This window comes from Paenibacillus sp. FJAT-26967, from assembly GCF_001541095.1.
Taxonomy (GTDB): Bacteria; Bacillota; Bacilli; order Paenibacillales; family NBRC-103111; genus Paenibacillus_F.
In genome coordinates, this window is sequence record NZ_LMXH01000004.1 from 115,344 (window position 1) to 230,686 (window position 115,343).

Below are 115,343 nucleotides of genomic sequence, written 5' to 3' on the forward strand. Positions count from 1 at the left end.
CGCTTCCTTGGCGGTTCGTCAAAAAGTAAGCATGAATACAGTAATAGTGGCAAGCGGCGTAGCTGGCAGGAGGCTTCAGGTGTTTTATTGCCAGGAAGCTTTCTTTACTTTCGGAAAAATGCGTCGTGATTTCTTTGAAAAGGTCTATCGGGCCCAGATTACCTTCTTGTGCCCGGTGCGCAGCCCGAATCATATCCAGGAACGATTCTGGAGTGCGCGCGAAAAAGACCGGCACCGTAACACCGACCAAATTCGTAATGCCGCCGTCCGGCAAAGTGAATTGAACGGCCATTCCCTTAGCCGGAGATAAAGCATCGGCAAGTGCGGGATCGGTGGAGCTGCCCGAGAAGCGGACGACTGCCTCTATTTCCTGCTCCTGGAGATGGGGGGCGGTAGTGAGCGCGGCGGCAAGACCACTCGGGCGGAAGACGGCACGGCAGCAGATTCCCTTGGCATGCGCACGGCGGTAACCGGGATGAGTGCCGGATAAATCCTCGATAGCATCAACTGCTTGTCCTGCGAGGTCTGTTGGTCCCGAATTCAGTGCGGGATGTTCGTTACTTGGATCGAGCCGGGTCATAACGGTTTCCTCCTCTTGTCATGTAACACATTTATTTCCGGACGTGCTTTTATCTATACTACCACGGGAGTGCTGGCTTTAAACTCCAAGAGGCATTTAGGGTTCACGTAAGACAGATACTGGTCATTAAAATTTGGAATTTGCGCAGATGTTTGACGATATGGCTCTTCTGTAAGAAAGCATCTGAATTGAATATGGCGTATCCGGCCTCGCTGATGATGTCCTTCGATCAGACAAAGCTAGAAAATAATGATACGGCGGCCATTTTCTGTTACGATAAAGCGAACAAAACCCGTTTGAGCCGGACGGAACAGCCACAAGAGCAGAAGCCGTAACGATATTATGAATTTGCTGCATGTAAAGAAGTAATCATTGTGTGTCTAGCTATACATGGAGTTAGGAAGTGCATTATACGAGGGCTGTCCCAAAAGTCATGACAGATGACGGAGGGGCAGCTTCTTTTTTATTTGGATGAATAGCATCATGACCTCCCTTTTCTGTTGAAATTTTATACCGGTTTACTTGGTTATTTCCGCTTCCGTCCATTGTTCAGAAGTCGTTCAGAGGCTCGGTTTATACTTAAGGGTAAACTTCGAGACAAGGATGAGGACAAGCTCTCCATCCAATCATAGGGAGGTCAAGATAATGAATCCGGAATGGAATAAATGGCTTCTAGCCACTGCAATTTTGAGCATGACAATAGGCTCTGCACCAGTTGGTGCTGCCGGTACTGCGGAACGTACCATACAAAGCGCAATAGGGTTCAGCGATCAAGGGTCCATATCCCCGGCCAAACGTGCTGCGGTGGAGGAGGCTGTAAAGCAGGGTTTGCTGTCCGGCTATCCGGATGCTTCTTTTCGTCCGAATCAGCTTTTAACGAGGCAGGAGCTTGCCGTCTTGTTGGTCAAAGCCCTGCACCTGGAGCCTAAACAGGGGGCATCCTCGTCTTTTGCCGATTTGAAGGATGGCTGGGCAGTCCCGTATGTCGAGGCTCTAGTCGAAGCGGGTTTGATTAATGGGGATGAATCGAGCAGATATAGACCCTCCGAACCCGTAACTCGCGAAGAATTGGCAGCTGTGTTCGTCCGGGCGATTAACGGGGTAGATGCCAGAGGCGGGAATGAAGTTATACTGGCCGATGGCAGCAATATTAGCCCTTGGGCGGATAAAGCCGTAAGTCTGGCCCTGCATCTGGGTCTGATGAATGCGGAGGGTAATGCATTTAATCCTCGCGGAAATGTGGAACGGCAGGATATCGCTGCTTATTTATTAGATATTTTCCAAACTCGGGAACAGTCGGCTGCGATTAACCGGATCGATGGAGATATGGTCATCATTGACGGTAAACCGTACTTGATTAGCGGCGCATTGAAAGACCTGCTGGGCGAACGGAATCAAGATGCCCTAGAGGGCGCGGTTCTCAAATACAAATCAGTTAATCATAACGTAAATGATCTGTTGCGGATCGAACTTACAAAAGGCGGAACTGCGGGAAAACCTGCTAAGCTGGATTTAAAAGGTACATCTTTCAAAGGAGAATTAGCTATTGCTGCGGACCATATTGCAGTAGATGGGGACTCTCTTACCCAGGTTGTCTTAAAGCCGGGAGCAGGGACACTGGTACTAAATGCAAAGATTGCTCAAGTCTTGGTGGATACCGACAGCCCATTGAAGGTTGAAGGAAACGGGACGTGGGGAGAACTTAAAATCGCTGATCCGGATGCCAATCTCAAGCTGGGCCCGAATCTGACCATAGATAAGCTGCAAGGACCTGAGGGAATACCGGCAGATAAGCTGATTGCTAATTATGATGAGGTTAAAAAACAGATTGCAGGCGGGGCTGCCTCTGGCGGGACGCCGGCAACGCCGGGATCTTCGGGTTCGGGTTCATCTGGTTCATCAGGCTCATCGGATTCCCCCTCTAACAGCAACCGTAACCCGGTGGTTGTGAATGCTCTCGCACCATTGACACATGCAGTGGATGACGGTCCGAAGACGTTAAGTTTGGCCGGCGTGTTTGCGGATGCGGACGGCGATGTGCTGACGCACACGGCGCTCTCCTCGGATACGGGAGTCGCGACAGCATCGGTCAGCGGAACGGATCTGACGATCACGCCAGTGAATGCGGGAACGTCCACGATCACGGTAACGGCAGACGATGGTAAAGGCGGCACGAAGTCTCTGACGTTTATCGTGACCTTTCAGGCCCCGGCCCCGGTGAACGAAGCGCCTGTGATCTCGAACCCGATTTCGAACATCACGGAAAGCGTGACGGCAGGCGTCCAGACGGTAAGTCTGGCGCGTGTATTCTATGATGCGGACGGCGATGCGCTGACGCACACGGCAGTCTCATCGGATACAGGAGTCGCGACAGTTTCGGTCAGCGGGACGGATCTGACGATCACGCCAGTGAATGCGGGAACGTCCACGATCACCGTGACGGCAGACGACGGCAAAGGCGGCACGAAGTCTCTGACGTTTACCGTGACCTTCCAGGCACCCGCGCCGGTGAACGAAGCGCCTGTGATCTCGAATCCGATTTCCAACCTCACGGAAAGCGTGACGGCAGGCGTCCAGACGGTAAGTCTGGCACGTGTATTCTATGATGCGGACGGCGATGCGCTGACGCACACGGCAGGCTCATCGGATACGGGAGTCGCGACAGCATCGGTCAGCGGAACGGATCTGACGATCACGCCAGTGAATGCGGGAACGTCCACGATCACCGTGACGGCAGACGACGGCAAAGGCGGCACGAAGTCTCTGACGTTTACCGTGACTTTCCAGGCACCGGCGCCGGTGAACGAGGCGCCCGTGATCTCGAATCCGATTTCCAACCTCACGGAAAGCGTGGCGGCAGGCGTCCAGACGGTAAGACTGGCGCGTGTATTCTATGATGCGGACGGCGATGCGCTGACGCACACGGCAGTCTCATCGGATACGGGAGTCGCAACAGCATCGGTCAGCGGAACGGATCTGACGATCACGCCAGTGAATGCGGGAACGTCCACGATCACGGTGACGGCAGACGATGGCAAAGGCGGCACGAAGTCTCTGACGTTCACTGTGACTTTCCAGGCCCCGGTGCCGGCAAACGAAGCGCCTGTGATTTCGAACCCGATTTCCAACATCACGGAAAGCGTGACGGCAGGCGTCCAGACGGTAAGTCTGGCACGTGTATTCTATGATGCGGACGGCGATGCGCTGACGCACACGGCAGTCTCATCGGATACGGGAGTCGCGACAGCATCGGTCAGCGGAACGGATCTGACGATCACGCCAGTGAATGCGGGAACGTCCACGATCACGGTAACGGCAGACGATGGTAAAGGCGGCACGAAGTCTCTGACGTTCACTGTGACTTTCCAGGCCCCGGTGCCGGCAAACGAAGCGCCCGTGATTTCGAATCCGATTTCCAACATCACGGAAAGCGTGACGGCAGGCGTCCAGACGGTAAGTCTGGCGCGTGTATTCTATGATGCGGACGGCGATGTGCTGACGCACACGGCGGTCTCATCGGATACGGGAGTCGCAACAGCATCGGTCAGCGGAACGGATCTGACGATCACGCCAGTGAATGCGGGAACGTCCACGATCACCGTGACGGCAGACGATGGCAAAGGCGGTACGAAGTCTCTGACGTTCAATGTAACTATCACGGCTGCTGCTCCGACGGGACTTTTCATTTCCGAGACGCTTTATGCGAGCGACGATATCGAATTTGGACTGCAGGCCATAGAACTGTACAACCCGACCAATGAGGATATAGATGGAGATAAAGTTAAAATCGTCCGTTCAGACGGCATAGAAGATATTGTTTTGAATAGCCAAACATTGCGGGCGAACTCCACCTTTGTAATTATGGAAGCATTTTATAGCGGGCCTATTCAATCCGATTTTCCATGGCCGATGATGTTTTATGATGATCCGGCAACACCCGTCCAGCTTTCCCTTTATTATAACGATCAGCTATTGGATATCGCTTATATCTATCCTCATCAAACGTTTATAAGAAAAGCAACCGTAACTAAAGGAAACAACACGGCTTACGATGGTGCCGAATGGATCGGCAAAGGAAAGGATTTTGTGGATGACATCGGAAAATTCAACAAGTAGAGCAGGGAGACACACTATGAAATCATCCTCTTTAAAAAACAGCATGCTCGCCGGACTTCTCGTCACGGCGCTGCTTACTCCTTCGGGAATAAGCAGTGCCGCTGCTTCTCCGGCAAAGTTTTTAGCACAGGGAATTCAGCCGGAGGCATTCCTGGATCTTACAACAGTGTCGGCTGATCGATTACAATCCATCCGCAAAGCTCTGGCTCTCGGGCTCCTGGAAGGAGACGGTGAAGGCCAATTCAGACCCGATGATCTGCTTACACGCCAGGAACTGGCTACCTTGCTGACCAGGGCGCTTCAGTTGTCTATTCCTGACCGGCAAGATTCGTTTAAAGATGTGCAGTCCCAATTGTGGAGCAGCCCTTACATAGCTGCTGTTAAAGCTGCCGGGATTATGGAAGGGGATGACCTGGGGAAGTTTCGCCCTTATGATGTGATTACCCGCGAAGAGATTGCCGTTACGCTCGTAAGAGCCTCCCAAATGGCGCTCGAACTCGAGTCGGTTCCTGCTTCCATATCGGATTGGAAGGGTGTCAGCTCCTGGGCGCAAGCTTTTGTCCGGACAGCATTGGAAGAGGATATTATGTCACCCGAACAGGGCAAATTCGCACCTCAAGAACATGTTCTTCGGGCGGATGTGGCGGAAATGCTGATTTCGGCATTTTTTCCTACTGACAAGGCATCTGTACTCCAGGATATACAAGGGAATCATGTACGCATCAATGGTGTTACCTACGTACTTTCCGAGCATGTGAAGGGCATTCTGCAAGAGAGCAACCGAGAGGTATTGCAAGGAGCCAGGCTTAAATTCCGTTTTAAAGGCAGGACTCTGGAAACTCTTACGGATCTGCAGCTCTCTGCCAAAGGGGATGCTACCCGTGAAGGGGAAGAGGAGTTCAGCCGCAACTTGGTGCTTAATGGTCACGGGGCGGTACTGGACGGTAATTTAACGGTTTCTGGAGACTATACTTCTATTGCCGATCTAACGGTAAAAGGCAGCCTGCACATCAGCAAGGAATTGCAGAATGATTTCCTGGCCGCCAAACTCATCGTTGAAGGCAATACAATCATAGACGGCGGGGACCGGAATACCGTTGTTTTTCAAGAATCAAGTCTACAAACGGTTGATGTAAATAAGCAAGATGTTCATGTTATTACCAAACAGGGCACGACTGTTCAAACGATGAATGTGAATTCGAATGCATCCATTACGGCAGACGATGCCGCCTTGAGCCAAGTGACACTTGCAAATGGAGCCCGGGCAGTGGAATTGCAGGGCACTCTTCCTCAAGTCACAGTAACAGCTGTACAACCGGTTGTTTTGAGCGGAGGCTCCAACATCGGTCAGTTAGCGGTGAACAGCCCTGTTGAGCTGACGCTGAATGGTACCGGAACCGTGACACAATTGCAGCTTAACAACGCGGATGCAACAGTAATCGTCGGGTCGGACTCTAAGGTTACGACAGTAGCTGTAACGAATGGAGCATCAGCTTCTTCGGTTAAGAACATGCCACCTGCCTCTTCGACCTCCGGTTCTACCAATAGCCCGCCGAGGTATGAGATCCCCATCGCAGATCCCAAGCTATCCGTTGGCGATCCGGCGGTCACGATTGACTTGTCTGCGCATTTCAAGGACTCGGAACAAACGAGTTTGAAATTCACGGCCGTTTCTTTAAAAAGCGCGGTGATGAAAGCTTCGATGTCGGGCAACATCTTGACTCTTACGCCTGTCGCCAGAGGAACCGCAACGATTAAAATGGGCGCGAATGATTTGAACGGCGGCAACATCAATGCGGATATGGTCGTGACAGTTAACGATCCGCCCAAGGTCAGCAATGTTCCTTTGCCCATGCTGTTAACGATAAACCAGGGAGATGGCACACTCGATCTTGCTACGGTCTTCGAAGACGCAGATCAGGATAACCTGACCTATGAGGTGCAGTCGTCTGATCCTTCTATTGCCATCGTCAGCGAAAGCGCCGGTCAGTTAACGGTCAAGGCGGTTGCATCGGGCAGTACAGTTATACAGCTCTCGGCTTCAGACGGCAGCAGCTGGAAAGCATCGACTACCTTTAATGTAGTGGTGAATCAGGCACCGTCGCTGCTTGAGGTTCCGGAGCAGTTCATACAGCTTGGCGGCGGAAACCAGGAGCTGGACCTTGCCTCCTATATCAATGATTTGGATAATGATCCGTTTATCGTCACCGCTGAATCGGACTCGCCTGATGTAGCGGGCGTGAGCGTGAGCGGCAGCAAGCTGACTCTGACCCCGGCTAAGGCGGGACAAGCGAAGATCAGGGTGACCGTCACGGATCAGCGCGGGGGAATTAGCGCAAGGGACATCACAGTTACGGTCAATAGGCTTCCGGTTGTGCAGAATCCGCTGACGGACCTTCAATTGACAGTCGGGAATCCGGATGGGACTACGGACCTGTCTACTGTGTTTAAAGACGAAGATCAGGATATATTTACTTACGAAGTAAGCTCCAGTAATCCTTCCGTGGCAACGGCTTCAGAGACTGGGGGGCAGTTGAAAGTGCATGCGTTGGCGTCGGGTACCGCTACGATTACGGTAAAAGCCAAAGACGGTAAGAACGGAGAGATCATTTCTAGTTTTCAAGTAATCGTAAATGAAGCCCCCTTGCTCTCCACTATACCGGTACAGTATTTGCAGCTTGGAGCGCCCGTACAGGAACTGGATCTGAGTCCGTATGTACAGGACCCGGAAAATGATACTTGGAGCTTTACCGTAGATTCATTGTCAGACCCCATTATCAATGTGAACAGCAAAGCTGGAACTTCTAAGCTGATGCTGACACCTGTTGCCGCAGGGAAGACGGAAGTCAGGCTTTCCTTCCATGATAGCCGTGGCGGCATAACGCAAGGAATTGTTTACGTAGAAGTCAATACAGCGCCGGTAGTCGCACAGCAGGTTTCCAATTTAGTGGTAACAGCCGGTCAGACGCCTGGTGTAGTGGATCTTGGTCCTGCATTTACAGATGCCGATCAGGATACTTTAACCTACGAGGTGATATCTTCTCACCCTGCTCTGGCTATAGGAACTGAAGCCGGCGGCCTGCTGTCGGTCAAGGGCCTGGCTCCTGGTATGGCTACGATTACAGTTAAAGCCAAGGATGGAAGGGGCGGCGAGGCGAGCATGAGCTTCGGCGTCGAGGTGAATGCAGCACCCGCGATATCAGCCATACCGGAGCAGTTGATTCAACTGGCCGGATCGCCGCTGGAGCTTGATTTGCTGCCCTATATTCAGGATCTTGAGCATGATGGTATGACCTTGCAGGCGGTTACGAACAATACGACTCTTGCATCCGTTCAAGTGGACGGCTTCAAGTTGACGATTTCCCCCGTTAATGCCGGGCTTGCTCAAATAAACGTAACAGTTACGGACAGCCGTGGCGGACAATCAAAGGCTAGCTTTGTAGTGAGAATCAACTCAGCCCCCTCACTGACCCAGCAGTTTGGGCCGCAGGCTCTGACGGCAGGTCAGCAGGATGGCATAACGGATCTGTCGGTTATGTTCACGGATCCGGATGTGGACCCGCTGACATACAGCGCAGTGTCATCCGATCCGTCTATTGTGACGGTTCAGGAATCCGGAGGAATCCTGAGAACGCATGCCGTAGCATCCGGAACGGCAACGATAAGTGTAACAGCTTCTGACGGCCGTGGAGGACATACGGATTCATCGTTCACTGTGGTGGTGAATGAGGCGCCGGACGTTACTACGATTCCTTTACAAAAGCTGGCCCTGCCGGGAAGCCCGCGAATCCTTGATCTATCAAGTTATTTGTCCGATAAGGAGCAGGATACGCTAAGCGTAACAGATATCACGTATGACCAGACTATCGCATCGCTTTCAATAAATGATCTGCAGTTGACTATGACTCCGCTTAGTCTCGGCGAAACGACTGTGACCATGTCTGTCTATGACAGTCGTGGAGGTACTACCCAATCCTCTTTCCGCTTGAAGGTGACACTTCCGAATCAGAGTCCGGTCGTTCAACAGCCGATGGCTCCTTCAGTTCTAACGGTAGGTCAGCCTGACAGCATCTTGAATCTGGATGCGATTTTCTCTGACCCCGATCTGGACAGCACGTTGACGTACGAGGTCAGCTCAAGTGATCCGTCGGTCGCCACGGCAGTTGTTGCAGGCAACCAAATGACTGTACAGGCAGTTGCTTCAGGCAATGCGGATATCACGCTTAAAGCCAGTGACGGAGAAGGAGGGGAGGTCACTTCGATATGGAAGGTGACGGTTAACGAGCCTCCGGTTATCAGTCCGATTGCCAGTCCCGTTATCTGGATGCATGAAGGAGATCAAGAACTTGATCTGACTGCCTTTATATCCGATCCGGATGCGGGGGATATTCCGAATCTGTCCATTTCTGCAATCTCATCTGCTGCCGACAAGGCTTCGGTTGTGGTATCCGGCAAGAAGCTGACCATCAAGCCGGAGGCGCCGGGAACCGCGCAGATCGAGCTTACGGTGAAAGACGGACGCGGCGGCAAAACGACCGCCAGCCTGACGGTCACAATCAAGCAGAATAAGCCTCCGCAGATTACGGCAATCCCGGAGCAGGTTGTGAAAGTGGGCGACATCCAGAACGTCGACTTGTCGCCTTATCTGTCAGATCCGGATCCGGAGGATACACAAAGCTTGACGGTTTCTATCTCCGCACAGCCGGATCAAAGCGTAGCCAGTGTGAGTATAACCGGCAAGACGTTGACCATCGTCCCTGTATCGACAGGCAAGACGTCTGTGCAGCTTACTGTAAGCGATGGCCGTGGCGGCACGGCGGCAGCCAACGTGGCGATTACAGTCAACCCGGCTAAGGTCAACGCTGCACCGTCGGCTGTAAGCATGATTTATGAGCAGGTGCTCACACCGGGAGTCACCAACGCCCGTACGTTTGACTTGAGCCAGTTGTTCAGCGACCCGGACGGTGATCCGCTCACGTTCACGGCGGTCTCTGCCTCCGGGGCGGCAGCGGCTGCATCCGTAGCCGGCGACATGCTGACGCTGACACCAGGCACAGGAAGCGGCAGTACGAAGGTCACGATAACTGCTGACGATGGCAATGGAGGCACGGGAACTTACGAGTTAACGGTCAGGACTGCACAGCTAGTGGCGAATGGGCAGATCAACGTGACAACCAAGCAGGGTGTCAAGGAAGCTGTAACCTACGATCTGTCTGCGCTGTTCCCGAATCAAACCAGCTTCAAAATCTACGAAGGGACACCGGACTCCACATTTACGGGTCCGACTGAACTTAACGGCAAAACTTTGACGCTGCTAAACCCGAATCTCGGTTTGTATACCTGGGTTGTAGGTGCCGATGGCCGCGCGGCTGTTTTTCAGTTCTCTTCCAAAACGCAGGGGACACCTGAGCGGTTTTTCTCCGAATACATGGACGGCGGGGATGGAAGAATTGCTCTGGAGGTCAGCTATTCCGGCACAGGCGACCCTACCGCAGCGATGAAAGGCTATACAATCGAGGTCCATCAGTACATGAAGAAGACTCAACAGAAGAAAGTGTACTCGAAGGCTCTTTTTGAGCAATACGTGGATCCGTATATTTTTATTGATACTATCTTCTATGATGCAATGGATCTTACGAATATTACGTATTTTAATGATGAGCTCTCCATATATAATCCGAGCGAGTTTAATACCGTAGCCTTGGTGCTGAAAAGAAACGGTCAGGTCGTGGATGTACTGGGCGACCCGAATTCTACGGCTCAGTTTATGCCAAGCGGCGGAACGCTGGTACGCAAATCAGGCATTTACACCGGATCTGCCGCATTTTCCCAGTATGGGGAATGGAACACCCATCCGAAGGGATCTTATCAATATTTAGGAAGCCATACGAAGTAAGAATGAGCAGAGCTTCAGCTCCTGAAAGGCACTGGGTCCAACGGCCCGGCTCCTTTTAGGAGCTTTTTTATTGAGTGCAGAGAGAACTTGTTATAAAAAGAATGAAATGTGTATCGAAGTGCACTAAGCTTTTAGCCGGCTTTGTGAATGACAAACCTATTCATGGGGATAATTACAATATAAAAATAGCACTTGAATACCCGAAAAGTGTTATGATCATAAGTGACACCAAAAGGTGTTATAAAAGCTCTGGAGGTATGAAATATGCAAACACAGGGAGCAATGCCGGAAATCCGTAAGACCATTGTCATCCAGGCTCCGATTGAAAAAGTGTGGCAAGCTGTATCCACATCCGAAGGAATTGCCGGTTGGTGGATGCCAAGTACGTTTAAGCCTATTGTAGGCCATGAGTTTATCCTCCATGCAGGACCATACGGCGATTCGCCTTGCAAAGTAACGGAAATCGATCCTCCGAACCGCGTCGGTTTTGACTGGGGAAAGGATTGGCACCTTGCTTTTGAACTGAGAAGTTTAGATGGTAAAACGGAATTCACTCTGATTCATTCGGGCTGGGATGCTGGCCAAGTTACAGAATTTGGTCAGCCGCATTCGGTCGTTCGCGGATTTATGGACGGCGGATGGGATCGAATCGTCCAAGAGAAGCTGCCTTCTTACCTTGAGGCTTAACATTCATGCCTGATCAAGAGATCCAGCACGATGTATTTCAGGCAATTTCCGATTCCAGCCGCCGCAGGCTTTTGCGGTTACTCGCAGATGCTGACAAGGAAATGGCGATTGCCGAGATTACAGAGTACTTTACTATAAGCCGGACGGCTGTAAACAAGCATCTGCATATTCTTTCGGAGGCTGGCCTTGTCAGCAGCCGCCGGGTCGGGCGGGAAACCCGATACAAACTTCAGCCCGAACCCTTGGCCGAGCTGAAGCAATGGTTTTCTTTCTTCGAACAGTATTGGGAAAACAAGCTGCTTACTCTTAAAGAATTTGTAGAGGCGGATAACGAGTAGTTCGAAACCGGCCGGTAGAACTGCTCGATTTTTTTTATAAAAATTAAAGACTGGAGGACATGAAAACATGTCTACTTTACCAAATTGCCCGGAATGTCATTCTACTTATACTTACGAGGATGGAAGTTTGCTAGTGTGTCCGGAATGTGCGCATGAATGGAGTCTGGCATCGGAAGCCGAACACAATGATAGCGACAAGGTCATCAAGGATGCAAATGGAAATATCTTAAACGATGGCGACTCTGTAAGCATCATCAAAGATCTTAAAGTAAAAGGAAGCTCATCTGTCCTGAAGATTGGTACAAAGGTGAAGAACATCCGGTTAGTTGAGGGAGACCATGACATTGATTGTAAAATTGATGGTTTTGGAGCTATGAAGTTAAAATCGGAGTTTGTTAAGAAGGTTTAAACTGGTTGCAAAGAGATTTGAGTGGGACTACATGTTATCGAGTAGATACACGTCGCGATGGTTGAATAAAAGGGTAAAATGAAAGCCACTCCTTCGTTAAGGAATGGCTTCTTTTATATTGCGTATGTAAGTGTGGAAACTTAAGCCTCAACCTTCTTATCCTCTGACTCATCATTTAATTCACTCATGGATTCCCCGATAGATTGATTTAAATTACGGATTCTATTTTTTAGCTCTGCAAGTTCCGTGCGTTTGAATTTGGAAGCCCCGCCACGGTTCTCATCTATTTTTATTTCAGATTCCAGCACTTCTGTTTGTCTCTCCATGCGAGCTTTAATTGAAGAAGAAGTCTTTATTTGGGTTAAATTATTGCTTGAAGAGACAACCGAATGAAGCCGTTCAGTCTGTACTTCCTCTTCGGATTTTGGAGAGGAGTCATCCTTTTTAGCCTTGGGGTCATTTAATTTACTCCGTTCCAGCAGGGTTTTAGAGATCTGCTCATCAATACTTTGAAGCTGTACTTCATATGATTCGAGCTGTGATTGGATGCTCTCCAAGGTTCCGCCTTTTTCAAGAGTGCTTCCTATAAGCTTGGTCCTAATATCGATAATCTTTTGTTTCTGTTTCATCAAAGAATCAACAGCTCTGCCAAATGGACTTATGGAGACGGAGTCTTTTTTTTCTTTCTGATTTCCAGCCGGCGATATACCGTTATTGTAGTTAAGACTCTGATTAACATGTTGCAGGTTAAATCGCTCGTTTGTGTGTGCACCTATACGCATTTATATGTCTCCTTATTCTGATTAAATTGTTCTGTGCGTTTTTGTTTCCTATAAATGATATCGGCATGAATATAAAATTAGAATAGTGGAAGCTGCAGTGTTAGTCGCCCAATGAATTGAAGCAAAGAAGCCTAAAGGGGTAACGGCACTACCGTACTGGATACGGGGAGGATCGTTTTTGTGGCAGGCCCTCACGTATTCCCGCAAGAGTATGATTTGTGCCTTTATGAGTACATTTTTGGCAGGATGAAAGAGCAGCAGCGGCGAATCCAGTAGAGTCTTAATAGGTTCTTAATTGGTTCGCCGTATGAGACTTACGACCACAATCACCAGGGAGATTAATCATGGAACATTTGCACGGAACCTATAACAGTTGGCTTGTAGGATTGTCGTTTCTGATTGCGGTGACTGCCGCCTACTCGGCTCTTGATTTGGCAGAGAGAGTCAGTACAGCAAAAGGCCGCGCCCGCCCGGTCTGGTTACTGTGCGGCGCAATATCGATGGGTCTGGGTATATGGTCGATGCACTTTGTTGGCATGCTTGCGTATTCTCTGCCGCTGGAAGTTTCCTATGAAATCGATTATGTGCTGCTCTCGATTCTGCTGGCGGTCTCCGTCTCCGCAATCGCCTTGTATGTAGTTGGGCAAAGCGAGATGGGGATGAAGCACCTGCTCATTGGTGGAACCTTGATGGCCGCCGGGATCAGCGGGATGCATTATATCGGTATGGCCGCTATGGTCGTGAACATTGAATATAATCCGAAGGTGGTCCTGCTATCTGTTCTTATTGCGGCAGCGGCCTCCTTCGCGGCACTCTGGCTGTTGTTCTATTTCCGCAAGAAACATACGGGACATATCGGGCTATATAAATTGTGCAGCGGCCTCATTATGGGCGCGGCTATTGCAGGCATGCACTATACAGGTATGGCAGCGGCGCGCTTCTATCCCAAAGATATTACACGGGTCTCACAGGACCTGCTGTTCGATTCAAAAGTGCTCGCTTACGCGATTGCAGCGGGGACGCTGGTTCTGCTTGGTATGACGCTGCTCGGGATTTTGGTGAACAAGCGGTTGTCGCAAAAGGACCTGGCTTTGCAGGAGCACGAACGATGGTACCGGTCCTTGTATGAAAATAATTCCGATGGGATTATTTCGGTCGATACCGGGGGCCGGATTATCGGCTTTAATCCGGCCGTTACGCAAATGACGGGGCTTAACGAATCGGATTACATGCAAGGGCATATCTCCGCACTCGGGTTAAGCTTGCCGGAGGAAGAGAAGGGGAACACCAGACATGAGACCGCGCTGGTACGGTCTTCCGGTGAGAAGATCGAGCTGGCGATCCTTAATGTCCCTGTAGAAATTGAGGGAAAACGGGTTGGCAATCATATTATAGCTAAAGATATTACGGAGGAGAAACGTTCCAAAGAACGGATCCGCCATCTGGCTTATCACGATGAATTGACGGACTTGCCCAACCGGCGCCACTTTAACGACAAGCTTGTACAAAGAATCTCCCTGCCGGATTCGGAGGCGGAGCCGTTTGCCGTCCTGATGGTGGACATCGACAGGTTCAAATTCATTAATGACAGCCTGGGACACACCTATGGGGATTTGTTCCTGCAGATGGTAAGTGAGCGGATGCGGCAGAGCATCGAAGGCAGCGGAGTGTTCCTGGCCCGGATGGGCGGGGATGAGTTTACTTTTATAAGTCCTATCCGCACCCCCGGGGAAGAACCTGCCGAGCTGATCGGGCAGATTATCCAGTCCCTTCAAGCACCTTACCGGTTAAAAGATAATGATTTCTACGTTACGGCAAGTATAGGAATCGCTCTATATCCCGAGCATGGCAAGGACCCGGTGCAGCTTCTTAAAAATGCGGACACCGCTATGTACGAAGTTAAGAAGAGGGAGAAGAACGGCCATCTTCTTTTTTCCAATGAACTGGATAAACGGATATTGGAGAGGTTAGAGCTGGAAAATGATCTGCGTAAAGCGGTACAGAGACAAGAGCTGGTTCTCCATTACCAGCCTCAGATAAGTACCAAGAACAGCCGGATGATTGGAGTCGAGGCGCTGGTACGCTGGGATCACCCGCAGAGAGGGATGATCTCCCCCGTGGTCTTTGTACCGATTGCCGAAGAGTCCGGTATGATTCTGGAGATCGGCACATGGGTTCTGCGCGAAGCTTGCCTGCAAATGAGGCGGTGGCATCAAGCGGGGGGGCCGCTAATTCCGGTCTCTGTCAATTTATCCGCGCAGCAGTTTCATCATTCCAACCTCGTGGATGCCGTTAAAAGCATTTTGCTGGAGACAGGTCTTCAGCCGCAATATCTGGAGCTGGAGATTACCGAAGGCATGATGATGGATCATGCGGTTTCCAGCGCTATTTTACAGGAAATATCGGAACTGGGGGTCCGCATCAGTCTGGATGACTTCGGTACCGGGTACAGCTCGCTCAGTTATCTCAAGCAATTTCCTATCCATAAGCTCAAAATCGACCGTTCTTTCATTACAGATATCACAAACAATTCGAGTGATCAGGCGATTGTAGCCACCATTATCTCCATGGCGAACCATCTCAAGCTGGATGTCATTGCCGAAGGCATCGAGACGAAGGATCAACTGGATATTCTAACGGAGAAGGAATGCCGGGAAATTCAAGGGTATTACTTTAGCAAGCCCCTTCCGGCAGACGAGGTCGAAGAGAGCTTCTTTGTCCCCCAAAGAATTCCTGGTATAACGAGTATCTGATGCGTGAGGGCAGGAGCGTTAGACACAGCTGTAGTGATCTGCCGCAGAGGATCTATATTTAAATGATTAGATGAACAGCATCTGGACTAAAGGATGCTGTTTTTTGTCCTGCCTCCTAAATATTCCATTGTAAACCGAAATTTCTTTTTATGAAAAATTACTTTTACAAATATTTAAAGGTACTTGAAAAAAATAAGCGAAGGGGTCAAAATAAAGACATCCGTTTGGATAGGATTTGTGTACTAAACGGCTGTCAGGAACAGACTATTAGAAGTAGAGGTGAAGATAAATGGAGATAGGAATAAGCACGTTTGTAGAAACTTCGCCGGATGTTCAAACCGGAGAGGTAATGAGTCATGCACAGCGGCTCCGCGAGGTGGTCGAGGAAATTGTACTTGCCGATCAGGTAGGTTTGGATGTATATGGCGTAGGTGAACATCACCGCAAAGATTATGCGGCGTCCTCACCGGCAGTCGTACTGGCCGCGGCCGCATCCCAGACGCAGCGAATCCGGCTGACGAGTGCGGTTACGGTGCTTTCTTCTGCCGATCCGGTGCGGGTATTCCAGGATTTCGCTACACTCGACGGAATTTCGAATGGGCGGGCTGAGATTATGGCGGGCCGTGGTTCTTTTATCGAATCATTCCCCCTCTTTGGTTATGATTTGAATGACTACGATGAGCTGTTCGATGAGAAGCTGGAATTGCTGCTGAAAATCCGGGAGTCGGAGAAAGTGACATGGAAGGGCGGTCATCGGCCTGCGATTCAACAATTGGGGGTGTATCCGCGTCCGGTTCAGAATCCTTTACCCGTGTGGATTGGCAGCGGGGGAAATCAGGAATCGGTCATCCGCGCAGGCCTGCTCGGACTGCCGCTTGTGCTGGCGATTATCGGAGGAAGCCCGCTGCAGTTTGCCCCGCTGGTACAGCTGTATAAGAGAGCGGCTGCTCACGCAGGCCATGACGCCTCCAAGCTGCCCGTAGCGTCCCACTCGCACGGTTTCATTGCCGAGGATGCCCAGATTGCGGCGGATAAGTTCTTCCTCCCCACCCAGGCAAGTATGAATGCGATCGGGCGGGAGCGGGGCTGGGGGCATTATGACCGCTCCAGTTACGATGCCGCGCGGAGCTTTGAAGGAGCGCTGTACGTTGGTGATCCGCAGACCGTGGCGCAGAAGATCATTCACCTCCGCAAACACGTAGGCATCACCCGCTTTATGCTGCATGTACCGCTGGGCACGATGCCTCATGAAGATGTTATGAGAGCCATTGAGCTGCTGGGTACAGAGGTGGCGCCGAAGGTTCGGGATGAGATAGCCAGATGGGAAGCCGAGAACGAAGCGAAGTCATAAAACGGGCGTGTCCCTGAGCAATTGTGCTCCACCGCATATGAATATATATTTCAATGTTCACAGCCCAAAGACTGCCCTCTAACTTACGGGGCAGTCTTAATCATTTCAACTTTTGGATCAGGAGATGATATATAAGGTCTGGGTGTTATTGCGCGCTCGGTTTTTCTCTGCTGCACGTTGTGCATGAGCAGGGCAAAGATAATGAGCAGGGTGCCGTAGATCTCATACATACTGATCCGGTAGCCTTGGAAAGCCATAATAACGAATGTGGTAATCGGAACAAAATTGATAAATAAGATTCCGTTAAGCGGGGATAGCAATTTGATTCCTGAATTCCAGCATAGTAAGGCAGCTAGTCCCGGCAGTAAGATCATAAAGGACATTTCAAATTTGATCGAAAGCAGAGTGTCCCAGGCAGGCACCGGAAGTAAGCCGAAGACGGAGGCGAGTGTAACGATTACAAAGGATACGGCGCTCCCCAGCAAGCAGGTTAGAGTAGAATAACGCAGGATCGACCAATCCCTGAACTGGCTTCCCCCCATCGAATACACGACCCATCCCACAACGCCGATAAAAATCAGCAGCAGCGGAAGAAGATTTTGCCCGGCTGTCATGAAAAAAGCCAGTTCACCTTTGGTGATCACAAGTAAGGCGCCGATAAGGGCGACAACTACACTCGTGAGCATGTAGGATTTGGGTGCTTTTCGGGTCGTAATCCATAAGACCATAATGGAGATCATCGGCATAAGTACTTCCATTATCGAAGCGGCTACAGTACCCGGCTCCCCCATGAGAGATTGTCCGAAGAAGACGAACATGTTATAGACGGTAAATGCCATCGTTCCGAAGAACAGCAAGGCCTTGCCTCTTCCCTCCAAACGAAAAGAAGATCGGCCTTCTTTCATCCAGAGAAGCAAGGTGAGAATAACGCCCACGATTAAATAGCGGATAAACGAGAAATAGAACGGATCAATTTGCTGCAAGGCTACATGTGCAACGGGAAACATAGCTCCCCAGGACATACTCGCGATCAGGCACAGAATGGAACCGATGATGACTTGTTTGCTTAGCATGTGTGTCTCTCCCTAGTATGTAAATGCCGGCTTATTGTACAACAACCATCATAGGGGAGATGCAAGTCTTTAGTAAAATGATTATAAATAAAGGTTATCATCATTTATAATGATATCAGAACGAAGAAATAGACATATCGGAAGCAGAGGAGGAGGCACCTTGGAGTTAAATGATTTGAGAATCTTTCAGGCCGTAGCGGCACATGGCAGTGTCAGTAAAGCCGCTCTAGAGCTCAGCTATGTTCAGTCGAATGTAACGGCCCGGATCAAGCTGCTGGAGAAAGAGCTTCAGACCCCCTTATTCTACCGGCACAAAAGAGGGATGATTCTAAACACGGAAGGAAAGCGGCTGCTGGAGTATTCAAGAGAAATCCTATCGAAAGTAGATGAAATGAAGCAAACCTTTCAAGACAAATCGAACCCTTACGGTGTCCTTGAGATTGGCATAGTAGAGACTGTAGCAGCTCTTCCCTATATCCTGTCGTCCTATTATCGTAAGTACCCGAATGTGGAAATATCTTTGAAGGCTGGGGTAACCGATCTGCTACTGCAGGATGTCATTGATATGAAGCTGGACGGAGCCTTCGTCACAGGACCGATCCGGCATCCGTTAATCGAGCAGGTCGAGGTGATCCAGGAAAGGCTGGTTCTGGTTACCAAGGCGGATACCTTCGCTGTGGAGGATATCACAACCAAGCCCTTGCTGCTCTACAATAAAGGCTGCGGGTACCGCGGAAGGCTCGAAAGCTGGCTGAAGGTCGAAGGAATCGTCCCGAAGCAGATTATGGAGTTCGGGACGTTCGGGACGATCATCGGCAGTGTGGCTGCCGGAGTCGGAATGACGATTATTCCGGAATCGGCTATCAAGGATCTGGTCGCCAGCGGTACCGTGTATGCTCATAGCGTGCCGGAGCCTTACCGCGAGATTACAACCATCTTTATCCGGCGTAAGGATTCTTATTTAACGAGCACCCTGCAGTGCTTCATTGATGAAATTGTGGCCCGGACTAGTGCTGCAGATCTGCCTTTGCCAGAGTAATCAATGTGAGCTCAGGACGGCAGTTAAAGCGTACAGGAAGACGTGTTGTCCCAATGCCGCGCGTAGTGTATACCTGCAACCGGCTGTTTGGGATTTGATATAAGCCCGCTGAATATTTACCTCCATGAGGAGGGGTGTAGAGTGTCCCAATAAAAGGGAGCCGCACCTGTCCTCCATGGCTGTGGCCGGACAACTGTAAATCTACCGCTAACTGGCCGTATTCATCAGCAAAATCGGGTTCGTGGGCAAGGAGAGTCGTACAAGCCTCCTCCGGTATATCAAGTAGAGCCTGCCGGATATTTGGTTTGCCGACCCAGGGATCATCAATACCGGCTACATAGATTGCATCCTTGCCTTTTCGTAATGCCGCGTGTTCATTATGAAGCACATGGAAACCTGCTTCTGACAACCCCCGTGTCACTGACCGACGGTTACCAAAAGCATCATGGTTGCCCAGAATAGCCAATTGCCCAAAGGGTGCCCGCAGCTGGGAAAGCAAGGCAACTGCTTCTGGAATGTAGGCTGTTGAGTGATCCAGGAGATCTCCGGTGAAGCAAAGGAGATCGGGCTGGATTTGCCAGACTTGTTCTACCAGCTCGGATAAATGCTCAGGTTTGGAGTCGACCCCTAGGTGTAAGTCGCTAAAATGAACGATGCGAAAGCCGTTAAAGGACGGCGGAAGCTTCGCAAGCGTAATAGTTATAGGGTTAACTTCCATCCAGTACGGTTCAATCCAGCGTGAATAGATACCGGATAAACCGGCTGTACCCAGCAGACCTATTGTCCATTGAGCGCTCTTTCTCAGAAATTGCCGGCGGCTAATTGGTGTTGATGTGGATAGCATAATATCTCCGTTCTCATCAGGTGTTTGGTTTATGAAGTACAGCAGTAAATCTGTTCGGGCTATGAGAACAATCATAAGTTCCGTATGTTACGTCTATATGACAGCACGAGAAAAAGACACCGCAACGAATAAGTCGCGATGCCTTTTAATTATCTGGCGGAGCTGCAGGTAAGGAGAAATAAAATTCAACTTCTCTTGTATGAACATGAAAGCCAAATTTGGAATCGTGCTTTTGCAATATCGTTCTAACAATCGATAATCCCAAGCCTGTTCCGCTAAGCAGTTTACTGCGGGAGCTCTCCAATACGTAGAATGGCTCCCAGATATTCTCCCATTGTAGGGAGTCTCCGATCTCAACCCCATTGGTAATCGTAAATAGGACTTGATTATTCTTGTTTTCCATTGAAATCTGGATAAGCCTGTCGTTTGTGTATTTGATGGCATTGGAAATAAAATTGTTAAGGACCATGTCTATCTTCTGTTTATCTGCCTGCACCCATGGATCTGTAAGTAAACGGTCATGCACAGAAATTGTGATATCTTGCTGCTGGGTAGAGATTCGGTACTTCTGCAGAGTGTCCTGAAGCAAGAGTCTGAAATCAAAAGTGCTGATCGTATAGGAATCGGTTTGCAGTTTGGATAGCTCCAGAAGTTTATTGACCCATCTTGAAATGTCATCTGTCTGCTGCTGGATCACATCCAGATAAGTACCATCGTCCATGCCGTCCTTGATTCCCGACGAGTAAGCCTTAATCAAGGCAAGCGGGGTTTTCAGCTCGTGTGAAATATTTGCGATAAACTCCCGCAGATTATGGTTTTTGTCCTCCAGAGCTTGATGTGCATGTTCTAATTTATCACTCATTTGATTAATGCTCCGGGCTAAAGACTCGATTTCATCATCTGTCTGAATATGGACCCTGGTGAAAGATAGATTTGAGATTTTCTCAGCAGCTTCCTGTATTTTAGCAAGCGGTTGAACAATATGCTTCGTGAACAGCCCTGATAACACGATCAGCAGCAGGAGCTGTCCCGCATAAATATAGACATTAAATTGATTGACGATTTTGAGCGTGTCTATAGAATGCGAGATCGATTCTCCTACTACAATAAGCAGATCGTCCTTTTTCATAAAAGTAGCCAGGAAGCTTGATTTCAATTTTTCTTGATAATAAATTTTTCTGACTATGATCTGCTCATTCAGCTTGCTAATACTTTCATCGGTTATCCAGAACTTACTCAGTGTAATCCCTTTTTTATTCAACTTATCTAGAATCATCGTGTTTAGACTGTTATTGTTTTCAGTCATTGACGTATAAACGATTGTCACACCATGCTTATTTTCAAGGTCCTCCACATGCTGAAGCAGCTGATCGGTATCCATCGTTTCAAACTGCTCAGTTAAGACAGCAAGTGCATTCTTTTTCTGGTATAGATGGTATTTGGGTAAGAAGTAAGTATTCATTATCCATGTAAAAATAAACGTTATAAAGAACACCAGAGTAATTCGCAAAATGAATTTCTTATTTAACCTATTCATTCGTTTCTTCCAGGCTATATCCCATACCCCTGTGTGTTTTGATTAAACGATTCCCGACTTTTACCCTTAATCTCCGGACATGTGTATCGACCGTTCTTTCTTCGCCAAAATAATCGAATCCCCAGACATGGTCCAGCAAAGCTTTTCTCGAAATGATCCTTCCTCTATTTTCAATAAAATGTTTCATTAGATGAAATTCCTTATGGGTCGCCTGCAAATCTTCGCCATTTCTGAAAATCTTTTGCCCATCCATATCTATCTTGAGGTTTCCTATATAGATCTGGTTATCCATCTGGAGTAAATTCTTAACCCTCAGGATCAGAATACGCGGGTCGAATGGCTTGCTCATATATTCATCGGCACCGGTTTGCAGAGCAATCAGCTCATCTTCGACATCTCCTTTTGCCGTTAAGAGCAGCACCTTCGTGTTGCTTTGTTTTTTAATCTCCTTGCAGACCTGGATACCATTCACTTTAGGCATCATCCAATCCAGAACCGCCAAATGAATGGGATGGTTATAAAATAGATGGAGTGCTTCTTCACCATCTTGTGCGGGATATGTCGTAAAGGCTTCATTCTCAAAATAAGCCTTCAAAATCTTGAGCATAAAGGGTTCGTCATCGGCGATTAATATATTCATAAATCGGCTCCTTCAAAATCCTTCTTTTTTATTTCATACGAACATTGTTTGCAGATAATCCGTAGATAAATAGGGTGCCCACAAGAACGAAAAAACAGACGGTTAACCAAATTGATATTCTCATTGTAAGCTGAACCTTTCCTATCCTTTTCATTGAAGCCATGTACCGGATCCGGCCTATATGCAAGAACCATCTTAGGTTACGTATGTTACACCAGTATGGCGGCGGGATAAAAAAGACACCACAACGTATCGTTGCAGTGTCCAGATGATGAAGAGATGCGCCTGAAGCACAAGACGGAAGGTGTCCCGAAATCTGCATAAAATAAGCTTCTGAAAGATAGGAATGAAGTCACCATCTTGTCAGAAGCTCTGATCTAAACTCGAATTTGTTTAACGGACTCACGCAGACGATGCGTCATCTCGTTCAATTCTTTGGCAGAATCGGCGAAATATTGCGCGATATGAAGCTGCTGATCGGTCAGTTCACCGATCTGAAGCGTTTGGTCAGAGGTGGCTTTGGCGATGTCGGCGATTTCGATCACGGTAGCGGACACCTCTTCAGAGCTGGCGGTCATTTGCTCAGTAGAAGCAGAGATCTCGCGAATTTGCTCGCTGACAAGCCGGAACAGCTCCACTACGTTCGCGAAGGAAGTCTCGGCTTCCTCGGACAACTCAGACCCTGCACGCACTTCTTCAGAACCGCTTTTCATCGCTTCACTGATCCGGAGCGATTCGTTCTGAATGTTATGCAGCAGGGAAGCAATCTGGCTTGTGGAATGGAAGGAATCCTCCGCCAGTTCCCTGACTTCACTTGCAACAACGGCAAATCCGGCTCCATGCTCGCCGGCCCGCGCCGCTTCGATGGATGCGTTTAATGCAAGCAGCTTGGTCTGATTGGCAATTTCCGATATCGCGGCCAGAGCACCCGCAATTTCCTGAGAGTAGCCGTGCAGGCTGGTAACACGCTGGACTGTTTCTTCCGTAGCGGATGAAATGGTCCGAATTTGATGATTCATCCGGCTTATGGTATTTCTGCCCGATTGAGCGCTATGAAGCGCATTGACGGAAGCATCGGATACCGTCAAGGAGGCTTCGGAGATTCGCTGAAGGGTACTGGCGATCTCCTCCATCGCGCGTGCGCCTTCTTCGGAATTGGTACGCTGAGTTTGCGAGCCGCCGGCAACTTGCTTGGAGGCTTCATTTACCCGTGTGTTCATCTCCAGCAAGTCCCGCGCTTCCGCAGAGAAGCGGTCGGAAGCGGTCACGAGCTGGTCGGACATTCGGGCAACGCTCGATACGATGCCGCCAACGATCGTATTCAGGCTGCCCGACATGGTGACAATGGCCTGGTAGAGGGCCCCGACTTCATCCTGAGAGCGTACAGGGTATTCAAGAAGCTGCCGGTTCGCCTCCATGAAATTGCCTGCCGCAACGTTCTCCGCGCTGGATACGATCCGTTTCAGCGGATGGATGGCGCGAATGAGCAGCCAGACGATCAGTCCAATGCCTAGCAGTGCGAGCGATACCATGAGAATGTAGAAAGGGATACTTTCACGGATGACGCTGCTGGCAATGCTGTCGGTCACTGCGGCTTCCGTATCGATTCCGATGACACCAAGCAAGGTTCCGTCCGGAAGTTTGACCGGTGCATAGGATGAAATATATTTGCCGTATTGCGGATTATCGATTAACGCCGAATGTGCGGTAGTCCCCTTCAGCAGATCCTGGATGGCTGCTGGAGGAATGTCCGTTACTTCATTTATGGGGGATGCGGAATCCGAATCCTTCGGCTGTCCGTCTATCATAATAAGCGGACGCCGGCTTTCGTCAATTCGTACAAAATAGACATAGAGAGCCCCGATTTGCCTGCGGAATTGATCCAGATCCTGCCGGATAGACCAATACAATTCATCCTCTTGCGGATTCGCCATGAATTGTTCCAAACGCTTGGTGTCGAGCTGGCGGGTATAGCTTTCGGCCATACGCGTCCCATAACTTGTCGTCACTTGATTCGCTGTGGCCTTCATATTACTGATCTGTAGCCAAGTGTACCCCGCCGATAATAGGAGGATAACGATCATAACTACAAATGCAATCCGTGATGCCAACCTCTTCCTAACCTCTGCATACCACTTCATTGTTAAGTCGGTCCCCTTTATCTAGTCATAGCTGCTTCCAGAACTACATGCAATCCAATATATTATAATGAAATAACTGGATTAAGTTCTATAATAATTATCATTATTAATATTGGGTAATTAGACCTATTTTAGTTTATTTCAACGATTTAAAACAACTAAAACTTTTTGATAAAGAGGAGCGGCGCTGATTCTATACAGTCAGGCAATTAGGGGCATGGTTTCGCCCATATAAGATGTACCATATTTATCCAGTAAGTTTCTGCATTTAGGATTTTGATACCTGATTTGTGAATGAGCTCCTGGATGTTTCTCGTATGATGGCATCCGAAAGCGCGATGTAAGAGAGGATTAAGCGCTTTTTGCACAGCGGCTGCGGCCGGGTTCGTGCTCCATTGCCGTAATCTTGACTCCGGGGGGATAAAAGGGGAAGTTGGCGCCTGCACCCACAGCGAGTTCAAGCACATGGCCTTTTGCTTCACGTAAGAGATGCTGGCGCCAGCGTTTTTGTTTCGGATCTTCTCTTTGTTTTCGTACTGGGCCGCTTGTTTATCAAAGATCCGGATGAGTTTTTGTTTGTCCATTTGAGTTCCACCTTTCGGAATAAAAGGCTATATACAAGAGAATACAAGGATTGCCGATCAGGAAGAGATTTAGCGAGACTATTGGCCAATACCCAGAGAGAATGTCCCGGTAAGCCATGGTGATGGCCGGCTTGCCGGGATATTTTTTATTAGGATTGATACGCGGATGGAAGAAGTCGGATAAGTATGAGGGCAGTTGGCCCGGCTCCCTCTGCTCAACCTTCTCTCCAAGCTTCCTCATACTGGGTGAGCACATACTCCAGCTCGTCCAAGCGCACAAAGCGGGCGGCGCGGTAGACTTCTTTTCCTTCGTAGAAAAGAAGGACGGTGGGCGCCGCAAACGCCAGGTATTCGGAAGCGGCATCCGGCGCATCTTCCATGTAGACATAAATGCCTGTAATGTCCTTGTGGGATTCCAGCATGATGGCTGCTTTCGCCTGGACGGATTCGCATACTCCACATTGGCCGGTTTTGATGACCATAAGAACCAGCGGCTTTTCCCCGATGGTCTTCTTCACATCGTTTAGATTCATTAATTGATGCATCCTTTAGATACCTCCATCCATCATTCATAATAAGCTTGTATTGCGTGACAACCCCGAATATCAAGTGCATCTGCTCTTTAGTATACCTTACATGAGAAGAGCGAGATTCGATCCTCGAACAATTGTGAATGATCCGGCAGGTGATAAACTAGATTCGTCAGTCTCCGTGTCCAAGATATGGAACAACCTCTGTTACTACTCCTTTTGAGAAAAGTTCCTTATAATAAAAGGATTCTCACCAGAGAGGCCCATGCTTATTTGTACCCTCTGTCTTGAGTCTTTATTTGTTGCCTGCACGATCATCATCACGTTGGCTGCCGGAACGTCCGGCGGCTGTTTTTTATGAACAGAAGAGTTATCAAGCTAGTTTAGCTGGAACACAATAAGTATGCACCTATAGAGGAGTGAGCATTTTGTCCGTTAATAATCTGCTGCAGGCATTCCGGTTAAATTTCGTGTATGCGGAGAAATATTCTTTTCCGAACACTTGGAATTATTACGAGACTTCGATCCCCTATTCCATGATCCGTTTTATCCAGAAAGGGAGGGGACGATTCCGAATTGATGAGACGCTGTACGAGCTGGAGGAAGATGATATTGTGTACATTCCCCAGGGTAGTGCGTTGTCTTGCGAAGCGTTAACGGATGATTTCACCTTTATCAGTATCCGTTTTACAGCGGCTTTTCCGCTCACGGATCGCGAAATTTGGTCGGAAATCCTCGGTTTTGATGCGAAAGTGAAGTGCAATGACATGCAGGTCAAATATTACTTCAATTGCATTATTCGAGAGAAGGAATCCATGAGCAGAGGCAAATATTTTATGCTAAGAGGCTATCTGGAGCTGATCGTCGGCTACTTGCTTAATTCCTCGGAGGCTTTCTCGGAGAGACCGAATACGACAAGGACGATTAAGGCAGACAATAATCCGGATAACCGGGTCGAAATTGTGATGGATTATATCATGAATCATTTTGATAAGAATATCCGCATCGAAGATTTGGGCAAGAGGGTACAGATCAGCTCTTCTTCTCTACGCCGCTTATTTAAGCAGCATACCGGAAAATCGCCCAGTGAATTTATTATTGAGCTCAAAATGGTCGTTGCGGCCAAAAAAATCCTTGAATCGGACGAAAGAATCTCAGATATTGCCTATCAGGTCGGAATTGAAGATCCGAATTATTTCTCTAGAGTTTTCAAAAAGCACTATGGAGTGACCCCCTATTCGTACCGACAGCTGGCAAGAAAATAGTGGAAATCCGAGCGGGTATTAAGCGATTTGTGCTATTTTTGATTGGTTTGATATATTCAAGTACGGTTTGTTTTTGGATATCCTTAAGGCATAGAAGATTTCAGCTGAATTCAATAAAGTATATGAAATAACAATTGTAAACGCATACTAAATTGGAGGTGGAGAGGCCGGCTAGACTTGGCTGTTGGACTTGCAGAGAAGCAGGCCCTCCGGTAATAGCATTTTCTGGCTAGAGTACAAATTCGGATTAACATTCACTCATTCAATTCATCCAGGAAGGGGTCGAGGTGTATGAAGAACAAGTGGCTGCCCTGTATAGCCGCTTCCGTGATGTTGTTTACATCCGCCTGCAGTAAAGAGGAAGCATTGCCGCCGACAGTTGATCAGGACGGGAACTTACACGGCGAGATTGTTCTGTGGCATTCCTTCACCCAAGGGGCGAGGAACGAATTTATGAAAGATGCGGCCAGCTCATTTATGAAAGAGCATCCCGGAGTGAAGATCAGGATCGAGACATTCGCCTGGCCTGAATTTTATACCAAGTGGACAACAGGCGTACAAGCCGGACAAGTACCTGATGTCAGCACGGCATTACCCAACCATGTGGTCGAAATGATCGATGCCGATGCGATTATACCGATTAATGATGTCATTGATAATATCGGGCGCGAACGGTTCTACGAGGCTCCGATCAAAGAAGGGACCGTGGACGGCAGCAACTATGCCATTCCTTTGTATTCTCATGCTCAAGTCATGTGGTACCGGAAGGATCTGCTGCAGAAGGCTCAGCTGAAAGTCCCCCAAACGTGGGATGAATTATTCGAAGCCGCTAAGAAAATCAATAATCCGCCTGAGGTCAACGGCTTATCCGTTCCGATGGGATCGGGCGATATGATGGCTACGAGATTCCTGAACCTGTATGTCCGTTCGGCAGGCGAAGCCCTGATTACACCCGAAGGTAAGGCCAATCTAACCAGCAAGGCGGCTATAGACGGAATTAATTACTGGGTGAAGATGTACAAGAACACGTCTCCGTCCGGCTCCGTTAACTTTAAAGTGCTGGATCAGGCTACGCTGTTCTATCAGGGGAAGACGGCCTTTGATTTCAACAGCGGCTTTCAGATCGGCGGCGTAGCCTCCAACTCACCTGCTTTAATCGATCAGATCGACGCTGCTCCAATTCCTAAGATCAATGCCACAGATCCGTCGAACGGTATTGAGACCTCCAACATTCCGATGGTGGTCTGGAAGAACAGCAAGCACCCGGAGATTGCAAAAGCTTTCATAGAAAGCTTGTACGAGAAGGAAAGGTACATTAATTTCCTGCACTCTGTTCCTGTCGGCATGCTGCCTGCGATGAAAGATATCACAACCGATCCGGACTTCCTTAATGAACCTACCATTCAAAAGTTCAGCGGTGCGGTCCAGGTGATCAGCGATGCGGTCAACAAGGGGACGGCGATAGGAATGGAATATGAACCTACCCTGGAATCCGGACTTCTCACAGGCCAAGGTGTCATTGAGAGAATGTTCGCTGACATTCTGCTGAAGAATGAACCGGTGGATAAAGCGGCTAAGAAAGCCGAAAAAGAGCTGAATAATTTATTTAGAATGGCCAAGTAAAGAAAAATGGGGGCATTGGAACCCCTAACCGGAGATAGGCGATGCTCGAGAGAGGAGAGATTGTTTGTACTAACTTTCAGAAGTGGAGTGAAGCGGGTGAGATCCATTAGCAGCAAGATCAAGAGCATGAATACAACAGGTTTATTATTTATCCTGCCTGCTGTATTAATCGTCATTCTTTTGTTGATTTACCCCATATTCTCAAGCATTTATTTCAGTTTTACTTCCAGGCATCTGGTTAGAGCTACCTATTCTTGGGTCGGACTGGATAATTTCATCTTTGTCCTCACCAATCACGATTTCTATGTCGCTTTCTACAATTCGATCAAGTGGACGGTCTTCTCCATAGCGGGGCAGCTGCTCATAGGATTTGCGGCTGCGCTGGCGCTGAATAAGATTCCAAGATTCTCGGGCTTCTTCCGTACGATGCTTATTATTCCCTGGACGTTCCCGGCCATTGTCATTGCGTTCTCATGGAAATGGATATTCAACGATGTATATGGTTTTTTTCCAAATCTATTAACGACACTGGGAATTACGGAGCAGAACATTAACTTTTTTGCCGATTCAAGCTTCGTTTTCGGATCGGTAGTCTTCATCAATATCTGGTTCGGTGCTCCACTTTTTATGGTCAACATTTTGTCGGCGCTCAAGACCATACCGGGAGACCAGTATGAAGCGGCCGTAATGGATGGAGCTACTCCGTGGCAGTCGTTCTGGGCGATTACAGTCCGTCATATCCGTTCGGTCATCGGACTGCTGCTGGTGCTGAGAACGATCTGGATTTTCAACAATTTCGATCTCCTCTACCTGATGACAGGCGGCGGACCATCCGATTTAACCACGACCTTGCCTATTTTTGCTTTTAAGGCAGGCTGGGGTCTCAAACAGCTGGGAATTGCATCGGCCATTACGGTCATTCTCCTGCTCTTCCTGTTAAGCATTTGCTTGCTGTACTTCAGGCTCTTAAACAAATGGGAAAGGGAGGATCGATAATGAAGCAAGTTGGCGGAAGTAAGATGACGATTGTCTTCTTGTATCTATTTCTCAGTATCTTGGCTGTTGTCGCGGCCTTCCCTTTGGTCTGGATCATCTTATCTTCCTTCAAGACATCCGGTGAGATGGCCAACCATCCCTTAGCCTTTTTCCCTAAAACCTTTACGACGGAGTATTACTCGAGGGTTTTGAACGATCTGAACTTTACGACGAATATAAAAAACAGTCTGCTTGTCTCTTTATCGGCTACCTTGATTACAATCGTCGTGTCAGCCTTGGCAGCCTACGGCATCGTACGGTTCTTCCCTAAAGCCGGGAAGAAAATGACCAAGCTGCTCATTACCACGTATATGTTCCCGCCTATTCTCCTGGCCGTCCCATACTCCATCATTATTATTAAAATGGGCCTGGTCAACACCTGGACGGGGCTGGTCATTACGTACTTATCCTTCTCGATCCCTTATGCGATCTGGATGCTGATCGGTTTCTTCCAGACCGTTCCCGTTGAAATTGAGGAGGCGGCCCGAGTGGACGGGGCAGGCAAATTGAGAGTCTTTATTCAAGTGGTACTGCCGGTAGTCTCACCGGGGGTCGTGGCTACGGCCATCTATACGTTCATTAACACCTGGAACGAATTCTTGTTTGCTCTCTTGTTGATCAACAGCTCGGGCAAAATGCCGATTTCCGTCGCTCTCTATTCCTTAACGGGATCCGAGATTCTCGATTGGGGAGAAATGATGGCAGCCTCCGTTATTATCATTCTGCCTTCAGTGCTCTTCTTCATGCTGATTCAAAATAAAATTGCCGGCGGTTTATCCGATGGGTCCGTCAAATAATGGTACAAATAAGAAAGGGGTTAATAAGATGAAGACAGTCAATTATGCAGTAGTAGGTGCGGGGTACTTCGGGGCGGGATTAGCCAGATTAATCGACGCACTGGACGGGGCCAAGGTCGTCGCGGTCTATGACCCCGTCAATGCGGAGTCCGTCGCGAAGGAATTAAATTGTGACGTGGAGCCGAGCATTGAATCGCTCTGCAAGAGACCCGATGTTACAGCCGTTCTGGTCGCTTCTCCGAACGGGTATCACAAAGAGCCGGTGCTGCGCGCGGCAGCTCACGGAAAACATGTATTCTGCGAGAAACCCATTGCATTATCGTATGAAGACTGCAACGAGATGATTAAGACAACGAAGGATAAGGGCCTTATCTTCATGGCCGGTCATGTGATGAACTTCATGAATGGGGTGCGGAAGGCTAAGCAGCTCATTAACGAGGGCAAGATCGGCGATCTGCTCTTCTGTCATGCTGAGCGCAACGGCTGGGAGGAGCCTCAGCAAGAGGTGAGCTGGAAGAAGAAGCGGGAGATTTCGGGCGGACATCTCTATCACCATATTCACGAGCTTGATTTCATCCAGTTCTTGATGGGACCGGCCGAAAGAGTGTGCATGGTAGGCGGCAACGTAGCCCATCAAGGCGAACAATTCGGCGATGAGGACGACATGCTGTTTATTACGCTGGAATTCGCGGGCAACCGTTTCGCGACCCTTCAATACGGTTCTGCTTTTAGATGGAGTGAGCATTATGTCAAAATTCAAGGCACGAAGGGCGCTATTCTCATTGATATGCAGGACGTCCGAGTAGTCTTGAAAACGCCGGACGGTGAGGAACAGTTCCTGCTTCACGAAAGCCAGGAAGAAGACGACGACCGTACCCGCATCTATAAAGGTCTGGAGATCGACGGGGCCATTATGTACGGCAAGCCGAATATGACGCCTCCTATGTGGCTTCACAGTATCATGAGCAAGGAAATGAACTACTTCCACAGCATTATGCAGGGAGCACCGGTAGAGGAAGAATTCAAGCCCCTGCTGGATGGAACAGCGGCCCGGGCTTCGATTGCAACAGCGGATGCCCTTACTTTATCCATCGAAGAAGACAGAAAAGTCAGCGTCCAGGAAATTACCGGGAGAGAGGCCGTTAAGTTATGATTTACGATAAAATCACTAATCTGGGACAGTATGCCTTTGAGAATCCGAGAATGATGAGCTGCATTCAAGATATCCGGACCAATCTGCTCGGAGAAACTCATGGAACGGCTGATTTCCGTAAAAACAGTATTTCGTTTACTACGACTCCGATAAGCGAGAAAAGATACGAAGCGCACAACAGGTTTATCGACATCCATATTGTCCTCGAAGGAAGAGAGTATGTGGAAGTCAGCAATGTGGAGTGCCTGACAAGCCGGAGTGAATACGACCGGGAGCGGGATATTTATTTCGGTGATGTAGGAACCGGACCACGGTTAAGCGGGTATTTAGAACCGGGCTACTTTCTGATTTGTTTTCCGGAGGATACTCATCTGGTAGGGGCGCATGAAGAGCGGGAACAAGAAGTAACCAAAATCATCTATAAAATCGGGGTTTAAGAGCGCAGGCAGCTGTACCGCCAGAATCGCTAATAAGCGGCGCACTAGCGGCGTTAAGCGGGTGTGTATACCTCATAAACCAAGTATTTTCATCTATATACTAAGATATAATTCGGCAGCCGTTGGAGAATGAAGGGATGAAAAATGAAACTTTATGCAGCTATAGATGTCGGCGGTACGGAAATCAAGTACGCGGTCATTAATGATGCCGGTGAGATCTTGTATCATGACTCTTCACCCACCCCCCGGGCCGACTATAAGCAGCGGATACCCGAAGAACTGCTGAAGATCATGCGGGTTCTTCTGGAGAAGTATGGAGCCGTGCAAGGGATTGGAATCAGTACGGCCGGAGTCGTCGATTCGCAGACGGGCGAGATTATTTTCGCCGGCGGCACGATGCCCGGATATGTGGGTACGAATCTGAAGATCTGCATGGAGCAGGCGTATGGTCTGCCGACCCACGTAGCCAACGATGTGAATGCAGCAGCCATAGGGGAGAAGTGGAAGGGCGCGGCCCGCCGCTGCGATCACTTCTTCTGCCTCACAATCGGAACCGGAATCGGCGGAGCTCTCTACTGCGGGGGCAGGCTTGTTACCGGGCAGCATCACAGGGCGGGCGAAATCGGCCATTCTTTATTCGATAAAGTCACCCGGACCACGTATGAACAAAGGGCTTCTATGACCGCTCTCCTAAAAATGGCGCGGGAGTCCGGATTCCCGGGGACACCGCGAGAGCTGTTCGATGAAGCGAGAGCGGGGAGCGGCTTGTGCAATGAAATCATTGAGGGGTGGGCCGAAGAGATTGCGCGGGGGTTGGCTGAGATCATTCTGATCACCGACCCTGGCCTCATCATCATTGGCGGCGGAGTCTCCGAACAGAAGGAATTTCTGACCGGCAGAATCAGACCGCATCTTAACGCTTATTTACCCGACAATTTTTGTAAGACAGAGATTCGGACCGCCCTTCTGGGCAATAAGGCAGCCTTACTGGGCGCGGTTTACCCGTTTTTTGAATCTGACAGGGAGTGTGAAGAAAGTGGCAGAGAATAACCTTTCTAAATTCGCAGGAGTCTATGTGGCGATGTATTCAGCCTATGACGAAGGGGGCAAAGTGGATCAGGCCAGAGTGAGAAAACTGGCAAGATCTTACGTAAATACTGGCGTAAAAGGCCTCTATGTAGGCGGCAGCTCCGGCGAAGGGATTCTGCAGAATGCGGAAGAACGCAAGCGGGTCGTGGAAGCCGTTCTGGAAGAAGTGAAGGGCGAATTAACCGTCATCGTTCATATCGGAGCCAATTCCACGCCGGAGAGCGTAGAGCTTGCCCGGCATGCGGAGCAGCATGGGGCGGATGCGATCTCGGCTGTGCCGTCTATTTATTACCGGCTGCCGGAGAGCGCCGTAGAGAATCACTGGCAGCATATGATTGACAGCACCTCGCTGCCGTTCATCATTTATCACATCCCGCAAACAACGGGATTTCAATTATCCGCTGCTCTGCTGGGCAGAATGGCCGAGCAGGACAAGGTGATCGGTGTCAAGATGTCGGGAGAAAGCACATTCGAGCTGCAGCAGTTCAAAGAGATCGGCGGCCCGGACTTCCTCGTATTCAACGGTCCGGACGAGCAGTTTCTAGCGGGGCGGATCATGGGCGCCGACGGCGGTATCGGAGGGACTTACGGTGTCATGCCGGAGCTGTTCTGCGTTCTTAACCGGCTTTATGAGCAGGGCCGGAGGGAAGAGGCCCAGGTGCTTCAGGTTAAAATCAACGGGATCATTAAAAGCCTGCTGGGCTATCCCTCCTTGTACGGGGCATGCAAGTATCTGCTTAGTCTCAGGGGGATCGAGACCGGGCAGCCGCGTCTGCCGCTGCTTCCGGTTCGGCCCTCCCATCACGATTCGCTGGTTAAGCTAAACAGCGAGATAGAGGAACTGACCGCGCATTATGCGGGATCATACGGAGAGAAGAGCTAATGATCAATCAGGTGAGAGGCGGATTAATCGTGTCCTGCCAGGCACTGGAGAACGAACCGCTGCACAGTCCTTTTATCATGTCCAAGCTGGCCTTGGCGGCTCAAGAGGGCGGAGCAGCTGGAATAAGAGCCAACACGAAGGCGGACATTCTGGCCATTAAGAGTGAGGTAGATTTGCCTGTCATCGGTATCGTGAAGAGGGATTACGAAGATAGTGAAGTGTTTATTACCGCGACAACCGAGGAAATAGAGGAGCTGCTCGAAAGCGGCTGTGAAATGATCGCAATGGACAGCACGGTGAGGCAGCGTCCGCATGGAGAGGAGCTGGCGGAACTAGTGAGCTATTGCAGAAGACGAGATCCGTCTATCTTACTAATGGCCGACATTTCCACGGCGGAAGAAGCTGTCCTGGCGGAGAGCTTGGGATTCGACTGCATCTCTACGACTTTATACGGGTATACTCCGGATACGTCGGACTCTAAGTTATACGACGATGATTTTGCTTTTCTTCAAGAGGTCGTCAGCCGGGTAGCTGTTCCTGTCATTGCAGAGGGGAATGTGCTTACGCCGGAGATGTTCAGGCGCTGTCTGGAGCTGGGCGCGGTCTCCGTCGTAGTGGGCGGGGCCATAACAAGGCCCAGAGACATCACGGCCCGGTTCGTTCGCGCGCTTGCCTAACCCCGCCTGGCCGCTGCGGCATATGGTCGAACATGGTCTTCTTTCGAAATTTGTGGTAGTATTTACACCTAGATCGAAAGAGGAAGTGAGCCATATGATTAACATTACCATCCCTACACCGGATATTACGATAACGAAGCAGGATGCTCCCGAGCTGAGCAATATTTACGGGTTTACGGATTTTCACCTGATCTCAAGAGATCAGGGCGGGATTTTCATGTTCTACAATGATCAGGATGAACTTCTGTTCGTAGGCAAAGCGCGCAAGCTCAGACCCCGGATCAAGAAGCATTTTGAAGACTCGGTATCCCCGATCAAAATGCACCGCGATGAAGTAACGACCATTGAGGTTTGCCTGGTTGAAGATGCGGTTGATAGAGAGATCTACGAAACCTACATCCTTAACAAGCTGCGGGCGAAATACAATGTTGAGAAAGTCTTATACAAGTAAAAGTAAGAGCAGCAAATAAGGAGCGATACGTACAGCCCGCGGGACTGTTCTTATCGCTCCTTATTTGCTGGATTTTCCGACATGAATACGCGGGCGGCCGCGCATCCATGAGACAGGGGATATCCGATGGCATTTCGCAAATATAGGCCTTCTCTCCGCCTTATCTCTTCATTAAGCTTTGATTAAACTTCAACAGCAGATCGCCGAATTTCTGGCGGTCCTCTTCGGCCCAATCACTCACTAACCGGGTTATATGGTCTAATCTGATTTGTTTGTAAGCCGTTAATTCTTGCGTGCCTGAATCTGTGATCTGATAAAAATAAGACCGTCCGTCTTGCGGGTCCGGCACTTTCCTTACATATCCCTTGAGCTCTAAAGCTCCGGCTTGTCTGCTTGCCGTAGAGATATCGAGCTGAAATTCTTCGGCCAATGCTTTTACTCCGGCCAATCCCTGTGACGAAATTTGATGCAGCAGAAGATATGCGGATCTGTCCAGACTGCCGCCTTTTCGATTCGATGCCACGGATGTCACCCGGCGAACTAGAAGCGCCATTTGGAGTTCTATGGTTTCCACGGAGTCTTCTTTCATATCCTTCATCACCCCATAAGTCTTTCTCTATGTAACATGATAACCTACCCCGACCTTTTGTCAATTTACGAACGCGGGAGGCGGAAATCATATTGACACGTCCTTTAGTTGCATTATACAATTAAATAGTTGCATGATACAAACTTATTTAAAATTAACCAATTAGGAGAATCCATATGCAGGCACATGAGATTATGAAAGCAGATGTCATCAAAGTCACTGAACAAGAAAGTATACGTTCGGTCATTGGAAAATTCATTGAGCATCAGATTAGCGGACTTCCTGTGGTAAATGAAAGGAACCAACTGGTCGCTTATATAAGTGACGGAGATATTATGCGTTTTATCGGCAAGCATAAGGACATCATCATCGACACGTTCTATTATGTGAATGTGATCAAAGGGGACGATGATGAATTTGAACAGAGAACCCAGAAAGCGTTGGATTTGAACGTCATGTCTATCGCCAGGAAAAAAGTAATCAAAGTGGCATGGGATGAAGAGGCGGAGAATATCGCAGCGGTTCTGGGAAATAAACGTATTAAAAAACTGCCTGTCGAAAAGGATGGGGTCTTGGTTGGAATTATCAGTCGCGGTGATGTCATCCGGCATTCCTTCAAATCCCTGCTGTAAAGTGATAGGTCTATAAGGGAGAAGTCAGTATGTCATCACGAACATCATCATCAGCAACTGTCCGTATAGATCCGCATGAAGCCGGAGGCTTGTTCCGGCAGCCGCTGGCTGTATGGGCAGTCTTTTTTGCCAGCATCATCGCTTTTATGGGAATGGGGCTGGTTAATCCGATTCTGCCTACCCTTGCTAAGCAGCTGCAGGCTTCACCTAGTGAAGTTACTTTACTATTCACAAGCTATAATGCAGTTATGGCCGTAGCGATGCTCATTACAGGCTCGGTGTCATCCAGACTCGGCAGCAAAGGGACACTGCTTCTGGGCATTGGAATTATTGCCGTGGTTGCGGCATTCGGGGGTTTCGCGGGCAACATATGGACGCTCGTCGGGCTGCGCGGCGGATGGGGCCTGGGCAATGCGCTCTTTGTCGCTACAGCGCTGGCTGCGATCGTATCCTTGTCGAGCAGCGGAACTGCCAAAGCGATCATTCTGTACGAAGCCGCCGTCGGTCTCGGCATATCGGTGGGCCCTTTGCTCGGCGGTACGCTGGGCTCCATCTCCTGGAGAGCCCCTTTCATTGGCGTGGCCGTATTAATGATCGTCGGTTTCATCGTTCTATCATTATTAATGCCTAAATCTTCTGCGAAGTCACAGTCTGCAGGGAAATCGACGACCTCTTTACTGGCTCCATTCCGGGCCATGAAGCACCGTTCCCTGCTGGTGCTGGGCATCGTAGCCGCCTTATATAACGTCGGCTTCTTTACCATTATGGCGTATGCGCCATTCGTAATGGGACTTCCCCCTAAGGGATTAGGTTATGTATTCTTAGGCTGGGGGTTCTTACTGGCCGTTACCTCCGTCTTCATGGCACCTAAACTCCAGCAATGGTTCGGAACCGTCAAGTCAATGTGTATGATGTTGATCTTGTTTGTTCTGGACCTGGTGGTCATGGGGATCTTCACGTCGAGACAGTGGGTAGTGATCGCGGCGGTTATCTTCGCCGGTGCGATTCTGGGCAATAACAATACATTGATTACAACGGCGGTAATGGATGCCTCCCCGGTTGAAAGATCCACAGCTTCTGCCGCCTACAGCTTTCTGCGTTTTTTTGGGGCAGCTATAGCGCCGTTCATGGCGGGCAAGCTGTCGGAGATTTTCAACCCCCACGTTCCTTTCTTTGTAGGCGCTGGTTTTGTTCTGCTTTCGGTTTGGTTTATCTGGTTCAACTATGAACATATCCGGCATATTGACAAAGCTGAAGCCGCACATTGATGCGGTCTGATTGTACAGACAAGGATCTGCCCTGGTGCAGATCCTTTTTTAGTGCATCGTTCTCAAACCGCATGGAACATATTGACAAATATAGTATGTGTACATATAATATCCCTAAATAACCATAAGAGGTGATTCGATTATGTGGCACTTCGAACACACGGTAATTGCAGAAGCAAGCGTGCAAACGATCTGGAAGCTGTACAGTGATATTTCTTCCTGGGTGGAGTGGGATAAGGAAATTGACTCTGCCTCATTGGAAGGGCCGTTTATAGCCGGCATTCAAGGAGTCCTGCAGCCTAAAGGCCAGGGGCCGATGGCTTTTGAGCTGACGGAGGTCGATCCCCCTCGCAGATTTGCCAAAATTGCCGATATCCCCGGCGCCGGCATCCACATCGAATTCATACATCGCCTTCAGCAGACGCATAAAGGGACTGCGATTACGCATGAAGTCAATATTACCGGTCCGAATGCAGAGCAGTTGGGCCCGCAGTGGGGAGCCCGGATCGCACAGGGGCTTCCGTCTACCATGCAGGGACTTGCCGCGGCGGCGGTGAAGAGAGAGCGTCAGCAGGGAGCATGAGACCGGAAATATACTGTCTGCAGCCGGGTAGTTGCGGTATCCGCTCCTTGTAGGGCGGGTGCAAAAGCGGTTTGGAGACGGACCCGAAGAATTTCGAACGATTGCAGGCGTCATGCTGGAGGAATGAAATGAGTTCAGAATTCAATGATATGCAAGAGAGCCCCGGTTTTTTGCTGTGGCAGGTAACGAACATGTGGCAAAAGGAGATTCGTCTTGCGCTGGAGCCACTTGCATTGACTCAACCGCAATTCGTGCTGCTTTTCTCCTGCCAATGGTTGAATGGCCGGGAATATCCACAAGGAGTGACGCAAATTCAGCTGGCCCAGCACGCCCGGGTAGATGTGAACGTAACCTCCCAGGTACTGAGGGCGCTCGAGATGAGAGGGCTTCTGAACCGCAGCCCTCATTTAACCGACACCAGGGCCAAAGTCATTACTCTGACCCCGCAAGGAAATGAGCTTGCCTCCAGAGCTGTTCAAGCTGTCGAAGCAGCAGACCGTGAATTTTTCGCCGGTCTCGGCGCGGATACCGATCAACTCAAGCAGCTGCTGATCCAACTGGCGAAGCGGTAGCCGGGCAGGATCAATCACAAAGAACCTCCCAAGTCCTTCAAGGATTGGGAGGTTCTTATGTTCAGCCGGTATGTTCAGAAGGAACAAGAACCGGTGCTTGCCATATACTGACCCTTGTTGAATACTTTCATATATGGGATTGACCTGACGTGGCCTTCGATTGACCCCGCTTACGGATTACCTGCGCTAAAGGTATCTCCGCCCTGAAGAGTGCCGGACTGGAAGCCTTTAAACAGCCACTTCTTCCGCTGCTCGGAAGTCCCGTGGGTGAAGCTTTCCGGTACAACATAGCCTTGTGCCTTCTTTTGAATGCTGTCGTCTCCCACTGCGCTGGCGGCAGTCAGCGCCTCCTCAAGATCGCCCTGCTCCAGCAGGTCCATTCCCTGGGCATGGTGCGCCCAGACCCCGGCCAAATAATCGGCCTGGAGTTCGAATCGGACCAAATATTGATTGAACTCGGCTTCGCTGAGCTTGGAACGCAGAGGCATAATCTTATCTGTCGTACCGACAAGTGTCTGAACATGATGACCTACTTCATGGGCGATTACGTAGGCCATCGCGAAATCGCCGGGCGCTTTGAACTTGTCCTGAAGCTCTTGGTAAAAGCTCAGGTCAATATAGAGCTTCTTATCGCCCGGGCAATAGAAAGGCCCCACAGACGATCCGGCGGTTCCGCAGGCTGAGTTCACACTGCCTGAGTACAAGACAAGCTTGGGCTCCTGGTAGGTCAGACCTTCTTGGCGGAACACCTCGGTCCAGACTTTCTCCGTATCCGCCAGAACAACTGATACAAACTGTGAAAGCTCCTTCTCCTGCGCTGTTTCTTCGTAAGGCGCGCTGCTATCTGAGCCTGTATTCTGCAGGTTGCCCAGAAGATCGCCCGGGTTGCCCCCCAGCAGGGTCACGATCAGGACGATAACCAGGCCGATCCCGCCTCCAATGATGCCTTTGCCGCCACCGCTCATTCCTCTGCGGTCTTCGACGTTCCGACTTCCCTGTCTGCCTTTCCACTTCATTGCTGCTCCTCCTCGGGTCACATTCGTGCGAGACTGCGCCATGTGCTGTTCTTTATTAGTCATATACCCGAAGTTAGAAGATTTTAGTCGAGGGAATAAACGGTACTGGTAAGAATAGACGGGCGGAGATGTACGCCGCACCAAATCCAGGATAGTTCCGGTATGGGTCGTTGTCTGGTTCCTATCCAAAAATAAATAGCTTTTGCCAAGAAGAGCAGTTTTGTCGTTAGGGATGCTACGGCCTCGGCTGCTTTTTTTTGTATTCTGTTTTAAGCGATTAATAATTTCGCTTTACAGATATTAACATTTATATTATCATCATATATATTATCGACAATCATATAAACATCAATAATAAGGAGTTTTTTTCATGAATATTCAAACTGTAATCCTCGGGTTTCTGACTAAAGAGTCTATGACCGGATATGACATGAAGGCCCGGGTGGACCAATCGGTTTCTCATTTGTTCGAAGCCTCATTTGGAGGGATTTATCCCGCTCTTAAACGGATGGAGAAGGAGGGGTTAGTCGATAAGGAAATCCAGTTTCAGGAGGGGAAACCGAATAGAAATGTGTTTGCCATAACAGACAAAGGACGGCAATCATTCATGGATTATTTGTTGTCGCCTCTTGCACAGAACGGACAGCGTTCGGATTTTCTGCTGCGTTTCTTTTTCGCGTCCCATGTTCCGGATTGTCTGATCTTGAGCTGGCTAGAGCAGGAATGCTTCAGGCAGCAGAAAGCACTCCAGGGATTGTTATCGATGAAGGCCGCACAGGAAAAAAATCCAGAGGCCGATCCTTACCGGATGAAGACCTTGGATTTCGGAATTACCCAGGTCCGCCTGGGATTGGAGTGGGCGGAGAAGGAACTGACGGAACGGCGAAAAGCCGAAGCTCAGCAGACAATTCAATTCTTAGATTAGAGAGGCGGATCGGTATGGCAGCTGAACTAGGACTGCTGAGTTTGAGTGCGGCAAAGATGGCACGGGGGATAAGGGAAGGAAGATGGACGTCGCGGGAACTGGTCGAGCTTCACATTCAGCGGATTGAGGGGGTTAACCCTGAGCTTTGTGCGGTAGTAGTCCCTATGTTTGATGAAGCCAGGCGGCAGTCGGATGCTGCGGATCTCATGAGAGCAAGCGGGCAACCTTTGCCGCCACTGCACGGGGTTCCCGTCACTATCAAGGAATCGATTGATGCCGCCGGAACCCCGAGTACATGGGGGCTGCCGAGCCGCTCCGGAATGCTGGCGCAGCAGGATGATCCGAGCGTAGCCGCTTTACGGCAAGCGGGAGCTATCTTGCTGGGCAAAACCAACGTGATGCAGCTGCTTATGGGCTGCGAGTCTGTAAACCCGGTGTACGGACGCAGCCGTAACCCTTGGCGCCCGGAGGAACGTACGCCGGGCGGCAGCAGCGGAGGCGAAGCCGCTATTATTGCGGCCGGAGGATCGCCGCTGGGGCTTGGTACGGATGTAGGCGGAAGCATCCGTACCCCTGCGCTTTTCTGCGGCATCCACGGATTGAAGCCGACTCCGGGCCGTGTTCCTGCCGCCAAACCGGCAGGGCTGTATCATTTGCGCCCTGCAGCAGCAGCCATGGCGAGCACTGGACCGATGGCGCGCCATGTGGAGGACCTGACCCTGGCTCTGGAGATCGTCTCGGCGCAGGAGTCCCTGCTGCGGGCGCCGATCCGGAGCTCGGATTCCCGGGATATACGCCGATTGCGGATTGGCTATTACACGACGGATGGCATCCTCGCCCCATCTGCTTCGCTTCAGCGTGCAGTGAATGAGGCTGTCGCTCTACTAGAAGGTCTGGGGATAGAGGTCAAAGAGTTCAAACTGCCTGATCTGTCAGAGGCCGTCCACCATTTTTACGGCTTAATATCTGCTGCCGGTGCGGAGGGTATAGCCGGCACTGCAGGAACCGATACCTTGACCGGGCAGCTCGTTAACATCCGGCGTTCCTTTGGACTAACCAAGGGCGCCAGAAGATTCGTTGTACCATTGCTGCGCTTGTTAGGACAGCAAACCGTAGGGGCTCATATTCTTCCTTACTTAGGGCTAAAGTCAGAAGAGGAACTGCAGACTTTGGTGCATGCACAGCAGCGCTTCCGTCAAAATTTCATGAAGGAAATGGACCGTCAGGGCGTTGATGTTCTGCTAAGTCCGGCTGCACTCACACCTGCTATAGCGCACGATCACTCTTTAACAATGTCTTATGAGGGGTCCTATGGGCTGCTCTATAATTACCTAGGCATGCCGGCCGGAGTGTTATCGACGAGCTGTGTGAGGAGCGAGGAGACGGATGCGCGTCAGACCAGCCGAGACAGGATGATTCAGAGTGTCCGGGAAGCAGAGCGGGGCAGTCTGGGTCTGCCTGTAGGGGTGCAGGTAGCAGCTTCTCCGTGGCGGGAAGATCAAGTGCTGGCTGTGATGTCTTGCTTGGAGGAACAGGTTAAGAATCAGACAGACTATCCGGTGGGCAAGATTATTCGATCGCAATAAGTAAGAGTCCCGGCAGCGGATCTTCGTGGTCAGCCGGATAAAAGTGAGAATGTGCGTCCTATTTTTGCAAAGGCATGAATAGAGAGAAAGGCTTGCAGTAAACGGCGCTGAAAAACCTTGACGGGGAATTCCAACCTCGGTAGACTGAATACTACTTTATCCAAGTGCGGGTAAATCAAAGGCAGCGTGTAGGCCTGTTTAACTTCATAGACAGCTGCCGGTATTAGGATGACAGTGCATCCGTGCATCAGTGCATGATCCGGCGGAGTTTTGTTCATAGAGAGCAGGGAATTTCGTGCGATATGCCAGTAAAAGGAGGGGAGGCGGCGCATGGTAGAGAAGTCCGGTACAATCGACGGGATAATAGATCAGGAGCTGTTTAAATGGGATGAAATCCCCTACAATCTGATCTATCTTATCCGGGAGGCAGAGAGGGCGAGGTGCCTGACAACCCCCGACAGGAAAGCTCTATTGGCCCAGACCCCCGGTCATAATGCCTGGCTGTGGGTATCAAGAGAGCTGAACTGCGATCAAAGAAATGCTATCATCCTGGAATTCGTTGATTCGATGAAAGGCGTGCCCTTGCCGGGTATCACGGGAGACGGCGGAGTCGTGCAGTCTTTTGCCGAAATGTATTCCAGGTCCTATAACGTTCCCCACCATATTCATATCGGCATGGAGTCGTATGTATGTACTAAGGTTAACAAGCCCCTTGATGTTAAGGGGGCAATACGCCAGGCGGCTTTGTCTGATGTGAGGACGATTGCAGAGTATATGGCGGGCTTTCTGGAAGGCGCTTACGGCATCACAGTCGAAGCAGCAGGTCAAATTTCCGGGGCAGCAAAATTGGTCGGCACGGGCAATTTATATTTGTGGATCGTAGACGGCAAACCCGTATCTATGGCGAATATAGCCCATCGTTCCCCGAGACATGGACGAATCAATCAAGTTTATACCCCCAAGCGTATGCGTAAAAAAGGGTACGCCAGCGCTCTGGTAGCCGAGCTGTGCGAGATCCTGGAGAAAGAGCGCTTACAGGCTATGTTATATGCGGATCTGAAGAATCCGGACTCCAATAAAGTGTATCGGACAATCGGTTTTGAAGAACGCGGTAAAATCGTAGAGATCAAATTTGCCTGAACCTGACGGCCAGGCTCGGATCTGCTGGCAGGCGCCAGAGATAAATTCCGATCCATGCTAAAGTGAACGCAATTTCAGTTTACTCTCCCCAAGCGTGAAGATATCAAATATAATAAGAAAAGTGTAAAAATTTGTGACACTTACATAGAGATAGAGAAGCTGGTCCCCCAAGGTTATTAAATGAAACCATACTTGTTTAGGAGGCACTACACAATGAAACTGCGTTTTCATGGAGATTTGGCAGATTTGCAGCCTGGAATTGGGATCCTGCTTCAGGAGATCGGGGCCCAGGAAGCGGAGGACGGATTAACTGTTCAGGTTGAGCGGTCATCCGAAGGCGATTTGGAAGTGGGCCTGGATCAGGCGAACACGAAAGCATACATACGTTATACGCGTAAACATCAGTTTTTCCGGGCACTGGGTCTGCTTGTGCAGCATGGCCGCAGCGGTGAGGCGTTCGAGATCCGGGAGCAGCAGCACCTGGATACCGTAGGACCGATGTTTGATTTATCCCGCAACGCCGTTCTGACGGTGGATAGCTTCAAGCTCTTGCTCCGTAAAATGGCTTTGATGGGCATGAATACGGTGATGCTGTATCTGGAAGACACCTACGAAATTAGCGATGAGCCGTATTTCGGCTATATGCGCGGTCGCTATACACAAGCGGAGCTCAAAGAAATTGACGATTACGCCGATCAATTCGGCATTGAAGCATTCCCCAGCATTCAAACTCTGGCTCACCTGGAAGAATTCCTGAAGTGGGAGCCTGTCAAAGAATATAAAGATACCAAAGGCGCTTTGTTAGTCGGCTATGATAAAACCGATGAACTGGTGGAGAAGATGATCAACGCCGCAAGCGCTCCTTTCCGCAGCCGTAAAATACATATCGGGATGGATGAAGCGGAGGAATTGGGCCGTGGTAAATATCTGGATAAGAACGGCTACACGAGCCGGTTCGACATCATGGTCTCGCACCTGGATAAAGTGCTGGAAATTACACGCCGCAAGGGCTTGAAGGCCATGATGTGGAGCGACATGTTCCTGAAGCTTGCTTCCGGAACAGGCAGCGATCACTACGATAAGAGTACACAAATTCCGGAGGAAATGGCGAGCCGCATTCCAAAGGACGTGGACATGGTGTATTGGGATTACAACCATACCGAGGAAGAAGACTACTTGAGCCAAATCGCCCAGCACCAGCCGCTTGGCTGCAATCTGGTATACGCCGGGGGCGTATGGGTGTTTAATACGTTCGGCGTAAACTACGGCTTGTCCCTGAAAGCTTCAGACGTGGCCTTGAACGTGTGCAAGAAGAAGGGCATCCGTGAAGCCTATGCAACCATGTGGGGCGACGACGGAATGGAGAGCAACCCGTATATCGCGCTGCTCGGCCTGCAGTTCTATGCGGAGCATGCGTATACAGAGGGTTCTCCGGATTGGGAGAAGCTGGCGGAGCGGGTGAAGTTCTGCACCGGTATCGAAGCGGACGCATTCCTGCAGATGAAATACCTCGATGAGACTCCGGGCTCCGAGCCGGACAACTGCAAGCAGAGCAATCCTTCGAAGTTCCTTCTCTATCAGGATGTGCTGCTCGGACTATTCGATAAGCAGATCGAGGGCCTGGAAATGTCCGCCCATTACGCGAAGGTGGAGCAGGATATCCGCAGCAGACGCGATGCGGATGCCAAGCTGGATTATGTCTTCGACGTGCCGGAGAAGCTGGCCGGCGTGCTGAGACGCAAGAGCGAGATCGGCATTGAGCTGAAGCGGGCCTACGATGCCGGCGATCAAGACACATTGAAGCGCATCGCCTCCGAAGTGCTTCCTGAGATCTCCGATGCGGTGAAGGCGCTCCGGGCTGCTCACCGCAGCCAGTGGCTGAGCATGTTCAAGCCTTTCGGCTGGGAAGTCATCGACATCCGTTACGGCGGTGTTATCAATCGTCTGGACACGGCTTCGCAGCGGATATTCGATTATGTCGATGGCAAGATTCAGCGGATTGAAGAGCTGGAGCAGGAACGACTGCTCTTCAGCACGACCAACCGCTTCACGAACAAGGGTGTAGGCTGGAGCAGCTTCTACTACCGGATGGCTTCGCCGAACGTCTTCTTCCACGTGATGAATCCGTTCTGATAACGATACGAACGAAGAAGATCTGTCCGCAGGGACAGATCTTCTTCGTTTATATGAGATTGTCTTCGGGGGCTTTCACTTGTCAATCCCGGGCTAATTTCTCGATCCGTGCATCGCCGTTGGCATTAACCCGGATGTAAGCATACCGGGCATTGCGCTCGACTTCCAAGCCGGTTCCTTCGGGCACAAAATAAGTTTCGATACCGTAGTAAATGAAGCGTCCTCCGCTCATTTCCCCGTTAATGACGACTTCTCCGCCGGCCAGTGTGTCTCCTTCCGCCAAGAAGCGCCCGAACGTATAGATGCCGTCCTTACCCGGCACCAGCACCACCTTCACCTTACTTTGGCTGCTTTCCTGATCCAGGCGTCCGGTCGTGGACTGCGTTGGCGATGAGATGGTATACCTCAGATTCACGTAATCGCCCTGGAGCAAGGATCTGGGGTCGAGCGGCTCGATTTCCAGTTTGATGGAAGTTCCGTTCTTAAGCAGGGATTCATAGGCAGTCGCCTGATAGCCGATAAATCCAAGCTGGAGCACAATCGTGGCGATAATCAGCAGGGAACTTGCGCGCACGAAGCTGACGCTCGTACTTGTGTCGTTTGCTCCCGTACGGCGGGCCACGATATAAGTGACTGCAAAAGTGAGTAAGCCAAGCAGGGCTAATGTCACCGATTTGTGAAGCAGGGTCCACAGCAAATCATAATACTTGTAGACGAGGAAGCTGAACCAGAAGAACAGACTCATGTACGCATACGCCGTTTTGTTCTGACGGATGAACAGGAATACCAGGAAAGTTACCAGTAAGAAATTAAGAACGGTAAAGAGGACCCGGGAATAAGGAAAGAGATCATCCAGAAAGGTCAGCCAGAATAGAAACAGAAGAGCGAAGAATAAGCTGCTTTCCCGGACAGGCTGCCACAGGGTGTCTTTCTTTAGCGAATAGCTGAAAAGGTGCATGACAGCATTCAGCACGAACAGGATAAGCACGATGGCCGCAAACTCATCATACTTAGGGCTTAGCAGCTGATAAATAAGAACGGCGAGATTGATATTGATAAGCGCGTACGTAAACAGCCGCTGGATTCTTCCCTCCATACGCAGCCAGCCTGCGATAGAAAGAATCAGAAACAGGATAGATAACACGGGTTTTTCGATCAGTACAAGGGAGAGCATGCCGGCTATGTATCCGATTGTGAGCAGAGTGTAGCGTACGGCTGCATTCATCCGGGGGATCAAGACCATCGGAATAATAAAGAGTAAGGACAGAATGAATATCGTATTCTCCGGATCACGGGCATCGGTTGCGAGCAGCACGACTCCGAGCAAGGAGATGCTTCCGATAATAACGCCGATTACGGTGACGATAGAGGAAACTACTTTCCCTACAAGCGCGCTGTTCCGTTCAGGTGAGGCATCCGGCCGGGTTTGCTCAGCATCAGATTCTGATACTTGGCCGTCAAGTTTATTCAGGTACCGGAAAAACCACGCGTTTGCCGTCAGCAGCAGTGCGACAAAAACCAATCCGTACACGAAAAAGGCAGAGGATGAGTAGGCAGCCGCAAGCTCGAAAAATTTAAACACAGCGAAGGCGGAAGCCGCCAAGGCATTCAGAGTGAGATAGACTTTGTTTAACCGGATCTTCGTAAAGTAATAGAACCCGGCACAGATAGCGGCTATATACGGAATATTCATCCACAATCCGGAGTTATCAAACGTGGTAGAATCCGTTAGAAATAGCAAGGATAGATGAAAGATGATGAAACTTATAAATTTTAAAGGTGCTGACTGCAGTCTTTCTCTTTCTGTCCATACCAATACAACCAGGTTGATTGCGGCGAACATGACACCGATCAGCATCAATTTCTCATCGTGGTGTTCGTAGAATATGGCAGAGGGATAGAAGTAGAACCACAAGGTAAGATGGATCAGAACATAGGATAAGATATAGAACGGGTTATACCGGGTAATCCAGGCGAATAACAGAGCCGGAATTGACCAGATGAGGAATAATCCATAGCTGTCCGCATGAGAGTTATAGATTTGTCCGATCAGGGCGACAGATGTCCCGAAAGCGATGCAGCCGCCGGCCAGAAACAGATTAGAGAGGAACGTATGATGGCCAAGCATTCCCCGAAATCGTGACCAGACGAAGCATAGGCCGTAGAACAGGAGAACCAGCCCGGCAGATAGCAGGACCTTCTCTATTCGATCCAGTCCGCCCCAGTTGGCTGCGAAGAAATAAATAATGGCTGAGAGCACCAAAGAAATGCCCAGTAAGAAGCCAGTGCGAATCACGTTTAACTGAAGCATAGCCGCTCACACCTTTCTGGTTTGCGGGATTTCTGCAGAGCTGCCGATTGCGCCCGAAATGATGAATCTCTACGTCAAAGGCGGGTAACCGTTTCTTATAAGTATTACCCAGATTAACCCCGTATGTCCCTTCCCTCCTATCTGCTTCCTTCTCATTGAAACAAATCTATCGTGGGGTTCATTATGTAAGTTTATATTCGCGCGAGGCTGTACAACACCTGTCGATTAGAGTCGAACAAGGAGGAAGTTTATCATAATTTAATCTGGAAATTTGCCTATAAAGCCACAAATGTTTTGCTTTAATTTGTGACTTTATGGCAATATTAAGAAGTAGAATTATTTGTAAAGGTACATGAATCTAGTATGCAGAAAAGGAATGGAGTTCCATTCCGTTCAGGGAAGTGATAGGTTGAATAAACGCACGTTCTTAGCGATTGGCGTCGTTTTGTGTCTGATCGGAATTGTCATCTATAAACAGGCGGGAGGGCCCATAGCTACCCCGGAAGTGAGGACTAGTCCTGTGAAGCCGGATGGAAAAATCAAGGGCATGCAACCGGAGCAGCAAGAGGTGTATGATTTCATCAAGGCCCGGATGAAGGGCCCTTTCGGCGTATACACCAACTATCAGGACACGGAACAGTCCCGTGAAGTGGCGACGGGGCACGAAGTGCTGAGCGAATCGGCTTCACTGCTGATGCGGGTATATGCACATTCCCAAGATCAGCCTTCCTTCGATCAGGAATGGACAACCGCGAAGCAGACCTTTGACCTTAAGCACGGCTTCAGCTACCGCTACAGCCCCAAGCTGGACAAGCGATATCCGCTCAACGCGGCTGTGGACGATTTACGGATCATCCGGGCGCTGTATGAGGCGGGCGAAGCTTTTGGAGACGTGTCCTACACTAAGGAAGCAGATCAATATGGACAGCGTTTCTATGCAACGAATGTGAAGGACAATCTTCTCTACGATTTCTATGATGAAACGTATAACATCACGAATCCTTTCATTACGCTGTGCTACATCGATCTCCGGACACTGGGGCAGCTGCCGATTGAGTCGCGGCAGAAACAGAAGCTTCTGAACGGGATGAAGGCCGTGATTCACAACGGATATTTGTCCGACAGCTTTCCTTTCTATGAAACCAGGTTTCAGTACAATACCAATTCGTATACTTCCGAGAAAATCCAAACGGTAGAGTCCCTTTTGACCATTCTCCATTTGGCGGAGGCGGGCGAGACTAAACCGGCCAGTATCGCTTATATCAAGGAGCATGTGCAGGCAGGAACTTTGTACGGGCAATATTCAAAGGAGGGCAAGCCGGCAACGGATGTCCAGTCTACGGCGATATACGCGATCACGGCCATGATCGGTGCCGAGATCGGCGATGCGTCCCTTTATCAAGACAGTATACGGAGAATGAACGCGTACCAGGTCAAGAATCCGGGCAGTCCGCTGTATGGAGGGTTCGGGGATACTTCTGCGAATCAGGCGTATTCTTTCGACAACCTGATGGCGTTACTTGCTTACACGTATGATTCAGAACGAAGGTGAACGGGATGACAGATAACCGGTCGGTACGACAGCTTCTGGTGAAGGGATGGCTGCTGTTGTACCGGTATGTTTCACCGGCGCTGCTGGCGGTAATCGGCGTTCTGCTGATCACCGGTTATGCCTTATTCACGCCTCCGTATATCGGCATGGCGGATAATGGAGACTACTTCCGCAGTATATACAGCGCCGGGCTTTATTTTAATCTGCCGGACTATGACAGCCATCACTTTGGGCATTTTGTGAGGCAGTACGGCATCTTCCAATATTTTAATGAAAACGGCTCGATGGTTATCTCATCTCAGACTTTGTTTATCAAAGCGGCTATGCTGCTGAATCAGCTGTTGTTTGACTCGGCTGTGTTCGATATTCGCTTTCAGGGCATCATCTTCACTTTGCTATTCGCTGCTGCGGTCTATCTGGTCGTGGAGAGCTTAACTTGGAAGATTCCCCGGAAGCAGGGATATATCATCGCGCTGCTGGCTGTGTTCATGTTCGGCGATACCGGCTACACCGCTTACTTTAATTCTTTTTATGGCGAGAGCATTGTGTTCATTATGATGCTGTTTGTTTTTGCCTCCTGGCTCCTGATTTACCGCAAACGGTACAACGATTATGCGCTGCTGGCTGTGTTTGTAATCAGTTCCCTGCTTCTGACCACGTCCAAACAGCAGAACGCTCCTGTCGGGCTGATTGTAGCGGTAATGGCGCTGTCGCTGCTCTGGATCCGGAGGGACCGCATCTTCCGGGTTCTGACTGTAGGGTCGCTGGCTGTGTTATTCCTGTCAGGCGTAGCTACCTATGCTCTGATTTCCAAGGAATTTGTGAATATCAACCAGTATCATGCAATGACGAGGGGGGTACTTATGCAGTCCCCTAACCCCGAAGAAACATTGAAGACTTTCGGAATTAATGAGCAGTTCGCTATTCTCAAAGGCAATATTTATTACGAACGCTATACGACCGTCGATGTGGACTCGCCTCTACTGGAGAAGCATTTTTACAGCCAGTATGGATTTGTCCCGATCTTAAAGTACTATGTAACACACCCGGATAAGCTCAGTTCTATGCTGAATGTGGCCGCTAAGGACGCTTTTACGATCCGGCCGCCTGCTATGGGCAATTATGAAGCTTCAGCGGGTAAAGCTTTTGGTGAGCATACCGGCTTCTTCTCGGCTTACAGCCTGATTAAGAAAGCTCTGTCTCCCAAAACTTACGGGTTCATCATCATCTGGATTGCTCTAGTAGTCGGACTGTACATGCCTTCGTTTATTGAAGCCGTTAAATTAAGGAATTTCAGGCTTGCACAAAGGATGATACTCATTCTAACGATGATTTTGTGCGGGCTGTCGGGTATCCTCGTCTCGATTATAGGCGCGGGGGATGCTGACCTGGCTAAACACGAATTCTTGTTTACGGTAGCTTTCGATATCGTGACGTTCTTGACTCTATCGGATATCATCAGCCGCCGTTTAATGCGCCATCATGATACCGGTGAGCAAGACGATAACGGACCAGAAGTCAAAGAGGGTGTGAGACCGCTTGTTGAAACTAAAAGCGTTTAGAATCGGGCTGCTGGTCACCTTGGTGTGCACGCTGCTGCTTCCCGTTTCCCCGGTTCTAGCTGCGGGAGAGCAGAAGACGGCTCAGGTTCTTCTTCTATACGACAGTTTGGCCAAAGGGACACCCAGAGAAGGAAATGTAACCATCCTCCAGCGTTTGCTGGCTTCTTACCGGGTTCAGGTCCGGACCTTGAGTATAGATCAGTATAAACCCGGCACCATGAGTACCCACACCAAAGTCATTACAGTCATGAATGCCTTCGACCTGAAGCCGGTCAATGAAGACTATCTGCAAGACTTGGCGGCCTACGAGGCGGATTATCTTCATGTCGGAGCTAATCCGCCGCAGCGGATTCAGGAGAAGCTGAACCTTGTTACGGAGAGCAGGAGGCAAGAAACGATTCAACTGAATATGCCGCCATACTCCCAGACGGGCATTCAGGTGCAGGACTTCATTGCGCTGAAGGAGACAGCACGGGAAAATGCCGCCGGTACGATTACATCCATGAGCAGCAAGCGCCAGACGCCCTTCAGCACGCAGGAGGGGCCGTATGCGTATGTGCCTTATTTTGAACAGGGGAATCTGAGCGAACTGGCCATGGCTTCTGTTTTGAAAAAATGGCTTGGAATCGAGACGCCCGCTCAAACGTTCCTGGTCTTCAAAGAAGTGTATCCGTTCTCTGACCTGGAGCTTCTGGAAGAGACGGCCGACCGCTTCTATGAGGCGGGAATCCCCTTTGCGGTCAGTATCCGCCCTGTTTTCTCCAATACGGATTTCCCGGCGATGAAGAGGTATTTGGAAGCGCTGAAATATGTCCAGTCCAAGAACGGGACCATTCTCGTGAACGCACCAGTCGTGTACGGGCAGGGTCCGATGCTGGACGTCAAGATGGCAGGATTTATTTCCGTATTGGCGCAGAACGGTCTGGCGCCGCTTGGGATCGGTGCGGAGCTGTACTGGTCCTATGACAATGAGTACACTATTGCGGGATTGGGCTACTTCGATTCGGCCGTGCTGTTTCCGGATGAGAAACCTCTGTATACCGAGAGGACGGACACATCCAAGTCGTTCTCTTCTTCTTTGTACAGTATCAAGATGGAGCAGCTGCAGCATTTGGACAGGCCCGAGAATGCCCTTCCCGTATTCCCGATGGATACTGCCGTCACCTACAATTTTTTTGAGAATAAGGAAGAACTCCAGGAGGCCGTTCTGCTCCTTAAGGATTCACGGATTCCTTTTGCCGATTACAAGAGCGGGGAGCACCGGGTCACGACAGATGAATTTAAGATTGCCTCGAGGGACGGGGTCATTACCATTAACGGCAACCGGCTGAATTTGAACTACACGCCTCAAAGTGTAAGCGACAAGTACGAATATGAGAAGCGGGTGGAGCAGAGTCTGACGGGTGCTTTTAATATTCAGAACAAAATTTTTATTGCCCTTATTATCGTGTCTCTGATTATTTTCGGCGGCTTCTTGATTGCCGGGTATCGCTTATACAAGAGAAAATATTTGAAGTAAGGAGAATCACATGACACTTGCAGATTATTTCATGGTCATAGCGGTTTTGTGCATCTGGTCCCTTCTGCTAGTGAATGTAGTCCTGATTATTGCCGGATACTTCTATTACATCCAGTGTGAGAAAGAAGCGATCCCGGAGATCAAGGGAGAAGAGCCCTTCGTCACCATCATGGTACCTGCCCACAACGAAGGGAAGGTGATCAGCCAGACGGTGGAGGCTCTCCTCGACTTTGATTATCCGCATGACCGGTATGAGATTATTGTCATCAATGATAATTCTTCGGACAATAGCGCGGAGCTGCTCGGAAATCTTCAGAGGAAGAATCCCGGCCGCAACCTGATGATCATTAACACGGACTCTGTAACGGGCGGCAAAGGGAAGTCCAATGCTTTGAATCTGGGGTTTGCGCAGAGCAAAGGCGAACTCATTGCAATCTATGACGCGGATAATACCCCGGAAAGAAAAGCGCTGCGGTATCTCGTCGGCGAGATTACCAACGACGACTCGCTTGGAGCGGTCATAGGCAAATTCCGCACCCGCAACCGGGATGTGAATCTGCTGACGCGTTTTATCAATATCGAGACGTTATCGTTTCAATGGATGGCTCAAGCCGGGCGCTGGAAGCTATTCAAGCTGTGTACCATCCCGGGTACGAACTTTATTATGCGGCGGCATATTGTCGAGAGCATCGGGGGATGGGATGTGAAGGCGATTGCCGAGGATACGGAAATCAGCTTCCGCATTTACATGATGGGTTACCGGATTAAATTTCAGCCGCAGGCGGTGACATGGGAGCAGGAGCCGCAGACGGTTAAGGTCTGGTTCAAACAGAGGACCCGCTGGGCCAAGGGGAACATCTACGTGATCGTAAAGAACGCCCGCTTGCTGTTCCACCCGTCGGCCAAGAGAATCCGGTTTGATATTCTTTATTTTCTATCGATTTATTTCCTGCTTCTGACCTCGCTGATCACATCAGACATCCTGCTTATCCTTAATGCGCTGGGCTACGTACATACTACGATTGCCGGGTTCAGTACGTTCTTGTGGCTGCTTGCCATTACGCTCTTCGTAGTGGGCACCTACGTCACATTAACGACGGAAAAAGGGGAAATGAATCTGTCCAATCTGTGGATCATCCTCCTCATGTATGTATCCTACTGCCAGATGTGGATGGTCGTTGCCGCTTACGGGCTGTACAACTATTTCAAGGATCTGATTTTCTCCAGGGAAGTCAAATGGTATAAAACAGAGCGTTACTAATGGGGGATATAAACGAAATGAAACAGAGAAGAAATCAGGTGATGACAGTGAGAAAAGGAACTATATTCTTACTCCTATTCCTTTGCATCATGAGCAGCGGCCAAGGTGCGGCCGCTGCTCCGGCAGACGAAGCGCGCTTGTATCAGACTCCGTTTGCCCAGAACGGGACGGCCTTATCCGGTGTTATGGGTTCGAAGCAAATGTATTTTCAAATTCTCGATTACTGGGACCTAACCGAAGTGAAGCTGAGTCTCGATTATCAGATGTCACCTCTGGCGAAGGATCTGAATTCGAGCATTACACTCTCGGTCAACGGGAGTCCTTTTCACTCCTTCCGGCCCGCAGCGGCGAATGCTCAGAAGCAGAACCTTGCGGTTACGGTGCCCAAGGAGCTTCTCACCAAAGGGCTGAACACGCTGAAGGTGGAAGGTTACATCCGGACGGAGGATAATCTGGTCTGTCCGTCCGATCAGACGCCGGATCAATGGCTGCAGCTGTACAAGACGTCCGGAATCGATGTGCGCTATACACAGAAGGCCATGCAGGGAGCCATCCAGGATTTTAACCAGCGGTTCACAGGCCTGGATACGGTGAGTGCAGGCCGCAGTCTCATTGCGGTTCCGGACAAAAGCGAGCCGGCTGAGCTTGAAGCCGCCGTATACGCTCTCTCCGGCTTCGCTAAATCCAACTCCGTGAACGACAAAGATATACCGATTCTGCCTTACCGGGCAGACAATCTGAAGGATCGTGAAGCGGTCGTGCTCATCGCTCTGCATGACCGGCTGCCGGCCGAAGTCAAGGGCCTGCTGAGCAAGCAGGACTTTAATACGAAGGCGCTGATTCAGCTCGTGAGCAAGGAGACGCAGCCGACTCTGGTCATCACCTCGCAGAATCCCGAGCTGCTTGCCAAGGCGGGGCGCCTGGTGGCGAACCAGCCTCTGATGGGGCAATTGAGCAGCGACATCAAGGTAGTGGATGACAGCACGGATGTAACGACGCCGGTTGTGCCTGTCAGCACGCGCATTAACTTCACGGAGAAGGGGGACGAGCTCAAAGGGCCGGGCCATCAGGAACAGACTTATTTTGTGACATTGCCTGCCAACAGGTCCATTGCGGATGCGGGTCAAATCAGCCTGGATTTCCGCTATGCCCAGAACCTGGATTTTAACCGCTCTCTGGTTACGGTCTCCATCAACAACACGCCTATCGGCAGCAAGAAGCTGACGAAAGAGCTGGCCAATGGGGACACGGCGCACTTCGCCATTCCGGCGGATCTGGCTGTGAACGGGAACTTCTCCGTTGCCATCGAATTCGATCTGGAGCTGGAGGATGCCGCTTGTACCCGCAATGGCGACGAAATGCCGTGGGCGTTCATCACGAAGGACACCCTGATTGATTTTAAGACCAAAGACCGCAACGATCTGCTGTTCAATAATTATCCGCATCCATTCTTGAGGGATGGTGTGTTTAATCAAGTGGCGGTGGTTATTCCGGAGGAACGCGATAATTATACGTACCGGACCGTCTCCAACCTGTTCAATCTGTTAGGCAAGTATACGAGTGGCAACACCGGTGATGTAAAGTTCTACAAGGAATCAGCAGGGGCCGATGAACTTAAAGAGCGCAATATTATTGCAGTCGGCACCTATCTGGACAATAAGCTCATCCGCGATAATAACAAGAACCTGTATTTCAAGTATGACTCCGCAGGTTCGACCTTCCTGTCCAATGAGAAAATGAGCATTGACTCCGAGTACGGCAAATGGATCGGAACCTTGCAGCTGCTGCCGTCGCCTTTCCAGTCCGGCAACGGATTCCTGGCTGTGACGGGTACTCAGGCGGAGAATTATTACCTCGTTTCCAAACTGATTGCAACCGAGAATTCAATCTGGAAAGTATACGGGGACGGGGTCGTAACGGATAAGGACGGGAACGTGAATGCCCACCGGTTCAAAAAGGAAACCGCGGCCGAAGATTCGTCTCTGCTCGAAGATATCGTAAAACGCGGGGACGTTGTAGGCTTTCTCACCGCCCTCGTTCTAGTTGCGGGGCTTGCTTTGGTATCGCTCGTCCTGTTGGTTCGCAAACACAGGAAGAAAAGAGGTGGAGAGGGTGAAGCATAACCGCAGCAGCTTGACTTCAGATCTCGCCTTCTTAGGGCTTCTTATTCTGTGTAACCTGTGTGTGGCCTTTACGGCAGGCGATCCGAATAAATTGATGCAGAACCTTGTCTTTCTGAATCTGGCCTTTTTCTTCGCGGTAGTGACTTATTTTACAACCGTAACGACGGGTCTGCTTTTGAATGTTGTGTTCATTTTCGGCTACGGCCTTTTCATTATGTACCAGACGATTTCACAGGGTGAAACGATTGGGCTGCAAACGTATTTCTGGCTGATCATGACTCCGCTGCTTACCGTGATGATCTGGCTGTTCTCGCTGGCGGCACGTCAGCTTCAGGATGAGAACGAGGAGCTGCGTAAGCAGAAGGCAAGACTGGCTACCCTGGATGAAAGAACGGACCTGAAGAACAGCCTTGCTTTCCGCAAGGACGCGGCCGTATTCTCCGGTATTTCAACGCGCTATGACATTCCTCTGACGCTCTTGGTCATTAAGGTGAAGTACTGGAATGAAATCCGCCGTCTGATCGGGGATGAGCAGCTGGCGGAAGCGATCTATGACGTGTCCCAGATCAGCCAAGCGAGTATCCGTACGAATGACGCTCTCTATTTGCTCGACAAAGAAGAGGCTACATGGGGACTGCTGCTGTTTACGGACAAGGATGGAGCCAAGATTGTGATGGAAAGAATCAAACTCAGCCTTGTGGAATTTAACCGGCAGGAATTCGCCAGTAAATATAAGGTCGATTTGAGTCTGAAAATGGGAGCCGTCCAGTACCGGGAGGATATTATCGAGTCTCCGCTCGACTTCATCGTACAGGCCCAAAAACAGCTGGAATTCGATGTGTAGGCTGAAGTTAACTGCCTTGAACGAGTATTATGAATGATCCATCAGGCACTGGGGCCATCGGGCTCCGGTGCTTTTTTTGATAGGAAGATAGAGAGGGAGCTGCACAAACTGTATAGCGTACGCCTCAATTCGAGTATAATGGGGGATGTACGCCAGTTATAGGCAGCTTCAACGCGAGCGCATGTATCGAGGCAAAAGCCTGGTTCTTAATCAGAGTATATAGAGCAGAAGAGGTTATAGAATGAGTGAAGCACGTTTGGATGAGTATGGGTTAAGCGAGGAAATCGTAAGGGCATTGGCCGGTTTGGGTTATGAGACGCTGACGGCCGTTCAAAGCGAAGTGATTCCGATTGCGCTGGAAAAGATGGATCTCGTCGTCAAATCACAGACGGGAAGCGGCAAGACGGCTGCTTTCGGGATTCCCGTGTGCGAGTTAGCCGACTGGAACGAGAACAAACCTCAAGCCCTGATCTTAACGCCGACGAGAGAACTGGCGGTTCAAGTGAAAGAAGATATCACCAATATCGGACGGTTTAAGCGGATCAAAGCGGCCGCTTTGTACGGCAAGCAGCCTTTTGCCCAGCAGACGGCGGAATTGAAGCAGAAGACGCACGTCATCGTAGGGACTCCCGGACGTGTGCTCGATCATATCCAAAGAGGGACACTCGCCTTGAACCGCGTGAACTGCCTGGTGATTGATGAGGCCGATGAAATGCTGAATATGGGGTTCATCGAGCAGGTAGAAGCGATTATACAAGAGCTGCCGGAAGATCGAGTGACCATGCTGTTCTCGGCGACCCTGCCGCGGGACGTGGAGAGCTTATGTGTGAAATATATGAACAATCCGGTGCCGATTGAGATTGAAGCAGCGGGGATTACAACGGACCGGATTGAGCACGCCCTTATTGAAGTGAAAGAAGCGGACAAATTTGCGCTGCTGCAGGACGTTCTCGTTGTGGAGAACCCGGATAGCTGTATCCTATTCTGCCGGACCAAAGAAGGGGTGGACCAGGTTCACCGCAAATTAGTCCAGGCCGGTTATTCTTGCGATAAGATTCATGGGGGAATGGAGCAGGAGGAGCGGTTTGAAGTCATGAAAGCTTTCCGCAGGGGGCAGTTCCGGTACTTGGCGGCTACAGACGTAGCAGCCAGAGGCATTGATATTGAGAATATCACGCACGTCGTTAACTATGACCTTCCTATGGAAAAAGAAAGCTATGTGCACCGCACAGGGCGGACAGGCCGGGCGGGACGCGAGGGGAAGGCTATTACGTTTGTTACTCCGCATGAAGGGAAATTCCTGGCGGAAATAGAAGCGTACATCGGATTCCCTATTCCTGTAATCCCTGCTCCTTCCCAGGAGGAAGTCATAGCTAAGGAAGAGGCTTTTCAGCAGAAAATGAGCAGGGGAGCCAGTCTCAAAAAAGAGAAGAATGAAGATTTAAATAAAGAAATTATGAAGCTGTATTTCAATGGGGGCAAGAAAAAGAAGATCCGGGCGGTCGATTTTGTCGGTACCATTGCGAAGATTGAGGGAGTAAGTGCGGAGGATATCGGCATTATCACCATTCAAGATAATGTTTCGTACGTAGATATTCTGAACGGGAAAGGCCCGCTTGTTCTGGAAGTTATGAAGAACACGAACGTTAAAGGCAAGCTGTTGAAAGTGAGCCAGGCGAGGAAGTGAGCAGGTCCGGAGGTCAAGAGGCTGCGTGCCGGATCCGGCAGCTTGGACTTTCGGCACACACCGAAAACCCCCAGACGGACGAACCGTTTGGGGGTTTTTGCTCTATCAAGGGCACTTATTTATTATCTTTTAGCTTGCCGATTCCTTCTTGTACTTCGCCTTTGGCTTTATCCATCTTGCCTTCAGCTTGAAGGGATTTATTATTAGTCGCGTTACCGACTTGGTCTTTTACTTCACCCTTAGTTTTAGAAATGCCGCCTTTGATTTTATCGCTAAGTCCGTTGTCGCTCATATTTAACATCTCCTTCAGTTCAGGTTATGAGTTTATTACCCTTGGAGAGGCCGGGCTAAACAAATGCTTATTGGATGGAGTACAATCCCTTATGGATTTGCTGCCTGATATAAGAGATGATATAGAAAAGCGAGGGAGCAGGAGGAGCAGAATGAAACCGTATACGCAGCAGGTCGTTCAAATTATACAGGGAATCCCGGAAGGCCGTGTGATGACTTACGGGCAGGTCGCCGAGATGGCCGGAAACAGGCGGGGAGCAAGGCAGGTCGTGCGGATTCTGCATACGTTAAGCGGGAAATATAATCTCCCCTGGCACCGGGTCGTCAACGCTAAGGGAGAGATAGCGTTTCAGGATGAAGAAGCCAGGCACACCCAGACGCTCTGCCTGAAGAGAGAAGGAATCGTTCTGAACGACCGGGGCCGGATTGATTTGGGAACCTATAGATTCAATCCGTGGGAGGAATAAGAGAGGGGCATTTTCCGGCGGAAGAGTTCCGATACGGAGAATATCCTTCTGCGATCTATCACATGAAAGGCAGTCTCGAAATACGGCATACGGCGATGCGCAAATACCCCCAGACACTAAGCCTTTGTCTGGGGGAAGCGCCGCTGCTACGCAGAATCGGGATTGATGCGCCTCTATCCTTACGAAGCCCAGGCTTTCGTGCATACCTCGGTCTGCACGATTAAATGCCTGAGATATACAGCCGCCGGTCCGTGGGCAGCCGCTGGAGGTGCTTGTTCCAAAGCGGCTGTCAATTGCTCGCGGATGGTGCCGAGTAATGATATCACTTCGGAACGATGTTCCGCTTTGTCCGGAATTTTGTCCGCATCGACGATCCGGTAAGGGAACAAGCCGGTATTGAAGGCGGTTACGGCGGTTACGGCTTGCTCGACCGTTTCCATCCACCTGCGGACCGCTTCACGCTCCTCTTCCGGATAATAGCTGTAGTAGTCGCGCAGGATGCTCTCCAGGCAGTCGCCCCACGCAGCCCGGCTGAACGCATAGCTGTTCAAACCGGTTGCCCACTTCCACGGATAATCGGGATATCCGGGGCACGGGACGATGAGATTCGTTAGTCCATCTACACCTATTGCGCGGTAGTACCCCGCATCTTCTACGATTCTCGCGGGCATGCTCGGGAACAAAGCGGAGAACATGAAGTGATCGCTGTAGTATTCGAACACGCTCAGTTTACGCTGCTTCTCATGCACTGCAGAGGTCCAGTCCGTCAGCGAACGGCTAGCCCGGATATCCGGGGCGTTCGGGGAGTGATTCAGGGAGTTGCGATAGTCTCTTCCCCAGAATGCGTACAGCGTATCCACTTGCCCGGATACCGGCTCGCATTTGAACTCCAGCATATCCCAAGCCAGTCCGGCATTGTAGGCGATGTGTTCCACGGTGAGGTCCGGCAGAGTCAGCAGCAGGCGTTCTTTTAACAATGTTGTAAAACGGATATATTTGGGCAGGAAATCTTCCTGCTGTTCCGCCGGTAAATCCTCGGGCCACAATGAGACCCGGCTCAGATTGGGGACGTCGGCACAGTACGCGGCGATAAGATCGCAGACAGGCCCCTGCCAGGATAAATCCGCATAATCGAGCTGCTGTTTGGCCGTATAAGGATGATCGGCCGACTGAAGACTATCGGCTTCTTTTTTATCGAGAAAGAATTTCATGCTGTGCCCGCCGAGCGTCAGGCCGATTCCTCTCTTGGCGATCTCGGGAGCGGCCTCTTCTTTGATGCGGTCCCATAAAGTGAACGTGAAGAAAATCTCGTTCACGCGGTTTTTGGCGAGCCAGTCAATCATATCAAGGATATAGGGAGGATCGTATAAGTTCTCGATGACGAATCCTCTGCGTTCAAACCAGGGCTCAAAAAGCGGGCCGGCCTCTTGCGCATCTGTAACCGAATGGGGAATATCGCTCAGCGAAGCCGGTTCCCCCGGGTAGATCCAGTTCACGCCGGCGTAGCGCTTGAAGGCATCGTACACCGCATAAAGAGTCGAATGCGCACTCTCGCCGCTGATAATGATGGTGTCGGGCGAAATTTCGATCCAGTAGCTGTCTTTCTTCGGAGTCTGCAAGCGGATGGATTCCTCCAGGAGCGGGCTGAGGCCCGCAGCCGCTATTTCCTCCCATACCCCGATGTAGACGTTAGCAGCCCGGGTCAGAGAGTCCCAGAGATGCCCGTATGTGCGGCTCAATTGCTCCCATTCCTGACGGGCAAAAGCAAGCACAGGGTCCCTGGACTGCGGCAGACTCTGTAAAGTGGTCATGGTATCATCCTCCGTAGCATTTGTATGGCATCGCGAGTCCTGAATTACGATCTCTTCATAGACTGATCTTGAAAAAACTAGGCTACATGTACACGATTCAACTATAGAGTAACCACTAACAGTTAAGCTGTCAATAAAAGAAGGAACGGTTGGCATTGAATATATAGTCCAAAAATCGCCTTGAACAAACTGGATATAACTGTGTTATAATCCAATAATCAATAGGTTGTAGAAACGAGGGAGAACATGGCACGGCCCAGCCGAAGTGAATTTAATGCACGCACCCAAAAGATGGTTGGGAGCTTGCGGGATGCTATTGTACAAGGTTCTTTACAGACAGGAGACTACCTTCCTTCTGAAGTGGAGCTAGGACGGACGTTCGGATTAAGTAAGGAGTCTGTACGGCGGGCTCTGGATATCTTGGTAGAGGAGGGGCTGATTGCGAAGATCCGGCGTGTCGGAAACCGTGTGAAGGGGCCCTTCCCTCCCCATGAAGTGTATGAAGGGCCTGTCAGCCGGACAGGAGAGGGGACGAATAAGGGAGGCGCTCTGAATCCGGCAGCTTCACTTTACCGGGATGAAGGACAGCGGGAAGACCGCAACACCCCTGAGCTTTCCATACAGACGGGGGAAACGGTTCTATGCCTGGCTTATCATCCTTCTCTTCAGGAAGAAGTGAAGCTTCAGGAGGCAGTTCAAGCATACGAGGGACTGCATCCGGACGTGCGTGTCCGCATGATCCCGACGCCCTTTCCGCTGGACTTGGCTGAACACGGCATGGCGGATGTGGTAACGGTAACGGCTTGGGATGCGCTCAAGCTGAAGGAGAAGAATTCTTCTATGAGCTTGTTCGCGGACGCTCCCCTGACCGACTATGCGCATCCTATCCTTTCCCGGCCCTTTCAGGCTGAGGATGGCAGGCTGACAACGGCACCGTTCGTTTATTCCCCGCTCGTCCTGTGCTACAACCGCAGTCACTTTGCGGAATGCGGGATCGCGGAGCCCGGGGAAGACTGGACCTGGTATACGCTGCTTAAGACGGCAAGGACGTTCAACAAGCAGCTTGATGCCCGGGGGTTCGTCGTGCATATCCAGTCGATCAACCGGTGGCCGGTGTTCTTGCTGCAGAACGGATTCCGGTTCAATACGGGTAAAGGCAAGCGCGCGGCGGAAGATCCGGCCCTCTGGGAGAGTCTCCGCATCTCCAGGGACCTTATCTACCAGCAGGGGGATTCCGTGCTCTGGACAGACAGCGACGGCGATGTGGAGCGCTGGTTCCATGACGGGCGTGCGTCGATGATCCTGACGACCTTCTTCGGACTGAACCGCCTGAGGAACAATAACCGGCTGGACTACGGCGTGGCCCCGCTGCCCTCACTCAGCTCCAAGGATACCCTGCTGCTGACGACCGGGCTGGCGGTGAACCGCCGTTCCGCCAGTCAGGAGGCTGCCGGCTCGCTTATCCGGTATTTGTGCGGGCAGGAAGTACAGAGCGGCATCCGCCGCGGGACGCTGACGCTCCCTGTTCATCCCGGGGCGTTGACGCTGCCGGTTGAACAGTTGGAGGGAAATCGTCCTCACGGTGAAGCAAGGGTCACCGGCCAGTGGGACCGTTACCGGCTGTATTCCGATCTTCACCTCAGCACACATGTGCTTGAAGCGGTCAGCGAGGAATTGAAAGTGTACTGGTCCCGGCTGGAAGATGAAGCAGAAGCAAGCGAGAGGATCGAGGTCCTGCTGGGCGTTTGAGGAAGGGAAGCACCACATTCCCCGAGGGATAACGGATTACCGGACATAATTTTATTTAGTTGCTTTCATTTTAAAAATGACCCTTTCCGACGGCTGGCGTGCCTTGGAAAAGGTCATTTTTTATAAATACTGCAATAAATAGATTATAGTTCACGGCAGGCTTGCCATGAAGCGGGAAGGAATGCCGGCCTGGACGGTAAATACGAAGACCGCTCCCTCCTTGACGTTGCTTTTGGCATAGATGGTGCCGCCCATCAGATTCACCAGCGTTTTGCAGATAGAGAGTCCGAGTCCCGTGCCGCCGAATTTGCGGTTAATGGTCGCGTCAATCTGTGTGAAGGGCTGGAACAAATGATTCATTTTGTCGTGAGGGATACCGATACCGGTATCTTCAACAATAAATTCAAGGTGGATGATATTGCCGCTTATTTCCCGTTTGTTCACGTAGACAGTTACACTGCCGGCCTCTGTGAACTTAACCGCATTGCCGATCAGATTGTTGAGCACCTGTCTTAGCCGGTTCGAATCTCCGATGAGTATTTCCGGAATCTCAGGATCGATATGCGTCTCCAGAGTCAGGTTGCGCTCACGGGCAAGGGCCCTGAATAAATCGGTCGTCTCTTTCATGCAGGATTTCAAATCGAACGGCTCATAATCGAGCTCCATTTTGCCGGATTCGATTTTGGTGAAATCAAGGATATGATTCATGACAGAGAGGAGAGCGTGCCCGCTCGTATGAATAATCTCGGCCATTTCCGCGTCATCCTGCTTTAGATCGGAAGCCTTCAGAATATCGGACATCGCGATAATTCCATTCAGCGGAGTCCGGATCTCGTGACTCATCATGGCCAGGAAGCCCGATTTAATCCTAGAGGCGACCTCGGCCGTTTCCTTGAGCTGGGTCAGCACGCGGTTGGCCTCCGCCAGCTCCAGAGCTTGCTCCTGGAGCTCGTTTGTTTTGATCTGCAGCTCTTTGTGCGCCTTATACAGCCGGACAAAACCTTCGATTTTGCTCCTCAACACGCCGGAATGAAAAGGCTTCGTCAAATAATCGATCGCTCCTGCCGTATAAGCTTTCATATAATCTTCAACCTCAGGGGTAAGAGCCGTCAGGAAAATAATCGGAATATCCTTTGATTTTTTACGCATTTTGATCCGTTCCGCGGTTTCAAACCCGTTCATATCCGGCATCATGACATCCATGATAATAAGAGCATACTCGTTTTCCAGCAAAAATTTCAAAGCTTCCATTCCGGAAGATGCCCGGATCAGTTGATAGGACGTCTCAACCAGCAGAGCTTGTATCGTAAGAAAGTCCTCGGGTCGGTCGTCGACTAATAAAATGCGAATTGGATATTCCATTATAATCCCCCGTAACAAGCTGGCATGTATGATTGCATCGGATTTATTTGATCAACCAGGTTTTGAGCATACTGACTAATTGCGTCGTGTTAATCGGTTTCGAGATATAATCGGAGGCGCCTGCCTGCAGGCACTTGATCCGGTCCTCTTCCATTGCTCTGGCAGTCAGAGCGATAATGACGATTTTCTCGAAGTCCGGTATTTTGCGGATCTCCCTCATGGTTTCGTAGCCATCCATCTCCGGCATCATGATATCCATGAAAATCAGGTCAACCTCAGGATGGTTCTGCAAATTAGTAAGAGCCTCTTTGCCGTTCTGGGCAAATGTTATATTCATGTTATACCCTTCAAGCACGCTGGATAAAGCAAAAATATTCCGCATATCGTCATCCACCAGAAGAATGTTCTTCCCCTGGAAGGCAGCTTCGGGATTATGAAGCTTCTCGATCAGCTGCTGTTTGTCGGCCGGCAGATCCGCATGTTTGCGGTGCAGGTAAAGAGCGGTCTCATCATAGAGCCGTTCCATGGACTTTACATTCTTGATGACGATGCTTTCGGCATAGTGATGCAGGTTCTGTTCATCCTGCTTGCTTAATTCTTTGCCTGTAAATATTATAACCGGCAGCGTCTGGAGCTTGCGGTTGGTCTTGACCTGCTCCAGCAGATCGAAGCCGGAAATATCGGACAGCCCCAGATCAAGCACCATGCAGTCAAAATGGTTGGAAGCCAGCTGCTCCAGCGCTTCCCGTCCGGTTGCCACGGCGACGACGTTCACATCGGGGTGGGCAATGAAGGCCACGACGCTATTGCGCAGATCCGGGTTGTCTTCGACAATCAGCAAGCTTTTGGCAGGCCGGCGGATATAGGATTCGATCTGGAGGAAGGCCGCTTCGAGCTCGTGGACATCGTTCGGCTTCTTCCAGAAGGCCAAGGCTCCCATGGCAAGTCCCTGCTGATTCTCCTCTGCGGTCGAGATAATATGAATCGGGATATGCCGCAGCTCGGGCCGGCCTTTCAAACGGCTGATGATGGACCAGCCGTCAAGTACGGGAAGCTGGGTGTCGAGCAGAATGGCATCCGGTTTGTAGGCATGAGCCAGGGCCAAGCCCTGATCGCCTTGGGAGGCGACAATGGCTTTGAACCCTCTTTGCCGGGCTAGCTTCAGCAGGATGGCCGCGAATTCGGCTTCCTCTTCGATGATCAGCAGCAAAGTGTCCTCGGGCTGCAGATTAGCCCGGTCATCTTCCATTTCCGATAGCTGGAGCAGCTTCGGATTGGATATTGAAATATCCGGTATGAAAGATTCCTGGAACCGGTTCTTATCTTTGTTGGCCTGTTCCGATGCGGAAGTAGCGCTTGCCGCTGCCGCTTCCGAGCTGCCTGAGGCCGTTTGTGCGGCTTGCAGGTACACGGAGAAAGTACTGCCCTTGCCCTCCGCCGACTCTACTTCGATGCGTCCGCCAAGAAGGGCGGCCAGCTCCCGGCAGATGGTCAGGCCCAGGCCTGTGCCGCCATATTTGCGGCTGGTGGTGCCGTCCGCCTGCTGGAACGCCTCGAAGATGCTCTCCAGCTTGGATGCCGGGATGCCGATGCCCGTATCGCTGACGGAGAAGACAATCTCGTTCGCCACGGACTTCCCGTCCTTGCCGTATGGCGAGGATGGGGAGGGGGTTCCGTGTATGGAAAGCTTAACCGCACCCGTCTCTGTAAACTTCAGTGCATTGGATAGAAGATTGTTCAATATTTGCTGCAGTCTGTGCCCGTCCGTCAGGAAACTCTCGGGCAGGCTATTGTCGCAGTAAATATCGAACTCGATATTCTTCTCCCGGGCCTGCTGCTCGAAATGACGGTAGAAATGACTGCTGATGTCTTTCAGATATACCGGCTCGATGACTGCGGTCATTTTACCGACCTCCAGTTTAGCGAGATCCAGGATTTCGTCAATCAGAGTGAGCAGGTCCTTCCCGGCTGAGAATATCGTATGAATGTACTCAAGCTGTCTGGCCCCCAGGTTCCCCTCTTTATTCTCTGCGAGAATTTGGGAAAGGATTAGCAGACTGTTGAGGGGCGTCCGAAGCTCATGGGAAACGTTCGCCAGAAATTCGGATTTATACTGGGCTGCCATGAAGATTTCATCGGCCTGCTCTTTAATTTCAACTTTTTGCTGCTCGGTCAGTTCGACCTGCTTCTTTAAATACTCGTTAGAGGCGGACAGCTCCTCCGCTTGTTTCTTGAGCTCCTCGGCCTGTTCGGCAATCTCTGTCTTCTGGACTTCGGTCAGCTCCATCTGCTCCTGCAGATGTTTGTTGGAAGCGAACAATTCATCGGCTTGTTCTTTAAGTTCGTCCGCCTGCTGTTTAATTTCTTCTTTCTGAAGCTCGGTGATCTTCATTTGGTCCTGAAGCTGTTCGTTGGATTCGTACAGGCTGTCGGCCTGCATCTGGAGCTCTTCGGTTTGCGCCTGCAGCTCCTCGGTCTGGCTTTCGAGCTCTTCCGCCTGCATCTGGAGCTCCTCCGTTTGGGCTTGAAGCTCCTCGGTTTGGGTCTCAAGCTCTTCCTTCTGGAGCTGGGTTTCCTGCAGCAGAACCCCGATCCTTGCGATATCCGACAAGGTGTTCAGCAGAATGCCCATATTGGCGCTGGTCTGATGGATTAATTGTCGCTCCTTATCGGTGAATTCCCGCAAGGAGGCCAGTTCGATGACCGCGACTACTTCATCCTCATAGAGGACGGGGACGATGATGAGCGTCTTGGGTTTCGTTTCGCCGAGAGCGGAATGGATTGTAATATATCCGTCCGGCAGGTCATGCAGCAGGATAGGGTTCTTATCCCGCGCGCACTGCCCGACCAGCCCAATGCCCGGAGCAATGGGTTCCTGGGGGGCCGTTATATCCTTGTAGGCATAGCCTGCGGCGAAGTGCAGCAAGTCATCCCGCTCTACATACAGAGCGCCGTAGGTCGCCTGTACCGACGATGCCAGCTTGCTGATGAATATCTCCGATGCGCGCTCGATCTGAACAGAACCTTGAAGGAGAATAGCCATTTCGGAGACATGGACATTAATCCAAGTCTGTTCCTCCGCCTTCAGCCGCAGAATGCGTTCTTCTTCGGTCTTGTGATAGAGGTCCACAGCAAGAGATCGGAACGACTGCGCCAACTGCCCGAACTCGTCGCCGGCCTCAGCGGAACGATCGGCGGGATTGACGGAGCCGTGCGCCATATCATGAGCGATCTGGGAGACTCTACGCATTCCGTTATTAATGCCGCGGTGAACACCTATGATCAGATATGCGCCAACGAGAAGTCCGACTAAACCTATCACTAATGACAGAGCCAGCGGGACTCCATCTAAGAACAAACATGCAATTGTGGTTAAGCCGCCTATAGCCAGAATTGAAATGGCGGTGCCCAACCAGACCTTCCATTTTATATTCATGCCTTTCCACCTTGCCTTTCTTCAATAATGCAATTATAACTTTCCCGGGCGGACATGGGTAGTGCGGGCTTTGATCAGGAACGGATGCATATAAAAAAAGCCTGCCATCGGATTCATGAGGATGACAGGCGGCGTTCGATAATAGCCGGTATAGAATAAGGGATGAAGAACGAACTATGCCGTGATATAGAACATAAATTCCTGTCCGTTCTTAACAGGTTCTTGCGCAAGCGTATATCCGTGCTTAATGACTTCCTCCGGAACGTTGCGGAAGGCAGCCGGACAGTCTGCGATAACTTGAAGCAGCTGGCCTTTTTTCATATCGCGCAGAGTTTCCAGTGTGTAAATAACAGGATAAGGACAAGATTCTCCTCTGAGATCAAGCGTATAATCTATGGACATGGTTATAGTCCCCTTTCTTTTTTGAACCCCGTGCCGAAACGGTAGTTTTTCTGCCAATAAACAGCGACCGCGAAACCGATGCCAAGCAGCAGCAGCGTCACAAGTAGGGCGCCTGCCGGCCCCATGACGGGGATGAGATTAATCGGCGAGCCGCTCTTGACGAGCAGGTTGTATATGCCCATATGGTCCCAGGCATAGGCAAGCGCAGTGGCTCCCAGAATGTTGCCGGCGAATACCGGCAGGAAGACAACTTGGCCTTCCATCAGCCTGTACATCATACCGGTTTCGCAGCCGGCAGCCATGACGATTCCCACGCCGAACAGTACGCCGCCGACAAACGTGCTCGGAGCCGCTATCTTGGTGATTGGCTCAAGCCCGTAATAAAGGATAATGAACAAGGTAGCGACCGAGCTGACGGCCATGCCAAGCGCAATAGCTTTGGTCATGGTGGCGCGCCCGCTGATCCACAGATCACGGAACGCAGAAGTGAAGCAGATCTGCCCTCTTTCAATCAGGATGCCGAAGGCGGCGCCGAAGATAGCAGCTATGCCCAGCATGGTTCTGCCGGTCAAGAAGAAGTAAAGGATCAGTCCCGCATACGCAAGGGCGACCAGAGCGCCGATGAGCGGCTGGATCCGTGCAGACTTGCGGGAGGGGGACGCAGGCTTGCCGCTTCCTTTCCGCAGGATGGGTTTGCCTTTCCACCAGGTAGTGCTCACCACTTTGGCACCCAGATAGGTCCCTAGGGCAGTCGCCACAATAAAAATCCAGGAATGAAGCGAGAATTGGGGCACGCCTGTAAAAAACGCAGCCAGATTGCATCCCAAGGCTAGACGGGCTCCGAATCCGGCGATAACCCCTCCAATAAAGCCTTGAACATAACGCCGCTTTTGTTTAGGTATTCTTATCTTGAACGAATTGCTGAGAAGAATCGTGATCAGCGCCCCGATAAACATTCCCCAGACAATCCAGCCGTCGGTTCGGGTGAACGTAGTCCCATTCATTTTGATAAGATTAAAATAAGCCCACCCTGAGATGTCCACGCCAAAAAACTCCAATATGTGCCCGCCGAGCCGGGTGAATTCGCCTGTCACGGCCCATACGGTGCTGGTAAGTCCGAAATACAAAGCACTCAGCACCCCGGCAAGCCCCATGGCAACATACGGGCTCCAGTAATTGTTGAATACTTTATTCCATACAAGTTTCATCGTGCTTAAATCCCCTCTATCATTAATACAACTATTTAATTCTACTACAAATGCTCCCCGGATTTGCGTATTATTTTCTAGAAGGATTGTCAGATTAGTTAAAGCGGAGCCGATATATGGAAGCCGGCGGTATATAGGAGGGAGCGGGGCCATGATTCTATCCAGTGAATTTGAAACCTACACAGCAGCCTTAAGAGCCCTGCCGGTGTATACAAGCCTCACCAAAGAACAATTGCTGACGGAAGAGTTCCTGATCGAACGATGCGGGCCTGCAGACATGTACTATGCCCCGCATAATGAATATATGAATCGGTCGGCCCAGGTAGTCATCATTGGTTTGACGCCGGGGTGGACTCAGATGAAAGCAGCTTTTGAAGAAGCCAGACGCGGGCTGGAGCTGGGCCTCACTCATGAGGCAATAAGCAGAGCGGCCAAGGAAAAGGCGTCGTTCGCAGGGACGATGAGACACAATCTGACCGGGATGCTGAACAGGCTGGAACTGCACCACTACTTGGGCATTCCGTCCTGCGGGGGACTGTTTCTGGAGCATCGGAACCTGCTGCACACCACTTCTTTGCTCCGTTATCCTGTCTTCATTGGAGAGAAGAACTACACCGGATCGAACCCGGATTTGCTGAAAACCGCTTTCTTAAGAGAGCGTTCCCTTGCTTTCCTTGCAGAAGAACTCTGTCTGCTGGATCAGCCTCTTATTATTCCTCTGGGAAAAACGGTCGAAGGTTGTTCTGCACCTCGCCAGGCAGGAAGGCATATTGGACCCCGTCCGTTGTTTATGGGGGTTTCCGCATCCTTCCGGTGCCAAAGGGCACAGACTGAAGCAGTTTAACGCCAATTTGGAAGAGATGAGAAGGCGGTTAAGGGAGATCGGCGGGCAGAGATGACGACAGAGCGACAGATTACCCCGTGAATCGTAATGGGATCGAAAAAGAACTAACTTCCGTAACGGAAGTTAGTTCAGACGAATAATATTGTTAGTCATGCCTACATACAGCAAGAGGAATAATATAAGGAATATGGCAGAAGCAGTGAGCAAAAATATTGCTAATATTCTACTCTTATTTATGCAAATCCACCACCTTTCCTAATTAGTATATATCTGGAAACAGGGACCGTGATATTATAGCAGAGTGAAACGGAGTTGTGTTTATTTTTTTAATTAATCCGATGCTGGGGGCAAGTAGATGATGGCTATTCAATATGAGAAATGTCCGGTTGAGATTGCTGTTGATGCACTAAGCGGGAAGTGGAAGGTACTTGCACTATGGTATTTGCAGCACGAGACACTCCGGTTCAATGAGCTGCAGCGGCGTCTGCCAGGAGTTTCCCAGAAGGTGCTGTCTCAACAGTTGAAGGAATTGGAGAAGGATGGAATTATCGGACGGCAAGTTTTCGCAGAGATGCCTCCGCGTGTCGTTTACTTCATGACGGAGAAAGGGAAAGCAATGAAGCCGATTCTCAGCAGTCTTTTTACATGGGGTACAACGTTCAAACCGTAGGTGAACCCTTAATTCTTACCTTTTGGTAACCCCGTTACCAAAAAGTGCCTTCTTGTGCAAGATATCCCTCTCTGGTCTAATGGACGTAGAGTCTAGAAAATATGGATCTAAGAGGGGGATTCAATATGTTTAAAAAAGCAATTCCGGTTATCGTGCTTACAACCGTTATGATTTTATCCGGCTGCAGCACGAATGCGGGTAGTCCGGCTGTGGACAAACTAGCCGAATTAAGTGATGAATTCAACGACAGCACCTCGCTGGCCCAATGGAAAAAAGCCGGAGATACTTTCCAGAATGGTTTCTATTTAAGCAGAGCGGATAGCAACCAGACGAGCGAAGGGCACCTGTTCCTGGAGCCTACATCCGGTACTTGGTATGGAGTGAACACCGGACACCTTTCCTACAAAACCATTACCGGTGACTTTGTTGCCACCATGAGGGTTAAAGTGACGGGTAAGAGCGCATCCGTTCCTTCCGGTGAGTTCGATATGGCCGGCTTGATGATGCGGGCTCCCGGCGAGCCGGAGGGAACGGTTGTGCCCGATAACAAAGAGAACTGGGAGTACCTGACCACCGGAGGCAAGAACGGAACCAGACTCATTGATTTTAAGCAAAATGTAAATAGTCAATTTATCTACAAAACAGAGAATGTACAAACGGAGTGGATCGAACTCAAGCTTGCAAGGATCGGCAGCAACGTCGTCAAACTGTACAAAGAAGAAGGGGGCCAGTGGAAGTTTGCGGACGCACACGAGCGGACGGATCTTCCGACTAAGCTGCAGGTAGGTTACTGCCTGCTTACGAATCTGTCCGGTTATGCGGACAACCTGACGTACGTGGATTACATACGATTCAACGAACCGAAGCCATCCAAGGATCTCGCAAAGAAGCTGGAGTCCAAGACGGTAGAGGAACAAGACTGGCTGGAGCTCCTCGGTACTGAAAAGGTGAAGTAAGAAGAGTCCGCCAAGCCGGAATGTGTGAGATTCGTCCATGCAGAAACAGTCTGCGGATGAGCCTCGGATTCTCCGAAGCTGATGAGATAGAGCTGTATCCGTAGATTAAAGAGGCCTGCCGGCAGATTGATCCGAACCGGCAGGCTCTTATAATTTCTGTCCCCTTCCATTATTCCCGACTAGGGACGGCAGTATTGCTATACATGAATAGAGCCTTCCCTATAACTTTCTTGCCCGGTTAATAAAAAATGCAAGGATTAGCGCAAGCAGTAATAAAAAAACCGGCATCCCCCAGGCAAGCAGATTAAAATCATAATTCCTGGCTGTCACGTAGATCTGGGCACTGATGCAGACAAAGAAGAGTACAATTTCTGATTTCATGATGTTGATCATCATGCGGGCATTCAAGTATTGATTCTTGCGATTTGACTCAGTCAGGTTGAAATAATTATAGACATGAGGGTATCTCTCCAGCAGGGTCAGCACGATCCATACAACGCAGGCTAGTGCCATGGGCATCCAAATGTAAGCCTTGCCGCCGTACCGGTCGGGCTCCCCTCTTCCGTTGAAATGAATCGGGATTTCCGTAGGAATGTCTCTCCAGTACAGCGCTAGGAGGACAGCAGCGCCTGCTAGCAGCAGAACCGACAGGAAGTCGGATATACGTTCGGGCACCGTTCGATCAATGATTAATTTAGGTTGGCTTACTTGCATAGAATCACCTCGCCTAATAGATATGCGGCTGCTGCCTAGTCTTTGATCCCGCGATACTTCGCGGTGCGCAGTTCTCTGATGTATGCTTCCAGGTGAGGCATGTCTGCATCAATGGCCTGCTGGACAGCACGCTCGATGTCATAAGGCACTCTGACGAACCTGATATCGAGGGGCGCGGCTGACCGGGATTTATAGCTGCCTTCCAGAATGACGTAGGATGCCTGCGTTACATCGAGCGGATTGCCTACACTGCCGACGTTAAACAGCACTTTTCCTTGCAAATGCTGAAGATAGGCATTGTGAATATCCCCGTAGCCTACGATATCGGCTGGAACATTGGCCGTGCAGTGCTCGGAGGATTCGAATAGCGATAGTCGTTTCTCCAAGTCATCCCAAGGCTGTACACGTTCGTATAGACTGCGAGGCGAGGCGTGAAAAAGCCGCACATATTGGCCGCTCATATAGAACTCAATCGTGAAAGGAAGAGCGGCTAAATAATGGAGCCGTGCTTCTCCCAGCACATTTTGATGCCAGCACAGATCCGGGTACTCCGCTTCACGTGTTATAAAATCATCCCAGTTGCCGCTTACAACGGCTTCACAATGTTGGCGGATCAGATCTACCGCCTGATCGGAATGAGGACCTTTGCCGACCAGGTCCCCCAGGCACAATAATCTCGTAATATCTCTTCGGCGGATATCTTCCAATACAGCCTCAAGCGCCGGTATATTGCCGTGGATGTCGGATAGAATAGCGATTTTGTCCACAAGTAATGTCCTCCGTTAATCGGGCAGCTGGTCTGCTCTCTATTTTTTTCTGCTTTCTTTATTTTCGATTTTTCTGATCCGCCTTCCTTCTTTCTTAGAAAAATTAGAACAATATGTAAGATTTCATACCGCAGTTATTCAGAATTTCTTCGCACATCCAAGTCCCTGGAAGTTCCAATGATGGGGCTTTTGAAGCTAGTTTCTTACAATTTCTGAACTTTAGGCATATAGGCCTTAACAAGAACTCGCTTTAGATTTATTATTTTTATGTAGGCATGAAAATTCACTGTTTAGAATCATAATAATCCTGTTTAATAGGTACAAAGAACTAAAAAAATAAAAAGACCGAAGGGGTTTTTTATGAGATTCAGACAAAAGCTTACCTTAAGTTTTGCCGCTGTGCTGGTGTTGACGATTCTGGTAGGAACGATTAGCTGGATGGGGTTGACCCGCGTCAACCAGGCTTACGAGAATCTCATTCAAGACCGGGTGCACAAGATTCTGCTGGCTAAAAATTTAGGAACTCTGGCGGCGGACCAGACCAAAAATGTGCGGGGTTATCTTTTAACAGGCAATGATCAGCACTTTGTAAGCTACGAGAAAGACAGAGCAGCCTTTAAGGCGGATATGCAGGAACTACAGGAGAGTATCACATCGGCCCAAGCGAAGGAATATGCAAATCAGCTGCTCCAGTTGGAGAAGCAATATGCGGGCGTTGTTAACGAAATTGCCGTATACAAATTCAAAGCAGATACCGAGAATTATGTTCGTCTGGTGGAAGAGAAATGTGTTCCGCTGGCTCTGAAAATGGCAGCAGCGGCAGAAGAATTGGAAAATTACCAGCAAACCCAGTTAAATCAAACCGTGACAGAAACCGCTCAGCAGGTCCAGAACAACAAAGTGATGGTGCTGACGGCCGTATTGCTGGCCCTTCTCATAGGAGCGCTTTTGGCCTTTTTCATCATCCGCATGATTTCGCGTCCCGTTACGCTGGTGGCGGACTCTGTAAAACGGATCGCCGGCGGCGATTTGACAGCGGAGGATGTAGCGGTCAAACAACAGGACGAGATCGGCGATATGGCACGCGCCTTCAATGACATGAAGCACAACCTGCGGACGCTTATGATGAACATCGACGATAACGCCCTGCAGGTGGCCTCGGCCTCCAAGGAGCTGTCCGGCGGTTCCGGGCAGGCTGTTATGTCCGCTCAGCAGATTGCGGAAGCTGTTCAGGGCATCTCGGAGACGGCTGACAATCAAGTGGCCCGGATCAGAGAAAATAAGCTGGCTATGGAGGAAAGCGCAGCCAGCATTCAAAGAATTGCCCAGTCCGCCTCAATCACCGTTGAATCGGCAGAACGGGCGGATCAGGAGGCGCAGCAGGGACGCGCGCTTCTGGAGGAGACAGTCGTTCAACTGAAGCAGATTCAATCTACAATGGGGACATCGGCTGCCGTGATCAACGAGCTGGGTGAGCAGTCGAAGCAGATCGAGAAGATTAGTATTTTTATTAAAGAAATCGCCAGTCAGACCAACCTGCTGTCCTTGAATGCCAGTATCGAGGCAGCACGGGCCGGAGAACATGGCAAAGGCTTTGCCGTTGTGGCGGGAGAGGTCAAGAAGCTTGCCGAGCAGACGGGTTATGCATCGGGACAGATCGCGGACGGAATCCGCAGTATGGTAGAAAAGGTCGGCAGATCGGTAGAGGCGATGAAGGCAGGCTCTGAGGAGATTGAAGCGGGTGCCCGGGCCATGGACCGCACAGGGGAAGCTTTTGACCACATTTATAAGGCTGTTCAAGTCGTTGCAGGGCAGGCGCAGGAAGTATCCGCAGCGACGGAAGAATTGTCTGCGGTGACCGAGCAGCTTCTGGCCACGGAGCAGCAGCTTGTGGAACTGTCCTCTGTGATTTCGGACCAGTCCCAGAACATAGCAGCCGTATGCGAAGAGCAGCTGGCTTCTATGGAGGAAATAGCTGCATCATCGGAGTCGCTGGACGGCATGGCCGCAGGTCTGCAGGACAACATCCATCAGTTCAAATTCCATCGTTCACAAGAAATACCTGACAACAAGCAGGCACCCCAGTCTTCTGAGAATCAGCTGGAATTGGGATTCAACCCGGCATCCTGAGTATTCTGAACGAATCTGTTCATTGCTTTCATCTCACATGATTTCCATATTCGAATCAAAAACGCCTGTCCCCGGATTTTATCCGTTTGGACAGGCGTTTATTAATCGTTAGCAAAGCGGTCAAGCCGCTGGCTTAGGCTGCATTTCTTAAGGATGATTCACCCATTCGTTCAGCCAATTGGATTGGTCAGCCTGGTATAGGGCGGGAGCATACACAGTAGGGTGGTACCCTGCAAAATGGCTCCACCAGAAGATGCTGGCGCCGTGTACATTGGCGCCGCCAGGAGAAGCGATAGCGGCCTGAAGCCCTTTAGCCGCATTGTACAGGCTCTCAACCGCAGGATCATGATAGACCGTGCCGTCTTCGGCTGTCTTCTTCTCGTAAGCGGGCATAGTCGGCATCAGCTTGCTGGAAGTGCCATCCAGCGCGGTGCTGTAGCGTTTCACTTCCTGAGTCCACAGCGCTTGATAGCTGGCTGCATCCACAATTGGGGACCCCCAGCCCATCTGGTCATAGATCATCGGCTGAACCTGGTTAAGGATGGCCCCCACCTGCGCGATGAACGCATTGCTCCACACAGGGGAGGAGCCAAAATCAGCCGGTGTGGATTGGGAGAAGTTCGTGTTGCTTGCCAGAGCATTGTCGCGCAGATATTGCAGAGTACCAAGCAGCACCGTATCATTCGAGATAAACCCTTCAATATCCAGATGAATCCCGTCCGCTTTATAGAAGGTTCCGCTGCCATTGATCTGCAGGCCCGTGTTGACGAGCTTGTTGGCCGCCGCATTCAGGTTGGCTTTAAACGTCTGTGTTCCGAAATTAGGATTCGGCGTTTTGACGCCGTTCACCCTCGGTGCCCGGGACCCATAGTTTAAAGCCGGAATGATCAGCTGGTTAGGGTCGGTTTGCCTGGAAACCTTGATCCAGTTAGCCAGCTTGGAATATCCCGCAGCCGGTAGGGAACCGTTGCTTGCCGTATTCGAATCTATGAGAACACCGACATCAACGAACTGATATTTGATTTTATACTGCTTCAATTTGTTCACGTAATCGGCGATTTGCTGATCGGACAGGGCTATATTCCCATTGAACCAGTCTGCATTAAGAAAAGCTGCGTTATTGGTATGGCAGTTTGCCGTACAGCCTGCGCGAGTATCCGCATTCGGGCGGGACTCCGCATTACCTGCTGTGGGCAGGATGGTTAGGATAAGTGCGAGTACAAGAGCGAGACTTAGCATGTGCTTGGGACTGAATTTCATTGGAAAATAACCTCCTTGGATTGAACAGTATTTGTGAGAAAATCTGTTCCGGTACGGTGTGCTTCCTTTGCGCTTCCTTCCTGGGACAACCGCTGAAGTCTTTCATTTCCCTCCTTTGCAAACAGATGAAGTGGCCGCTTGAAAAGTACAGATATCGGGATCGGACATTCTTAACAAGTAAGCGCTTCAAATAATTATGTAATTTAATACATTAAATGTCAAATTAATCGGAATCTAGTCTTGGAATAATTTCGAATATACTCCTGTTTGTAAACCGGATCGTTTGAACGTATGGTGTGGTATGATAAGAGAATAAGCTTACGAATCGGGAGAAAATGAATGTATCAAAAAATAAGCCTTACCGTTTTTTACATCATCATTGCCTGTCTGATATACGTGTACGGAGAAGCGTTGTTAACCTGGTTCCGGGAGTCGGATCATGCTCCAATGGCGGCGGGACTAGCCACTTTAATGGCTCTGTTCCCGGTGATCCCGTATCCCGTAGTCGGCGGAGTGATCGGTGCTGCCTTCGGGCCCGTTCTTGGTGGTTTTATTACCTGGATTGGCTCTGCCGCTGCTTCCGTCCTCATGTTCCTTTTCATCCGGTACGGCTATCAAGAGTGGGGAGCCAGACTTCTGAAGCGCTCCGGGCGATTGGGCAAAGTCACCGCCCTGTTTGAACGCAATGCATTCCTGGCTATTCTCTTTGCCCGTCTGATTCCTTTCGTTCCTTCGATCTTAATCAATGTGTACTCGGCTTTGAGCCGGGTTTCGCTGCTGTCCTACACAGTCGCTTCGTCGCTCGGTAAAATTCCCGCCATGCTGCTGTTTGCCTTCGTAGGAGACAACTTGATGACCGAGCCTAGGAATGTTCTGATCACCGTTGGAGTCTATGGGGTCTTCCTTCTAATTACTTTAGGAATTCACCGCTTATGGAAAGGAAAGAAATCAGCACAGCGCAGCATTGAGGAATCCGCTGAAGTAACTTTAGAAAAGAATTAATACTCCATCAACTCCTCCGCTCCGGATGAGTTGATTTCACCAAAGAAGAGCTGCTTCAGGCGGCAAGAGAGGCTAGTCCTCGGCATGAATAAATGAGCTAACATCGGCTGTTGTCCTTCGCAAGAAGGCAATGGTCGTTTTTGTGTGAAATCAAATTCTTCGACCTGTAAATGACCGGAGATCAGGAATTTTTATGTATATCTATACGCTCCTTCGGTTCCTCAGACACGCCCGTGATACACTGATGAATATGCAGTAAGTTATAGCATTGGAGGGAGAGGGAAGAGGATGACGATGAACCAACCATGTATGTTTTTGATTACAGGGATTATGGCGAGCGGTAAATCGACGGTTGCTCAGCTCCTGGCCGCAAAATTTAATAAGTCGGTACATTTGCGAGGAGATATTTTCAGGAAAATGATCGTATGTGACCGCAAGGAAGTGAAACCTGACGCGGGAGAGGACCAATTGGAGCAGCTAAGACTTCGTTACCGGTTGAGCGCCCAAGCAGCGGATACTTATTATAGTCAGGGCTTTACCGTAATCATGCAGGACGTTGTGGTGGGACCCATGCTGACGGAATTCCTGTCGTTTGTCCGGACTCGTCCCCTCTACGTCGTAGTGCTGAATCCGGATACGCAGGAGGTCGCTGCCAGAGAAGCGGCCCGTCCCAAGAAAGGCTATGGCGAATGGACGGTAGAGGGCTTGTATTCTGTGCTGAACAACGAAACACCCGAGATCGGAATGTGGGTAGATTCGTCTAATCTGACGCCGGAGGAGACAGTAGAGGAGATTCTGAGCCGGGCGTGGAGTGAAGCTCATATTGTATCCTGACAGAAATAAGGGGCATTTTATAGAAAAGTAGCCATGTGCAAACAATCAATGGTAAAGTTAGGATATTCTGAACTCCTGACGAAAGTCTTCCCATCTTAAAGAGGAGCTGCTTTCCGTCGACAAAGGACTCGATTATGTTTACTTTAGAAGGCTACGAATTGACTGAAATTGTTTATGATGACCCCTGTTTTCTGATCTGCTACGCCTGGTCTGCGCATTCTTCCCGCAAGGTGCTCCTGAAGGTTGTCAAAGACGGAAACCGGACGTTAACCGAGAACGGTAAATTACTGAATGAATATAAAGTGGCTTCCTCCTTAAAAATGGACGGTATTCTCGCGCCCACGGCAGCGATCATGCACAGCAGCGGTATGGCTCTTGAATTCGAGCCTATTCAAGGGTATACGCTTCGCCGGTATGCCGAGATCCTGCCGATTTCTACGCGGGACCTGTTAAATATAAGCATCCGGCTGGCAGAAATTATCCAGGAGCTTCATGACAATCATGTCCTGCATTTGAATATCAGACCGGACACGGTTCTGATTCAGGAAACGACGCTGCGGGTTTATCTGACCGGCTTCGGCTATGCAAGCAGAGCGGTAGATGGAACCTGGCAGGACAGCAGCATACCGCTGATGGAAAGCAGCCCGTACTACATGTCACCTGAACAGACGGGACGGATGAACCATGGCGTGGGCACCCGGTCGGATTTGTATTCGCTGGGAGTCACGCTCTACGAGCAGCTGGCGGGGCGCCTGCCGTATGCGGCCAAGGACGCGCTGGGCTGGTCCCATGCCCATATGGCGCAAAGTCCAGCCCCTCTGCCCGGCAGCCTTGGGGGTATTCCGCAGAGGCTGGCGGATATTGTCATGAGACTGCTGGCCAAAGATCCGGCGGAGCGCTTCGGAAGCGCAGCTCAAGTGCGGGCAGCCCTGCAGGCAGTGGCTGCGGATGAGCTGTGCGCAGCGGCAGAACCCGTCCTTGGGCAGGCAGCGCTTCACGCCGGAGGTCACGGCGACCGCAGCGTAGAAGCTGCGTCAGCGCTGCGTGCAGGCACGGCCCCCCGGGAACTGCAAGCCGGAGCGGCGAATCCGGCGGGCAGCTGTACAGTACGGCCAGGCACGCAGTGGACTGAAGATAGTCCGCGCGCTGGACAGCGCAGTGACGGCAACAAGCCGTCAGCTCAAGCTCATGGCGCAGCGGCGGTTACTCTGGAGCAGAGCGCCAGCTACTCGCAGGTGCTCGATCTGTCTGCGATTATTCAATCTTCGCAGGCTTTTACGCTTGGCGGCAGCGGCGCGGCAATGGCGGCGAAACTGATGACCTTGCTGCTGCAGAGTGCAGGTGCAGAGCGCGCCATACTGGTGACGGCTCGCAGCGGGGTGCGGGTCCGCATTCTGTCGGCGGTAAGCAGTGCCGGAGAGATTGTCGTCTCCGGCACTGTGAAGCGGCTTGCGGACGACCCCAGCCTGGACGAAGAGCTCCTCGCGGACTGCATAAACGGAGCAAGACCGATCCTGCTGAGCGAAGAGGCCCGCGGTTCCCGGCTCGCGCTTCCTTTGATTACGGGAGGGCAGGCCGCGGGCTGCTTGTATCTGGAGAACAAGCTGAACAGGCGCGCTTTTGCGGCTGAGCGGCATCCCGTTCTTCAGATCCTCGGCGTGCAGGCGCTCTATTTAGCGCAGCAGAGTCTTGATACCCCACCCGTAATTCCGCCGGGCATACAGGCAAAGGCACTCACACACAGCATGGAATCATTGACCGCAAGAGAGAAAGAAGTGCTCCAGCTTATGGCAGCCGGTCTTTCTAATCAGGAGATTGCCTCGCGTCTGATCATCTCTACAGCGACCGTCAAGATCCATGTGAAGAACATCTTCAGAAAAATGAAAGTGGACCGACGGATCAAAGCGGTTACGATTGCCAAATTCCTCGGCCTTCTGGATGAAGGGGCGCCAGCATAAGAAGCGCCAGATACAAAACGCAGAATACAAAACGCCCAATACAAGCGGGGTAAGTGAAGACCCAGGACTTGCCGGCATCGGGTTTACTCACAAGAAGCAGGCTGCCAGAGCAGAGCCGGCGTTCTTGCTGATCCGCATAATGTAAGCCGCTGAGAGCTTTCGCTCCGTGCAAACTCGTTTTTGCGTAAAATAAAAAATGGACGCTGATCGTTAGGGATCGCGTCCATTTGTATGTTTACCGGTGAGAGGAAGAGCTAAGGAAAAGAAAGCAGTCCAGGCTGATGAGATCGGCTAGTTCGTCTCGCCGTTTGCTTGCCAAAGGCTGCTCACCCTTCTTCATCCTGCCTGTTCAGCGGGCTCTGCCCTGCAAGCCGACTGCTTCGGAGAGGATTTCATAAGACCGCAGGCGTGCCTGGTGGTCATAAATCTGCGAAGTGACGATAAATTCGTCCGCTTGAGTTTTCTCCAGGTAGAAGGATAGTTTGTCCAAGACCGTATCCTTGCTGCCTATCGCGGCAAAACCTAGTTTATCGCGGACAATGGCTTTCTCCTGTGATGTCCACAGCTCATCCATATCCGCTACCGGCGGATTGAGCTTGCCTGTGCGCCCGCGGATCAGATTCAGGAACTGCTGCTCCATAGAGGTAGCCAGCTGCTGCGCTTCCTCATTGGTATCCGCTGCAATGACGTTCATGCCGGCCATGGCGTAAGGCTCCTGCAGCGCTTCCGACGGGCGGAAACTGCTGCGGTACAGCTCCAGCGCCTGGAGCAGGTAATCCGGCGCAAAATGGCTGGCGAAGGCAAACGGCAGCCCGAGCTGTCCGGCCAGCTGCGCGCTGAAGCCGCTGGAGCCGAGCAGCCAGATCGGGATGTCGAGGCCTTCGCCCGGCACAGCCCGCACGCCCATTGAGCCCGAGGAGGGGCTCAAGTAAGCCCGCAGCTCGCTTAGCTGCTGCGGGAAGAACTGGCCGTCGCTCTCGGGGCCCCGGCGCAGTGCGCGGGCTGTGAGCTGGTCGGAGCCGGGTGCTCTCCCCAGCCCGAGATCAATGCGCCCGGGGTGCAGGGACTCGAGCGTGCCGAACTGCTCGGCGATGACCAGTGGCGCATGATTCGGCAGCATGATGCCGCCGGAGCCGACCCGGATCGACTTCGTACCGGCGGCGACATGGCCGATGACGACCGATGTGGCCGAGGAAGCAATGCCAGGCATATTGTGATGCTCGGCCAGCCAGAACCGGTTGTAGCCCCACTTCTCCGCATGCTGGGCCAGATCCAGGGTGTTGCGCAAAGAATCAGCCGCCGTGTGGCCTACCGTGATGGGGGCCAGGTCCAGTATGGAGAAAGGGGTCTCTCCAATCCCTTTAGCAGCCCGGGCAGATTTGTTTTCTTCAGTCATAATAAATTCTCCCTTCTATAATAGAACTCTCTATGAACAAACCGCAGCGCTATATTGTAATCATCGTATTATGCGCTGAATGAACTCGGATCATCTGCAAAAGCCCGTTTGGGCCTCATATATAATTATTAGCTAATATATAATTTAAAGCAAGTAGGCACTTTATGTAAACATAAACGGCTGCCCTGTAAGTCCCGGCTCCGGCCGATTCAGGGGGTTGAAGAGGTCACCCGGGAATCGACAATGTAGAGAAGGGTTCAGCCCGCCGTCTGCAAGAATACAGCAAAAAAACGCCTCTTGAGCCCTGAGGGGCCCAAGAGGCGTTCGTATTATATAATTCCGTGGTATTAAAGGTGAGCGGATTGCATTAGATAAGGCCTTGAGCCAGCATAGCATCGGCTACTTTCTTGAAGCCGGCGATATTAGCGCCAACCACAAGGTTGTTCGGATGGCCGTATTCTTCAGCAGCCAGCATGGAATTCTGGTAGATGTTTCTCATGATATCATGAAGCTTGGCATCGACTTCTTCGAAAGACCAGGATTGACGGGAGCTGTTCTGTGCCATTTCAAGCGCAGATACGGCAACACCGCCGGCATTTGCTGCTTTCGCAGGTCCGAAGAGCACACCCGCCTCCAGGAACAAATCAATAGCATCCAGAGTGGAAGGCATGTTTGCACCTTCACCGATGGCTTTCACGCCGTTGCTGATTAGAGTCTTCGCGGCATCGAGATCGATTTCGTTCTGAGTGGCACAAGGAAGTGCGATGTCACAAGGAATTGTCCAGATGTTCGAACAACCTTCGTGGTAAGTAGCCTCCGGGTGGAATTGAACGTAATCACTGATCCGTCTTCTTTCCACTTCTTTAAGCTGCTGTACGGTTTCGACTTTGATACCGGTCGGATCGTAGATATAACCGTTGGAGTCGCTGCACGCTACAACTTTAGCGCCGAACTGCTTAGCTTTCTGCATCGCATAGATCGCCACGTTGCCGGAGCCGGACACGACTACCGTGCTGCCTTCATAGCTAAGACCTTTGGATTGCAGCATTTCATGTACAAAATAAACCGTTCCGTAACCTGTCGCTTCAGGACGAGCCAGGCTTCCGCCGTAGAGAACACCTTTACCTGTCAACACGCCTGCTTCAAATCCGCCGCGGATTTTTTTGTACTGACCGAACATATAGCCGATTTCACGCCCGCCAACGCCGATGTCGCCAGCCGGAACGTCTGTATCCGGACCGATATATTTGGATAGCTCAGTCATAAAAGATTGTGTAAAGCGCATCACTTCACCGTCGGATTTGCCTTTTGGATCAAAGTCGGATCCGCCTTTGCCGCCTCCGATAGGCTGGCCGGTCAGGGAATTCTTGAAGATTTGCTCGAAGCCCAGGAATTTAATGATACTTTCGTTAACGGAAGGGTGGAAACGGAGTCCGCCCTTGTAAGGGCCGATTGCGCTGTTGAATTGAACGCGGTAGCCGCGGTTTACTCTGACTTTACCTTGATCGTCTACCCATGGTACGCGGAAGGAAATGAGGCGCTCTGGCTCAACGAGTCTTTCGAGGATGCCAGCTTCCATATATTTCGGATCTTTAGCAAATACGGGAGTAAGGGATTCTACGATCTCTTTAACCGCTTGCTGAAATTCGTACTGGTGTCCGTTACGCTCCAGAACACCTTTGTAAACTTCCTCGATGTAGTTCTTCGCTTTGACGTCATTACCGGTAGTGCCTTGAAGCGTTACACCCATACATAGTCACCAGCCCTTAAGAATTTAGTTAACGTTTTGAGTCAGGTTGTTGTCATCTTTTAAAGTAATTTTACATGTTTTTGATCATACAGCAACTTTTTTATTTTTTGAAACCGGTATTTTTAAAGTAATTTGCAAATTTTTTGTGACAGATTAAATATTCTGAAAACAATTTGCATACTCACCGGTGGTCAATAAAACTAGAGGAATCCGACCTGAAATCGAACTTAACTCATTGAAAAATCTCTTAATCCAGAAACGTTATAACGCGTTGAAGAAATAAAGTGTGAGTTTAATGAAAAATAATATCCTATTTCGCAAAAAAAATCAAAATAATTTTAATCAATTCTGATATTTTTATAGACAAGGAGGCGTTCGCGTGAGCTATCATCCGATTATTCAGCAGACGATTAACTATATGGAAGAGCATTTGGAAGAAGAACTTTCTCTGGAAAAGATCGCACGATCCGCGGGCTTCTCGATGTTCCATTACCACCGCATCTTCCAGGCGGAAATTGGGATGACGATCACCGAATATGTGCGGACGAGACGAATTGTCGGCGCAGCTGTGAGGCTGTTGTATACGAATGAACGCATCTTGGATATTGCTTTTCATTACAGATTTGAATCGCAGGAGGCGTTTACCCGGGCGTTCAAGAAAATATACCATCTTCCGCCGGGACGTTACCGCAAACTGATGAACAAAGTGAATCAGCAAAAGGAGGAGTTACCTATGAATACCCCGCAGCCCGTAAAAGGCTGGTTTCTAAGCGGAAGCCATCCGTTTCATTATGAGATGGGCATCGACCGTCACACGGTTCATAAAGGAAGAGCATCAGGATATCTGAAATCTATGATGGTTGAATCCGCCGAGCAATTCGGTACTATGATGCAGGCTTTTAAAGCGGACCACTACCGAGGTGAGCGAATTAAGCTCTCTGCATTCATTAAAACAGACGATGTGAAGCAATTCGCAGCCATGTGGATGCGGGTGGATAGCGCATCGGACGAAATTCTCCAGTTCGACAACATGAGTAACCGGCCGATTACAGGAAGCAATCACTGGAACCATTACTCCATCGTGCTTGATGTGCCTCCGGCAAGCGCAGCGATATCGTTCGGCGTCCTGCTTAACGGCAGCGGGTGTGTCTGGGCAGACGGTTTCGCCTTCGAGACTGTAGATCTGAGTGTGCCTAGTACGAACCTGGAAGTGGACGGGGGACTGCACGACGAGCCCCTTAATCTCTCTTTTGAAGAAGAATAAGTTCCAGCGCTCAAGTCAGGAACAGGACCGGACCCTTCTGTTAGGGGATCGGTCTTTGTTATAGATAGGTACAAGCTGATTCGGCAATCTCTTTCCATATAAGAATATCAGTGCTAGGATAAATATGGAAGTGCCCGAGTGAACGATCATTTTAATAGAGGTGATAAAATGAACAAATATACTGCACCTAACTGGGCGTCATCTGTGCTGCTCACGATTGACACCCAGAATGACTTTACTCTGCCGGATGCTCCGGCCCGCATAGCGGGTACTGCGGAGGTACTGCCTTATATGCAGCAATTGCTGCAGGCATACCGGGAGGCAAATTTGCCTATTGTCCACGTGATCCGCCTCTATCAAACAGATGGAGCCAATGTGGATATCTGCCGCAAAGAACTGATCGAGAACGGGACCGTCATCGCTGCTCCAGGAACGGATGGCGCTGAATTGGTTGCTGAAATTAAGCCGCAGGAAGCACCTGATCTGGAAGCGGAAAGCTTGCTGCGGGGGCAATTTCAACAAATCGGGCCTAACGAATGGGTGATGTACAAGCCGAGATGGGGGGCTTTTTATGGGACGGAGCTGGAAGCCTTCCTAAGAGGAAAGGGTACGGATACACTCGTTTTTAGCGGTTGCAACTTTCCCAATTGTCCCCGGACGACTATGTATGAAGCAAGCGAACGTGATTTTAGAGTAGTAATGGTGCCAGATGCAATATCCGGCGTATACGAGTTAGGAATCACCGAATTGAGCAGGATCGGCATTGTTATGCTGCCTACAAATGAAGTTGTGAACGAAGTGGCCGGAGTCGCTGCTCCTTTATAAGGGGCTGAAGGGTGTGTATAGCTCGGGACGACGGTACCTTGATAGGTCTAGTTTCAGTTGATTATACGTGGTACATTTAAGAGAAGCGGGTACCGATTGTTCCACGGGGAACATAATGGAGGGACCCATAACTAGCTTGCACAGGACCCTTTCTGTACCGCGAATTATTCCGGGAAGACTGACTTTGCAAGAAACCATAGCATCTTAATACAAACCGGGCTTTTCTATGAGCTGCCGGTTTTTCTTATTGTATAGAGGGGGAGGATGAAATGAAGATTGACCGGCTGCTCGCGATGACCATTCTGCTGCTGAACCGTAAAAAAATGAGCGCCAAGGAGTTGGCCGACCGGTTCCAGGTGTCTACCAAGACGATCTACCGGGACATGGAAACCCTTAGCGGGGCGGGAATTCCGGTTTTTGCTCATCAGGGAACTGCCGGAGGCTTCGAAATAATGGAGCATTATACCCTAAGCCGTCAGGTGCTCTCACTGGAAGAGCTGCGGTCATTGCTTGCTGCGGTCAAAGGCATTCATACGGCTCTGGATGACAGTAAGCTGGCCGACTTGCTTGAGAAAGTGAAAGCTATGCTGAACAAGACGGAGAGGGACCGGCTGGATATCAGCGGTGAGGCGATTACGTTTGATTTTAATCCATGGGGGCAGGGGCAGGCGGTCAGAGATAAAGTCAATGCGCTCAAGGAAGCGATTGCGGCGTCCAGGCTGGTAACGATCCGGTATACTAATATGAACGGAAGCGAATCAGAGAGAGAGGTAGAACCCGCTAGTCTGATTCTGAAAGGAAACGTGTGGTACCTGCTGGCATACTGCAAGCTGAGAGCGGACTTTCGTATTTTCAGGCTGTCGAGGATATGTGAATGGCAAGTACACACCCGGCTCTTCGAAGCACGCAAGGCGCCTCCTGTAGATGCTTATAGCTGGGATGCCGCCTGGTCTGCGGATAATAAAGTGGCCGGAGTCATCTTGATTTTTCGGCCGGAGGTCAAACACCGGGTGGGAGATTCTTATTTTCCCGAACAGGTTGAGTATCTGGAAGACGGGACGATGCGTGTCATGGGGGAATTTAACGCCGACGAATGGTTCTATAGCCAGCTGCTCAGTTACGGGAATAAGGTTAAGGTGGAAGGGCCGGCTGCGGTGGTGAAGGAACTGAAGAGACGTGCTGCCCAAATTGTGGATCAATATGCGGAAATATGACACACTGATGTCCAATTTAATCCCGTAAGATACAAGTATATGAACGGAAATGAGGGTATGAACATGACAAACAACTATACACAGCTGCCGGCATTTGAACTGACCGGTGTCCACTGCCGGACAACTAACGAGCAGGAAGCGGGACCGGAGGGGAAGCTGGGAGCCTTGTGGCAGCAATATTTTGAGAGCGGCTTATCGGTTGCGCCGGGCATCCGGAACCCTCAGTTTCTCTATGGACTGTACACGGATTATGAAACGGATGCCAGCGGAGCGTATACGGCGCTGATCGGGCATGAGCTCGGGGCGGGGGAAGTACGCGAAGGGCTTGCAACAGCGGCGGTGCCCGCAGCGAAGTATAAGATTTTCACTACGCAGAGAGGGCCGGTGCAGCAGGTCGTAGCCCAAAAGTGGCAGGAAATCTGGCAGTATTTCGGGCAATCCTCAGAGGAGCGGACTTATACGGGGGATTTTGAGCGGTACGATCTTGCGAAGTTTGACCCGGCGGCCGCCGTTGTCGAGATTTTTGTAGCCGTGAAATAGCACGGCAATAAGCGTGACAATAGTAGGGCGCATGCAGAGTAACAAGTTCTCATTTCCTACGGGTGGCGGCGACGATAAGGACTCCAAGTGCAAACAGGAAGATTCCGGAGTATAAGGTGTAGCTGGTGATATTCCATATTTCAGATGGAATGTTGTTGCGTACTAGCTGCATATGTTCCGAAGGGCTAGTTGAAAATAAAAATATTTTTTCCCAGCTTCCAAGTGCAATAAAGAACAGTCCGAACGAAGTGAATACAATTCCAAGTTTATTCATTGCTTTACCTCTCTTCATGGAAGTGTCTTTCCGAACCTGGGAAGGCGCTTTTTTTGAGTTACCGGTGCAGGTTAACAGCAACACCCGGGACTCCCTCCCGCCCGATTCTAAACGGCTATGACTCCAGACTCATTTTACAATAAATTCTAAAAATATTAACACGTGGTTAAAATACTTCTGGTAAACTATTTCCTGTAATCTATTTACAGGGAAGGCGGGATTCATAGAATGGGAATCGGTACGCTTAAACAGTGGAGGAAGCTGACAGCTTCGGCTTTGGCTTTCGGATTAATCTCCGTGCAGATTTTACCGGGTGTTATTAAGGCCCAGAGGCCCATCGAACAGGGGGTTGTGGTTGCCCAGGCAGATCCGCAATCGGATGCTGGAATCGCAAGTGCCGCAGCGGGAGTGCGATCCTTTGTACTCGCTGATCCGGTGATGGACACGGCTTCAGGCGTGCGTGCCAGTGTCCGGGTCAGTCCGTCGGGGGAGAGTCACAACGGTGAAGAAGTCGTGGTTTTTGAACTCTTCAACGGCTCTGCGCCTGTAGGGATTGCTGCTGTCCAGAAGGACATCACAGCTCCGGAGAAAATAACAGCCCATTTTAATTCTGTGGGCCCGAACCTGTCTGTCCGTGTTTTTGTAGTGGATTCATACAGCGGAAATCTATCGAATGTTGGTAATAATCTGGCAGAACCGGTTACGATCAAGCCCTCTTCTTATTCTTCCTCTTTAAATCTTCGTATTATGGAAACGACGGATGTACATACGAATCTGGTAGATTACGACTACTATAAAGATGCTCCTTCCTTAACCGTTGGTTTGGCCAAAACCGCCTCCTTGATCAAGGAAGCGCGCAAAGAAAACCCAAATACCTTTCTCGTGGATAATGGGGATTTGATCCAGGGAACCCCACTGGGGACCTATATCGCCACCATTGACGGGCTGAAACAGCCTAACGCGGTTCATCCGGTATATAAAGCGATGAATAAACTGGACTATGATGCGGCAACATTCGGCAATCACGAATTCAACTACGGACTGGAATTCTTGGATAAGTCCATTAAAGGCGCGGAGTTCCCGTATCTGAATGCGAATATTTATGTGGACGATCATGATAATAATCCGGATAACGATGCGAATAAATTCACTCCGTATCAGATTCTCGATAGAACTTACAAGGACGAGAAGGGCCAGGATCAGAAGATCAAAGTCGGCGTTCTCGGCTTGGTGGCCCCTCAGATCATGGATTGGGACAAGATCAATCTGGAGGGCAAGGTAATCGCCAAGGATATCGTGGCGACGGCCTCCAAATTCGTGCCTAAGATGAAAGCGGAAGGCGCGGATGTCGTTATTGCGCTGGCCCATTCCGGCTTTAACGGTGCGGCTCAGGCGGATACTTTCGCAGAAGACGCGATCCTGCCGCTGAGCAAGGTAGCGGGAATCGATGCGATTACGTTCTCGCATACGCACAAGGTATTCCCGGCAGCGGACACCAAGTCCCTGGATGGCTTGTTCAAAGACGCGAAGGGGAATCCGCTGCCGGGTGTAGACAATGTCAAAGGCACGATCAATGGCGTTGCGGCCGTTCAGGCCGGTTACGGCGGCGCGAACCTTGGCCTGATCGATTTGAAGCTGGTTCAGGATAGCGGCAAATGGAGAGTTGCCGGTTCACAATCTTCTACCCGTGCGATTTACGATAATGCGGCGAAGAAAGAACTTGTACAAGCCGATCCGGCCATTCTGGAAGCCGTAGAGGCCGAGCATCGGGCGACGAAAGCGTACGCTAATCAGCCGATCGGTGAAACGACAGCGCCTATTCACAGCTATTTTGCCCTCGTGCAGGATGATCCTTCGGTCCAAATCGTAACTAACGCGCAGAAGGAATATGTCAGCAAATATATTGCGACGAATGCTCCGCAGTATAAAGATCTGCCGGTTCTGTCCGTAGGAGCTCCGTTCAAAGCAGGACGCAACGGCCCGCAGGAATATACGGATATTGCCAAGGGCTCTATTGCGATTAAAAGCGCCAGCGATTTGTATCTCTACGACAATACGCTCAAAGCAGTCAAAGTGAAGGGGGCGGTCGTGAAGGATTGGCTGGATATGTCCGCAGGCATGTTCAACCAGATCAATCCGTCCCTCACCGAAGAGCAGCCCCTGCTGAATCCGGGCTTCCAGGTGTTCAACTTTGATATCATCGATGGAGTGACCTATCAGCTGGATGTTACGAAACCGGCCAAATATAAGCCGGATGGCAGTCTGAACGATGCGGCCTCCAGCCGGGTTGTAAATCTGCACTATAACGGGCAGCCGATTAATCCCGAGCAGGAGTTCATCGTGGTGACGAACAACTACCGTGCAAGCGGCGGGGGCAACTTCCCTGGCATCAAGGGGGCGCAGCTCGTTGTGGATTCGGCCGATGAGAACCGGCAGGTGCTGATGGATTACATCAGCGGGCAGAAGACGATTAATCCTTCTGCGGACAAGAACTGGTCCATCGCGCCGGTTACAGGCAGTCCTAAGGTAACCTTCACCAGCTCTCCGAATGCGGTTGCGTATTTGGCAGACAACCCCCACATTAAGAACACGAATGTGACCACGGATAAAGGCTTCACCGTCTATTCGCTGGACCTGAGCGGCGGCACACGGCCAAACCCGGGTCAGCCGGTTAAGGTGCAGCTGCTCGGCGTTAACGATTTCCATGGGCAGCTGGATACGACTTCTGATTTTGGATACGGCAAAGTCGGTGGCGCCGCCTATCTGGCCACTTACTTCAAAGAGTGGAGAAAAGCGAATCCGAACACGCTGCTCGTTCATGCCGGAGATTCCGTGGGAGCGACTGCACCTGTTTCTTCTATGGAGAGGGATAAGCCTACCATGGAATTTATGAATCTGATGAAATTCGATGTCGGTACGCTCGGCAATCATGAGTTTGACCAGGGCGTGGCAGCTCTCCGTGCGCAAATTAACGGGGGACCCGATCCTAAGAAGCCGGATGTCCTCTATGACAAAGCGAATTTCCCCTATGTAAGCACAAACGCATTGGATGCGGCCACGGATAAACCTTTATTCGAGCCCTATGTCATCAAAGAAATCGGAGGCGCCAAAATCGGCTTTATCGGCGTTGCGACGATGTCGACGGTCAACAAGGTTTCGCCGGAAGGCTTGAAGGGCGTCAAGCTTGTCGAGCAGGCGCCTGTCGTCAACCAAGCGGTGGCGGAACTGAAGGCGCAGGGCGTCAAAGCCATCGTCGTGCTTGCGCATGACCCGGCGAGTGTGAAAGATAACGTGGCATCCGGAGAAGCCGTAGATCTGGCGAATGCAATCGATGATGAAGTCGACGTTATTTTTGCCGGAGATAATCATGCCAAAGTGAATACGATCGTTGATAACAAGCTGATGGTGCAGGCGTACTCATACGGTACTGCTTTTGCAGACGTAGACTTGGAAATTGATCCGGCTACAGGCGATATTGTCACAAAAACCGCCGCTATCGTGGATGTGAAGCAGGAAGGCGTTACCCCTGACGCAGAAGTACTCGCGCTCATTAACAAGTACTTGGATAAGTTCCCGGTGCTTAAGGAGCCGGTAGGAACCACAGATGTCGTTTATGCCCGGACAGGCGCCTATAACGGGGAGAATGCGCTGGGCAATCTCATCGCGGATGCGATGCGTGACGGGATGCAGTCGGATTTTGCTTTTATGAATCCGGGTGGCATCCGCGCCGATTTGCCTAAGGGCAACATCCAGTTCTCGGACTTGGCCAAGATCCAGCCATTCGGCAATACACTCGTTAAACTGACGCTGACCGGCGGGCAGATCAAAAAACTGCTTCAGCAGCAATGGGGCAAAAAGCTGGATGGAAGTCCGGATACGAAGACCTTGCAGATTTCGGGTCTGAGCTATACGGCTGACTTCAGCAAGCCGATCGAAGAGCGGGTAGCCGATCTGAAGAAAGCGGATGGAACACCGATCGACGATAACGGAACGTATACGGTAACCGTAAATAACTTTATGGCGGCAGGCGGCGACAACTATAAAGTGCTTCTTGAAGGAACGAACGTGGAAGTGGGTCTGAATGATCTCGATGTCTTCTACGCTTACATTACCCAGACCTTCAAAGGCGGCAAGATTACTTCCAAGCTGGAAGGGCGCATCACGAACTTAAACCAGTAGAAGCTGCGGGAAGCGGCAAGGATAGCGCCAAGATCGGGCCCGGGGCGGGCGCTCCGGGTTCGGTGATCTTATTGCGAAAGGGGCATTACCTTGAGAGAAAATAGACGGAATCCGGTTCTGCTGAGCCTTCTGGCGGCAGCGCTGCTTATGGCTCCTGTTTCCACGGAAGTGCAGGCAGCAGAGGCGGCTCAAGAGGGGCAAGCAGCGCAGAAGAGCGGCATTTCCCTCGATGCCATAGGAGGAGTGCGGACGGGCGGCACGGTTACGGTGTCCGGCCAGACGCAGCTCCCCGAAGTCATAGTGAAGGTTCTGGCGCCTAACGGAACGAATGTTTTCTATGATATCGTTTTAGCGGATGCAGGGGCCTACAAGACCTCTTTTACGCTTCCGCACGGGGCTGAGACGGGAACTTATCAGGTGGTGGCAGGACTTGGCGGTACGACGGCTTCTTCCGCATTCACGTATTCCAAGCGGGACAACGGCGAGGGAGGAGGAAGCGACAGCGGGAACGGAAGCGGAGGGACGGAATCCCCTAAACCGGGGCCGGTAACCCCGGAACAGCCGGGCAGTACCGCGGTGGTCACGATCACGGCGCGTGATATTCCGAAGCCGGATAAGGACTTCATTACACTGCAGGCTGACTTCGGCAGCGGCAAAAGTTCCGGCGAAGTGCTCCTGCCCGCCAATCTGGCGGAGCTTGCCGGGGATACGCCTGTCCAGCTAGTTACCACCTTCGGCACGATCGTGTTTCCGAAGGAAGCGCTCGCTGGACTTGCGGCGGCTGTGCCTGCCGGGCAGACGGCCGCTTCGCTCTTAGTCCGCATCGACCGGGTCAGCGAAGATGCGGTAGGCAAGCTGGTCGCGGCCTGGAACAAACGCAGCGGCGGGGCCGTCGTTCAAGCAGCAGGCGATGCCGTGGATGTCCGCATCGCCATCCGGGTCCTAGGCGGGGACGAGGTGCCCGTCCAGTCCTTCGCGGAGTCCCTGACACTGAAGCTGAAGCTGACGGCGGTTCCTGCGGAGCGAAACCTGGCCGGCATCTATTCTGTGGATGCCTCAGGTCAAGCAGTCTACGCGGGCGGTAAGCCGGATGGCAGCTCGATTGCCGCGCGTGTAGAGCATTCCAGCCGGTACGGCGTGTTTACGTACAACAAATCGTTCACGGATCTGCCCGGGCAGCACTGGGCGTACAAGGTTGTGAAAGAGCTGGCAGGGAAACACATCATCGACGGGGTAAGCGATACCCGCTTTGAGCCGGAGCAGGAAGTAACCCGCGCACAGTTCGTGACGATGCTCGTGAAGCAGCTTAAGCTCACCGCGGCTAAACCGGCTGCTTTCCGGGACGTTCCGGCCGGCAGCTGGTACGCAGATGCGATAGCTGCCGCTTACGAGGGCGGCATCGTGGAAGGAACCGGCCCGGACACGTTCGCGCCGGAGCAGATAATCACGCGCGAGGAGATCGCCGTGATGATGACCCGCATGGCCGCGAAGACTCATGCGGGTCCGGACCAAGCGCCTAAGGCTGATTTCGCGGACAGCGGGGATATCAGCACGTGGGCCCGGTCCGCTGTGGACAAGGCCGTCCACAGCGGACTGATGATCGGCCGAACGGACGATACGTTCTCGCCGCTGGAGGCAGCGACCCGCGCGGAAGCGGCTCAAGTGATCTACAACGGGCTGCTGGTCTTCCCGGAACAAATAAAATGAGGCGTAAGAGAATTCTTGGCAAACTAAGCGGCACTCCGGTAGCCGGGAATAAGGAATTCGGTTTTAATCTTGCTTGGGATTACGGGGAAAGCTTTGTGTTTACGATTTCGATAAGCCGGGTCCATGAAATGTAGTTTTGGGAATGTGAAAAGGAAGGGCCTGTATTACTGGAGGCCCCTTGCTGAACGGAGTGAATGTTAACCGTGTAATGTTAAGAGGCAACGAACAAAGGCAGGGACCCTGGGGCCCCTGCCTTTGTTCGTTGCTTAGTGTAATAGCAAGCACTGAAGGACTGCAACTGCAGAAATCATTAGCGGTTGCCTCTTTCCCGGCTGCTTCTTTATTGCTCCGTATTGTCGCATGACCCGCCCGCTTGTTCATCCTTGGGGTGCCCATCCGAACTCTCGCCTGCAAATGCCCATACGGAGACGCTTCCTCCGTTTACAGGAAAATCGGCAAAACCGTCCTCGCCGATGGTGATCTGCTCCTGCCGGTTGCCGGTCAAATCCGTCCACTGCTCACCGGCACGGTTTTCTCCGACACACATTCGCTTCTCGCCATTATCGCCGTTTGAAATCACAACCGCAATTCCGGAATGCTCGATCTCATCCACGCCGCGTCTTACCCAGCCAATGGTGTTCGGATGATCGAAGTAATCCTCCTGCGTGCCATAAGCTTTATGGTAGCGCGCCTCCAGCAGAGGATCAATGTCGGCCTTCTTCCCTTCGGCCGGAGCAGGTCCTCCAATTCCGAAGTAGTCTCCATAAAAGACACAAGGATAGCCTTCTTCACGCAGCAGAATCAGCGCATAGGCACTTTGCTTAAACCAGTCTTCAATCCAGGATTCCAGCGCTTCGTGAGGCTGAGAATCATGATTGTCTACGAAAGTGACCGCATGGAAGGGGTGGGAGCTGACCAGGGTATCCTGAAAAATCGTAGAGAGATCAAACTCTCGCCCCTCCTTGGACGCCGCATGCAGTTTATAGTGCAGCGATACATCGAATAAATCGATTTTATAGTCCAGCGTATCCAGGAAGGCTTGGCAGGCTGCGAGATCCGACTTCCAGAATTCTCCGACAATATAGAAATCTTCGCCGCGCTCTTTGATCATTTCGGTTGCGAATTCTTTCACAAACTCGTGATTGATATGCTTGATAGCATCAAGCCTATATCCGTCGCAGCCCAGCGTATTCCCGAGCCATTTGCCCCAGCGGATCATTTCCTCCCGTACACCGGGATGGCTGTAATCGATATTGGCGAACATCAGATAATCGTAATTGCCGAACTCGTCATCGACATTTTCATTCCAATCTTTATGCTCGCCTACGATTTTGAACACCCCGGTGCGATCTTCCTTGGCGTCATAATCCGTGCCGTTGAAATGCCCAAAATCCCATTTAAAGGCTGAATACTTCTCTCCGCGTCCCGGAAAGGTAAACTTCGTCCAGCCTTCAATATCGAAAGGTTCTGAGATTTCTTCGGTCCGGTCATGCTGGTCTACCTCGATGACTTTGAAAAGCTCTTTCTCATCCGCACCCGCTTTATGATTCATCACGAGATCGGCATAAACGCACAATCCGTTCTCCTGGCAGGCGGCTATTGCATCAAGCAGTTCCTGTTTTGTACCGTATTTAGTCCGTACGGTTCCTTTTTGATCGAATTCGCCCAGATCGTACAAATCATACACGCCATAACCGGTGTCCTGGTCGGACTGGCCCTTGGTAACGGGCGGAATCCAGACGGAATCAATTTTGAGCCGTTTCAATTCCGGAGCCATTTCTTTGAGCCGGTTCCAGTGAGAACCATCGGCTTCTACGTGCCATTCGAAAAATTGCATCATGGTATGGTTTCGCTTCATGCGTATTCCCCCTCAGATAGATCTATCGCGAGTTTCTCTGTACTACAAGAACACTCTTGCTGTCCGTGGCCTTATGTCGGCGCCGGTTATCTAGAGGATGATTACCCTTTGCAGGGCATTACTTAAACCACTGCTTTTGAAGGGCTGTCCTGAAAGCCGGAAGTCTTGCAGAGAATCAGTATGATTTGCTGCTATCACTATACTCACGGGACGGCGGCAGTTGCATAGGAATTATGGCTCATGTCCTGTAGATGCAGAAGATAGCTCCTTTGAATAACAGTGAAAATGGGACTTCATGTCGAAAAAAATAATCAAATGGCACTATTCGTATGGAATAGGAGAGAATTGTCTCCTTGTTTTGTATAAAAACACCCCTGTTATCCCAATTACAATCGAATATAATGGAATTCAAGACAGTATTCTTCCTCTTTTTTCCCTCAAGCATCCGTGTTCATTTCGTATTTTTCATTTATTTCCACTACCAAGTCAGTTAGACTAGTACTTTGTTCTTACCTGATTTATCCTAGCGTACGTAATTTTGCTTTAAATTCAAGCCTTTAGGCTGAATTTAGAAACAATACCGCCCGAAGGAAAGATATTGGAGGTGAACGTTGTAAGCCTTTGTGACCGGTATTGTATAAATCTAAAGTAAATGGGGTGCAAAATGGAAGCGCTTAAGAAGAGTGTTTTATGGAAATGGCTCGTTTTCATTCTGTGTACAGGTATGATTTTTTCCTCGTACATTTCTGCTTTTCCTGGAATAGCTAAGGCCAACTCGGCTGATATTGAAGGTCATTGGGCTCAGGCTCAGCTGACTGAATGGCATCATAAAGGTCTCTTGGAGGGATATCCGGACGGTTCATTGAAGCCGGACAAGGCTATCACTCGTGTGGAACTGATGGCGCTTATCAACCGGTTTTTCAATTTAACCGAAACGAAAGACATTCAATTCTCTGATGTAACATCGGAGCAGTGGCAGTATAAGGAGGTCAGCAAAGCTGTAACGGCAGGCTACGTAGATGGATACAGCGACGGGACGATTAAGCCGGATCAGCTGATCAGCAGGCAGGAAGCGGCGGTTATGCTATCCCGGGTTCTTCCGCTTGATACACAGTCAGAGGACAAACTGGAGGGAATTAAGGACAGCTCAGAGATTGCAGATTGGAGTAAAAAAGCGGTAAACGCAATGGTGGCAAAGGGTGTTATTGATGGTTATGAAGACGGTACATTCCGTCCGAACGGCAAATTGACCCGCGCGGAAGCGGTAGTTCTGCTCAGCCGCACACCAAATTTGCAAGCGCTTACTACTTATGATAAGGCAGGTACTTACGGTCCGGCAACGGGTACGGAAACCATCCAAGGCGGTGTTTCGATTACCGTACCGGGAGTTACTTTGCAGAACATGGTCATCAAAGGCAATCTGATTTTGGGCAAGGGAATCGGTGAAGGTGACGCGACGCTCAAGAACGTGAAAGTAGAAGGAACCACAACCGTTAACGGCGGCGGAGCCAACTCTATTTATATCGTAGATTCTAATTTGGGTACGGTCGTAGTAGACAAGGCAAGCGGTATAGTGCGGCTTGTTGTCAAGGGTAACTCTTCTATCCAGAATCTTATTGTTAAATCACCTGTGAAATTAGAAGAAGAGGCGCTGACAGGCGCCGGGTTCGTGGATGTTCTGCTATCCAAAGAGCTGCCGGCGGAAACATCCGTTACATTGTCCGGACAATTTGCCACACTGACAATTGCCGGCCAAAAAATCAAGGTTGATCTCGTTAAGGGAACAATCGAAACGGTCAAAGTTACCGGCAGTGACTCTGCTATCTCCGTTCAGGCGGATGCAACGATTGTATCCCTTATCCTGGATGCAATTGCTAAAGTTACAGGCAACGGAACAGTTCAATCTGTTACCGTAAATGAAGGCGGCAAAGGTTCTGCTTTTGACAAAGCGCCAGGTAAAAAAGACGGACCGCAGAAAGATTCTATCGTAGTGGGCACACCTGGCTACGGCGGCGGCGGTTCTGGCGGCGGAGGAAGTACCACCGAGCCGGCGGCAGCTAAGAAACTGATCGCTTATGCAGCGGGATGGGAAACCTATTCTGCAGAGAATCCGATTGATGCGACGAAACTGACGCATTTGATCTATTCGTTCACACACGTAAAAGACGGCAAGATCGTTCCAGCTCCTTATCAGAATGACGCGGCGAACTATGCTTATCTGCATACTCTGAAGAATCAGAACCCGAAACTTAAGCTCATGATTGCGATCGGCGGCTGGGGTGCGGATGGCTTCTCGGATGCAGTCTTGACGGAGGATTCCCGCAATACGTTCGCAGACAGCATTGTGAAGTACATCGTGGACAACAAGCTGGATGGGGTGGACTTGGACTGGGAGTATCCTACTCTGAGTGAAGACGGTGTCATGAAGGCCAGATCCGAAGACAAGCCTAACTTCACGTTGTTCGTGAAACTTCTTCGCGAGAAACTGAATAAACAAGGACTTAGAGAAAATAAGTACTATGAAATTTCGATGGCCGCCGGAGCAAGCAAGAAGAAAATGGACGGAATCGAAGCGGACAAATTAGCGGCTATTCTGGATAACATCAACATCATGACGTATGACTTCGAGGGTAACTGGTCCACCAAAACCGGACACCACACGAACCTCTACGGCGGATCCATCAGTGTCGATTCCGTCGTAAAGATGTATAGAAATGCAAACGTACCTGCTAACAAAATTGTGATCGGAGCGGCTTTCTACAGCCACATCTGGTACGATGTAAAGTCAACCGATAAGAACGGATTGGGTCAGGCTGCTACAGGGAGCCAGAATACACCGACTTATAACGTTATTGCACCCATATATAATAAGGCGAACGGCTTTACCCGTTATTGGGATGATGCGGCAAAAGCTCCGTATCTGTTCGACGGCAGTACATTCCTGTCTTATGACGATGCGGAGTCTGTAACGGCAAAAGCTCGGTATGTCCTCGAGAAGGATTTGGGCGGCGCGATGTTCTGGGAGTATGGACAGGACCGGACGGGCGTTCTGGTCGGTGCTTTAGCCGATGGACTCCAAGGAAAATCCTATGTGCCAGATAATGCTGTACCTGCGGCTCCGCAAGTGCGGAATGTAACCGATGGTCAGACGTATACTTCCGGTGTTCTGCCGAACTGGACGGATGCCCCCCGAACGGTAAGCGCAGCTACCCTCAACGGTAAAGCTTACACGAAAGGTACCGGCATTACAGAAGCAGGGACCTATGTCCTTGTTGTAACGGCTGCTAACGGGACTTTAGACAAGACGGCTTCTACAACAGTCAACTTTACTGTAGATCCACAGAAGAAAGTAATTGCATATGCAGCCGGATGGAATTCCTATTCTGCGGATTCAAATCCGATCGATGCTGCGAAGCTGACGCATCTGATCTATTCATTCACGCACGTGAAGAACGACCGGATCGTCCCGGCCCCTTATCAGGATGATGCGGCAAATTATGCTTATCTGCATACATTGAAGAACCAGAATCCGAACCTTAAACTGATGATAGCGGTCGGCGGCTGGGGAGCGGATGGTTTCTCAGATGCGGTCTTAACCGAAGATTCCCGCGATACGTTCGCAGATAGCATTGTTCAGTATATGGTGGACAATAAGCTGGATGGGGTAGACATCGACTGGGAATATCCTACCCTTAGTGTAGACGGTGCAATGAAATCAAGACCTGAAGACAAAAAAAATTATACTCTGTTCTTGCAGAAGCTACGTGAGAAGCTGAATGTCCAAGGACTGAAAGATAACAAGTATTACGAGATCTCTATGGCTGCAGGAGCCAGCAACGATAAACTTGCAGGGATTGAAGCTGAGAAAGTAGCAAGTATTTTAGATAATATTAACATCATGACGTATGATTTCGAGGGCGGCTGGTCCGCTAAGACCGGACATCACACGAACCTTTATGGGGGAGGAGCATTCAGTGTCGATTCGGTTGTGAACAACTATAAAGCAGCTAAAGTGCCAGCCAACAAAATTGTGATCGGAGTGGCCTTTTACAGTCATATCTGGTACAACGTTAAATCGACAGATAAGAACGGACTAGGTCAATCGGCTACAGGCAGTCAGAATACGCCAACCTATAACGTAATCGCTGCTACGTATAACGAAGTGAACGGCTTTACCCGTTATTGGGATGATACCGCTAAAGCTCCGTACCTGTTCGATGGCAGTACCTTCTTATCCTATGATGATGCGGAATCAGCAGCGGCCAAAGCTCAATACGTACTCGACAAAGAATTGGGCGGAGCCATGTTCTGGGAGTATGGCCAGGATAAAACTGGAGTTCTACTAGGTGCTTTAGCCGATGGACTCCAAGGAAAACCTTATGTACCTAGCAGTGCTGTTCCTGCAGCTCCACAGGTAATTAACGTCGTGGATGGCCAGACGTATACTTCCGGCGTTTTGCCGAACTGGACAGACGCTCCCGGAATAGTTAGCGGAGCTACTCTTAACGGTAAGATTTATACGAAAGGCACCGGCATTACCGAGGCGGGGACATATGTCCTTGTTGTAACCGCCGCTAACGGGACACTGGGTAAGACAGCTTCTACAACCGTAAACTTCACAATTAAACCGCAGAAGAAAGTCATCGGTTATATCGCAGGTTGGGAAGATTGGTCTGTAACCAATTCTGTTTATGCCAATAAGTTAACACATCTGGATTATTCCTTTACTCATGTTAAAGACGGAAAGATTATTCCGCTTGCTGGACAGAATGATGAGGCGAACTATGCGTACCTTCAAAGCTTGAAAGCACAGAATCCGAAACTGAAAATTCTGATCGCTATTGGCGGCTGGGGTGCAGATGGTTTCTCGGATGCCGTGTTAACCGATGAAGCACGCAACATTTTCACAGACAGTATTATCGATTACATCAAACAGTACAAGCTGGATGGGGTAGATCTCGACTGGGAGTATCCTTCCATCAGTGCGGATGGTGTTATGAAGGCAAGACCCGAAGATACGAAGAACTTTACTCTGCTTCTGCAAATGCTGAGAGAGAAGTTGAATAAACAAGGATTGGAAGACAACAAGTATTATGAGATTTCAATGGCAGGCGGAGCTGGTACCCAGCATATTGCTGCAGTTGAAATCGACAAGATTGCTCCTTTGCTGGATAACATCAACATCATGACCTATGACTTCGAAGGTGGCTGGTCCGCTAAAACCGGACATCACACGAATCTGTACGGACCTGGCATGAGCGCAGATATGGTTGTGAAGAGATACCAGGCGGCAGGAATGCCGTCGAATAAAATTGTAATCGGAGCGGGCTTCTACAGTCACATCTGGTACAATGTCGAGTCGACAGTTAACAATGGACTTGGACAGAAAGCCAAAGGCAGTGGAAATGCTCCGACCTATAATGATATCCTGGCAAACTATAACAGCGCTAACGGGTTCGTCCGTTACTGGGATGATGCAGCTAAAGCTCCTTATCTGTTTGACGGCACCACATTCCTTTCCTATGACGATCCGCAATCCGTAGCCGCCAAAGCGCAGTATGTGGTGGATAACGATCTCGGAGGAGCTATGTTCTGGGAATACGGCATGGATAAAACAGGAGCTTTACTGGATGCGATCGTGAATGTAATTCCAGTAAATCCTTAATTCCGAATGAACAGTTTTGCTAGTCATCTTTTATCTTATTAAAACCTTTAAGCCCGGAATCAGGACAGTCCTGATTCCGGGCTTTTCGTCGTCCGGAAGCCGTGCCAAGTACAAAAATCTGCTTTTGGGGTATAGTTATCATAAGAAGTGGCATCACCGTATTTGCGTGAAGGGGGAACATGATGAACACAATCAGCAGGACCGTACTAGCGCTTGTACTGTTTCTTGTCATGATTTGCACGACCGTTGTCGCTGCGCCGCCGGCTCCAGAAAGAACGGGGATAGTGACAGATCCTGCCGGTTTATTGACTTCTAGTCAGGCCAGACAAGTGGAGCAAGAACTTCAAGGCCGGGACTATGAGGTGCTCCTTCTAACAGCCAAAGGGCTGAATGAACAAGAAGGAGAGCAGCTTGCTAACACGGCTTACGATCAATGGGGATTGTCGGGAAATCAGCTTATGCTGGTCGTTACGACTTCTCCTAATTATGTACATCTCGTCTTTGACAATGAACAACTCCAAACCGCAGTCTCGAGAACCAAAGCAAAGAACGCGAAAGGAATTGTTGATCTTAATTTTGTTCCCCTTGCGGGACAGGGGAGAGTTGCCGATGGAATTCTGGCCATCAGCAACTATGTGAATGATCTGCCCCGTGCGGCAGTGCCCGGGCTTGGAGGAGCAGCCGCTTCAAACGGCATGTCCGGCTCCAATCTGACGATAGTTGCAGTAGCCATAATTCTGCTGCTCGCTGCCGTACTGCTCGGTATGCAGTACAGGAGAATGTCGCGGACCCGTAAGCATCTGGATGAAGCCAAGCGCCTGCACGCAGAAGCTCAGCCGGTTCTGAACGGGCTGCTGTTCTCGGACATCTTCCAAGAGCTGGAGAAGGGTTTTCTTCAGGGGGAGACACGCAAGCAAGCCGAGGAACTCGAAGAGGCTATTCTTGCATTCCAAGGCGAATCCGGAAGATTAGAGGAAAGGCTGCAGGCGCAGCGGGCTGCATTCTTCGTCAAGGCAGCCGAAGAGAAGAGCGCCCGCCAGCTCCTGGAAGATGTAGGGGATTATATTAACCGGCTGGAGCCTTACAAGACCCGGCTGACGGAGTTCGAGAAACAATCAGCACAGGTAAGGAGATCGGTTGAGCAGGCTAAGGAACAGTTCGCCGCAGCAAATTCTTTGGTTGAAGCATGGGCTGCGAAGACCTCTTACCCTCTATCTGTAATGAAGATGAGAGTGCAGGAAGCTCAGGCTGAACTGGAAAAGGCTGACGAATTGGATGAGTTCGATTATCTGCAAGCCGGGAGCTCGGCCGAGACCTCGCTGAAGCAGTTGGAAGCAATCCGAATTTCCATAGACGTGCTGGGCAAGCTGGAGGCGGAGCATCCTCGCTACATCCCTCGCGTTCAATCGCTGGAGGAAGAGCTGAGGAGTATAGCCGTGCGGGAGAGGCTTCTGCTGACGGATGGGGACCCGTATGCCATTCTGCAGAAAACCAGCAATGCAGTTCCCCAGCTGGCCGCTCGTCTGCAGGAGGGGGATGCGGAGGAAGCACAGCGGACGGCAGGCCGGATTGAGGAAGGTCTAAATTCGGCGCGTGCGCTTGTCGAAGAAATGATTCATAACCGGGATTCTGCTCTGGAAGCCGTGCGTGAGCTTGAGGGGCTTGTACAGGAGCTGAACGATTTCGATCGTGTCTATCGTAGCGAATCAGCCAAGCTGGCGGTGGATTTCGCAGCGAATCATATACACGAGCAGACGGCGAGATATAACAGTCTGCTGCAGGCGCAGGAAGAGATGATCCGTCTGCTGTCAGACATCCGGTCGAAAGTCGCCGCGGACGTTCAGGAATATAGACAGGCGGCCGAACAGAGCGGAAAGGCACTCCAGCTTGCTGCGGAAATCAGGCAGTCAAGACAGCTCATTCTTGGTTACTACGATAGCTTGAACCAGCGGGTGCGCTCAGCACAATCCCGTCTGCAGCAGGTTCAGGAGCGGCTTTATCAAGCATCCTCAAGTTTAGGTCAGCTGGGAGTAAACCGGGCGGAATTGGCAGGGAGGATAACAGACGGCATCCGAAGCACGGAAGATCTCCAGCGGCAAATGAAAGGCTCCGGTCTTGATGTGGACCGGGTGGAGGAACAATTGCAGAGATCCGATGCAGACAGCTTGCGTGTTGCAGAGCAGGTGCAGCAGTTGATCCGGGAAAAAGAGGAGGCTGTCCGCCTTCTGAGGAAGCTTGAGGAAGAGTTCCGCAGCAGGCACACGCGCTATGGCCGCAGCATCAGCCTCGCCCGGTACTCCTCCGGCTATGGAACGCTGGCGGAGGAGAGCGAGCGCCTGATCGCGCAGGGGCTCTTCGTGGAAGCGATGCGGCAAATCACGGCTGGTGAGCAGATCTTGGCACAGATGGATCGCGATTATCAGCGTCATTTGTCCGCAGAGCGCGCGCGCAGGAACGGTCCTGGAGGACCGGGAGGCGGAGGCCGGTCTTCCGGCAGTTCTGGCTGGGGCGGGCAAGGAGGGCGTTCCTCCGGTAGTTCCGGCTGGGGCGGCGGGCGCTCTGGAGGCGGAGGAAGATCCTCGGGTTCTTCCAAGTGGTAACGGGCGGTGGGTGAATATGCGGATGCACGGATACCGGTTGTGAGGAAATTTTACAGTGTCCATGATACGCTGTCTGTCGTCTGTATCAGGAATAAGAAGAAAAAGGCTGGGGGCTTCCCCAGTCTTTTTTATGTTTATCTTGGACATTTGCTGACACCCGTTTATATGCGGAGGACTGCTGCTATTTTTTACAAAGGATTGACAAAAAGAGCAGCAGCGAATATGATGGTAATATAATAACTTTTAGTAAGCGAATATTTTTTAGTAAGTTAATTACAAGGGGGAAATTCACATGACAAGTTCCAAATGGATCGTAGATTCTACACACAGCAGCCTGGACTTCTCGGTTAAGCATATGATGATCGCCAAAGTAAAAGGTAATTTTGCGTCTTTCGAAGCACAAATCGATGCAGATCCTTCCGATCTTACGACGGCCGCCGTCTATGTTTCGGTTGACCTCAGCAGCGTGGACAGCCGCAATGCCGACCGTGACAACCATCTGCGTTCCGCCGATTTTTTTGACGTAGAGAAGAATCCGGAGATGACCTTCCGGTCTACCCGAATCGTAAAAACCGGCGATGATGAGTATAAAGTAACAGGGGATTTTACGCTGCATGGCGTTACCCGTCCCGAGACGTTCGATGTTATCTTCGAGGGAGCAGGCAAAGATCCTTGGGGCAATGAGAAAGTAGGCTTCAGCGGCAAAGGAAGTATTAAACGCAGCGATTATGGTCTCACTTACAATGCTGCACTGGAAACAGGCGGGATGCTGATCGGAGATGAAATTAAAATTTCAATCGATCTGGAGGCTTCCAAACAAGCTTAAGGTTCAAGTGCAGCTTAGTGGAGGCCCGGCAATATCAATAGAATCAGATTCTTCCCATAGACAGCAGGACATAGGTTCTGCTGTCTTTTTCTGCATGTAACACATGGAGTCCGTAGATTTATTCAGCAAGCGGGCAAATGGATAAAGATTTAAGGGGAGACGATTTTTAAGAGACTTGCGGATGAAACGTATCACCTTCGCTCCCGTATAGTACGTCCAAATGCTCGAAAGGAGGTATGACGTATGCTGCGCAAATTATTGGGTAAACTTCTCGGCCAAGACAAACACAGCAGTTCGCATTACCGTCCTAAATACAGCAGTGATGATTATCGGAAGCATGGCAAACAGAAACATGGCAATCATAACAACTACGGCCACAACCACTACAAGAAAAAACGTTCTTCAAGTTCGTACAGCAGTTAGTCTGCTGCAGGAAGCAGGGGCAGAATGTCATCCACGCATGTACAGATTTCTTCTGCATTCAGAAAAGGCTGTTCCGTCATTAACAACCGGCGGAGCAGTTTTTTTGTTGCCGGATGAAGCTCCAGCTCATGTTCCCATCCCCGGCTCGGGTCCGATTCCGCGATTGCGGCGGAAGAATCCGGTCCCGCATCCTCCATGGCGTAGGTGCTGTAGAGCAGAAAGAGCAGCAGATGGCCGATGGCATAGAAATCGCTCGAAACATGCAGCGCGCGCCTAAACTTCTTCTCCGAAGGATCATCGTCCAGGGCATCGAGCTCTTCCCATGCCGGAGGCTCTGCAAGGAGATCGCCTGAGACCGGAATCTCCCGGGCCAGCCCGAAGTCGATCAGCTTCACCGTATCTCCGTCCAGCAGCACGTTAGCTATGGAGATATCGCGGTGGATGATGCCCTCCCCGTGCAGAATGATCACCAGATCCAGCAGCTGACGGATGATGCGCAGAGACTGCGATTCCGTGAACTTCCGCTCATCCCGGAACAGCAAAGCGTCCAGACTGGTGCCCGGCATAAATTCCATCGTAAAGCAGCGCTGCCCCCGCCAGAGGAACGATTCGTAGATAACAGGGAAAGCGGGATGGCTAGAGCGGCGCAGCATGTCCGTTTCCATGCTGTAAATAAGATCGGCGCGGAGGCTGCCGCCCCGCAAAGGCCACACCCGCTTCACTACACACTCGCGGCCGTGCCGCAGGTCCTCAGCCAAATACGCTACGCCGTAGCTGCCCGAACCTAGCCAGCGCCCGATCCGGTACCGTCCCGCGATAACCGCCCCCTTCCTGAACGGAATGCCGCCCAGAAGGCGCAGAGCGGAGCTTATTTTTTTATGGAGGATAGATAAAGTGTGTTTGCGATAACGACGGGTTAGGTTGAACATCTGTGCGGTGCCTCCAGTTTCTCGTGCGTCCTCGGCCTCTATAGAGATGAAGGGAGAGTTTATGTCTATAGTAATTCATGGAGATCCCGTTTGTCATATAGGGAATGGGTGCTGGAAGAACTGTCTTTAACAGCAGGAAATTCAGCGGTTCCGAATTCCAATCCGATTTTTAACGAATGCTCCAAGTGAACTTTGACAATGCAGCAGATGTCTTTGTAAAGTAACGGATATATAATTGGGAAGAAAGTGGAAGGAGAACCGGAGGCAATGAATAAACAAATTCTATACATAGAGGACGATGCCGAGATAGGCAAATGGGTAGACGGCCACTTGACAGAGCGGGGCTACGACGTCATCTGGCTCACCTCCGGAGACAAGGCGGCCGATTACTGGGAGCGGAGCGACCTGGTTATTCTGGATGTCATGCTGCCGGGACTCGACGGCTTCTCTATCGGACAGCGGATGAAGAAAACTTATCCCGATACGCCTATCCTTATGCTGTCTGCGAGGACAGCTATCGATGATAAGCTTCAGGGATTGCAGTTTGCCGATGATTACGTAACCAAGCCGTTCCATCCCGATGAACTTGCCGCGCGAGTGGAGGTTCTGCTGCGCAGAGCGGGCAAGCTGTCGGCCCCTATGATTCAGCTTCATCATTTGAAGGTGTACATGGAAGAGAACCGGATCGTAGATTCGAGAACGGACGAGGAAATCATGCTTACGGGCAAACAGTTTCAGATTTTTATGTACTTTCTGCGGCACCCTAACCAAATTCTGACCAAAGAGCAGCTGTATGAAGGCGTGTGGGGAGAGCCTTTTATTGATGGAGATAAGTCCCTGATGGTTCATATCCGTTACCTTCGGGAGAAAATCGAGCGTGATCCCGGACAGCCGGAGATTGTGGAGACCATCCGAGGCATTGGCTACCGGGTGAAATTATGAAGATGAAATGGCGTCACTCCCTGCTCGTCAAATATTTGGCGATTGTCATTCTGGCGATGCTGATTTGGCCCTTTATTTTTCCGCTTGCGGCACTGGTGTATTATTTGCCAGAGACGGTGAACCGGGATCAGGCCTACGAGCCGAACCCCTATGCTCACGGTGACAGAATCGAAGAGTGGTGGCACAAGGAGGCGCAGAAGTTAAGCGGGGCAAGCCCTGAGACCTTGGATCAGGAGCTTCGCACCTACAAGGAAAAGCTTCCGAAAGCGGATTTTTTCTGGGTGGATGGTTCGGGTTCTTCACGTCTTGCTCTACCGGAGCGCACGGATCTTCCGAAGCAGTGGTCTTTTGACGACGGGATAGCGTTTATGAAAAAAAGTTATGAAAAAGATCCCTTCACCGTAGTCGCGTTTATCGGACAGGACCCGGAGCAGGGCTTTATGGTGATTCAGATTCCGCGGACGCTTATGAAATCCGAAGATCCGTTTTATTCACAGAAATATGTCATGGTCATTATTCTTGCGATCTTTCTCTTGTTTCTCTTTGTCTCATGGCTGTTCTTTTATAAAATACGAAGGCGCCTGGTCCGCCTGGAAGAAGCGATGGCGCTGCCGGAAGGGAAGGATATTCCGCACTCCATTACCATCCGCAAAATGGATGAAATCGGCCAGCTGGAGCTGGCGTTTAACCGGATGATCGAAGAGCTCACGACCAGCCGCCAGCGCGAGCGCGAGGAAGAGGGGCTGCGTAAGCAGCTCATCGCTAACTTGTCGCATGATCTGCGGACACCGCTGACCATTATCCGCAGCCATGCTTATACGCTGGACAAAGAGCCGCTGTCGGAGCAGGGAAGAGCTTCCTTGGCGCTGATCGGCACCAAATCCGACGATTTGAACCGGCTGATCGATAATCTGCTCTCTTATACGCTGCTTTCCGCGCGTAAATACCCGCTTACGCCGGTCAAGACGGATGTGATCCGGCTTATGAGGACTTCCGCAGCCGGGTGGTATCCGGTTCTGGAAGAGGATGGATTCGAGGTAGATGTGCAGCTGCCGGAGGAGCCGCTGTATTGGAACATCGATCCCCAGTGGTTCAACCGGATTCTGGATAATATCTTCCAGAACGTCCTGCGCCATGCCAAATCGGGCAGCTATGTCTGTCTGCGCACCGAAGTGAAGGAAGGGCGCACCGCACTCGTTATCCAGGATCGCGGTCCGGGTATGCGTACTCCTTCGTCCGGGAAAGGAGCGGGGATCGGTCTGACCATCGTGGCCATGATGATTAAAGAAATGCGCCTGGAATGGGATATCGTCAGTACTCCGCAGGGCACGAAAGTCTATATAACAGGCACGGATTTAAACAAAACTTAACCAACAGGAACCTTTCGTTTTAACCTCCGCCCGTTAGGATAAAGGCGAGGTGATGGTGACATGAATGACATGGTCATACAGACTTATGGATTATCCAAACATTATAGAGCGAGAAAAGCGGTCGATAACGTCAATCTCCAAATCCGCAAAGGAGATATTTACGGTTTTCTGGGACCGAACGGAGCCGGTAAAACCACAACAATCCGCATGCTGCTCGGATTGATACGGCCTACAAAAGGAACCGTTCATCTGTTCGGCAAAGATCTGCGTAAAGATAAGCTGCCGATCCTCCGCAGGGTCGGGTCGCTGGTCGAGTACCCGTCCTACTACGGGCATCTGACCGCTTATGAGAATCTTGAAGCGATCCGCCGCATCCTGAATGTGCCGAAATCGCGGATCGATGAAGTTCTCGCTATCGTGAGGCTCACGAAGGAGGCGGGGCGGGCCGTGAAGGGATACTCCCTGGGCATGAAGCAGCGGCTCGGCATTGCGGCTTCCCTGCTCGGGAATCCTGATCTGCTCATTCTCGATGAGCCGACGAACGGTCTCGATCCCGCAGGTATTCTCGAAATGCGGGAGTTGATCAAGAGCATGCCGGACCAGTACGGCGTCACCGTTCTGGTATCCAGCCATCTGCTGAGCGAGGTGGACCAGATGGCCAGCCGGGTCGGGATCATCCGTGGAGGCTCGATGATCTTCGAAGATTCCATCAATGCCCTGAGGCTGCGGGCCGGAGGGCAGATCCGCATCGCCGTAAGCGACCCTCAGCAAGCGGTCCGCATTGCCGCCTCCGCAGGCTGCTTCGCGGCGCAGCAGGACTCCTCGCTGCTGCTGGAGCAGGCGCCCGACGAGAAGATCGCCCATATCGTTGCGGGGCTCGTAGAGGCAGGTCACTCCGTCTACCGGGTAGAGGAGATGAAGAAATCGCTTGAAGATGTATTCCTCGATTTGGTGGGGGAGGCGAGCAGTTTATGACCGTCAAAGTGCTGGCCGCGGATTTTATCAAAATCAGGAGGACCCTGGTCTGGTTCCTGGTGTTTCTCGGCCCGATCGGAGCTGTAGGCTTGCAGGCCGTTAACTTCTTCCTCCGCTATGATTACCTGACCAAGGAGTATGAGGCTGACCTGTGGGGAGGCGTGTTGTCCAACGTGCAGTTTATGGCAGCTCCTGCCCTGCTGCTCGGAATGGCGCTGCTGACTTCGATGATTGCAGGCTACGAGCATCAGACGAATGCATGGAAGCAGCTGCTGGCTCTGCCTGTCACGAGGTTCAGTGTTTTTACCGCGAAGCTGCTGCTGATTTTCATTCTGCTGGTGGTGTCCTGCCTTGTGCTGGCTGTATGCACTATTCTTCTGGGAGGCGCGCTAAACTACGGCTGGAATTTCCCTGTGACGGATTTGCTGCGCATCAGTTTCTTCCCACTGCTTGCCGGAGCGCCGATTCTTACGCTGCAGCTGTGGCTTGCCATTACTATTAAAAATCAGGCTATTCCGCTTACCGTGGGCATTCTGGGAACCGTACTCAGCTTGTTCGGTGCCAATGCTCCGGACTGGTTCTTCTGGAAGTGGCCTTTGCTGCTCACGCAAGCAGGTCCGGAGCAGGCCGTATGGATGGGACTTGCCCTCGGTGCCGTCGTATTTTGTGCAGGCCTTACCCAATTCAACAGACAGGATGTGAACTGAGATGACGGCTTTTGGCAAGGTATTGGGAGCGGAATGGCTGAAGCTGCGCAAAAGCAATATCTGGCTGCTCATATTCGTTTCGCCCGTCCTGGCTTCACTGGGGGGGATGCTGGACGCAGAGCGCAGTACACCGCAAATCGAATGGGTTCTGCTGCTGAGCAACATGGCGCTTATCCATGCGCTGTTGTTTCTGCCGCTGCTTACCGGCGTCTTCGCGGCCTTTGTATGCCGCTATGAGCATACCGGAGGGGGCTGGAAGCAGATTCTGTCCCTGCCGGTATCCCGTTCGCACTTATTTATTGCGAAATTTCTGATCGTTATGCTGCTGCTGGCCGCTTCCCAGCTGCTTTTGTTAGGGGGGCTGCTGAGCGCAGGCTTCGCCAGGGGCTTCGGAGGGCCGATTCCGTGGAGTCAGATCCTGTGGCCGGTGTTCGGAGGCTGGCTCGCCACTCTGCCGCTTGCAGCGCTTCAGCTCTGGGTGTCCGTGGCCTGGGCGAGCTTCGCGACTCCACTCGCGCTGAATGTGATCTTCACGCTGCCGAATATCCTCGTAGCCAATTCGGAGAAGTACGGGCCTTTCTATCCGTGGGTGCAGCCTTTTCTGGCTATGCTGCCGGCCAGGGACGACAGCTTCGGTGCGCTGCATACTAGTCTGGATACGCTGTTGTATGTAATCGCAGGGGGATTTGTGCTCTTCTTCGCAGCGGGGCTTGCTTATTTTCAGCGCAAAGAGATATAGAGCCTGTCGAATGCAACCCAAAAGTAAATCCATGCTTGCTTTTCCGGGCTGCTGACCAGGAAGGATCAAATTGGTTCTGAGTGAAATGTCTTCTATTCTTCTTTCCTTGCAAGTGATCCAGAATGCTTCTAACGGGTAAGTACATCCTAGGAAGAGTGAAGCGAGCTAAGGAGGGCGAGGCTGATATGTTTAAGAAGGCAATTCTGATCCATAACGGAAATGCGGGCCAGGATGAGACGGATAACAGACTCGGGGCGGTAATCGGGTCTTTGGCGGCAGGTGTGGGGGAGCTGGTTCTGGTGCAGACAGAGAAGCCTGGCGATGCAGAGAGGATCTGCGCGGAGCGGGGCGAAGAATTCGATGTGGTATTCATTCTTGGCGGGGATGGTACGGTGCACGAATGCGTCAACGGTTTGGCAGATCTTGCGTCACCTCCTGTGGTAGGGATTCTGCCGGGAGGGACATGTAATGATTTCTCCAGGGCGCTGAATCTTCCCCAGACACTGGATCAGGCCGCGCAAGCCTTGATGCAGGGAACTACGCGTGCCGTGGACATCGGCCGGGTTAATGACCGGTATTTCTCCAACTTCCTGGGAGTTGGGCTCATAACGGATACTTCCGAGAATATTAATCCGCAGCTGAAAGGAAAGTTAGGGAAGCTGAGTTATTTGATCAGTACGTTCCAGACTGTCACTTCAGCGGACCCTTTCCGATTCTCTTTGAAGTACGATGGGGGTGCTGTAGAAGGCGAGGCCGTCATGATTTTTGTGGCCAATGGCCGTTTCCTCGGAACTCAGCCTCTGCCGCTGGATGCGGATGCGCTGGTTGACGGCATACTGGACGTTGCCATTATCCGTGAAGCGGGGTTGCCGCTTTTGAAAGAGCTGTTTAAAATCAAGAGCTTCCGGGAATGGGACGCCCACTCAAGCAGCTTTGATTTTATCCGCACCAAGGAGCTTACCCTGTCAACCGACCGGAGTATGCAAGCGGACACGGACGGTGAAATTTACTTGAATACCCCAGTGAGTATTTCGTTATTGGAAAAAAGGCTGACCTTCCTGGTTGGGGAAGACGGACCGGGGTTAATTTGAAGGAAACGCAATAACGGAATATGCGATAACGGAATAATAGAGATGAAGGAAAGGACCTTGTTCATAGAGCAAGGTTTTTTTTCGGAAGGAAGGCCCGTAATCTTCTATAGAAGCTTGCGGAGGGTATACCGATCTATGCGTCTATTCGAGATATTTAACAAATGGTCAATTAAAACGGACCGACGATAATGTATCCATTCAGAATACAACGATTTACACATAGATATGGTACAATACAGGCATATAAACCAACCAAATCAAGGCAGGGCCATATACCAGGCGCGGAGAAAGGGACAGCTTCATGAGAATCAATAAATTTATTAGCGAAACCGGAATTTGTTCCAGGAGAAAAGCCGATGAACTCGTTCAGGCCGGACGGGTCACGATCAACGGAGTCGTCGCGGAGCTGGGCAGCACGGCAGAAGCCGGGGACGAGGTAAAAATCGACGGCAAGCCTCTCGGCGCGAAGAAGAAGCACGTGTATATCGCGCTTAATAAGCCCGTCGGCATTACATGCACAACCGAGCGTCATATCGCCGGCAATATTGTCGATTATGTTCGTCATCCCGAGCGGATCTTCCCGATTGGAAGGCTAGATAAAGATTCCGAAGGGTTGATCCTGATGACGAACGACGGAGACATCGTGAATCAGATTCTGCGTGCAGAGAACAATCATGAGAAAGAGTACATTGTGACGGTCAAGCAGCCGATCACGGCTTCTTTCATCCAAGGGATGTCTACGGGAGTCCGCATTCTCGGAACGAAGACGAAGCCTTGCAAAGTAACGCGTATCAGTGATCATGTATTCCGCATTATCCTGACCCAAGGCCTTAACCGGCAGATCCGCCGGATGTGTCAGGCTTTCGGCTATCAGGTTACGCGTCTGCAGCGGATACGGATTATGAATATCAAGCTGGATGGAATCGCCAAAGGCAAGTGGAGAGATTTGACAGAGGATGAGTTCAATAAACTGACCGGACTTTTAAAATAACGGGCCTGACTGCAGCAGCATGAGTGCATGTGTCTTTATTACCACTAGAAAGAGGTGCAGGATGGAACAAGCGCCTAGTCAGACCTACCGCATGATCGACGTATGCCTCCTCGCGGGCAAGATCATGCTCCAAAGCGGAGCGGAAACCTACCGGGTGGAGGATACGATGACTCGGATCGCCGCCTCCTTCGGAGTTCTTCACTCCCACAGCTTCGTGACCCCGACAGGCATTATCTTCTCGATCGACGGCTCCGATCCCACCAAGCTGGTGCGGATCTCCGAACGGTCGACCAATCTGCATAAGGTCACGCACGTGAACGCCATCTCGCGCCAGCTCAGCAGCGGCGAGATTACCCTGGAGCAGGCATACGCCCGTCTGCAGGAAGTGGACGCCAGCAGAAGGGCCTATCCGATCCCGCTGCAGATCGCGTCGGCCGCTATTGCGAGCGGCTGCTTCACGATCATGTTCCAGGGAAGCTGGGCCGATTTCCTGCCGGCTGTCGTAACCGGCGGTATCGGCTTTGCCGGCGTGCTGTATTTTCACCGGCTGGTGCAGATCAAGTTCTTCGCCGAGTTTCTGACGTCCTTCATTATCGGGCTGCTGTCCTCCTTATTCGTCTACACCGGTCTCGGGCAAGAACTGGACAAAATCATCATTGGCTCCGTCATGCCTCTCGTTCCGGGGTTGTTAATCACGAACGCGGTGAGGGACTTGATGGCGGGCCATCTCGTCTCGGGCTTGTCCAAGGGAGCGGAGGCCTTCCTGACGGCTTTCGCTATCGGAGCGGGTATTGCCATCGTGTTTTCATTTTATTGACGGAGGAATCATGTGATGCTTGAGCAGCTTGTAACCAGCTATATTGCCTCCGCAGCCTTCGGGATCATCTTCAATGTCCCGCGCAACACCTTGCTCCAGTGCGGCTTCGTAGGTATGATGGGCTGGTTCCTATACATCGTACTGGTGAACGGACAGCATATGGATGCCGTGATAGGGACGCTGGCGGCAGCCTTCTTCGTGACGGTTATCAGCCAGCTTTTCGCCAAAATTTACAAGACTCCCATCATCGTGTTCAGCGTATCCGGCATCATTCCCTTGGTTCCCGGCGGAATGGCGTATGATGCCATGCGTTCTTTTGTGGAGAATGACTACAATATCGCCGTTCAGCTTGCGGCCAAAGCTTTCCTGATTTCAGGAGCCATCGCCGTCGGCCTTATTTTCTCGGAGGTCATGAACCAGTTGATCCGCAGGTCCAAGCTGTAAACACACGTGTTGTAAGGAGACATGTAGGAGACATGTCCGCAGCCTCAGGCTGACGGGCTTTTCGGCATTTCCTAAACGTCACGCAGAATGAGGGAACTGTATGTTCCAATACAACAGTTTGTCGGAATTCCGGCATTTTTGGCAGATAAAAAGAAGGAAAACGAGGGATTAATAAGCTTTCATGCCTTCTTTAGGAGATAAAGGTGAGAAAAGAAGTGATTTTTGTCACAAATCCTTCACAACTACAAAAAAATGCTTTTCTCCTTTTTGCATCACAGGAGTATAATAGGGGGTATGTAGAGTTCCGTTTCGACCTGTTTACTCCCGACCTTGTTAAGAAATGAGCTCGTCACTCCCAGATAGCTGATTGCAACTCTTTTTCCTTTTATGTGAAAAATGTTACAATCCTACGGTGATTGAGATTACATTTATGTTAATTTGGGAAACTTATGCGGAGATAGAAGACGTGTGCCGCGACTAGCAGGGATCGAAAAATAAACGGGCTTCTATTTCAATGTAAAGGAGGACGTTAACTTATGTCAGAAACATCCGCTCAAACCCCAGGTACTATCGAAAAGCAGCCCAAGGATGTCCTTGATCAGTTGATGCAGCCAGAGGTTCAGGAGTCCTTGACTGTTCTCGTTGAGAACCTGCCTAAATTGGCCGAAATGGTTACGATTATGACAAAAGCTTACGATTTGGCCCAAAGCGTTGCAACGGACCAAGTTCTGATCGATGATTTAAAAGGTGGCATGCAAGAATTCGTTAAGCCGATTACAGAGAAAGCCAAAGGTGTTGCAGCATCTGCGATCGAAGCTGGTGACCGCGCACAGGCAGAGACTTCCACAATCGGTCTTTTCGGTCTGCTCAAAATGCTGAAAGATCCGACAGTACAAAAATCTTTCCGCTTCGTGCAAGCATTCCTGGAAATTCAAGCAGATAAACAGAACCAGCGCAATTCATAAGAAACAAGAACGGAGGATGAATAATGTCGAAGCATATTTTGATTTTAGGTGGCGGATACGGCGGCTTGCTTAGCGCATTGTCGGCCCGTGAACACTTATCGGCTGAAGAAGCTACGATTACGGTAGTAAACCGTTTTCCGACTCACCAAATTATTACCGAGCTGCACCGTCTGGCTGTAGGCAATCTGTCTGAGAAAGCAGTTGCCCTGCCTTTGGAGAAACTTCTGCGCGGTAAAGATATTAATCTGGAGATCGGAACGGTTGAGACGATTTCCCCGGACGAGAAGCGTGTCGTTCTGTCCAACGGCAAATCGTTCGATTACAGCGCACTTGTTGTCGCTCTGGGCAGTGAAACGGCATTCTTCGGAATTCCGGGACTGCAAGAGCACAGCTTCACGCTGAAATCGGTTAACGATGCGAACAAAATCCGCCAGCACGTGGAAGACTGCATCGAATCCTACAGCAAGACCAAGAACAAAGCGGACGCAACTTTCGTTGTCGGCGGCGGCGGTCTGACAGGCATCGAACTGGTCGGCGAACTGGCTGATATGCTTCCTGGCCTGTGCCGCAGCAAAGGCGTTGATTTCAATGAAGTGGAATTGTACTGCGTAGAAGCGGCTCCTTCCATTCTCATGGGCTTCGCGCCTGAACTGATCGAGCGCGCAACAACCAGCCTTTCGAAGCGCGGCGTGAAGTTCCTGACGGGTGTTGCCATTACGGAAATGCAGGAATCCACTGTATCTCTCAAAGACGGCAGCACAATCGAAACGAACACGCTCGTATGGACGGGCGGCGTTCAAGGTAACTCCGTCGTAGCGAACTGCGGTATCGAAGTAAACCGCGGCCGCGCAACCGTCAGCGAGTTCCTGCAATCCACTTCGCACCCGGATGTATTCGTAGCCGGCGACAGCGCGGTGGTATTCCCTGCAGGTGCTGAGCGTCCGTTCCCTCCAACTGCACAGCTCGCTTGGCAGATGG

General features: G+C 50.7%; 90 protein-coding genes (2 of these 90 cut by a window edge). 64 read left to right on the top strand and 26 right to left on the bottom strand.

What is annotated here, in order from left to right; translation table 11 throughout:
* Window positions 1-580: the 5' portion of a catalase family peroxidase gene (locus tag AR333_RS17020; protein WP_084783759.1), read on the bottom strand. It extends 380 nt beyond the left edge of the window; only the first 580 of its 960 coding nucleotides appear in the window; the start codon lies at window positions 578-580; its stop codon lies beyond the left edge, outside the window.
* Window positions 581-1,225: 645 nt separating this feature from the next.
* On the opposite strand from AR333_RS17020, the gene AR333_RS17025 reads away from it, so the two are divergent.
* From AR333_RS17025 to AR333_RS17045, 5 genes are all read left to right on the top strand, one after another.
* On the top strand, window positions 1,226-4,696 hold the full coding sequence (locus tag AR333_RS17025) for an S-layer homology domain-containing protein (protein WP_068776572.1): 3,471 nt from the start codon (window positions 1,226-1,228) through the stop codon (window positions 4,694-4,696).
* A 16-nt stretch (window positions 4,697-4,712) separates the two neighbouring features.
* Window positions 4,713-10,592, top strand: a complete 5,880-nt coding sequence (locus tag AR333_RS17030; RefSeq protein ID WP_068776573.1) for an S-layer homology domain-containing protein — start codon at window positions 4,713-4,715, stop codon at window positions 10,590-10,592.
* Between the two features lie 264 nt (window positions 10,593-10,856).
* Window positions 10,857-11,279 carry an SRPBCC domain-containing protein gene (locus AR333_RS17035; RefSeq protein WP_068776574.1) on the top strand — a complete coding sequence of 141 codons (423 nt, stop codon included), beginning with the start codon at window positions 10,857-10,859 and terminating at the stop codon, window positions 11,277-11,279.
* 5 nt (window positions 11,280-11,284) lie between these two features.
* Window positions 11,285-11,617: a helix-turn-helix transcriptional regulator gene (locus AR333_RS17040; protein WP_068776575.1), complete on the top strand. Its 333-nt coding sequence runs from the start codon at window positions 11,285-11,287 to the stop codon at window positions 11,615-11,617.
* 67 nt (window positions 11,618-11,684) lie between these two features.
* Window positions 11,685-12,026, top strand: a complete 342-nt coding sequence (locus AR333_RS17045; protein ID WP_068776576.1) for a zinc ribbon domain-containing protein YjdM — start codon at window positions 11,685-11,687, stop codon at window positions 12,024-12,026.
* A gap of 140 nt (window positions 12,027-12,166) precedes the next feature.
* Here the strand turns inward: AR333_RS17045 and AR333_RS17050 are convergent, their stop codons facing one another.
* Window positions 12,167-12,808, bottom strand: coding sequence for a hypothetical protein (locus tag AR333_RS17050; RefSeq protein WP_068776577.1), 642 nt, complete (start codon window positions 12,806-12,808; stop codon window positions 12,167-12,169).
* A 344-nt stretch (window positions 12,809-13,152) separates the two neighbouring features.
* Here AR333_RS17050 and AR333_RS17055 point away from each other — a divergent pair, with 344 nt between their 5' ends.
* Both AR333_RS17055 and AR333_RS17060 read left to right on the top strand, forming a co-directional pair.
* Window positions 13,153-15,561, top strand: a complete 2,409-nt coding sequence (locus AR333_RS17055; protein ID WP_068776578.1) for a bifunctional diguanylate cyclase/phosphodiesterase — start codon at window positions 13,153-13,155, stop codon at window positions 15,559-15,561.
* Window positions 15,562-15,850: 289 nt separating this feature from the next.
* A complete protein-coding gene (locus AR333_RS17060; RefSeq protein ID WP_068776579.1) occupies window positions 15,851-16,912 on the top strand; it encodes an LLM class flavin-dependent oxidoreductase in 1,062 nt (353 codons plus the stop codon).
* 83 nt (window positions 16,913-16,995) lie between these two features.
* Here AR333_RS17060 and AR333_RS17065 read toward each other — a convergent pair whose 3' ends face one another.
* Window positions 16,996-17,985 (bottom strand): DMT family transporter, encoded by a 990-nt coding sequence (locus tag AR333_RS17065; protein ID WP_068776580.1) that lies wholly within the window; start codon window positions 17,983-17,985, stop codon window positions 16,996-16,998.
* Window positions 17,986-18,145: 160 nt separating this feature from the next.
* On the opposite strand from AR333_RS17065, the gene AR333_RS17070 reads away from it, so the two are divergent.
* Window positions 18,146-19,024 carry a LysR family transcriptional regulator gene (locus AR333_RS17070; RefSeq protein WP_068776581.1) on the top strand — a complete coding sequence of 293 codons (879 nt, stop codon included), beginning with the start codon at window positions 18,146-18,148 and terminating at the stop codon, window positions 19,022-19,024.
* On the opposite strand, the gene AR333_RS17075 is transcribed toward AR333_RS17070, so the two are convergent.
* The 6 genes from AR333_RS17075 to AR333_RS17100 form a co-directional block, all read right to left on the bottom strand.
* Entirely contained in the window at window positions 18,993-19,943 is a 951-nt protein-coding gene (locus tag AR333_RS17075; protein ID WP_253735888.1) for a metallophosphoesterase, read from the bottom strand. The two genes, AR333_RS17070 and AR333_RS17075, sit on opposite strands and share 32 nt — an antisense overlap.
* A gap of 70 nt (window positions 19,944-20,013) precedes the next feature.
* On the bottom strand, window positions 20,014-21,249 hold the full coding sequence (locus AR333_RS17080) for a cell wall metabolism sensor histidine kinase WalK (protein ID WP_253735889.1): 1,236 nt from the start codon (window positions 21,247-21,249) through the stop codon (window positions 20,014-20,016).
* A 148-nt stretch (window positions 21,250-21,397) separates the two neighbouring features.
* Window positions 21,398-22,045 (bottom strand): response regulator transcription factor, encoded by a 648-nt coding sequence (locus tag AR333_RS17085; protein WP_068776584.1) that lies wholly within the window; start codon window positions 22,043-22,045, stop codon window positions 21,398-21,400.
* 377 nt (window positions 22,046-22,422) lie between these two features.
* The gene (locus AR333_RS17090; RefSeq protein WP_172798886.1) at window positions 22,423-24,156 is read right to left on the bottom strand and encodes a methyl-accepting chemotaxis protein; all 1,734 of its coding nucleotides are present in this window, start codon (window positions 24,154-24,156) and stop codon (window positions 22,423-22,425) included.
* A gap of 239 nt (window positions 24,157-24,395) precedes the next feature.
* On the bottom strand, window positions 24,396-24,770 hold the full coding sequence (locus AR333_RS17095; RefSeq protein ID WP_068776586.1) for a hypothetical protein: 375 nt from the start codon (window positions 24,768-24,770) through the stop codon (window positions 24,396-24,398).
* Window positions 24,771-24,985: 215 nt separating this feature from the next.
* The gene (locus tag AR333_RS17100; RefSeq protein ID WP_253735890.1) at window positions 24,986-25,303 is read right to left on the bottom strand and encodes a thioredoxin family protein; all 318 of its coding nucleotides are present in this window, start codon (window positions 25,301-25,303) and stop codon (window positions 24,986-24,988) included.
* 425 nt (window positions 25,304-25,728) lie between these two features.
* Between AR333_RS17100 and AR333_RS17105 the strand changes: the two genes are divergently transcribed.
* The 10 genes from AR333_RS17105 to AR333_RS17150 all read left to right on the top strand — a co-directional run bounded on the left by AR333_RS17105 (window position 25,729) and on the right by AR333_RS17150 (window position 34,710).
* On the top strand, window positions 25,729-26,565 hold the full coding sequence (locus AR333_RS17105) for an AraC family transcriptional regulator (protein ID WP_068776588.1): 837 nt from the start codon (window positions 25,729-25,731) through the stop codon (window positions 26,563-26,565).
* A 291-nt stretch (window positions 26,566-26,856) separates the two neighbouring features.
* Entirely contained in the window at window positions 26,857-28,188 is a 1,332-nt protein-coding gene (locus tag AR333_RS17110) for an ABC transporter substrate-binding protein (RefSeq protein WP_068776589.1), read from the top strand.
* Window positions 28,189-28,284: 96 nt separating this feature from the next.
* Complete coding sequence (locus tag AR333_RS17115; RefSeq protein WP_216638985.1) at window positions 28,285-29,184, top strand: carbohydrate ABC transporter permease; 900 nt, start codon at window positions 28,285-28,287, stop codon at window positions 29,182-29,184.
* Entirely contained in the window at window positions 29,184-30,020 is an 837-nt protein-coding gene (locus AR333_RS17120; protein WP_068776590.1) for a carbohydrate ABC transporter permease, read from the top strand. Before AR333_RS17115 ends, AR333_RS17120 begins: the two co-directional genes overlap by 1 nt.
* A gap of 28 nt (window positions 30,021-30,048) precedes the next feature.
* On the top strand, window positions 30,049-31,173 hold the full coding sequence (locus tag AR333_RS17125) for a Gfo/Idh/MocA family protein (RefSeq protein ID WP_068776591.1): 1,125 nt from the start codon (window positions 30,049-30,051) through the stop codon (window positions 31,171-31,173).
* Window positions 31,170-31,610, top strand: a complete 441-nt coding sequence (locus tag AR333_RS17130) for a YhcH/YjgK/YiaL family protein (protein ID WP_068776592.1) — start codon at window positions 31,170-31,172, stop codon at window positions 31,608-31,610. Before AR333_RS17125 ends, AR333_RS17130 begins: the two co-directional genes overlap by 4 nt.
* A 144-nt stretch (window positions 31,611-31,754) precedes the next feature.
* Window positions 31,755-32,660, top strand: a complete 906-nt coding sequence (locus AR333_RS17135; protein ID WP_068776593.1) for an ROK family protein — start codon at window positions 31,755-31,757, stop codon at window positions 32,658-32,660.
* Entirely contained in the window at window positions 32,647-33,582 is a 936-nt protein-coding gene (locus AR333_RS17140) for a dihydrodipicolinate synthase family protein (RefSeq protein ID WP_068776594.1), read from the top strand. Before AR333_RS17135 ends, AR333_RS17140 begins: the two co-directional genes overlap by 14 nt.
* On the top strand, window positions 33,582-34,259 hold the full coding sequence (locus AR333_RS17145) for an N-acetylmannosamine-6-phosphate 2-epimerase (protein WP_068776595.1): 678 nt from the start codon (window positions 33,582-33,584) through the stop codon (window positions 34,257-34,259). The genes AR333_RS17140 and AR333_RS17145 overlap by 1 nt, the downstream gene beginning before the upstream one ends.
* A gap of 94 nt (window positions 34,260-34,353) precedes the next feature.
* Window positions 34,354-34,710: a nucleotide excision repair endonuclease gene (locus AR333_RS17150; RefSeq protein WP_068776596.1), complete on the top strand. Its 357-nt coding sequence runs from the start codon at window positions 34,354-34,356 to the stop codon at window positions 34,708-34,710.
* 160 nt (window positions 34,711-34,870) lie between these two features.
* Here AR333_RS17150 and AR333_RS17155 read toward each other — a convergent pair whose 3' ends face one another.
* A complete protein-coding gene (locus AR333_RS17155; RefSeq protein ID WP_068776743.1) occupies window positions 34,871-35,299 on the bottom strand; it encodes a MarR family winged helix-turn-helix transcriptional regulator in 429 nt (142 codons plus the stop codon).
* 176 nt (window positions 35,300-35,475) lie between these two features.
* On the opposite strand from AR333_RS17155, the gene AR333_RS17160 reads away from it, so the two are divergent.
* From AR333_RS17160 to AR333_RS17175, 4 genes are all read left to right on the top strand, one after another.
* Window positions 35,476-35,931, top strand: coding sequence for a CBS domain-containing protein (locus tag AR333_RS17160; RefSeq protein ID WP_068776597.1), 456 nt, complete (start codon window positions 35,476-35,478; stop codon window positions 35,929-35,931).
* A 29-nt stretch (window positions 35,932-35,960) separates the two neighbouring features.
* A complete protein-coding gene (locus AR333_RS17165) occupies window positions 35,961-37,199 on the top strand; it encodes an MFS transporter (RefSeq protein ID WP_068776598.1) in 1,239 nt (412 codons plus the stop codon).
* Between the two features lie 142 nt (window positions 37,200-37,341).
* Window positions 37,342-37,782, top strand: a complete 441-nt coding sequence (locus tag AR333_RS17170) for an SRPBCC family protein (RefSeq protein ID WP_068776599.1) — start codon at window positions 37,342-37,344, stop codon at window positions 37,780-37,782.
* 128 nt (window positions 37,783-37,910) lie between these two features.
* Window positions 37,911-38,354, top strand: a complete 444-nt coding sequence (locus tag AR333_RS17175; protein ID WP_068776600.1) for a MarR family winged helix-turn-helix transcriptional regulator — start codon at window positions 37,911-37,913, stop codon at window positions 38,352-38,354.
* A 170-nt stretch (window positions 38,355-38,524) separates the two neighbouring features.
* Here the strand turns inward: AR333_RS17175 and AR333_RS17180 are convergent, their stop codons facing one another.
* Window positions 38,525-39,370, bottom strand: coding sequence for a neutral zinc metallopeptidase (locus AR333_RS17180; protein ID WP_068776601.1), 846 nt, complete (start codon window positions 39,368-39,370; stop codon window positions 38,525-38,527).
* Between the two features lie 370 nt (window positions 39,371-39,740).
* On the opposite strand from AR333_RS17180, the gene AR333_RS17185 reads away from it, so the two are divergent.
* The 4 genes from AR333_RS17185 (at window position 39,741) to AR333_RS17200 (ending at window position 45,154) form a co-directional block, all read left to right on the top strand.
* Entirely contained in the window at window positions 39,741-40,295 is a 555-nt protein-coding gene (locus AR333_RS17185; protein ID WP_068776602.1) for a PadR family transcriptional regulator, read from the top strand.
* A gap of 14 nt (window positions 40,296-40,309) precedes the next feature.
* Window positions 40,310-41,881 (top strand): amidase, encoded by a 1,572-nt coding sequence (locus AR333_RS17190; RefSeq protein ID WP_068776603.1) that lies wholly within the window; start codon window positions 40,310-40,312, stop codon window positions 41,879-41,881.
* Between the two features lie 330 nt (window positions 41,882-42,211).
* Window positions 42,212-43,021, top strand: a complete 810-nt coding sequence (locus tag AR333_RS17195) for a GNAT family N-acetyltransferase (RefSeq protein ID WP_068776604.1) — start codon at window positions 42,212-42,214, stop codon at window positions 43,019-43,021.
* 213 nt (window positions 43,022-43,234) lie between these two features.
* Window positions 43,235-45,154: a beta-N-acetylhexosaminidase gene (locus AR333_RS17200; protein ID WP_068776605.1), complete on the top strand. Its 1,920-nt coding sequence runs from the start codon at window positions 43,235-43,237 to the stop codon at window positions 45,152-45,154.
* An 82-nt stretch (window positions 45,155-45,236) separates the two neighbouring features.
* Here the strand turns inward: AR333_RS17200 and AR333_RS17205 are convergent, their stop codons facing one another.
* Window positions 45,237-47,465: a GDYXXLXY domain-containing protein gene (locus tag AR333_RS17205; RefSeq protein ID WP_068776606.1), complete on the bottom strand. Its 2,229-nt coding sequence runs from the start codon at window positions 47,463-47,465 to the stop codon at window positions 45,237-45,239.
* A 409-nt stretch (window positions 47,466-47,874) separates the two neighbouring features.
* Here AR333_RS17205 and AR333_RS17210 point away from each other — a divergent pair, with 409 nt between their 5' ends.
* The 7 genes from AR333_RS17210 (at window position 47,875) to AR333_RS17240 (ending at window position 58,013) form a co-directional block, all read left to right on the top strand.
* Complete coding sequence (locus AR333_RS17210; protein ID WP_068776607.1) at window positions 47,875-49,017, top strand: hypothetical protein; 1,143 nt, start codon at window positions 47,875-47,877, stop codon at window positions 49,015-49,017.
* 5 nt (window positions 49,018-49,022) lie between these two features.
* Complete coding sequence (locus AR333_RS17215) at window positions 49,023-50,579, top strand: hypothetical protein (RefSeq protein ID WP_253735891.1); 1,557 nt, start codon at window positions 49,023-49,025, stop codon at window positions 50,577-50,579.
* A complete protein-coding gene (locus AR333_RS17220) occupies window positions 50,557-52,098 on the top strand; it encodes a hypothetical protein (RefSeq protein ID WP_068776608.1) in 1,542 nt (513 codons plus the stop codon). The genes AR333_RS17215 and AR333_RS17220 overlap by 23 nt, the downstream gene beginning before the upstream one ends.
* A 10-nt stretch (window positions 52,099-52,108) precedes the next feature.
* Window positions 52,109-53,359: a glycosyltransferase gene (locus AR333_RS17225; protein ID WP_068776609.1), complete on the top strand. Its 1,251-nt coding sequence runs from the start codon at window positions 52,109-52,111 to the stop codon at window positions 53,357-53,359.
* Window positions 53,360-53,376: 17 nt separating this feature from the next.
* The gene (locus AR333_RS17230) at window positions 53,377-55,482 is read left to right on the top strand and encodes a cellulose biosynthesis cyclic di-GMP-binding regulatory protein BcsB (RefSeq protein WP_253735892.1); all 2,106 of its coding nucleotides are present in this window, start codon (window positions 53,377-53,379) and stop codon (window positions 55,480-55,482) included.
* Window positions 55,472-56,326 (top strand): diguanylate cyclase, encoded by an 855-nt coding sequence (locus AR333_RS17235; protein ID WP_068776610.1) that lies wholly within the window; start codon window positions 55,472-55,474, stop codon window positions 56,324-56,326. Before AR333_RS17230 ends, AR333_RS17235 begins: the two co-directional genes overlap by 11 nt.
* Before the next feature lie 241 nt (window positions 56,327-56,567).
* Window positions 56,568-58,013, top strand: a complete 1,446-nt coding sequence (locus tag AR333_RS17240) for a DEAD/DEAH box helicase (protein WP_068776611.1) — start codon at window positions 56,568-56,570, stop codon at window positions 58,011-58,013.
* A gap of 115 nt (window positions 58,014-58,128) precedes the next feature.
* On the opposite strand, the gene AR333_RS24345 is transcribed toward AR333_RS17240, so the two are convergent.
* On the bottom strand, window positions 58,129-58,305 hold the full coding sequence (locus AR333_RS24345) for a CsbD family protein (protein ID WP_084783768.1): 177 nt from the start codon (window positions 58,303-58,305) through the stop codon (window positions 58,129-58,131).
* Window positions 58,306-58,456: 151 nt separating this feature from the next.
* Between AR333_RS24345 and AR333_RS17245 the strand changes: the two genes are divergently transcribed.
* A complete protein-coding gene (locus tag AR333_RS17245; RefSeq protein WP_068776612.1) occupies window positions 58,457-58,771 on the top strand; it encodes an MGMT family protein in 315 nt (104 codons plus the stop codon).
* 179 nt (window positions 58,772-58,950) lie between these two features.
* On the opposite strand, the gene AR333_RS17250 is transcribed toward AR333_RS17245, so the two are convergent.
* Window positions 58,951-60,582: a hypothetical protein gene (locus tag AR333_RS17250; protein ID WP_068776613.1), complete on the bottom strand. Its 1,632-nt coding sequence runs from the start codon at window positions 60,580-60,582 to the stop codon at window positions 58,951-58,953.
* A gap of 246 nt (window positions 60,583-60,828) precedes the next feature.
* Here AR333_RS17250 and AR333_RS25035 point away from each other — a divergent pair, with 246 nt between their 5' ends.
* Window positions 60,829-62,331 carry an extracellular solute-binding protein gene (locus tag AR333_RS25035; protein WP_084783770.1) on the top strand — a complete coding sequence of 501 codons (1,503 nt, stop codon included), beginning with the start codon at window positions 60,829-60,831 and terminating at the stop codon, window positions 62,329-62,331.
* Between the two features lie 150 nt (window positions 62,332-62,481).
* On the opposite strand, the gene AR333_RS17260 is transcribed toward AR333_RS25035, so the two are convergent.
* The 4 genes from AR333_RS17260 to yedE all read right to left on the bottom strand — a co-directional run bounded on the left by AR333_RS17260 (window position 62,482) and on the right by yedE (window position 68,739).
* Complete coding sequence (locus AR333_RS17260; protein WP_068776615.1) at window positions 62,482-63,693, bottom strand: ATP-binding protein; 1,212 nt, start codon at window positions 63,691-63,693, stop codon at window positions 62,482-62,484.
* 43 nt (window positions 63,694-63,736) lie between these two features.
* Window positions 63,737-67,129 (bottom strand): response regulator, encoded by a 3,393-nt coding sequence (locus AR333_RS17265; protein ID WP_068776616.1) that lies wholly within the window; start codon window positions 67,127-67,129, stop codon window positions 63,737-63,739.
* Window positions 67,130-67,303: 174 nt separating this feature from the next.
* On the bottom strand, window positions 67,304-67,531 hold the full coding sequence (yedF, locus tag AR333_RS17270) for a sulfurtransferase-like selenium metabolism protein YedF (RefSeq protein WP_068776617.1): 228 nt from the start codon (window positions 67,529-67,531) through the stop codon (window positions 67,304-67,306).
* A gap of 2 nt (window positions 67,532-67,533) precedes the next feature.
* The gene (gene yedE, locus AR333_RS17275) at window positions 67,534-68,739 is read right to left on the bottom strand and encodes a selenium metabolism membrane protein YedE/FdhT (RefSeq protein WP_068776618.1); all 1,206 of its coding nucleotides are present in this window, start codon (window positions 68,737-68,739) and stop codon (window positions 67,534-67,536) included.
* A 151-nt stretch (window positions 68,740-68,890) separates the two neighbouring features.
* Between yedE and AR333_RS17280 the strand changes: the two genes are divergently transcribed.
* The 3 genes from AR333_RS17280 (at window position 68,891) to AR333_RS17290 (ending at window position 71,209) form a co-directional block, all read left to right on the top strand.
* Window positions 68,891-69,583: a hypothetical protein gene (locus AR333_RS17280; protein ID WP_253735893.1), complete on the top strand. Its 693-nt coding sequence runs from the start codon at window positions 68,891-68,893 to the stop codon at window positions 69,581-69,583.
* Window positions 69,584-69,938: 355 nt separating this feature from the next.
* The gene (locus tag AR333_RS17285) at window positions 69,939-70,253 is read left to right on the top strand and encodes a helix-turn-helix domain-containing protein (RefSeq protein WP_068776619.1); all 315 of its coding nucleotides are present in this window, start codon (window positions 69,939-69,941) and stop codon (window positions 70,251-70,253) included.
* Between the two features lie 125 nt (window positions 70,254-70,378).
* A complete protein-coding gene (locus tag AR333_RS17290; protein WP_068776620.1) occupies window positions 70,379-71,209 on the top strand; it encodes a hypothetical protein in 831 nt (276 codons plus the stop codon).
* A gap of 219 nt (window positions 71,210-71,428) precedes the next feature.
* Here the strand turns inward: AR333_RS17290 and AR333_RS17295 are convergent, their stop codons facing one another.
* Complete coding sequence (locus AR333_RS17295) at window positions 71,429-71,923, bottom strand: DUF1648 domain-containing protein (RefSeq protein ID WP_068776621.1); 495 nt, start codon at window positions 71,921-71,923, stop codon at window positions 71,429-71,431.
* A 35-nt stretch (window positions 71,924-71,958) separates the two neighbouring features.
* Window positions 71,959-72,690 carry a metallophosphoesterase gene (locus AR333_RS17300; RefSeq protein ID WP_068776622.1) on the bottom strand — a complete coding sequence of 244 codons (732 nt, stop codon included), beginning with the start codon at window positions 72,688-72,690 and terminating at the stop codon, window positions 71,959-71,961.
* Between the two features lie 360 nt (window positions 72,691-73,050).
* On the opposite strand from AR333_RS17300, the gene AR333_RS17305 reads away from it, so the two are divergent.
* The gene (locus AR333_RS17305) at window positions 73,051-74,820 is read left to right on the top strand and encodes a methyl-accepting chemotaxis protein (protein WP_068776623.1); all 1,770 of its coding nucleotides are present in this window, start codon (window positions 73,051-73,053) and stop codon (window positions 74,818-74,820) included.
* Window positions 74,821-74,967: 147 nt separating this feature from the next.
* On the opposite strand, the gene AR333_RS17310 is transcribed toward AR333_RS17305, so the two are convergent.
* Window positions 74,968-76,080 (bottom strand): hypothetical protein, encoded by a 1,113-nt coding sequence (locus AR333_RS17310; RefSeq protein ID WP_068776624.1) that lies wholly within the window; start codon window positions 76,078-76,080, stop codon window positions 74,968-74,970.
* Window positions 76,081-76,419: 339 nt separating this feature from the next.
* On the opposite strand from AR333_RS17310, the gene AR333_RS17315 reads away from it, so the two are divergent.
* The 3 genes from AR333_RS17315 (at window position 76,420) to AR333_RS17325 (ending at window position 79,874) form a co-directional block, all read left to right on the top strand.
* Window positions 76,420-77,082 carry a TVP38/TMEM64 family protein gene (locus AR333_RS17315; protein WP_068776625.1) on the top strand — a complete coding sequence of 221 codons (663 nt, stop codon included), beginning with the start codon at window positions 76,420-76,422 and terminating at the stop codon, window positions 77,080-77,082.
* A 288-nt stretch (window positions 77,083-77,370) separates the two neighbouring features.
* Window positions 77,371-77,916 (top strand): AAA family ATPase, encoded by a 546-nt coding sequence (locus tag AR333_RS17320; protein ID WP_068776626.1) that lies wholly within the window; start codon window positions 77,371-77,373, stop codon window positions 77,914-77,916.
* A gap of 158 nt (window positions 77,917-78,074) precedes the next feature.
* Window positions 78,075-79,874, top strand: a complete 1,800-nt coding sequence (locus tag AR333_RS17325; RefSeq protein ID WP_172798887.1) for a LuxR C-terminal-related transcriptional regulator — start codon at window positions 78,075-78,077, stop codon at window positions 79,872-79,874.
* A 349-nt stretch (window positions 79,875-80,223) separates the two neighbouring features.
* Here AR333_RS17325 and AR333_RS17330 read toward each other — a convergent pair whose 3' ends face one another.
* The gene (locus AR333_RS17330; RefSeq protein ID WP_068776628.1) at window positions 80,224-81,270 is read right to left on the bottom strand and encodes an LLM class flavin-dependent oxidoreductase; all 1,047 of its coding nucleotides are present in this window, start codon (window positions 81,268-81,270) and stop codon (window positions 80,224-80,226) included.
* A gap of 367 nt (window positions 81,271-81,637) precedes the next feature.
* Window positions 81,638-83,020: an NADP-specific glutamate dehydrogenase gene (gdhA, locus tag AR333_RS17335; RefSeq protein WP_068776629.1), complete on the bottom strand. Its 1,383-nt coding sequence runs from the start codon at window positions 83,018-83,020 to the stop codon at window positions 81,638-81,640.
* A 418-nt stretch (window positions 83,021-83,438) separates the two neighbouring features.
* Between gdhA and AR333_RS17340 the strand changes: the two genes are divergently transcribed.
* From AR333_RS17340 to AR333_RS17355, 4 genes are all read left to right on the top strand, one after another.
* The gene (locus AR333_RS17340) at window positions 83,439-84,284 is read left to right on the top strand and encodes a helix-turn-helix transcriptional regulator (RefSeq protein WP_084783788.1); all 846 of its coding nucleotides are present in this window, start codon (window positions 83,439-83,441) and stop codon (window positions 84,282-84,284) included.
* Between the two features lie 168 nt (window positions 84,285-84,452).
* Window positions 84,453-85,109 (top strand): cysteine hydrolase family protein, encoded by a 657-nt coding sequence (locus AR333_RS17345; RefSeq protein WP_068776631.1) that lies wholly within the window; start codon window positions 84,453-84,455, stop codon window positions 85,107-85,109.
* Window positions 85,110-85,378: 269 nt separating this feature from the next.
* Complete coding sequence (locus AR333_RS17350; RefSeq protein ID WP_068776632.1) at window positions 85,379-86,323, top strand: YafY family protein; 945 nt, start codon at window positions 85,379-85,381, stop codon at window positions 86,321-86,323.
* A 63-nt stretch (window positions 86,324-86,386) separates the two neighbouring features.
* Window positions 86,387-86,863, top strand: coding sequence for a GyrI-like domain-containing protein (locus tag AR333_RS17355; RefSeq protein WP_367584672.1), 477 nt, complete (start codon window positions 86,387-86,389; stop codon window positions 86,861-86,863).
* A 49-nt stretch (window positions 86,864-86,912) separates the two neighbouring features.
* Here the strand turns inward: AR333_RS17355 and AR333_RS17360 are convergent, their stop codons facing one another.
* Complete coding sequence (locus tag AR333_RS17360) at window positions 86,913-87,137, bottom strand: hypothetical protein (RefSeq protein WP_156430945.1); 225 nt, start codon at window positions 87,135-87,137, stop codon at window positions 86,913-86,915.
* A gap of 228 nt (window positions 87,138-87,365) precedes the next feature.
* Between AR333_RS17360 and AR333_RS17365 the strand changes: the two genes are divergently transcribed.
* The 3 genes from AR333_RS17365 to AR333_RS24730 all read left to right on the top strand — a co-directional run bounded on the left by AR333_RS17365 (window position 87,366) and on the right by AR333_RS24730 (window position 93,157).
* Window positions 87,366-91,316, top strand: a complete 3,951-nt coding sequence (locus AR333_RS17365; protein WP_253735894.1) for a bifunctional 2',3'-cyclic-nucleotide 2'-phosphodiesterase/3'-nucleotidase — start codon at window positions 87,366-87,368, stop codon at window positions 91,314-91,316.
* Between the two features lie 90 nt (window positions 91,317-91,406).
* On the top strand, window positions 91,407-93,023 hold the full coding sequence (locus AR333_RS17370) for an S-layer homology domain-containing protein (protein WP_068776635.1): 1,617 nt from the start codon (window positions 91,407-91,409) through the stop codon (window positions 93,021-93,023).
* Window positions 93,020-93,157 carry a hypothetical protein gene (locus AR333_RS24730; RefSeq protein WP_156430946.1) on the top strand — a complete coding sequence of 46 codons (138 nt, stop codon included), beginning with the start codon at window positions 93,020-93,022 and terminating at the stop codon, window positions 93,155-93,157. The genes AR333_RS17370 and AR333_RS24730 overlap by 4 nt, the downstream gene beginning before the upstream one ends.
* Before the next feature lie 206 nt (window positions 93,158-93,363).
* Here the strand turns inward: AR333_RS24730 and AR333_RS17375 are convergent, their stop codons facing one another.
* Entirely contained in the window at window positions 93,364-94,881 is a 1,518-nt protein-coding gene (locus AR333_RS17375; protein ID WP_068776636.1) for an alpha-amylase, read from the bottom strand.
* Between the two features lie 664 nt (window positions 94,882-95,545).
* Between AR333_RS17375 and AR333_RS17380 the strand changes: the two genes are divergently transcribed.
* The 4 genes from AR333_RS17380 to AR333_RS17400 all read left to right on the top strand — a co-directional run bounded on the left by AR333_RS17380 (window position 95,546) and on the right by AR333_RS17400 (window position 104,395).
* Window positions 95,546-100,546, top strand: a complete 5,001-nt coding sequence (locus AR333_RS17380; RefSeq protein ID WP_068776637.1) for a glycosyl hydrolase family 18 protein — start codon at window positions 95,546-95,548, stop codon at window positions 100,544-100,546.
* A 179-nt stretch (window positions 100,547-100,725) separates the two neighbouring features.
* Window positions 100,726-103,146 carry a TPM domain-containing protein gene (locus AR333_RS17385; RefSeq protein WP_253735895.1) on the top strand — a complete coding sequence of 807 codons (2,421 nt, stop codon included), beginning with the start codon at window positions 100,726-100,728 and terminating at the stop codon, window positions 103,144-103,146.
* A gap of 292 nt (window positions 103,147-103,438) precedes the next feature.
* On the top strand, window positions 103,439-103,972 hold the full coding sequence (locus AR333_RS17395) for a YceI family protein (protein ID WP_068776640.1): 534 nt from the start codon (window positions 103,439-103,441) through the stop codon (window positions 103,970-103,972).
* Window positions 103,973-104,215: 243 nt separating this feature from the next.
* The gene (locus AR333_RS17400; protein ID WP_068776641.1) at window positions 104,216-104,395 is read left to right on the top strand and encodes a hypothetical protein; all 180 of its coding nucleotides are present in this window, start codon (window positions 104,216-104,218) and stop codon (window positions 104,393-104,395) included.
* Here the strand turns inward: AR333_RS17400 and AR333_RS17405 are convergent.
* A complete protein-coding gene (locus AR333_RS17405; RefSeq protein ID WP_068776642.1) occupies window positions 104,392-105,324 on the bottom strand; it encodes a protein kinase family protein in 933 nt (310 codons plus the stop codon). The two genes, AR333_RS17400 and AR333_RS17405, sit on opposite strands and share 4 nt — an antisense overlap.
* A gap of 267 nt (window positions 105,325-105,591) precedes the next feature.
* On the opposite strand from AR333_RS17405, the gene AR333_RS17410 reads away from it, so the two are divergent.
* The 11 genes from AR333_RS17410 to AR333_RS17460 all read left to right on the top strand — a co-directional run.
* Complete coding sequence (locus AR333_RS17410; protein ID WP_068776643.1) at window positions 105,592-106,266, top strand: response regulator transcription factor; 675 nt, start codon at window positions 105,592-105,594, stop codon at window positions 106,264-106,266.
* Between the two features lie 2 nt (window positions 106,267-106,268).
* On the top strand, window positions 106,269-107,636 hold the full coding sequence (locus tag AR333_RS17415) for a sensor histidine kinase KdpD (RefSeq protein ID WP_068776745.1): 1,368 nt from the start codon (window positions 106,269-106,271) through the stop codon (window positions 107,634-107,636).
* 60 nt (window positions 107,637-107,696) lie between these two features.
* Entirely contained in the window at window positions 107,697-108,611 is a 915-nt protein-coding gene (locus tag AR333_RS17420; protein WP_068776644.1) for an ABC transporter ATP-binding protein, read from the top strand.
* A complete protein-coding gene (locus AR333_RS17425; RefSeq protein WP_068776645.1) occupies window positions 108,608-109,318 on the top strand; it encodes an ABC transporter permease in 711 nt (236 codons plus the stop codon). Before AR333_RS17420 ends, AR333_RS17425 begins: the two co-directional genes overlap by 4 nt.
* A 1-nt stretch (window position 109,319) precedes the next feature.
* On the top strand, window positions 109,320-110,057 hold the full coding sequence (locus AR333_RS17430; protein WP_068776646.1) for an ABC transporter permease: 738 nt from the start codon (window positions 109,320-109,322) through the stop codon (window positions 110,055-110,057).
* A 185-nt stretch (window positions 110,058-110,242) separates the two neighbouring features.
* Complete coding sequence (locus AR333_RS17435; protein WP_068776647.1) at window positions 110,243-111,148, top strand: diacylglycerol kinase family protein; 906 nt, start codon at window positions 110,243-110,245, stop codon at window positions 111,146-111,148.
* A 301-nt stretch (window positions 111,149-111,449) separates the two neighbouring features.
* Window positions 111,450-112,139, top strand: a complete 690-nt coding sequence (rluF, locus tag AR333_RS17440; protein ID WP_068776648.1) for a 23S rRNA pseudouridine(2604) synthase RluF — start codon at window positions 111,450-111,452, stop codon at window positions 112,137-112,139.
* A gap of 61 nt (window positions 112,140-112,200) precedes the next feature.
* Window positions 112,201-112,956 (top strand): threonine/serine exporter family protein, encoded by a 756-nt coding sequence (locus AR333_RS17445; protein ID WP_068776649.1) that lies wholly within the window; start codon window positions 112,201-112,203, stop codon window positions 112,954-112,956.
* A gap of 15 nt (window positions 112,957-112,971) precedes the next feature.
* Window positions 112,972-113,400 (top strand): threonine/serine exporter family protein, encoded by a 429-nt coding sequence (locus AR333_RS17450; RefSeq protein WP_068776650.1) that lies wholly within the window; start codon window positions 112,972-112,974, stop codon window positions 113,398-113,400.
* Between the two features lie 536 nt (window positions 113,401-113,936).
* Entirely contained in the window at window positions 113,937-114,365 is a 429-nt protein-coding gene (locus AR333_RS17455) for a DUF1641 domain-containing protein (RefSeq protein ID WP_068776651.1), read from the top strand.
* A 23-nt stretch (window positions 114,366-114,388) separates the two neighbouring features.
* Window positions 114,389-115,343 carry the 5' portion of an NAD(P)/FAD-dependent oxidoreductase gene (locus AR333_RS17460; protein WP_068776652.1) on the top strand. The gene runs 227 nt beyond the window's last position, so only the first 955 of its 1,182 coding nucleotides appear in the window; its start codon is at window positions 114,389-114,391; its stop codon lies beyond the right edge, outside the window.

Coding starts and splice junctions, on each gene's coding strand:
- AR333_RS17025 (WP_068776572.1), top strand. CDS start 1,226: ATGAATCCGGAATGGAATAAATGGCTTCTAGCCACTGCAATTTTGAGC.
- AR333_RS17030 (WP_068776573.1), top strand. CDS start 4,713: ATGAAATCATCCTCTTTAAAAAACAGCATGCTCGCCGGACTTCTCGTC.
- AR333_RS17035 (WP_068776574.1), top strand. CDS start 10,857: ATGCAAACACAGGGAGCAATGCCGGAAATCCGTAAGACCATTGTCATC.
- AR333_RS17040 (WP_068776575.1), top strand. CDS start 11,285: ATGCCTGATCAAGAGATCCAGCACGATGTATTTCAGGCAATTTCCGAT.
- AR333_RS17045 (WP_068776576.1), top strand. CDS start 11,685: ATGTCTACTTTACCAAATTGCCCGGAATGTCATTCTACTTATACTTAC.
- AR333_RS17050 (WP_068776577.1), bottom strand. CDS start 12,808: ATGCGTATAGGTGCACACACAAACGAGCGATTTAACCTGCAACATGTT.
- AR333_RS17055 (WP_068776578.1), top strand. CDS start 13,153: ATGGAACATTTGCACGGAACCTATAACAGTTGGCTTGTAGGATTGTCG.
- AR333_RS17060 (WP_068776579.1), top strand. CDS start 15,851: ATGGAGATAGGAATAAGCACGTTTGTAGAAACTTCGCCGGATGTTCAA.
- AR333_RS17065 (WP_068776580.1), bottom strand. CDS start 17,985: ATGCTAAGCAAACAAGTCATCATCGGTTCCATTCTGTGCCTGATCGCG.
- AR333_RS17075 (WP_253735888.1), bottom strand. CDS start 19,943: ATGATTGTTCTCATAGCCCGAACAGATTTACTGCTGTACTTCATAAAC.
- AR333_RS17080 (WP_253735889.1), bottom strand. CDS start 21,249: ATGGATACCGATCAGCTGCTTCAGCATGTGGAGGACCTTGAAAATAAG.
- AR333_RS17085 (WP_068776584.1), bottom strand. CDS start 22,045: ATGAATATATTAATCGCCGATGACGAACCCTTTATGCTCAAGATTTTG.
- AR333_RS17095 (WP_068776586.1), bottom strand. CDS start 24,770: ATGGACAAACAAAAACTCATCCGGATCTTTGATAAACAAGCGGCCCAG.
- AR333_RS17100 (WP_253735890.1), bottom strand. CDS start 25,303: ATGAATCTAAACGATGTGAAGAAGACCATCGGGGAAAAGCCGCTGGTT.
- AR333_RS17110 (WP_068776589.1), top strand. CDS start 26,857: ATGAAGAACAAGTGGCTGCCCTGTATAGCCGCTTCCGTGATGTTGTTT.
- AR333_RS17120 (WP_068776590.1), top strand. CDS start 29,184: ATGAAGCAAGTTGGCGGAAGTAAGATGACGATTGTCTTCTTGTATCTA.
- AR333_RS17125 (WP_068776591.1), top strand. CDS start 30,049: ATGAAGACAGTCAATTATGCAGTAGTAGGTGCGGGGTACTTCGGGGCG.
- AR333_RS17130 (WP_068776592.1), top strand. CDS start 31,170: ATGATTTACGATAAAATCACTAATCTGGGACAGTATGCCTTTGAGAAT.
- AR333_RS17135 (WP_068776593.1), top strand. CDS start 31,755: ATGAAACTTTATGCAGCTATAGATGTCGGCGGTACGGAAATCAAGTAC.
- AR333_RS17145 (WP_068776595.1), top strand. CDS start 33,582: ATGATCAATCAGGTGAGAGGCGGATTAATCGTGTCCTGCCAGGCACTG.
- AR333_RS17150 (WP_068776596.1), top strand. CDS start 34,354: ATGATTAACATTACCATCCCTACACCGGATATTACGATAACGAAGCAG.
- AR333_RS17155 (WP_068776743.1), bottom strand. CDS start 35,299: ATGAAAGAAGACTCCGTGGAAACCATAGAACTCCAAATGGCGCTTCTA.
- AR333_RS17160 (WP_068776597.1), top strand. CDS start 35,476: ATGCAGGCACATGAGATTATGAAAGCAGATGTCATCAAAGTCACTGAA.
- AR333_RS17165 (WP_068776598.1), top strand. CDS start 35,961: ATGTCATCACGAACATCATCATCAGCAACTGTCCGTATAGATCCGCAT.
- AR333_RS17170 (WP_068776599.1), top strand. CDS start 37,342: ATGTGGCACTTCGAACACACGGTAATTGCAGAAGCAAGCGTGCAAACG.
- AR333_RS17175 (WP_068776600.1), top strand. CDS start 37,911: ATGAGTTCAGAATTCAATGATATGCAAGAGAGCCCCGGTTTTTTGCTG.
- AR333_RS17180 (WP_068776601.1), bottom strand. CDS start 39,370: ATGAAGTGGAAAGGCAGACAGGGAAGTCGGAACGTCGAAGACCGCAGA.
- AR333_RS17185 (WP_068776602.1), top strand. CDS start 39,741: ATGAATATTCAAACTGTAATCCTCGGGTTTCTGACTAAAGAGTCTATG.
- AR333_RS17190 (WP_068776603.1), top strand. CDS start 40,310: ATGGCAGCTGAACTAGGACTGCTGAGTTTGAGTGCGGCAAAGATGGCA.
- AR333_RS17195 (WP_068776604.1), top strand. CDS start 42,212: ATGGTAGAGAAGTCCGGTACAATCGACGGGATAATAGATCAGGAGCTG.
- AR333_RS17200 (WP_068776605.1), top strand. CDS start 43,235: ATGAAACTGCGTTTTCATGGAGATTTGGCAGATTTGCAGCCTGGAATT.
- AR333_RS17205 (WP_068776606.1), bottom strand. CDS start 47,465: ATGCTTCAGTTAAACGTGATTCGCACTGGCTTCTTACTGGGCATTTCT.
- AR333_RS17215 (WP_253735891.1), top strand. CDS start 49,023: ATGACAGATAACCGGTCGGTACGACAGCTTCTGGTGAAGGGATGGCTG.
- AR333_RS17225 (WP_068776609.1), top strand. CDS start 52,109: ATGACACTTGCAGATTATTTCATGGTCATAGCGGTTTTGTGCATCTGG.
- AR333_RS17230 (WP_253735892.1), top strand. CDS start 53,377: ATGAAACAGAGAAGAAATCAGGTGATGACAGTGAGAAAAGGAACTATA.
- AR333_RS17240 (WP_068776611.1), top strand. CDS start 56,568: ATGAGTGAAGCACGTTTGGATGAGTATGGGTTAAGCGAGGAAATCGTA.
- AR333_RS24345 (WP_084783768.1), bottom strand. CDS start 58,305: ATGAGCGACAACGGACTTAGCGATAAAATCAAAGGCGGCATTTCTAAA.
- AR333_RS17245 (WP_068776612.1), top strand. CDS start 58,457: ATGAAACCGTATACGCAGCAGGTCGTTCAAATTATACAGGGAATCCCG.
- AR333_RS17250 (WP_068776613.1), bottom strand. CDS start 60,582: ATGACCACTTTACAGAGTCTGCCGCAGTCCAGGGACCCTGTGCTTGCT.
- AR333_RS25035 (WP_084783770.1), top strand. CDS start 60,829: ATGGCACGGCCCAGCCGAAGTGAATTTAATGCACGCACCCAAAAGATG.
- AR333_RS17260 (WP_068776615.1), bottom strand. CDS start 63,693: ATGGAATATCCAATTCGCATTTTATTAGTCGACGACCGACCCGAGGAC.
- AR333_RS17265 (WP_068776616.1), bottom strand. CDS start 67,129: ATGAATATAAAATGGAAGGTCTGGTTGGGCACCGCCATTTCAATTCTG.
- yedF (WP_068776617.1), bottom strand. CDS start 67,531: ATGTCCATAGATTATACGCTTGATCTCAGAGGAGAATCTTGTCCTTAT.
- yedE (WP_068776618.1), bottom strand. CDS start 68,739: ATGAAACTTGTATGGAATAAAGTATTCAACAATTACTGGAGCCCGTAT.
- AR333_RS17280 (WP_253735893.1), top strand. CDS start 68,891: ATGATTCTATCCAGTGAATTTGAAACCTACACAGCAGCCTTAAGAGCC.
- AR333_RS17285 (WP_068776619.1), top strand. CDS start 69,939: ATGATGGCTATTCAATATGAGAAATGTCCGGTTGAGATTGCTGTTGAT.
- AR333_RS17290 (WP_068776620.1), top strand. CDS start 70,379: ATGTTTAAAAAAGCAATTCCGGTTATCGTGCTTACAACCGTTATGATT.
- AR333_RS17295 (WP_068776621.1), bottom strand. CDS start 71,923: ATGCAAGTAAGCCAACCTAAATTAATCATTGATCGAACGGTGCCCGAA.
- AR333_RS17305 (WP_068776623.1), top strand. CDS start 73,051: ATGAGATTCAGACAAAAGCTTACCTTAAGTTTTGCCGCTGTGCTGGTG.
- AR333_RS17310 (WP_068776624.1), bottom strand. CDS start 76,080: ATGAAATTCAGTCCCAAGCACATGCTAAGTCTCGCTCTTGTACTCGCA.
- AR333_RS17315 (WP_068776625.1), top strand. CDS start 76,420: ATGTATCAAAAAATAAGCCTTACCGTTTTTTACATCATCATTGCCTGT.
- AR333_RS17320 (WP_068776626.1), top strand. CDS start 77,371: ATGACGATGAACCAACCATGTATGTTTTTGATTACAGGGATTATGGCG.
- AR333_RS17330 (WP_068776628.1), bottom strand. CDS start 81,270: ATGACTGAAGAAAACAAATCTGCCCGGGCTGCTAAAGGGATTGGAGAG.
- gdhA (WP_068776629.1), bottom strand. CDS start 83,020: ATGGGTGTAACGCTTCAAGGCACTACCGGTAATGACGTCAAAGCGAAG.
- AR333_RS17340 (WP_084783788.1), top strand. CDS start 83,439: ATGGAAGAGCATTTGGAAGAAGAACTTTCTCTGGAAAAGATCGCACGA.
- AR333_RS17345 (WP_068776631.1), top strand. CDS start 84,453: ATGAACAAATATACTGCACCTAACTGGGCGTCATCTGTGCTGCTCACG.
- AR333_RS17350 (WP_068776632.1), top strand. CDS start 85,379: ATGAAGATTGACCGGCTGCTCGCGATGACCATTCTGCTGCTGAACCGT.
- AR333_RS17355 (WP_367584672.1), top strand. CDS start 86,387: ATGACAAACAACTATACACAGCTGCCGGCATTTGAACTGACCGGTGTC.
- AR333_RS17360 (WP_156430945.1), bottom strand. CDS start 87,137: ATGAATAAACTTGGAATTGTATTCACTTCGTTCGGACTGTTCTTTATT.
- AR333_RS17365 (WP_253735894.1), top strand. CDS start 87,366: ATGGGAATCGGTACGCTTAAACAGTGGAGGAAGCTGACAGCTTCGGCT.
- AR333_RS24730 (WP_156430946.1), top strand. CDS start 93,020: ATGAGGCGTAAGAGAATTCTTGGCAAACTAAGCGGCACTCCGGTAGCC.
- AR333_RS17375 (WP_068776636.1), bottom strand. CDS start 94,881: ATGAAGCGAAACCATACCATGATGCAATTTTTCGAATGGCACGTAGAA.
- AR333_RS17380 (WP_068776637.1), top strand. CDS start 95,546: ATGGAAGCGCTTAAGAAGAGTGTTTTATGGAAATGGCTCGTTTTCATT.
- AR333_RS17385 (WP_253735895.1), top strand. CDS start 100,726: ATGATGAACACAATCAGCAGGACCGTACTAGCGCTTGTACTGTTTCTT.
- AR333_RS17395 (WP_068776640.1), top strand. CDS start 103,439: ATGACAAGTTCCAAATGGATCGTAGATTCTACACACAGCAGCCTGGAC.
- AR333_RS17400 (WP_068776641.1), top strand. CDS start 104,216: ATGCTGCGCAAATTATTGGGTAAACTTCTCGGCCAAGACAAACACAGC.
- AR333_RS17405 (WP_068776642.1), bottom strand. CDS start 105,324: ATGTTCAACCTAACCCGTCGTTATCGCAAACACACTTTATCTATCCTC.
- AR333_RS17410 (WP_068776643.1), top strand. CDS start 105,592: ATGAATAAACAAATTCTATACATAGAGGACGATGCCGAGATAGGCAAA.
- AR333_RS17415 (WP_068776745.1), top strand. CDS start 106,269: ATGAAATGGCGTCACTCCCTGCTCGTCAAATATTTGGCGATTGTCATT.
- AR333_RS17420 (WP_068776644.1), top strand. CDS start 107,697: ATGAATGACATGGTCATACAGACTTATGGATTATCCAAACATTATAGA.
- AR333_RS17425 (WP_068776645.1), top strand. CDS start 108,608: ATGACCGTCAAAGTGCTGGCCGCGGATTTTATCAAAATCAGGAGGACC.
- AR333_RS17430 (WP_068776646.1), top strand. CDS start 109,320: ATGACGGCTTTTGGCAAGGTATTGGGAGCGGAATGGCTGAAGCTGCGC.
- AR333_RS17435 (WP_068776647.1), top strand. CDS start 110,243: ATGTTTAAGAAGGCAATTCTGATCCATAACGGAAATGCGGGCCAGGAT.
- rluF (WP_068776648.1), top strand. CDS start 111,450: ATGAGAATCAATAAATTTATTAGCGAAACCGGAATTTGTTCCAGGAGA.
- AR333_RS17445 (WP_068776649.1), top strand. CDS start 112,201: ATGGAACAAGCGCCTAGTCAGACCTACCGCATGATCGACGTATGCCTC.
- AR333_RS17450 (WP_068776650.1), top strand. CDS start 112,972: ATGCTTGAGCAGCTTGTAACCAGCTATATTGCCTCCGCAGCCTTCGGG.
- AR333_RS17455 (WP_068776651.1), top strand. CDS start 113,937: ATGTCAGAAACATCCGCTCAAACCCCAGGTACTATCGAAAAGCAGCCC.